We start from the raw sequence: 115,343 nt of genomic DNA, 5'->3' as shown, positions 1-115,343 counted from the left end.
TATTGGTACGGGGTTCGCTCGCTCGAATTGGTGAACAGTGGGGGTCCGGAGGGGAGGAGCCGGCTCCAATGCTCTGTTACCAAGGGGGTTCCTATGACCGACGAGGGGAATGGATCGCAAGGCCCGGATACCGGGTCCCGGCGGCTGTGCGTGGCGCTGTCCTCGGACCGGCCGGGAATCCTGGCCGACGCGTGCGGACGCGGACAGTTCGGCCGCCTGTTCCTGGCGGTGCTGGACGACGGGACGCAGGCCGCGATCGCGCCCGCGGGCATCGACGAGGTGCGGCTGGTCCGCGATCTGGTGGGGGCGGTGAGCGCGCAGCTGCCCGGCGCGCCGAGGGCTGATCCGCGGCCGACGCTGCTGGCGCTGAACGTCGGCATCATGCGGGTGCTCGACGACGGCTTCGCGGGAGCCGGCCTGGACCGGGCCCGGGGCCTGGCGAACGACGCCGCGGTCCGCACGGCGGTCGGCGGCCAGGCACGTCCGGGATTCGCAGTGGTGCTGTCCGACGGCTTGTACACCGACCTGTGCGACGAGGGATACGCGCTCGAGGACTGGCACCGAGTACAGAGCTCGGGTGCGTGGTTCCGCTGCTTCGACGCGGTGCAGACGTGAGGGGAATCGTGAACGATCAACCGGAATACCGCTCGATCCTCGCCGTCGACATCGAGAAGTCCTCGGGACGCGGCAACCAGGCCCTGCTGACGATCCGCGAGGCGCTCGGGCGCTGCCTGGCCGAGGCGGTCGGGCGCAGCGGCGTCGTCTGGGACGACTGCCTGGTCGAGGACCTGGGGGACGGGCTCCGCGTGACGATGCCGGCCGGCACCCCGCGGGCCTTCCTGGTCCATCCGCTGGTCCCCGAACTGGTCGCGCGGCTTCGCGACCACAACCGGCTGCACGCCGCCCTCGGCCGGATCCGGGTGCGGATGGCGATGCACGCCGGCGACGTCTTCATCGGGCCGCAGGGCGTCCCCGCCGGCAGCTCGCTGATCGTCCTGGCCCGCATGCTCGACTCGCGGGCCTGCCGCCAGGCGCTGGCCGACGCGCCGGAGTCGACGCCGTTGGCGCTGCTCGTCTCGCAGCACTTCCACGACGAGACGATCGCCCACGGCTACGTGGGCATCGAGGCGGACGACTTCCGCCGGGTCGAGGTGGAGGAGAAGGAGTATGCGGCCGGGGCGTGGCTGTACGTACCCGGGGCGCCGTCCGACGAACCGATGCCGAAGGGTGCTCCGTCTGCTCCATCACAGCGGTCGGAGGGCCACGCGTCCATGTCCGTCGTCGCCAACGACTCCGCCCGGGCGATCGGCGTCCAGCACGGCGACGTGCACATCCACAACCTCTGAACGGATCCCATGGACGAGATGGCAACCCTGGCGGCCGCGGCCGCCGCGACCCTGGTGACGGCGATGGCCACCGACACCTGGACCGGGGTCCGCGACACGGTCGCGAAGCTGTTCCGCCGCCGGCGGCGCGGCCGGGCCGCCGAGCGGATCGAAGCCGAACTCGACGCGGACGCGGCCGCCGTGGCCCGCGCCGCCGAACCCGACGCCGCCCGGCGCGCGCTGCTCGGCCGGTGGACGCTGGAGTTCGCCGCGCTGCTGAACGACGACCCGGACTGCCTGGTCCCGCTCGCCGAACTGGTCGTGGCCTACTCCTCGGACCTCGGTGAGAACCGGCGGGTCTTCTTGGCGAACCAGACGGCCGCCGCGCACGAATACGCCACGGTTTTCGCCGTCCAGCACGGCGACATGCACCTGTACGGCCACCTGCGGACCACCACCGACAGGACAGGACCCTGATGCCCGCCGAGCAGCCCTCCCGCCTGGCCGCCGAGGGCGGCAAGGCCTTGGTCGCCGCGATGCCGACCCCGGCCTGGCCGGCCCTGCGCGAGGAGGCGCTGGAGGTGTTCCACGGGGTCGGACGGGAGCTGGAGGCCGTCCTGGTCGCCGAGCTCGACGTGAACGCGCGGATGCTCGCCGGCGCCGCCCCCGAGCACGTCCCGGTCCTGCGCCAGATGCTGGCGGCGCGCTGGAGCGGACACCTGGCGCGGGTCCTGACCGAGAACCCCGGCGCGGACGAGGCGGTGCGCCGGCTGGTCGAGCGGATCGGCGCGGCGGCCCTGGGCACGGAGCGTGCCGGGAAGACGATGACGAACATCGCCAGGGACCACTCGACACTGTTCGCGGTGATGGACGGGAACATCATCCAGCACCTGCAACGCCGGGACGACGACTCTCAATAGTCATATCCGGGTACTTCGTGCGTGTGTCCCCGTCGGCGTGCCGAACCGGAGGAACGCACCGAGGCCAGTAGCCTTCGGCAAAGTTGATCATGACAGCCCCGATCACGGACCCGGAGACCCCTGATGAGAACCGCCACCCTCGGCACCGCCCTGACCCTGACTCTGACCGCGACAACGGCCCTCACCCTGACCCTCACCGCACCCGCGCACGCCGACGCCGGCGGCCAGGTCCTGCTGGCCAGCTGCACCGCGACGATGACCGGCACCTACACCTCGCCCCTGGACCCGGGCTCGACGGACGCCCAGCAGCCAGACTCCTTACCCCAGACCGGCACCGTGACCTGCGTCGACGACGCCGGCCAGCCCCTGGTCCGCGGCACCGTCACCCGCACCGCGGACCTCCCGGCAGCGCAGTGCAGCGGCATCACCTACAGCGACCCCTCGACGACCCGAATCGCCTGGGCCGACGGCACCACCACCACCCTGACCCTGGACCAGGCCACCGTCATCGCGGTCCTCGGCACCGCCTCGACCACCGGCACCGGCACCGCGACCCCCGACAGCACCAAGTTCACCGGCGACTCCATCGACGCCGCGGTGATGACCTCCGGCCCGGGATGCGGGACGGCCAAGGGGCAGACGGACGTCGCCTCGACGATGGTGTTCACGCTCGCGCATTGAGGGGTGCCTGAGCCCGCTCGATCGTGGACATGGCCGGTGAGCCCGCGCCGGCTGCTGCCGCAGGTCTGGCTGGTGCGTCCGCGCCGGCCAGACCTGCCGCGAGCCTGGCCGGTGCGCTCGCGCTGGCTCCCGCCGCAAGCCTGGCCGGCATGCCCGCGCCCGATTCGTGCCCTGAGCGCGATCGGCGCGGGCTTCTGCTGCTTCATCGGCCCGGCCGTGGCCGTCAACCCCGGTTGACAGCCGCCCCGTCGTCAACCTACATTGACACCATGACCGAGGCAACAGATCTGGCCGCCGCGGCCGGGAGCACCGATCCGCGCGAAGGGCTCCGTGCGGTCGCCGCGCTGGGCCGGCTGCTGGAGAACCTGGAGACGCTCCAGGTCGGCCATGCCCGGGCCAAGGGCTGGTCATGGCAGGAGATCGCCGATGAGCTCGGCGTGAGTAAGCAGGCTGTCCACAAGAAGCACGCCGGGCGGACGCGGGGAGCGTCCGTGGCGGCGTCCGAACAGGAGATGTGATGTTCGAACGGTTCACGGCCCGTGCGCGGGCGTCTGTGGCGGGCGCCCAGGACTCGGCGCGGGCTCTGGGGCACTGGCACATCGGGACCGAGCACCTCCTGCTCGGGCTGCTCGGCGAGTCCGAGGGGGTCGCGGGGCGGGTGCTCGGCGGGGCCGGGGTCACGCGGGAGCGGGTGATCGCCGGCATCGGGCGGATCGAGCAGGCCGGGCAGGCGCCGGATCAAGATCTGGTCGAGAAGGACACCGCGGCCCTGCGGAGCATCGGCATAGACCTCGACGCGGTACGCGCCGCCGTCGAGGAGTCCTTCGGGCCCGGCGCTCTGGACGGGGGAGGTGCCCACGGCCAGGGTCATCAGGGTCCGTGGTGGCGCCGGCGGCATCGGCAGGAGCAGCGTGCCGGCGGAGCCCCGCGCGGCCACATCCCCCTCACGCCGCGGGCCAAGAAGGTCCTGGAGCTGTCGCTGCGCGAAGCCCTGGCGCTCAAGCACAACTACATCGGGACGGAGCACCTTCTGCTCGGGCTCATCCGCGAGGGCCAAGGCCTGGCCGCCCAGATCCTGCGCGACGAGGGCGTGTCCCTGGAACACCTTCGCGAACTGGTGCTCGCGGAGCTCCAGCGCGCCGCTTGACCGGGGCCACCAGCCGCTGTCTCAAGCCCCGCAGGCCTGCTTCCCGCCGGCCGGCCGCTGCCTCAAGCCCCGCGGGCCTGCTTCATCAGCGTCTTCCCGAAGTCCCACATCATCCCGGTCCCCTTGTGCGCGTCCTCCATGACGTCCTCGAAGGCCGCCAGGAACTCCGCGACCTCCCGCTCGCCGATGGTCAGCGGCGGCAGCAGCTTCACCACCTCCAGATAGTCCCCCGACACCTGTGTCAGGATCCGGTGCCGCCGATACAGGGCCATGACGATCATCTGTGAGAACAGCCCCTTGCGGGCCGCCTGGAGCATTGACCACCCGGCCTTCAGCCGCAGCGAGGAGGCCTTGCCGAACTCGATCCCGATCATCAGCCCCCGGCCGCGCACGTCGGCGAGCATCTCGTATCGTCCGATCATCTCCTTCAGTCCCGCCACGAGCTGGTCGCCGGCCTGCGCGGCGTTCGCCGTCAGGTCGTCGTCCTCCAGCACCGCCAGCGTGGCCAGCCCAGCGGTCATGGCCATCGCCATCGACCCGAAGGTCGAGTCGTGCACCAGGACCCGGTCCATCGAGGAGTAGACCTTCTGGAAGATCCAGTCTTTGCCCAGCGTCGCGCCGACCGGCACGAATCCGCCCGACAGCGTCTTGGCGACGGTGACCAGGTCCGGCTCCAGCCCCTCGGCCTCGTACGCGAAGAAGGTGCCGGTCCGCCCCAACCCGGTCTGCACCTCGTCGCAGATCAGCAGCGCCTTGTGCTTGCGCAGCAGCTCCTGGGCCTGCGGCAGGTACCCGGCCGGCGGCAGGAACACGCCCTTGCCCTGGATCGGCTCGACGATGAACGCCGCGACGTCGCCCTTGCCGAGCTCGGCCGCCAACGCCGCCAGGTCCCCGAAGGCGACGGCGTCGCCGGGCAGCAACGGCCCGAACCCGGCCCGGAACTCCTTGGCCCCGTTGACCGACAACGACCCCGCGGTCAGCCCGTGGAACGCGTGGTCGGCGTACAGCACCCGCGGCTTGCCGGTCGCACACCGCGCGAACTTCAGCGCGGTCTCCACCGCCTCCGTCCCGCTGTTCGCGAAGTACGCCCGCTCCATCCCCGGCGACTTCACGACCAGCTGCTCGGCCAACAGGCCGGCCAGCAGCGCGCAGTCGAACTGCACGAGGTCCGCGAACTGCATATCGAGGTACTGGTGCAGCGCCTTCCGGACAACCGGATGGTTGCGGCCCAGCCCGAACACGCCGAACCCGCTGAGGAAGTCCAGGTACCGCTGTCCGTCGGCACCCGTCAGGTAGGCCCCGTCCGCCTTCTCATAAACGGTGTCGAACCCGATGGTCCGCAGCGTCCGGGCCAGCTGGGGGTTGCAGTACCTGGTGTGCAGGTCATACCCCTCGCCTCGGCGCGCGGCGAGTAGTTCGGCGAGGTCGAATCCCATGCAATGAGTTTCGCCTACAGATGTCGGTTACCGCATGTTAGACACGATTCGCCATGGATGTCGGACCACGATGGAAAAAGGGCGGCGGACCGGGAGAACCCGATCCGCCGCCCGCTGTCTCAGAACAGCGCTACCGGCGTCAGTTGACGTTCAGCGCGTTGTCGTCGACGACGAACGAGGTCTGCAGCGAGGAGTCCTCGGCGCCGGTGAACTTCAGCGTCACGTTCTGGCCGATGTAGCTGGCCAGGCTGAACGAGTGCTGGGCGTACCCGGTGTTGTGGTTGAGGTTGGAGTAGGTGGCCAGGGTGCCCAGGACGGTGCCGGAGGAGTTCAGGACCTGCACCTTGAGCGTGTCGTACGCGGTGCTGGTCGAGGTCTCGGCGGTGTCGATGTGCAGCCAGAAGGAGAAGGTCGCCGTCTTGCAGGTGGCGGGGATGCTCACCGCCTGCGAGAGGGTGTCGGTGTGGGTGGTGCCGTAGCCGTCCATCCAGGCGTCGTAGCTGCCGGAGTGGGCCGGCTCGCTGCTGGTGTCGCTGTTGATGACACCGGTGGAGGCCGACCACGGGGCGGCGCTACCGGTCTCGAAGCCGGCGTTGCCCAGCAGCTGGGTCGCGGAGCAGCCGCCGCCGGTGGAGCTGACCGTCCAGGTGAAGGACGTCGAGCCCGAGGCGGTGCCGGAGGAGGCGGTCACGGTCACGGAGGAGGTGCTGGCCGTGGTGGGGGTGCCGGTGATGGCGCCGGAGCTGCTGATCGACAGGCCGGCCGGCAGGCCGGTGGCCGAGTAGGTCAGCGCCTTGCTCGCCGAGTCCGAACCCGAGATCTGCAGGGTGCTGATCGCGGTGCCGGCGGTCGAGGACTGGTTGCCCGGGTTGGTCACCGAGACGGTCTCGGTGCCGCCGCTGCCGCCGGTCTGCAGGCCGGCGATGCCGTTCGGGGTGCCGATGCCGGTGGGGCCGTCGTAGCCGGTGCCCGCGGTGCACAGGTAGGACGGGCTGCAGGAGCCGTCGTTGCCCGAGGTGACGTCGTAGAAGTTGCTGGTGTGCTGGTAGATGTCCTGCGCCGGGGTGGCGCCGGCGTTGCCGGCCAGGGCGTACATCGCGGCGACCATCGGGGAGGACGCCGACGTGCCGCCGACCTCGTTCCAGCCGGTGTTGCCGTTGGACGTGTCGTAGACGGCGACACCGGTGGCCGGGTCGGCGTCCGCGGCGACGTCGTTGTCGACGCGCTTGGAGCAGCCCGACGGCAGGTTCAGCGAGGTCTGCCACGCGGGCTGTGCCTCGTAGGCCGAGCAGCCCGAGCCGGTGCCCTCGGAGCCGGTGGTGGTGTTCCAGACCGACTCGGTCCAGCCGCGGCTGTTGGAGGCGGTGGCCAGGTTCGTGCCGCCGACCGAGACCACGTTCGGCGAGGTCGCCGGGTAGGACGCGCCGTAGTCGGAGTCACCGGCGGACACCGTGGTCACGGTGCCGGTCGCGTGCTTGAAGTAGGTGTTGTCCGACGACGGGTCGGTCGAGGACTCCGAGCCGCCCCAGGAGTTGGATATGTACGTGGCGACGTTGGCGGCGGCGGCCTGCGCGGTGTAGAGGCCGGTGCTCTGGTCGTCCTGCGCCTCGACCAGCACGATGCTGCACAGCGGGCAGATCGCGGAGGCCATGTCCAGGTCCAGCGACTCCTCCAGCGTCCAGTCGTCGCCCGAGGGCGGCGCGGAGGGCAGCGGGGAGGTCGCGCCGTTCTGGTTGACCTTCTTGAAGTTCGCCGCCGGCAGGCCCGCCGCGGTGCGGTAGGCGGCCAGGTCGGAGGCGGCGTTCGCGTCGTCGTAGGCGTCGACGATGGCGATGGTGCGGCCGGCGCCGTTGGCGGCGGCGGCGGCGGTCAGGTTGTACGCCGACTGCAGCTGAGAGGGGCCGTACCCGACACCGGACGGGATCGCGTTGGGCGAGACCGCGGCGGTCATGGAGTGGATGCCGTTCCGCTTCAGCGCGAAGCAGGACTGGTGCCCGGCCACGATCACGGCCGAACAGGCGTGGGTCGAGCCCTGGTTCTCCGCGCTCGCCGCGGGCTGCGCGGCGTGGGCGGAACCGGCGGCCTCTGCGGCGATCAGGTTCACGGATGCCGAAGTGGTCGCCGCCGGCGCCGGGGAGGCGGTGGCCCCCGAAGCGACGGCGACGGTCAGCGCGCTGCCCAGGGCAACGGCTGTTGCCAGGCGCGCGGTCGCGCGCAGGCGTGAAGTGTTTCTCACGGGGATGGTTTCCCTCTCGCTGTGGGGAGGCGGCAGGACGTGCAGGCCGGCCGCCTGTGGTGGGGTTTGGGCGCGGTCGATCGAGAGGAGACCTGGCGGTGCGTGTGGGTGTGCGCCAGCCGCATGCGGAGGTGGGGTACCTGTAGGTCTCCGCCGCAGTTGACCAACGCGTCTCGATCCGGCCGTGCCGTTTGTGTACGCCTTGCTGTTCTGCTGGGCGAGAACGACCGTGCGTCGTGCCGACCGAACGGACGGTTCCCTCCAGGCCTCGACTAGGGAAAGTAGCGCCACGGAGTTGGTCGGTCAACGTTTTCTTATGTAAGAGTATGGATGAGGATCCATTGGATACCGTAGAAGGCGTACGCGCCGGTAACGTCTTTTGGCCTGCGTTTTTCAGTCAGGTTACGAAGTAACCCTTGATCGCTGGCGGGAGTCCGTCATCCTCCGGCAGCTGAGTGCTACGGACCATAGTTGTCAGCTGTCGCGCACCAGAGTGATCCGGCTGATGTCGAAAACACTGCGAACGGTCGTCTTCGGCCCGATCACGATCGCGGCGAACAACGCCCGCAGCACCGCGGCCTTGCGGGTGTCGGGCAGCCGCTCCCAATCGCCCGCCGCTTCCGCCCCGGTGGCCACACCGTCCAGCGCGCCGAGATCGCGCAGATCCACCTGGCCGTGTTCGTGCCGGAATTCGTGGCGGAGTCCGTCGGGCCGGCCGGGTGCCGGCTCCGCCAGTCCGCGGCGCACGCTCACCGGGCCGTCGTGGTTGATCGAGCCGTCCCGAGCGGTCAGCAGCGCCACGGCCGCCTCGCTGACGAAACGTTCCAAAGAACCGGCGGCTATGTGCTGGTTGCACTTCCTGGGCAGCGGGCTGTTCAAGGAAGCGCAGGCGTACATGCGGTAGTCGCCGACGATCGAGCCGACCATGTGGACGCGGCACTGCCCGCACACGACCAGGCCGGTCAGCAGATAACGCGCACGTTTCCGGTGCCCGGCATACGCCGCGGCCCGCGCCGCACGCTCCTCCTGCACCGTCCGCCAGACCTCGACACCGACGCACGGTGCCCACGTCCCCGGGCGAAGCCCGCCCTCCTCGCGGTTCACACTGCCGCGGAAGACCCGCAGGCCGGCGTACCGAGGGGCCGCCAGGATCCGGTCGATGCCGGTGGTGGTCCACGTGCTGCCGGTGGACGTCGGGACGGCGCGCGCGTTCAGATCCCACGCGATGGCGCGCAGACTCTCGCCGTCCAGATACCGGGAGTAGATCTCATGCACCACCCGGGCTTCGCTCGGAATCAGGGCCCGCATACCGACCTCGTAGCCGTACGCGAGGCGTCCGCCGCCGTGCGGATGCCCGGACTCCGCGGCCAGGCGATGAGCCGCCCGAACCGAATCCGACAAAGCAGCGGAGGTGCGGCTCAGCTGCCGGGCTTGAGCCAGGGCGGCCTTGCGCGCTCTCGTGTCCCGGAGGTCCACACCGTCGCCGAAACCGTGGAGCACCACCAGATTCTCCTCGGCCAGGGCCAGCAGCTCCATCGCGTCGGCCGGGCGGTGACGGATCAGCATCGAGGGCCGGAACACCAGAACCGTGTCCACCCGGCCGGCGCGGACCGCCTGCAAGAGCCGAGTCCAGCCGGGTCGGCCGGCCTCCGGCTGCCACACCGACCGCTGCCGGTCGGCGAACACCGACTCGGGGCGCACGCTGATCCGGAGCTTCGCGGCCAGCGCGCGGCCTTGCCGCTCCTGGGCATCGACCGGCGATTGGTCGGCGTCGGCGCGGTGCGGAACACAGCAGTAGAGCGCGCCGCGTCCCGCCTGATCCAGCAGCTCGGGCATATCAGGACACGACGGTGCCGGCGGCCGCCTTCGAAGGCTGCTCGTCCGCGCCGGCGGCGTGCCCGGGATCGGCCGGGGTGCCGAGCGGAAAGGCGCAGCCGTCGACGCCGAGGTGGACCTGCTGCCCGGCCGCCGGCGGTTCCTGCGTGACGTAGGCGATCAGCGGCGGCCCGGCGATGTGGCTGTCCTCGAGGGTGAGCTCGATCCGCCAGTCGGTGCCCCGGAACCGGGAATCGAGGATCCGCGCCGGGAAGGCGTCGGTGCCGGTGTCGGTGCCGGTGCCGGTGCTGGTGTTGGTGTCGGCGCCAGTGTCTGTGTCCGGCCCGGGGGCCGCGATCCGCACCTGGCCGGGGCGCAGCATGACGGTCGCCAATCCGTCGGGGACCTCGGCCCCGTCGGGCAGCGCCACGGTACCCAGCGCCGTCTCGGCCAGACCGCCGCGCACGACCGCGGGGAGCAGGTTGGCCTCGCCGAGCGTCCGCGCTATGTCGGCATCGGCAGGCCGGTGGTACAGCGCGTGGCCGCTGTCGGCCTGCACGATCCGCCTGCCGCGCAGCACCGCGATGAGGTCGGCGAACGACAACGCCTCGTCGACGTCGTGCGTCACGAGGATCGCGGTGGCGTTCGCCGCCCTCAGTGCCGCCGCGACCTGGGCCCGTACCTCGGTGCGCAGTGCGGCGTCCAACGCGGCGAACGGCTCGTCCAACAACAGCAGTTCCGGGCGCGGGGCGAGTGCCCGCGCCAATGCGACGCGCTGCTGTTGGCCGCCGGAGAGCTGATGCGGATGCCGGTCGCCGAGCCCTGACAGCCCGACCAGGTCCAGCAGCTCCTCCACGCGCTCACCGCGTCCGGCACGCGGCAGGCCGAAGCCGATGTTCGCGGCGGCCGAGAGGTGCGGGAACAGCGCGCCGTCCTGCGGGACGTAGCCGATCCGCCGGCGTTCGGCCGCGACCTGCGTGCGCTCGTCGTTCAGCACGCGTCCGCCGACCGCGACCGTTCCCGCGCTCGACCGGTGGAATCCGGCGATGACCCGCAGCAGTGTGCTCTTGCCGCATCCGGAGGGGCCGAGGATGCAGGCCAGCGTCCCGTCCTCGATCGTCAGATCCAGGCCGTCCAGGACCGCGGAGGCGCCGTGGCCGGCCCGCAGTCCGGTGATCGTGAGTCCGCTCATGTCAGGCTTCTTCCTTCAAGCTGCGGGCGGGTCCGAGCGTGCGGCGGGTCAGCAGGACCACGGCCGGGACCGACAGGACGGTCATCATCGCCGCGTAGGGAGCGGCGGCGCCGTAGGCCAGTCCGGTGGTGTACGACCAGAACCGGGTCGCCAGGGTCTCGGTCCCGGTGGGATGCAACAGCAGCGTCGCGGTCAGCTCGGTGCTGGCGGTCAGCGCCACCATCGCGAACGAGGCGGCCAGCCCCGGCGCGATCAGCGGCAGCGTGACCCGGCCCAGCACGGCCAGGCGGCGCCGGCCGAGCGAGCGTGCCACGTCCTCGACCCCGTGCGGGACGTGGGCCAGCGAGGCGCGCACGGCCGTCAGGGCGAGGGGGAAGAACAACACCACGTAGCCGGCGACGAGCATCGGAGGCTGCTGATACCAGGGCTGGGCGTAGCGGATCGCGAAGAACACCACGGCCAGCGCGACCGCGATGCCCGGCAGGGCCCGCGTCAGGTAGGCCAGGCGCACGATCCCCTCGGACGCGTGCCCCGGGTGGCGCCAGGCCAGCAGCGCGACCGGGACCGCGGCCGCCGTCGCCACCGCGGCGGTGACCAGCGCGTACCCGGCGGTGGTGGCGGTCGCCGTCCAGATCGAGGCCGAGGGAAGCGTGCTGGAGTTGCCCTTGGCCAGCCAGTATCCGAGTGCGTATACCGGGACGCCGAGCGTGGTGCCGACCACCGCGGCCAGTCCCAGGAGGGCCGGAATCCGGCCCCGGCCCAGCGCCAGCGGATCGGCGGGCCGCGCCGCCGCGCCTTCCCGGACCACCCTGACCCCCCGGCCCCGCCGGCGTCCGGCTCCGGCCTCGGCCCCGGTCACCAGTACGGCCAGCACGATCAGCACCAGCGCCAGCACGGACGCCGAGACGGTGTCGAAGCTCGTCTCGAACTGCGTGTAGATCGCGGTGGCGAAGGTGGTGTAGCGCACCATCGCGAACGCCCCGTACTCGCCGAGCAGGTACAGCGACACCAGCAGCGCGCCGCCGGCCAGCGCCGGCCGGGTCTGCGGCAGCGTCACCCGCCACAGGACGCGCCATCGGCTGTGGCCCAGGCTGCGCGCCACCTCCTCGGTGGCGGCGTCGCTGCGCCGCAGGGTCGCGGCCACCGGCAGGAACACCAGCGGGTACAGCGAGGTGGTCATCACCAGCACCGCGCCCCAGAAGCCCTGGACCGACGGGAACAACGAGACCCAGCAGTACCCGTGCACGAACTCCGGGACCGCCAAAGGCATCGCCAGCAGCACCGTGAACACCCGGCGCCCCGGGATGTCAGTGCGCTGCGTCAGGAAGGCGGCGCAGAAGCCGATGAGCAGCGTCGCCGCCGTGACGGTGACGGTGAGCTCCAGCGTGTGCCACAACAGCGTGGTGACCAGCGGGCGGCCGAGCAGCCGGCGGACGGAGTCCCAGCCGGACTGGCCGGCCTGCATCACCACGAACACCAGCGGGCAGCACACGACGACCGCGACCGCCGCGGCCATCAGCGACAGCACCAACGGGGCGCCGGAAGCCCGGCGGCGCAACGCCGCCGGGTTCATCGCCCTCAGGACCGAACGCGGCAGGGCGGCGCGGGCGGGAGCAGCGGGCTGGCTCACGAAAGCAGGCCGACGCTCTGCAGCAGATCCAGTGCCTGCTTGCCGTCGCCCAGATCAGTGGCCGGCACCAGCGGTCCGGCGGCCGACAGCGGCTTGTCCAGCTTCGCGGCGGTCACGCCGGGCAGCAGCGGGTACTCATAGCTCTGCGAGGTGGCGATGATCTGCTGACCCGGCTGGGAAACCAAGTAGGCGAGCAGCGCCTGGGCCGCCGCCTGGTGCTTGCTGGAGGACAGGATCCCGATGCCGGAGACGTCCACCATCGACCCCGGGTCCCCGGCGGCGAAGGAGGCCAGCGCGCTGTGCACGGCGCCCGCGCCGACCTCGTCGCGCATGCGGTACCAGTAGTAGTGGTCGACGACGCCCCCGGCGACCTCGCCCTTGTTGATGGCGGAGATCAGGTCCTCGTTCGAGTCGTAGACCTTGCCGTTGGCCTTGAGCCCCTGCAGCCAGGTCTTGGTCGCGTCGGCGCCGACCGCCTTGATCATGCGCGTGACGATCGGGGTGAAGTCGGTCTCGCTCGGCGCGATCCCGAGCTTCCCCTTCCACGCCGCGCCCGCCAGGTCCTGCACCGACGTCGGCAGCTGCGAGGTCTGCACCGCCGAGGTGTTGTACGCGAACACGGCGCTGCGGGCCGACACCCCGAGCCAGTCGCCGCCGGCCGAGCTGTCCGCGGCCGGCACCGCGCTCAGCGTGCTCGCGTCCACCTTGGCCAGCAGGCCCTTCTCCTCCAGCGTGGTCAGCGCCGGAGGGTTCTCGGCGAAGAACGCGTCGGCGGGGGAGGCCTTGCCCTCGGTGAGGATCTGGTTCGCGAGCTCGGCCTCGTCCCCGGAGCGCACGTTCACCTTCACGCCGGTCTTGGCCTCGAAGGCCTTCACCAGCGCCTGCACGGTCTGCTCGTGCTGACCGCTGTAGAGGGTGATCGACTGGCCGGCCAGCGACCCGCCCGCTGACCGGCCGGCCGCCACCGGCTTCGAGGACCCGCTGCCGCACGCCGCCAGCACCACACTGGTCAGGGCCGCTCCGACCGCGACCACCGCTGACTTCCGACCGGACCGTACGGCATGCGTGAGCACCGAGAACCTCCCTGGGGACGACGAGACTAGGCACACCTTACTTAGGTATGCCTAAGCGAAGAAGAGGGGGGTCGGCGGATGCCAGGGGGCGCCCGGGTGGCGCCCGGCCGGCGCGCGTTCAGTCTTCCGGGATCACCAGCTCGGCGTCGATCCCGTCGGCGAGCGGGAAGTAGCCGAAGAAGGTGACGCCGTCCTCCTGCGCGTCGAAACGCGCGATCCGGACGCCCTCCGGCTCGTAGAACACGTCGCCGGGCCGGAGCAGCACGGCCTGCTCGCCCTCGATCTGGTACACGGCCGCGCCGGACACAATGTTGCCGAAGACCGGTCCGTTGTGGACGTGCAGCCCGGCGGCGTATCCGGGGGCGACGGTGATCCGCCGGATCTCGAGGCGGTGGGTGAGCAGGGGGTCGGGCAGCTTCTGGTCCATGACGATGACGCGGCTCATGGGCGGCGCCGGCTCGGTTTCCGCGTCGGCTGCCTGGGCTGCCTGGGCTGCCTGGGCCGAATCCGTGCGCCACGCGGCGTATTCCTCGTCGGTGACCGCTTCGGCGAACTCGGCGGTCCGGCCGTCCTCGGGCAGCTCTTCGATGGCCAGATGGGTCATCGCCGCGTCGGGGGTCGCGCCGTGCCAGTGCCATTCGCCGGCCTCGATCCGCACGGTGTCGCCGGCGGGGACGGTCTCGACCTCGCCGCCTCGCCGCTGGACCAAAGCCGTGCCGTTTGTGACGACGAGTACCTGCCCGAGCGGGTGGTTGTGCCAGCGGGTGCGGGCGCCGGGGGTGAAGCGCACACTGTCGACCTGCGTGCGCGACGGCCCTGTCGGGGCCGCGAGTTCTTCGATGACGGCGTCGCCGGTGATCCACTCGGACAAAGCGGGTACGCCGGTGCGGGGAGCGCGGGAGATCTGCATGATCACTCTTCCTTCGAGCCTGGGTTGGTTCGGTGGTCAGCGGGCGGCCGGGGCGCCGAGCAGCGCCAGAACGCCTTCTATCGCCTGCTGGAAGGCTCCGGGGTCGTCGTCGGCGCGGGCCAGGACGTATCCGCCCTGGAGCGTGGCGACGATCGCGGCCGCCGTGGCCGCCGGATCCAGGGCCGGGTTCAGCTCGCCGTCGGCGACGCCCTCGGCCACCAGGGCCGCCAGACGCTCGCGCAGCCAGGTGAGCGTCTCGGCGACCGGCGCCACCAGCAGCGGCGCGTCCATCACGTCAGGGTCCTGGGTCAGCCGGCCGATCGGGCAGCCCTTCAGGACGTCGCGCTCCCTGCGCAGGTAGGCCGCGATGCGCTCCAGCGCGGTGCCCGGCCCGGAGAGGAGCGCGTCCACTTTGGCGCGCATGTCCTCGGCGGTCCGGTCGATCGCGATGCGCGCCAGCTCCTCCTTGCCGGAGAAGTGGTGGTACATGCTGCCCTGGCCGGCCTCGGCCAGGTGCTGGATGTCCTTCGGGCTGGTCCCGACGTAGCCGCGCTCCCACAGCAGGGTGCGGGTGCTCTCGATGAGCCGTTCCCTCGTCGTCATGGGACCAGTGTACATACTAGTAGGTACAGAGGCGCCTACTCCCCGCGCAAAGCCTCCATGACCGGCGCGAACGCCTCCATCCACGGTTCGAGCACGGTCAGGTACGTGAAGCCGTAGCGCTCCCGCTGCGCGCGGATCTGCTCGGCCATCTGCTCGGTGGTGCCGATGAGCAGGATCGGCAGATCGAGCACCTGGTCCTCGGTGAGGTGCGGAATTTGGTCCAGGTGCGGCCGGATGGCGGCGCGGCGGTCGGGCGCGGGCGTGACCATCTGGATCAGGAGATTGAGTTCGGCGGGCTCGGCGCGGTCGGCGGCGAACGTGCGGTACGCGGCGACGCGTTCGTCCAGCTGCTCCGCGCTGATCGCGCGCGGCGTGCCGGTCAGGTCGGCGGGGTCGAAGCCCGCGCCGGTGAACGCGACGATGTCCGCGTGGCGGGCGGCCAGTTCCAGGACGCGGTCGCCGTTGCCGCCGATCAGGAGCGGCGGCCGGGGCTTCTGGATCGGGTTCGGTGTGAAATCCTCAGCCTGGGCAAGCCGTTCGAGCTCCTCGACGGTGCGGCGCAGGTGTGCCACGCGCCGGCCCGGCGTCCCGAAGGGCAGGCCCGCCGTGTCGTGCTCGGCCCGCACATAGCCGGTGCCGAGCCCTAGTTCGAGGCGGCCGCCGGTGAGCTGGTCGGTGGTGGCCACCTCGCGGGCGAGCAGGGTGGGATTGAAGAAGCCCGCGTTGAGCGTGAACGTGCCCAGCCGCAGCCGCTCCGTCGCCTCGGCCGCGGCCACGAGCGCGGGGAACGGCGCGGGCATCCCGAGGTGGTCGGCCACGGTGATGACGTCGAAGCCGATCGCCTCGGCCCTGCGGCACTTCTCCCGCCACGCGCCGGCGTCCGACGGGGTGATCATGTTGACGCCGAAGCGGTAGGGACGGGCCATGGGGGTCACCTCGTGAGTGCTCGATACAGGCTTATTCAGGGTTCTACTATGCCTTTGTCCGTCTCGTCTTGCGATACGAGATGATGCTCAAGCGATCAGTGCCCTGTCCTCGGGTACCCTGATCGGCATGACGAGCGATTTGTCCACATTGCAAGACGAAGAGGCATCGCAGGACGCGCGCAGCCGCCTCCTGGAGCTCCGCGCCAGCATCGACAACCTCGACTCGGCGGTCGTGCACCTGCTCGCGGAGCGCTTCAAGTGCACCCAGCAGGTCGGGCGGCTCAAGGCGAAGCACGGGATGCCGGCGGTCGACTCCGATCGGGAGGCCGTCCAGATCAAGAGGCTGCGCTCCCTGGCCGAGGAGGCACGGCTGGATCCGGAGTTCGCGGAGAAGTTCCTGAACTTCATCATCGACGAGGTCGTCCGCAACCACCGGGCCCACCAGACGCAATAGCAGCGGGGAACGCAAACCTCGGCCGCCCACACATACCGGTGGGCGGCCTTACTGCGTGCCCGTCAGCCGGAGGTCGCGTCCAGGTGCAGCCGCGTCGTGATGCGGTACCGGTCGCCGCGGTACACCGAGTGCGCGAACTCCACGACCCGGCCCGTGGTGTCCTTGGTGGTGCGCTCGACCTGGAGCAGCGGCGCGTAGACCTCGATGTCGAGCAGCTCGGCCTGCTCGGGATTGGCGACCGTGGGCTCCATGGTCTGCACGGCGTCGGAGACCGTGATCCCGTGCCGGTCGCGCAGCAGATGGTAGAAGTTGCCGGACTCGACATCGGCCGGCTTCAGATTCGGCACGAGTGCCGCGGGCACATCGAGCCGCTCGATCGCGATCGGCTCCCCCTCCACCAGCCGCACCCGCACGATCCGCAGAATCAGCGCGTCGGCGGCGATGTCGAAGCGCGTCGCCCGGGACGGCCCGGCAGGGGAGGTCCGGAAGGCGACGACGTGGCTGGTCCAGGTCCCCTCCGCGGACGGCGCGGCCAAAGCCGCCGCCCCATCGGGGCTGTCGCCGGTCAGAGCCTGATCGATCTTGCGCGGACTGGTGAACGTCCCCCGCCCCTGGTGGCGCACCAGGTATCCGGACCGCGCCAGATCCTGCAACGCGGCCCGTACGGTCGGCCGCGAAACCCCCAGCGACTCGGCGAGGTCGCGCTCGGAGTCCAGGCTGGTCCCCGGCGCGGCGGTGTCGATCAGCTGCAGCAGGTGATCGCGCACACGGTCGCGCTTGGCGGTGGCCACTTTGCGGGCCGGGCGGGTCTGGCCAGTCACATCGGATGATTCTGCCAGGTCTGGCCGGTCGGGCGCCCCGGATGGACGGGGCGGCGGGGGGTGGGGCGGGCTGGGTGGTCGGATGGTTGGGGCGGCGCGGCCCGGGCTCAGGTCGGGCCGCGCCGCCGCTCGAGAGCGTTCCGGCCGCGGGTCGGGACCCGTGGCCGGAACGCGGGGGCGTCCGCCGGACTCGGCGATCAGCTGCTCGGCACGGTGTCGGTGAAGTGCGTGCCACCCTTGTAGTAGGCGTTGACCGCGTTCTGCACGTCGGTCGGCGACTGCGCGACGCCCTTGGCGTAGTACACCCAGTTGACCTTCTCGTCCCAGGTGCGGGCGCCGGTGATCGGCAGGTCGATGAACCACTCGTTGAAGTCGATGGTCATCGCCTCGCGGGGGTAGTACTTGCCGGTGCTGCTGAACACCTGCTTGCCGTCGATGTAGTAGGTCACCGTGCCGCCGTAGACCGTGGCGACCAGGGTGTGCCAGCCCTGGAGGCTGCCGGTGGTGTCGTTGGTGACGCGGTCCATCGCGTCGGCGCTGTACCAGCTGGTCGTGTACATCGAGTTCGCCGGGCCGCCCCAGCCGCCGTTGGGGAGGTACTCGAAGTCGTCCTCGCTGTAGAGCGAGTTGTCGGGGGTGATCGTGTAGAAGGTCTCGTTCACGTGGTCGCCGTTGGGGCCGGTGGTCGGGGCGTCGTTGAAGTAGACGCGGGCGGCGTAGGTGCCCTCGAAGAACTTCTGCTGCGTGGTGTCGATCTCGGCCTGCTTGGTGCCGCCGGTGGTGCCGTCGGTCGAGGCCGTCAGGTCCATGGCGTGCCCGCCCTGGGCGGTGGAGTCGCTCGGGAAGCTGAACGTGTCCGCCGACCACGTGTTCTGCACGCCCGGGCCGCCGGAGCCGGTGCGGATCGCCCAGCCGTGCGCGCCCAGGTTCGGGTCGGTCGGCCCGGAGTAGGAGAAGTCGTCGAACAGCGTCCCGGACGGCGTCCCGCCGCCACCGCCGGACGGCGAGCTCGACGGACTCGTGCTCGGCGAGCTGGACGGGCTGGTGGGCGGCGGGTTCCCGCCGGGCGCGGTGCCCGAGACGATCGCCCCGTTGACCGCCAGCGTGATCGTGCTCGACGGGCCGTAGGAGGTCTGCGAGGCGTTGAACGAGTAGTCGTCGGCCTGGTTCACCGGGGCCCAGCCGGCGGCGTTCATGCGCAGCTGCAGGTCGCCGGTCGAGGCGCCGGGGGCCAGCGTGCCGCCGGAGAACCCGACCTCCAGGTAGTGGTCCGCGGTCGCGGTCGGCGAGGGCAGGGTGCCGATGGCGCCGGTGATGTTCCCGCAGCCGATCTGCGCCCACTCGCACGTGAACTGGTACGAGGGCGAGGAGTCGACCGTGAAGTAGTAGCGGATCTTCACCGTCGACAGGTTCAGCGTCGCGCCGCTGGTGTTGGTGACGGTGAACCAGGGCTCGACCATGTCCGAGCCGGTCGAGCCGACGTGGTAGGCCAGCGAGGCGGGGGCGCCGGCGGCGTGCGCGGTGGTGGTCAGCACGGCCGCGGTGAGGCCGAAGGCGCCGGCCACGCCGGCGGCGGTGAAGGCCGCGAGCGAGCGGCGCGGGGCGGGACGGTGGCGCATGTCAGGGAACTCCTTGGTGGGGTTGGTGCTGCCGTGACGGTGCGGTGAGGTGACCACCGAGAGGACCATAGGTAACTTCTTGGCGGTGCTGGCGTTCAGGATGCGACCACGCCACTGGTCTGTCAAGACCTCGTCGCGGGACGTCCGATTTGGCCATTTCTTGAGGTCACACAACATCTTCGGTCCGCTTCTGCCCGAAGTCGGCAGGCCGTGCGGGGTGACCATTGACATTACCAATGGGAAAGTGCAAGCATCCGTCGCACCTCGCTCGTCGAGCTCGTCCAGCTCCTCTCCTGCTCCTCTCCATCCGTCTTCATCTGCCGTCATCCGGCAGAGCTCGAAGCTAAGGATCACCATGCGCATACGCACATCGGCCGCGCTGGCCGTGGGAAGTGTCCTCGTGCTCGGCGTCGCGGCCTGCTCCAGCGCCGGCTCCGGATCCTCCGGGTCCGCCGGCTCGGCCGCGCAGCAGGCCGCGATCGCCGGGGCGGGCTCCGGCGCCGGCAAGACCCTGACCGTCTGGTACATGGACGGCGACTTGTCCGACGCCGCCACCAAGGCGATCAACGACAAGTTCACCGCCTCGACCGGCGCCCAGGTGAAGGTCGAGATCCAGCAGTGGGACGGCATCAACACCAAGATCGCCACCGCGCTGGCCCAGGACAACCCGCCGGACGTCATCGAGATCGGCAACACCGACGTCCCGCTGTTCGCCGCCAGCTCCGGTCTGACGGACCTCAACCCCGTCCTGGCGCAGCTGCAGGCCGGCCAGCACTGGCTGCCCGGGCTCGCGGGCCCGGCCACCATCGACGGCCACAGCTACGGCGCGCCCCTGTTCGCCGGCAACCGCGCGGTCATCTACAACAAGAAGATCTGGGCCGACGCCGGCATCACCGCCGTCCCGACGACCTACTCCCAGCTGACCGCGGACCTGGACGCCATCAAGGCCAAGAACACCGCTCCGGACTTCTCAGCCTTCTACTTCCCGGGCCGCTACTGGTACGGCGCGCTGCAGTTCGTGTGGGACGCCGGCGGCCAGCTCGCCGCGCAGTCCGGCGGCAAGTGGACCGGCCAGCTGGAATCGCCCCAGGCCCAGCAGGGGCTCCAGAACTGGAAGAGCTTCATCGACAAGTACTCCTCGACCGCCTCCCAGGACGTCGACACCACGGCCCCGGACTTCAACACCCTGTTCGCCCAGGGCAAGACCGCGACCATCCTGAACTCGAACGTCAACAAGATCCTGAAGGTGGACCCCTCGCTCCAGGACCAGATCGGCACCTTCCCCTTCCCCAGCGCCACCGACGGCAAGACCCAGCCGGTCTTCCTCGGCGGCTCGGACCTGGTGGTCGCGGCCAAGAGCAAGAACCAGGCCCTGGCCCTGGCCTACCTGAAGGCCGCCACCGGCCCCGGGGTCCAGACCTCGGCGATCGTCGGCATCGACCACTGGATCCCGGCCTCCTCCGAGGTCATCGACCAGTCGATGAGCTCCCTGCCGGACGTCTCCAAGGCCTTCTTCACCGCGGCCAAGACCTCGGTGGCGACCCCCGCCGTGGCCGGCTGGGCGACGATCGAGTCGGACAAGTCCATCAACGACTTCTTCGCCGACATCGCCACCGGCCGCAAGTCCCCGGCCGACGCGGCCAAGACCCTGGACGCGCACCTGGACCAGGCGCTGAACGCCCCGGCGCAATGAGGGTCCTGATGGTAACGGCCGCCGCCCCGACCTCCGCGTTCCCGGGAGGCACCCACCCGTGAACGCGCTGCCCACCCAGGCGCCCCGGCGCCAGGGCACGCCGCCGCACCAGCCCGCCGCCCCCGACGCACCGGGGGCGGCCGGGCCGCGCCGGCGCCGCCAGATCCAGCCCTACGTCCTGCTGCTGCCCGCGATCGTCCTGCTGGCCGCCGTCGTCGGCTACCCGCTCGTGCGCCTCGGCGTCATCTCCACCCAGGGTTTCGGTCTCCGGACTCTGATCACCGGGCGCGCCACCTCCGTCGGCGGCGCGAACTACACCGCGATCCTGCACGACTCGCAGCTGTTCCCGGTCCTGGTGCGCACCGTCGTGTTCGCCGCGACGCTCGTCGCCGGGACCGTCGTCATCGGCTTCGGGGCGGCGCTGATGATGGTCGCCGTGGGCCGGCGGCTGCGCGTGGCGATGATGCTCGCGCTGTTGGGCGCCTGGGCCATGCCGACCGTCGCCTCGACGCTGGTCTGGCAGTGGCTCTTCCAACCCACCTACGGCGTCATCAACTGGCTGCTCACCCAGCTGCACGTGTTCGGCGACCTGCGGCAGCACGACTTCCTCGCCGGGACCACCTCCGGCTTCGTCGTGGTGTGGCTGCTCGTGGTCTGGATATCAGTGCCCTTCGTCGCGCTGACCCTGTACGCCGGGCTGAGCCAGATCCCCGGCGACTACTACGAGGCCGCCGCGATCGACGGCGCCGGGTACCTGCGGCAGCTGCGCACCGTCACGCTGCCCTTCCTGCGCCCGGTGCTCATGCTGGTCACCGTCCTGTCGGTGATCTGGGACTTCAACGTCTTCAACCAGATCTGGATCCTCACCAAGGGCGGCCCCGACGGCGCCACCACCACGATCGCGATCTGGTCCTTCACCAAGGCCTTCGCCTCCCAGTCCTACGGACAGGGCGCGGCCATCGCGGTGTTCTCGGTGGTCCTGCTGGCCGTACTGGTCGGCTGGTGGGTCCGGCGTCTGGTCGTGTCCGGGGAGGAATCATGAGAGCCAAGGGCCGCAACCGGGTCCTGCTGAACATCGGTGCGTCGGTCTTCGTCCTGGTCTGGGCGTTCCCGCTGTACTGGATGGTGAACACCGCCTTCAAGCCGCAGCACGACATCCTCACCGCCACCCCGAAGTTCCTGCCGTTCCCGTTGACGCTGGCGAACTTCGCCGACGCCGTCGGCAAGCCGAACTTCGGCCACTACGTCGTCAACAGTCTCGTCGTGACGCTGTCGGTGGTGGTCGTGGCGACCGTCGTGGGGTTCCTGGCGGCGCTGGCCCTGGCCCGCTTCAAGTTCGTGGGGCGGCGCGCCATCCTGGTCACGATCTTCGGCATCCAGATGATCCCGGCCCCGGCGCTGGTGATCCCGATGTTCCTCACCATGAAGAACCTGCACCTGCTCGACAACCTGCTCTCCCTGGGGCTCACCTACACCGCCTTCGTCGTCCCCCTCACGATCTGGATCCTGCGCGGCTTCGCCCAGGGCATCCCGGTCGAGCTGGAGGAGGCCGCCCGACTCGATGGCGCGAGCCCCGCGCAGGTCATCCGGCACGTCATGCTCCCGCTGCTGGCCCCCGGCATCATCGCCACCTCGATCTTCGCGTTCATCACGGCCTGGAACGACTACATCTACGCCTACGTGATGATGAAGGACGACGCCCACTACACGCTGCCGGTGTGGCTGGCCACGTTCTCCACCAACACCGGCACCGACTACGCGGGCCTGATCGCCGGCTCGACGCTGTTCGCACTGCCCGCCGTCGTCTTCTTCCTGATCGCGCAGACCCGGCTCACCGCCGGCATGACCGCCGGCGCCGTCAAGGGCTGAAACCCTGGCCGAACCGAAAGGCCTTTCGTGATAATCCCCCGCCCCGCCGAGTACACCGCGCACTCCGGCGAGTTCGTCCTGGGACCGGTGCTGGACCTGCACGCCGGTTCCGGTGCCGAGCGCCCCGCCGACCTGCTCGCGGCCTACCTCGGCACCGACCGCCCGCGCACCGGCGCCGGCCCGGCCGCGGGCGAAGGCACCGGTATCTTCCTCTGTCTCGCCGACGGCGCCCACGACCATCCCCACGGCTACGACCTGCTGATCACCCCGGACCAGGTGAGGCTCGCGGCACCGAGCGAAGCAGGGCTCTTCAACGGCGTGCAGACCCTGCGGCAGCTGCTCCCGGCTCAGGCGCTGTCCGCCGATCCCGCCGCCGCCTCGGCCGCCGACTGGCGCTGGCCGGCCTGTCACGTCCGCGACGCGCCCCGCCTGGCCTGGCGCGGCGTGATGCTGGACGTGGCGCGGCACTTCATGCCGATCGAGTTCCTGCACCGCCTCGTCGACGAGGCCGCCCTGCACAAGCTCAACATCGTGCATCTGCACCTCACCGACGACCAGGGCTGGCGCGTCGAGATCGACGGCCTGTCGCGGCTCACCGAGATCGGCGCGACCCGCACCGAGTCGATGGTCGGCCGCGCCGGGTCGACCGTGTTCGACGGCGTCCCGCACTCCGGCTACTACACGCGGCGGGAACTCGCCGGGCTCGTCGAGTACGCGGCGGCCCGCGGCGTGACCGTCGTCCCCGAGATCGGCATGCCCAGCCACACCCGCGCGGCCATCGCCGCGTACCCGGAGCTGGGCAACCACCCCGACGTCCGGCTCCCGGTGTGGACCTCGTGGGGCATCAGCGAGGACATCCTCGCGGTGCACGACCAGGCCCTCGACTTCTGCCGGCACGTGCTGTCGGACGTCATGGCCATCTTCCCCTCCCGCGCCATCCACATCGGCGGCGACGAGTGCCGGACCGTCCAGTGGGCGAACAGCGACGCCGCCCGCCGCCGGGCCGCGCAGGCCGGCCTGCCCGACGTCGCCGAACTCCTGGGCTGGTTCCTGAGCCGGATGCACGACTTCCTGTCCGAGCACGGCCGCCGCGCCGTGTGCTGGAACGACGCGGTGGGCGTCGGCAACCTCGACCCCGGCGTGGTCGCCACCGCCTGGCTGAAACCGGAACACGCCGCGGAGGCCATCGCGCGCGGCCACCAGGTGATCGTGGCCCCGCACGAGCACACCTACCTGGACTACCGTCAGACCGGCCACCCGGACGAACCGCCGTCGGCGGACGACCGGGTCCTGACCCTCGCCGACACCTACTCCTTCGACCCGCTGCCGACCGGCCTGACCGCCGTCGGCGCCGCCGCCCTGGACGACGCCTCCGGCGGACCCGGCGTCCTGGGGACCCAGGCCCAGCTGTGGACCGAGTCCGCACCGACGACCGAGGTCGTCAGGCATCTGCTTTACCCGCGCCTGTGCGCCCTGGCCGAGGGGGCGTGGAGCGACGAGCGCCGCGATCCGGCCGACTTCGCCGACCGCCTGCAGCACCACTTGCTGCGGTTGGACGCGCTCGGGGCGCTGCCTGCCGGTCGGCCGGAGGGGTGGGATCCTGGCGCGGGGCTGACAATGCCCTGACCAACTTGCCTTGGCCAACCCGCCCTGATCGACCTGCCCTGATCGACGTGAGTGTCAGCTCCGCGTGAAAGCGGCGGCATGGTCCGCCGCCCACGCGGCGAACGTCCGGGGCGCACTGCCGGTCACGTCGGCGACGGTGGTGCGCACCGGAGATTCGTCCAAACTCCCGTTGGCATAGAAGTCGAGGAACGCGTCGATGTACCGCTGCGGCGTACCGTCCGCGACCATGGACTCGCGGGCCTGCTCGTCGGTGAGCCCTTCGAAGCGCAGCGGCCGATCCAGGACGCCGGCCACGATCGCCACCTGGTCGCGGGGGAGCAGCGCCTCCGGACCGGTCGGCAGCAGCGTCGCACCGGCGTACCTGTCCGGCTCGGCGATCACCGCCGCGATGACGGCGCCCAGGTCCGCCGGATGCAGGCAGGCGGTGGCCACGGTCGGGAAGGGCAGGGTGACGGTGTCGCCGTCGCGCACCTGCCCGGCCCACCGCAGCGCGTTGGTCATGAACGCCGACGGCCGGACCACGGTGTACGGCAGCTTCGACTCCGCCGCGGCCTGCTCACTGCGCACCATGTACTCCGTGACGGCGTTGGACATGTCGCCGCTCCCGGCCGACACCCCCGACAACTGCACGACGTGCCCGACACCCGCTTCGCGCGCCGCCGCGTACAGGCCCGGCATGTCCGCGTAGCCGGGCAGCAGGAACAGCGCCTGCGCACCGTCCAGCGCGGCGGCCAGCGACGCAGGCTCGTTCAGGTCGCCGATCACGGCCTGCACGCCATCCCCGAACCGCGCCGCGTCCGCCTCGCCCCGCACCACCGCACGCACCGGCATGCCCGCCGCGACCAGGGCCGCCACCAGGGATCCGCCGACGTTGCCGGTCGCTCCGGTGACCACGGTCAGAGCACTCATCGTTCCGCCTTCCAGCCGATCTTCGTTTCCAGCACGAGGATAGTCAGCGGCCTTACTCAAGGAGAGGTTCGCGCTTGGCTGGCCTTGCCGGTGCTTCGATCGCTGGTGGCTGTGGCGCGCGGTTCTGGCGTGGGCGGGTGCGCTGGTGCGGTCGGGTGGTTGGTTTTAGAAGCTTTTTACGGCTTCGCGCATGGTTTACGGGGTCCGCTGGTGGCGCAGTTCGGTGGAGCCAGGCGTGATGCGTCGGCGGTCGGCGGTTTCCGTGGGCACCCGCGACGGTTCGGCTTTGTTCCGGTTCCGTACGGGGCTGGGCTGCTGCGTACGTGCCGACGGTGGAGCCGGCGTGGACGCCGGCTCCACCGCTGCCTGCTCGATCAGCAGGTGAGGTTCCCGCCGGGTGAGACGCCGAGGACTCCGGTGATGCTCTCGTAGTCGTTGACGCGGTCCTGCATCTCGGCGGTGTTGCCGCCGTTGCACTCGATGCTGCCGTTGATGGCCCAGATGGTCTGGCCGAAGCCGGAGCCGTTGACCATCGCGTTGTGCGCGGTCATGGTGCCGGGTCCGTTCTGGGTCATCCAGTACCAGAGGGCCGACTTCCATGAGGTGGCCGAGTCGGTGGCCACCAGGTCGGGGTTGTCCAGGAGGTCGACGCCGATAGCGTTTCCGGCTGCGTAGTAGTTGAAGTTCCAGCTGATCTGCAGCGGGCCGCGGCCGTAGTACTGGTTGCTGCCGGCCGGGCAGCCGTAGGGCTCGCTGGCGCAGTAGTTGCCGGACTGGTCGATCTCCCTGATGTAGACCAGGCCGCCGGTCTCGTGGTCGACGTTGGCCAGGAACGCCGCGGCTTCCTGCTGCTGCGTCGCGGTGCTGCCGGTGGTGGCGAAGGCGGGGAAGGCGCTCAGGGCGGCGACCAGGCCGTCGTAGGTGTAGAAGGAGTTCCGGTTCGGGAAGATCTGGTTGAACTGCGCCTGGCTGACGACGAAGCCGTTCGAGCCGCCGCCTCCGCCGCCGCCCCCTCCGCCACCGCCGCCGGTGCAGGTGTACGGCGACCAGTACCAAGTGCTGATGGTCGGGTCATAGCCGGGATTCGCGTTGGTGGCTATGTAGAGGTTGCCGTTGGGCGTGTAGGTCACGATGGCGCCGACGTTGTAGTACTGGCCGGCGACCCAGGCCGGGTAGCTGCAACTGCTGCCCCCGCCGCCTCCGCCGCCGCCCCCGCCCGAGGTGCACGCACCCTGATCCACCCAGACGTCCTGGGCGTTGTTGCCGGGGATGTCGCCCTGGGTCCACCACTTCGCGGACCAGTTGTCCCCGTTGTACGAGGCGCTCTGTCCGCCGGTGTAGGCGACGGTGGAACTCCACGGCGCGGCGCACGCGGCCGAGGCGTGGGCGGGCGTGGCCGGCAGGGCGATGAGCGCCAGACCGAGCATGCTGGCCAGTACGGCCAGCAGTGCCAGCAGCCGAGTACTTCTCGGTCTGTGAGTAAGGGTCATGAGCCACTCCTCCGTGGGGGAAAGGTGTGAGCGGGGTCACTTCGGAGTGAACAAAATTGGTACAGACCAGTCAAGGCGTTTTGCCAAAAATTGGTCCAGACCAGTAACGGGTCAAGATCCTTGCTTGATGGCTGCGGCGCGGGTGAACCGGCCTGCGAGCGCGTTCAAGTGCTCGCGCAACTCCTGCGGGGACTCGACCTCGAACTCCACGTCCAGCATCCCGATCGCCAAGGCGACCAGCGCGTAGGAGTCCGAACCCATCTCCAGCCGGCAGGAGTGTTCGTCGAGCGGGGTGATGATTCCCTCGATGCGTCCGGTGAGTTCCTCGGCGGGGACGTGCACCCGGAACACCGAGCGGTACGGCCACGGGTCGAAGGAGATCGTACGGCGCAGGTACGCCGCGACGTCGCCGTCGGGGGAGGGGCGGTGCGTGAAGCGCCGACCGTTCGGGGTTCGCAGGGCCATGCGATCGACGCGGAAGGTCCGCCAGGCGTCCCGGTCGGTGTCCCACCCGACGAGGTACCACCGCCGGCCCCAGTGCGCGATCCGGTGCGGCTCGACGGCCCGGCGCGTGGCGTCACGGTGGTGGCTCAGGTAGTCGAACCGCAGGGTCTCCGCGGCGCGGATGGCGGCCGAGATGGCGGTGAGTGTCTCCGCGGTGATGTCGGCGCCGGTGTCGTAGCGCGGCGGCATGGCCACGACCGCGGCCCGCAACGCAGCGGCCTGATGCCGCAGCCGGTCCGGGAGGACCTGCTCGACCTTGGTCAGCGCGCGCAGCGAGGCTTCCTCGATCCCTGTGACGCTCCCGGTCGCGTTGCTCTGCAGGCCGAGCGTGACCGCGATGGCCTCGTCGTCGTCCAGCAGCAGCGGGGGCAGCTTCGCGCCGGCCCCGAGCCGGTACCCGCCGACCGGTCCCATCGAGGCGTGCACCGGATATCCCAGCTCCCGCAACCGGTCCACGTCGCGCCGGATGGTGCGGGTGGTGCATTCAAGACGTTCGGCCAGCTCGGTACCGGTCCAGTCGCGGTGCGTCTGGAGCAGGGACAGCAGGCGCAGCAACCGTGCGGGGGTGGTCTCCGACATGGGACCGATCTTCTCGTATGTGTAGGACCGAAACTGTCCTACATGGGATAGATGCTTAATCCATGAGCGGCACTTCCTCTGAAATCAGCCCTTTCCGCATCGACGTCCCGCAGGCGGACCTCGACGATCTGAACGACCGGCTCGCGCGCACCCGCTGGCCTGACGCGCTGCCCGGCGTCGGCTGGTCCTACGGCGTCGACCGTGACTACCTGCTCGACCTCGCCGAGTACTGGCGCACCGGTTATGACTGGCGCGCGCACGAGGCGCGGCTGAACGAGATCCCGCAGTTCACCACGGCCGTCGACGGGCAGAACGTGCACTTCCTGCACATGCGCTCGCCCGAGCCCGACGCCACGCCGCTGGTCCTCACGCACGGCTGGCCCAGCACCCCGGCCGACTTCCTCGACATCCTGGGCCCGCTGACCGACCCGCGCGCCCACGGCGGCGACCCGGCCGACGCCTTCCACGTGGTGGCCCCCTCCCTGCCCGGCTTCGGCTTCTCGGGCCCGACCCGCGAAAGCGGCTGGGACGTCCCCCGCATCGCCCGCGCGTGGGCGGAGCTGATGGCGCGCCTGGGCTACGAGCGTTACGTCGCACAAGGCGGCGACTACGGCAGCCTCGTCTCCTGCGCCCTGGGCCGGGTGGCGCCGGAGGCGGTCATCGGCGTGCACGTGAACGCCCTCGCCGACGCCGCGACGGCGTCCGGCTCGGGGCAGGAGCTCAGTGATCTGTCGGAGGCGGACCGGCAGAAGGCTGTCGCGAACCAGATGTGGTGGTTCGGCCACAACGGCTACGCGACGCAGATGGCGCTGCGTCCGCAGACGATCGCCTACTCCCTCAACGACTCGCCGGCCGGGCAGCTGGCCTGGAACCTGGAGTGGTTCGTGGACTGGGATCCGACGGCCACCGACCACGCGCCGATCGACCGCGACGCGGTTCTGACGAACGTGGCGACGTATTGGCTGACCGGGACCGCGGGTTCGGCCGCGCGGCTCTACCGGGAGTCCGGGACCTCGTGGGGCAGCAAGCCGGAGCCGTCGGGGGTGCCGACGGCCGTTGCGAACTTCCTCGGGGACCGGGCTGTGCGCGGCCTCGCGGAGCGGGCGAACAAGGTCGTCCGGTGGCGGGAGTATCCGGTGGGCGGGCACTTCGCTTCGTTGCAGGCGCCGGCGGAGTTGGTGGGAGATGTCCGGGAGTTCGTCCGGACGCTCCGGAACGCGGATTAGGGGCGCCATCCTCCGGCGTTCGAGCACGATTCGCGCGAGATCCCGGAATCCGTCTTGGGCCACGAGCCGTACTTCTTGTCGTGGAGATGGGCGAAGAAGTAGCACATCTCCTCCAGCTCCTCATCGGCCTCGGCGTTGTTCGGGTCGGCGAGGACGGCGTAGTACGTCTCGCGGCCCGAGGCGACGATGTGTCCGCGGGCATAAAGGAATCCGTCGTCCGAGCCGTCGGTGACGGCCTGGATGTCCGCGCGGTCGATGTCGTACAGCTTGCGCTCCACGACCCGGTCGAGGTCGGTGAGCTCGCTGGACGACATCGGCTCGCAGAGGTCTGACAAGGCTGTCAGGAAACCCTCGGTGGAGCCGTCGGACTTCGACCGCGCCTCGGTCAGCAATGACCAGAAACGGTTTTCTTCGTCGTCGGTGGGGAGTCGCGGACCGCCACGCTCATCTGTCGTCATGCCGAGCGACGATAGTCCCCGCCGCCGACAGCATGTGAACGCCGGGCTCAGCCCCGGCGCGGCAGCTCGTGCACACGGACATCGCCGAGGCGCCCGTCTTCCAACGACGCGGTCAGGTAGGTGGCGTAGGGCTGCCGGCGCCGGTCGGTGGGCGAGCCGGGATTGAGCAGCCGCATGCCGCCGGGGGCGTGGCTGTCCCAAGGGATGTGGCTGTGCCCGAACACCAGGACGTCGACACCGGGGAACTCCGCCTCGCACCGCTGCTCGCGCCCCTTGGCCGGACCGGTCTCGTGCACCACGGCGAACCGGCACGACTGGAGCTCGACCTCCGCCACCAGCGGCAGTCGCGCCCGCAGCTCCGGCCCGTCGTTGTTGCCGTAGACCGCGACCAGTCGTCGGGAGCGCTGCTGCAGCACGTCGAGGGTCTCGGCGTCGACCCAGTCGCCGGCGTGGAACACGACGTCGGCCGCGTCCACCGCGTCGAGCAGCGGCTCGGGGAGCAGCCGGGCGCGGGTCGGGACGTGGGTGTCCGCCATCAGCAGCAGGCGCAAGCGGCTGCTCCTTCGTCACTCGGGGCTACTCGGGGTCATTCGGGTCACTCGGGCGGCGGGCGTCGATCTGCCCATGCTACGACAGCTCGACGTCACCGGATGGGGGTATACGCGCAGGTTCCGCGCATGTGCCCCAGGCTTCACAGCCGCCCCAGGCGCCGCCCCAGACCCCGATGGGGCAGGACGACGCGGCTGGGGCGCTCTATCGGCGCGGGCCGTAGCCGCCCCTGCGGCTGCGACATCGCCGAAACGGGCGAATCATGAAGACATGGCATGGATCCTTCTCATCATCGTCTTGGCTGTGCTGTTCGGCGTCCTGGGCGTCGTGATCAAGGGCCTGCTGTGGCTCCTGGTCATCGGCATCGTCCTGTTCGTCATCGGCGTGGGCGTCGGTGCGGTCAGGTCCCGGTCCCGCAGCGGCACCCACACCAGGTGAGGGTCAGGTAAGGGTTCAGAGCCCGGCGGCCAGCCGCAGCGGCTCCGAGCGCGGCCCCAGCTGCTCACCGCGCGCCGAGGTCACGTCGAACTCGTAGACGTGGCCCGCCGTCAGCCCCTGGGCCAGCCAGTGATCGCCCAGGACCGGGATCGGCCCCATTCGGCGCGGCTGCCCGAGCGTGACGTCGCGGAGCGCGACCCGGTACGCGGAGGCTCCCCGCACCCGGCTCCACTCAAGCCTGACGCTCGCGGTGTCCTGGGCCCGCGCGGCGACGATCGTCGGTTCGGCCAACGGAATCTCGTACGGCCGCGTCCGCGGTGACCGCAACGCCACGCTGCCGACCCCGAACCGCCGCAGCGCCTCGGCGAAGTGGCCGGCCATGACCAGCTCGCCCGCCGCATTCGGATGGATGCCGTCGTAGGTGTCGGTGTCGGAGTCGAAGCCGCTGTGCACGTCCACCAAGGCGACCGGCGACTGCTCCGTCGAGAGGTCCGCGAGGGCCGAGGGGAGCTTGGCGTTGTAGTCCCGGATGGCCTCCCGGAACCACTCGTTGCCCCACGTGCGGGTCCCGGCGACGTTCGCCACCAGGAAGACCGCCGAGGGTGCGCCGGCGCGCGCTTCGGCCACGACGGCCGCCAGATCCTCCAACGCCCGGTCCGGCGGTCCGACCATCGCGAGGTCGTTGAAGCCCAACTGGACCAACAGGAAATCCGGGTGTTCGGCGGCGACGTGCTCGCGCACCGCCGACTTCGCGGAGTTCGCCGTCCATCCCGGGCGCGCGCAGTGCCCGCCCTCGAAGCCGCCTTCGCGATAGGCCCCGGTCATCGGGTTGCCGACATCGGGTCCTGTGGGTACCGGACGTCCTTCCACCAAGGCCAGAAGCACCGGGTCCTCGTACATCGAGAAGGTCCCGGTGTGCGGGCCGACGAACTCGGCCGCCGTGCCCGTGCGCCGGAAGTGCTGTGCCAGCTGCCAGCGCCACGTGTAGTCGTCCTGCATCCCGCTGGCGAGCGAATCGCCCAGGACCATGATCCGCGGTGGCCTCATGATTCTCCTTTCGCCGTCAGGGAGAGCGGGTACCCAGACCCGCGAGGCTTAGACGGCGTGATCCGGATCGGTTTCGGGGTCCGGGACCGGGCCGATCTCGGTGAACAGGGTCCTGATGCCGGCCAGGTCCAGGACGCGCTGGACCGGTTCGGAGGGTGCGGCCAGGGCGATGTCGCGGCCGTTGGCGGCGGCCCGCTGCATGGCGTGGACCAGGACGCGCAGCCCCATGGAGTCCAGGAAGGTGATGCGGGAGCAGTCGATGACCAGGTCGCAGGTGGCGTCCCAGGACTGGTCGAGGTCGTTCTGGAACCGGGCGTGGGCGGCGAGGTCGACGTCGCCGGCGACGGTGAGGACCACGCGGTCCGCGATCCGTGTCGCGGTACTAGAGAACTCCATGGCCGGCTCCTTGGTATGGGCCCCGATGCGGCGTCGGGCCGCCGTCGGTGGCGGCTCCAGCTTTCGGCATCGCCGACAACTCTGTCAACTGATACATGAATTATGTCTCGTGTTTTAGACTTCGGGGGTGGGTTCACCCAGACGTTCGACTCGGGCACCGAAGGGTCCTGAAGCATATTCTCAGCGGGCACCGGCCGGGGCCAAGACCGGAATCGTTTGTCGAGCTCCGGCGGCGGGCGCGCTCGCGACAGGCCCGGAGCGCGTCCGGCGTGACCGAATCGAGGCCGGATCGCGGCCATTCCTCGCCCATTTGTTCGTTTAGCCCGCGCCGGAGCGGTAATGCGTGGTCAGTCGTTCATGGTGAGGTGAGAGCATGAGCAGGCTTCCCTTCGCTGCTCAGACCCTCGATCCGGCGGAGTCCTTCCGCCACGAGGCGTTTCTGTATTCCGGGGATGAGCAGTTCCTGGCCGGTGCCACCGCCTTCGTGCGCGACGGGCTCGACGCCGGCGAGGCGGTGCTGGTCGCCGTCGTCGCGGCCCGCGCCGCGGCGCTGCGGCGGGCGCTGGGCCGCGACGCCGACCGCGTCGAGTTCCTCGACATGGCCGGCACCGGCCGCAACCCCGCCCGCATCATCCCGGCCTGGCAGGACTGGGTCGACCGCAACCTGCCCGCGCCGCGGGGCTTCCGGGGGATCGGCGAACCGATCTGGAGCGGCCGCACCCCCAGCGAGATCACCGAATGCCGCACCCACGAGCACCTGCTCAACACCGCCTTCGACAACGGACCGGCTTGGTGGCTGCTGTGTCCCTATGACACCGAAGCGCTGGCGCAGCCGGTCCTCGACGGCGCGCGGCAAAGCCATCCCAGCGTCGTCGACCACGACACCAGAGAACCCAGTGCCAGCTACTCGCGATCCGGGTTCGGCCAGACCGCCATGTCCGATGATCCCCTGGAGGAACCCTCGGGGCCGGTGTGGGAACTCGGCTTCGATCTGGCCGGCCTCAGGGAGCTGCGCGCTCACGTCGCGAAGTTCGCCGAGCCCGTGCTGGGCGGCCGGGGCGCGGACGACGCCGTCCTGGTCGTCAGCGAGCTCGCGGCGAACAGCATCAAGTACGGCGGGGGAGCGGGTGTCCTGCGCCTGTGGCGCGACGTCGCGGCCCTGGTGTGCGAGGTGCGGGACGACGGTGTGATCACCGATCCCCTGGCCGGCCGGCGCCGGCCTTCCGGCGGGCTGGGCGGGAAGGCCGGGCTGTGGATCGCCAACCAGGTGTGCGACCTGTTGCAGATCCGCTCGGCGCCGGGGCAGGGAACCGTTGTCCGTGCTCGCTTCGGGGGCACCAGCCGGGTCGTCTAGCCCAGATTCGCGGCGGTCTGCACCGCGACCAAATCGTCGGCCATCGCGTGCAGCCGAGCCGGGCTCAATTCCTGGCGCAGCTTCGGGAACTCTTCGCGTTCCTCGTGTTCGGCGTGGTTGAGGACGGCCTTGCGCAGCCGCTCGAACCAGGCGTCGAACTCCTCGGAGTCCGCGGTCACGTTCGCGACTTCGGCTTCGGCGATCAGCTGGTCGGCCCGCTCCTCCTCGCCCAGCCGGTCGGCGGCCGTCCGCTCGCCGTTCTCGATACAGGAGCGCGTCACGGGGTGGACCACGCGCTGCTCGCCGAGCTCGTGCGAGCGCAGTTCGCGCACGACCTCGGAGAACAGCCGGTGCTTCTCATCCCCCTCGGCGTTCGAGGTCCGCGCCATCAGGTCCTTCAGCTGGGCGTGCTGGGAGACCAGGACGGCGACGACGTCGTCGTGGGTGGCCGGGGTGTCTGGGCTGTTCGGAGTGGCCGGGGTGGCCGGGACGGTCCCGTCGCCAGGCGACTTCTCTTCCACGTACTGGCGGAACCGGTCAAGGTCGGCCTGGATCTGGAGACGGTCCAAGCCGACGGCGCCGCCGGCCTTCTCCAGCAATCCGCCCGGCTCCCAGGCCAGGTCCACGGTGACCCGGGTGTCGCGGTCGGAGATCGGCTCGAACGTCACGACCCCTCCGTGCCGTACGTCGCCGTCGACGCTGCGCCACGCGATGCGCTCATCGGGCAGCTGCTCGACGATCTCGGCGTCGAACTCGCGCCGCGCGCCGCCGACCTCGGTCACCCAGTGCGTGTGCCGGTCGTCGACCCGGCGCACCGCGATGACGCCGGACATGAAGTGCGGGAAGGACTCGACGTCGGTCCATTGGTTGTAGGCGGTCCGAAGCGGGACGTGGACATCCACGGACTTCGTCACGTCGTTCATCTATTTCGATCCCTTCTCCTGTGCGGCGCCGGGCGGCGCCCTACATGGGCGGCCCGGCACCACCACCGAGCGGTGCACCGGATGCGTCCCGCATCAGCGCCTCGAAGGCGTCGTGCGCGGTCTTCGCACCCCGGCACCTGTTGTAGGCGTCCTGCCGCTCGCGGAGAGCTGCGCTCAATTCCGCGGATCGCTGCCGGACTTCGGCCTCGGGAACATCGCCCGGGCCGGAATGCAGTCGCCTCCAGGCGGCCAGATCCCTCTCGGCCCGCCGCAAGGCGTTGAACTCTTCTTCGCACGTCATGGCTTCACCTCCGCCAGAGTGGCGGCTTCACACCCCGACACGGCCCTCGTGCCCCCGGCCGTGCCCGGGCAAACGTGACTGTGCGTAGCCCAGGCGGGGCGTCCGCTCAGGTCAGCCCGCCACACCCAGCCGATGCCGCAGCCGCTCCAGGATCTGGGACAGCAGCCGCGACACCTGCATCTGCGAGACGTGCAGCTCGGCACCGATCTCGGCCTGCGACATGCTCCGGAAGTAGCGCATGAGCAGGATCCGCTTCTCCCGGCCGGTCAGCCGGTGCAACAGCGAGGGCCTCGTACTCGGGGTCGTCAGCGGGAAGCTCGTGCAGGTGGAACAGCGCGTCCCGCGCCTCGGACCGCTCGCGGGCCCGTTCCTGGTCGGTCACGACGGACTCGCGGGCCCGTTCCTGGTCGGTCACTTGGGCTGTCGTGTTCATTCGTGCCTCCCGTCCGCGCGCTGTTTCCGGATCTCCACGCGGACGGCCGAGTCCTCCACATGCCATGCGAAGTGATCCACCAGCGCGGTGAGGATGGCGTCGGCGAACTCGTCGTCGTCCGGGGAGATGAAAACGTCGGCCTGCATCTCCAGGGTGATGTGCAGGCTCGGGCCTTCGACGACGAAGGCCGCCGCCAGCCCGCCGTCGTGGTCCGGGTCGCCGGCCGTGAGGCAGTTGCGCAGCAGGAACCCGCACGCCTCGTCCACCACCAACTGCAGGTCGGCGGTCTCGGCCGGGCTGCAGCCCAGCCGCGGCGCGAGCTGCCCGCACGCGCCGCGCAGGACCGCGATGTACTCGGGGCGGGCCGGTATGTGGATCGTGACGACGGTCCGTCCGGTTTCCGATCCACCCGGCCGCGTCCGCGGGCTTCCGTAGTCCATGGCGACAGCCGGGCTCATCGGATGCCCATCGGCGGATCACCGCCCGCGCCGGCCGAGCCGGGAGCGAACCAGCCTGCTGCCGGCGAAGAACGCCGCCACCGCCCCGGCTATGGAGGCCGCGACGCCGATCACGCGCATGGGCCAAGCGGACTTCTTCCGCTTCTTCGTCTGCTTCTGCGCTTGCTTCTGGGCCTGCTTCTGGACAGCGCCGACGCCGTCCTGCACCTTGTGTCCGGCTGCCTGGAGCAGGCCGACACTCTCGTCGATGATGTTCGTCATCTGTGACCACTCCTCTGGTTCGCTGCTTGTCGTGCTCCCGATGCCGCTTCGCGCGGCGATGTCAGCTGTCGATGAGGAGATGGAACGCCTCGCGACAGCGCAGCAGTTGCGCGCGCCAGGTCTCCTCGTCGGGAATTTGGTCCGCGGCGGGTCTTCTCACCGAGTCCGCGATCTCGGCGACCACGCGGGCGACGTTCTCGGCGAGCGCGGCCACCAGCCGTTCGGCGGCCTCGACGGCTTGCTGCGGGCTGGTGGCGAAACCGGTCTGCACCGACTGCCATTCGCCGAGGAAGGCCGCCCGCTGCTGGTCGTCGAGCAGTGAGACGTCCCGCGGCCGGGCGGCGGTGCCCTCGCCGAGTTCCTGGTCCGCCTCGGTGGCGGTGTGGACGTCGAATTCGTTCGTCATCACCCTGCTACTCCTTCGGGGTGTTCAGGCTTCAGGCTTCTGGCTTCAAGCTCAGACTTCGCGCCCGCGACCGCTGAACGCGTCGCGGATCCGGTCGACGACACCGAGGCCGGGAGCGGTGAGATTCCCCGGCGGCGTGTCGGGCGCGCCGGGATGGGGCCTGGTGGGGGCGAGCTTCTTGGCCGCCGAGACCATCTTGCCGATCGCCGCGAGGTCCTCGGCGGTGCAGACGGACCGCAGCCGGGGGAACAGGATCCGTTCCTCTTCGGCGATGTGCACGGTGACCAGGTCGACGACGAGCTGCAGCGTCGCCTCGAACGCCGCGTCGCCGGGCTGCATCCCGTGGAGTTCCTTCAGGCTCTGCTCGACCAGCGCGTGCTCGTGGATCTCGCGGTCGGCCAGGTCCGCGCCGCCGTCGACGTTGAGCCGCACCGCGGGGTACAGGAACTGCTCCTCGACCGTCGCGTGCCGGACGAGCTCGATCGTGACCCGGTCGGCCAGGTTCTTACGCCGCTTCGGATCGGCGCTGTCCCGCGTCCTGGCCAGCTCGTCGAACAGTGCCCGGATTTCCCGATGATCGTGGGTGAGGACGGCTATGACGTCGTCGCTTGAGGTCTCGATCATTGAAGTCGCTCCTCCCGCATCGCTCCGTGTCCACCGATCCGGCGGATCCGGCGGAGTCCTCCGGGTGTCCAGTCGGATCGGCGATAAACGGTGGCGCGGGAGGCGGAGCTGTCGCTGTCTGTGCTGTCTGTGCTGTCTGTGCTGTCTGTGCTGTCTGTGCTGTCTGTGCTGTCTGTGCTGTCTGTGCTGTCGGCTCGGCCGGCCGGCGGTGCCGCGGGTGGACCGGCCCGGCCGGGGCGGCCTGCTCGCATTCCGCGCGGATCAGGTCCCGCAGTTGCCCCGCCGACGGACGCTTACCGGGCTCGCGGCGCAGCGTCGCGGCGAGCAGCGCACGCCATCGCGGCGAAAGTCCTGCCGGGATGCGCGGCGACCTGGTGACCACGCCGGCGATGCGGTCCTGGGCCGGACCGGGATACTCAGGCTGTCCGGTGAGCGCTTCCAGCAGGACCAGCCCGAGACAGAACACGTCCGAGGCGGGCATCGGGCCGGAGCCCTGTGCCTGCTCCGGCGCCATGTATCCGGCGGTACCCACCACCAGGCCGCTGCCGGTGTGCACCGGCCCGTCCCACGCGTGGGCGATCCCGAAGTCGGCCAGGAAGATCCCGCCGTCCGGTTCCACGAGGACGTTGGCCGGCTTCAGGTCGCGATGGACTATGCCGCGCGAGTGGATGTGGTCCAGTGCGTCGGCCAGCGCGACTCCCAGCCGCGCGACCTCCGCCGGCGGCAGTGGTCCGCGCCCGATGATCCGGGCCAGATCCTCGCCGTGGATCAGCGGCATCACGAGGTAGCGCCACGCGCCGTCGCGGCCGGCGTCCAACAGCGGGACGAGGTTCGGATGGCCGACCGCGGCCAGCAGCCGTGCCTCCTCGGCGAAGCGCGCGGCGAAGTCGGGGCGGTCCGCGCCGGTCTTGAGGACCTTGACCGCGACGGCGCGCCGCAGGTGGAAGTCGGCGGCTTGGTAGATCTCGGCCGCACCGCCCAGCCCGATGCGCTCACCGAGCCGGTAGCGGTTTCCCAACAGACCCTGGCTCACAGCGGTAAGACTCACCGCAGCCCGATAACCGCGATCCGCTGCTTCACACGTCCTTGAGTGATTTATCCCGGTCCACAGCCGTCTCGGCGAAGGGCTGCCCCGACAGCAAGGCCAAGAAGGGGCCCACCCGCAGATCGCGCTGCGCCGTGTGGCGGAAGCCCAGATCCAGGTTCACGGCGTAGTGGTTGCGCCGCCCGACCCGGCTGCGGGTCACGTATCCGGCGGCCACCAGGTCGGCGACGATCGCGGCGGTCGCCCTCTCGGTGATCCCGGCCGCGGCGCTCAGCTCCCTGATCCGGGCCTGCGGATCGCGGGCGATCTCCACCAGGACGTGGCCGTGCGAGGTGAGCAACGTCCATGCGTCGCGTCTGCCGTCGCCTGCTGCCACGTCGCGATGATACCCGCGGAAGCGCGAATCGTGATTAATTCTTCGGGTATTCCCCGCCGGGCGGGGGCCCGGGGAACTCCGGCAACGTCGGGAACTCTGGCAACGTCGGGAACTCTGGGAACTCCGGGATCGCGGGCTCCGAGGCGGTCAGGGGCATCGGCGCGACGACGGTCGGCTCGGCGGCGGCGGCGAGCGGGTCGGCAACCGCGGCGAGCGGGTCCGGCAGCGCGACGACGGGGCCCATCACGAGGTCTTCGGCGGGGACGCCTTCCTCGAGCGCCATGGAGCCGACCAAGTCGGTGGTGCCGGCGAGCATCTCCAGGAACGGCCCCACCAGCAGACCGTCCTGCGCCGAGTGCCGGAACGGATTCTCCATGTGCACCACATAGCGCGTGCGCCGTCCGACCCGGACACGCTGGACGTATCCGGCCCGTTCGAGGTCGGCGATGATGGCCTGGGTGGCGCGCTCGGTGATGCCGATGATCGCGCTGATGTCCCGCACGCGGGCCCGCGGATTGCGGGCGATCTCCACGAGGACGTGTCCGTGGGAGGTGAGCAGCGTCCACTTTCGACGTTCCTCTGCCTCCTCCATTCCTCCACCATATCCCTGTGGCAATGGAACGAGGTTGACGCCGGGTCCGCTGGCCGGGGTTCAGCTTGTTTTCTGGGCCTGCGCGGCGTGCGGATCGAGGTCGGCGAGCGTGAGCGGATGCGCCGGCGGATCGGGGAGCGCGATGCGGCTCGTGACGTGCAGATCGGGGCCGACATGCAGGAGTTCGCCGGAGCGCAGCGCCCGCCACCCGGGATGGTCGTCGAGCCGTTCGCTGGCCACGACCATGGACGACAGCTCGGCGAGACTGTCGGCCCGCACGCGCAGGCGCCCGCCGCTGCCGTTCTGGTCCAGCCGGCGCCCCCGATGCGGACCGTCGGCACGCCGTTCCAGCACGTAGAGGCTGTGCGTCTCGGGATACCGCAAGGCCCACAGGCTGTCGGCGGTGGTCATCACGATGTTGAGAGCGAGCAGCGGCAGATTCTCGGCGACCCAGCGCGCCGCGGATTCCAGGCCGGCCGTCACGTCGCCAGCGGCGGCCTCGGTCTCGCGATTCACCAACGCGAAGAAGCGTTCTGAGTCGGTGTCACCTTGCACCTGCGCCATGGCGTCGCCGAGATGCCGATCGAGGATGTCCTTGCCCTCGATGACGCCGTTGTGCGCCAGCATGCGGCCTTCGGCACAGAAGGGGTGCGTGTTGCGCACGGAAAGCGCCCCGGTGGTCGCGTACCGGACGTGGGCGATGAAGGTCGCGGACTCGACGGTCCTGGCCTCCTCGGCGAAGGCCCGATCCTCGTACGCGGCGATCGGCGCCTTGTGCAGCACCGGCTCACCGCCGGGCCGGAAGTAGCCCAGCCCGGTCCCGTCCGGATCCCGCCTGCTCTGGGCGGAGAGGCTGTCCCGGGCGTCAAGGAGCCAGAACGTGGCCCGCACGCGCTGCGGAGCGCTCGTCATGGCGAACAAACGGCACATACGTGGCCGGGTGCCCGGCCCGCAGGGAAGTAAACGCCCGTTTCATCCCCGCACGACGGGCTACGAGGACGCCTCAGGACGAACCGCTCGACGAAGGGAACCACCATGAGCGTCGGTGACAAGGCCAAGCACGCGGTCCAGGACGCGAAGGGCAAGGCCAAGGAAGCCGCCGGCAAGGCCACCGGCAACGAGCGCATGCAGGCCGAAGGCCAGGTCGACCAGGACAAGGCGCACGCCGCCCACGCCGCCGACAAGGCGAAGGACACCGCGAAGAACGTCGGCCAGGAGGCCAAGGGCAAGGCCCGCGAAGTGGCCGGCGCCGTCACGGACGACGACGGCATGGAGGCCAAGGGCAAGGTGGAGCAGCTGGGCGCGCGCGCCAAGCAGCATCTGAACAAGTAGGAGTTCGCTGAGCGGCTGCTCGCCGACCGGCCGGCCCCGGGCTTTGCCGCCCGCCGGGCCGGTCTGCTGTTGTGGGCCGCCTGTACCGGCGGTGGCATCACGGGCTCGCTCGCTCGGCTGCTGCTCACTTCGGCTGCCGCTGCCTGCTGCTGCTTACGCCGCTGCCTGCTGCTGCTTACGCCGCTGCCGCCGCTGGCCGCTGCCGCCGCTGGCCGCTGCCGCCGCTGCCAGCGCTCCGGCCGCCCTTGCCGCCGCCGCCGCTCCGGCCGCCCTTGCCGCCGCCGCCGCTCCGGCCGCCCTTGCCGCCGCCGCTGCCTACTCTGCCCCGCCCTGCCGCTGCCGCCCTTGCCGCCGCTGCTTACTCTGCCCTTCCCCCTGCCCCTGCTGCTGCGGCCCTTGCCGCCGCCGCTGCGATGAGTCCGCGGATCTCCACCAGGTCCAGCCCCACCTGTAGCGCCCATTCGGAGCCCGAGGCGTGCCGCGCGCTGATCGCCGCGTCGGCCGCCGCCGCGAGCTGGTACAGCACCTCGGTGGTCACTTCCACCGGCGCCGCCCGGTCGGCGTGCGCGCGGTCGCTCCACAGGGCGGCGACCTCCTGCTCGGCGTGCGTGGCCGCGTCGGACCAGGCCACCGCCTCGTTGACCCGGGCAGCGGCGATGAGCCGGGTCAGGATGTCCTTCCCGACGGATGTGCAGCCCCGCGAAAGGCCGGCCATGGCGTCCTCCCGCCCGTGCTCATACCGCGCCTATACCTGATCTCCTTTTCATGCTTAATTTTACATATGAACGCTAGCAGAGGTCGGTCGTACCGGGGGAGCGGAACAGGGTGGGGCGCCACCCGGTTCGATATGATCGGGAGGTGGCGAATGACCGCAAACGTGACGCTTGGACCCTGTTGACGTCACACGGCCACGTCCTGGTCGAGATCGCCAGGAACCCCGACGCCAGGATCAGGGACATCAGCGCGGCGGCCGGGATCACGGAGCGTGCCGCGATGGCGATCATCGCCGACCTGGACGCCGCCGGCTACGTGACGCGCAGCCGCGTCGGGCGGCGGAACCGCTACGTCGTCCACCTCGACCTCCCGTTCCGCCACCCGGCTCAGCACGATCTGCTGGTGGGTCCATTCCTCAGGATGCTCGCCGAACTTCCGGGCGAGTCGGCGCCGCAGGTGGCCAAGGCCGCGAAGGCCCTCAAAGCCGCGAAGGCAGTGAAGGCTGTACAGAAATAGCGGCCTTAGGACCCTTTCTCGCCTTAGGACCCTTTCTCCGCGCCATTCCGCCGCCCCACCTCGAACGACACGGTCTTCCCCGCCTCATCGGCCGCCACTCGCAACCGGTCCACGGTGAGCTGCACCATCTCCAGCCCCCGCCCGCCGACATCGGAGGCCGTCGCGTGCCGGATCCTCGGCAGCCGCGCCGACCGGTCGGCGATCTCGCAATGCGCGCTGGTGGGACAGATCCGCGCGGCCACCGTCACCGGGCCGGCGCCGTGCATCACGGCGTTGGTCGCGATCTCGCTGTAGGCGAGCACGAGCCGATCAGTGTCCTCACATTCGCCCCACACCTCGGTGGCCGCCATCGCCAGCCACCGCCGCGAACACGACACGTCCGCGGGCGTCCCGGGAAACGACCAGGACAGGGAATTGACACGCGGACGGTCGGGCACCGCCCGACCCCGCTGCCCACCCGGTTTCCGCCGGACCGCAGCGCCCATGTCGACCGGTCCGGTACCGCGGGAATGCTGCATGACGCCGCCTCGCAATGTCGCCGATCCGAGCGCGACGGCCGACTGCGCGATCCGGTTCGCCCAGCGGGCATCGGCCACCGCCCAAGGGGCGCGGACGATGCGAATGCCGTCGCCAGTACATCGAAATGTCCCCGATCCCCGCGGCTAAACAACCGCCCCCGTTTGACGTGGGAAGACATGGACATAGCGGCCATGAAACACCGCACAACAAAGGAGGACACGATGACCGCATGGTTCCGGGTCTACCCGGGCTCGACCCTTCCGCGCCGCCTGACCCCCGAGGACATCGACTACCTCGACACCGCGATGAGACACGCCTACGGCGTCTTCGTCGACGACCCGGCCACCGGCCTGGATCTGGCCCGCACCATGACCGCCAGCGTCCTGAACGCCCGCGGCCTCGACGCCGCCACCATCCTGCGCCCCTACCACGCCCCGCCGGAATCAGACCCCGACGAGATCCTCCAGACCATGGCGGACCTGGCCGCCGCCATCGACCGCATAGCAGTCAATGGCGGCTGACCGACTAGCGTTCGCGGACGTAGTAGTCACCCAGAACCCCGTCGAACCGCCCGCTGGCCCGACAGCATCTGCGGAAACCGCCGCCCGGACCCGCAAGGGCAGGGGTCGGCTCCGCCGAGCTTCTCCATCAGTTCCTTACCGAGGCCGACACTGCGATCGCCCCGCTTCACCTGCGTTTCGCTAGAGGGAACCCCCGGCGACGCTTGGCGGTTCGCTCAAAAGGAGAGCTCGGTGTCTTCGTAGCGGCTCATCGTGACCACCTCCTGATCGGGGGCCTTCGTTAGACCCGCGGCGACATTAGCCGCCGCGGGTCGGCGACCGCCACCGAATTCCGAGGACGCGGCTTCACCGCCCCGCAGCGATGATCTCCTCGACCCGGGCCCGATAAGCCCGCCCCAGCGCGACCGAAGCCGGAGCGGCGGCCAACTCGTCGAACTGTTCCACGCTGATCGGCTCGCCCAGCGCCGTCACCGCGTCCAGATCAGCCGCCTGACACGCCGTCTCCACCTCGTCCAGCGGCTCGGCCGGAGGCGTCGGCAGCTGCCGGTCGAGCTTGTTCGCGAACGAGTAGAAGGCGTAGTCGAGCGCTGAGCGTGCGTAGTTCAGATCCTGGCGGCTCCAGACGTCGCGCACGAAGGCGACCGAGACCGCCGCGCTCTGGAAGCACCCCTCGGAGCCGCCCGGGTTCTCGACCGGGAAGTCGTCCGACCCGATGATCTCCTCCAGGCGCGCGCCGACCTCGGCGGTCACCGTCTTCGCCGGCGCCGCCACCAGGTACGCCAGGTTCATGCGTGCCGCGGCCTCGAGGAGCTTTCCGAACTCCTCGAAGTCCTCCTCGGCCTTCGGCAGGTCGCCGACGGCGGTGGTCCGGCGCGCGGCCAGTGCGACGACGACCGCCGCCTGGTAGGGCGTGCAGGCGGCGATGCGCTCGTCGATCCCGGCGGCCTGGCGGGCGTTCACGACGGCGGCGGCCCGTTCCTGCCTGGCCGCCTGCTCAGCCCTCGTCGTCGATGATCACCTGGAACTGGGCCCGGATCGCCTCGCGGACCTCCTCCGACTGCGCCTTCAACGCGGCGAGGTCCGCCTCCGCCATCGGCTCGGGGAGGGCTCGCACCGCTTCCATGTCAGCCCGTTGGCGCGCGACCTCGACGGCTTCGAGCGTCGGCTCGTTGTCGTGCAGGCCGGCGGTGAAGGCGTCGCTGGAGCTGAGGACCGTGAAGCCGTTCGTGGCGCTCTCGCCGGGCCGGGCCCAGGCGCGCAGCGCGTGATCGACCATCGACGCGACATTGACGTAGTTGGCGGGGACCCAGCCGTCCGGCTCCTCGTACTCCTCGCCGTCCGGGCCGAGCAGTTCCTCGAGGCGCTCCTTCAGCGCGCCGGCCTCGGCGGCGTCCACCTCGCCGGCGACGACCGCCTTGTCGATCGCGCGGAGCACATCCTCGATCAGGAAGGTGTAGCCGGGCGCGAAGGAGAAGTACTGGTCGATGTCGGGGAACTCGGCGAGCACGCCCACCCGGTGGGCGACCAGGCCGGCCACCACCGCCTGCTGGTAGGAGCTGAGCGCCTCGAACGAGCTCAGCATGACGTCTTCATCCCAGGGATCGTCCATGCCCCGTCACCGCCTCACCATGTGAACTGTGTTTCGCTGACAAGCTTGACGCCGGCGACGTCCTTCGCGATGGTCCCGCCCTTGCCGTCGAACAGCTTGATCCGTTGGGTCCGCAAAGGCCCCGTCAGCTGGGCAGCCCCGACCTTAGCACTGAACGGCTTGAACAATGTGTCCTGGCACCAGGGGCACACAGGACGGTTCGCCGCGCCGCCCAGAGGGGTCCAGCCGTTCTGCCGAATCGTCGCAAGAGCGCTGATTTCGGCGTCGGCGTCCATGCGGATGGCCGGGACCTCGTTGAGCCCGTTCTTCCCCAGTTCGTTCAGCACGCGCTTGTCGAGCGGACCCGCTCCGCTCCAGCCGACGACGTCGACCGGGTTCCCCTGCTTGTCGAGCGCGCGGATGATGGCGGTGCTGCGCCGGCCGGTGGCGCCGACCTGCTTGGCGTGCAGGGTGTCGACGCGATCCTGGATCGAGTTCAGCGCGTTCTGGCACAGCAGGCCCAGCGGGTCGAAGTCGGTCAGCGGGTTGGGGACGTACCCGTGATCATTGGGCGCCGGCGCCAGTCCCAGCGGGTCGGCACTCAGATAGCCGCCGGTGTGCGGGTCGTAGTAGCGGTGGACGTTGTACTGCAGCCCGGTCTCGTCGTCCAGGTACTGTCCGGGGAATCGCAGCGGGCAGTCCACCGCGTGGTCGGACGAGGCGATGGGCAGGCCGTACAGGCTCGTGGTGAGGTACCAGTCGACGGATCCGTCCGGGGCGACCAGCTCGGTCGGGGTCCCGGCCACGTCCGTGACGATCATGTGGAACGCCTCTTCGGCGGCCCGGGCCTCGGCGTGTCCGCTCCAGCTCCGCCGACGCTGCGCGACCGGGCGCCAGGTCTCCGCCGCCCCCGCGTCGTAGTCCCACGTCAGCGCCTCGCCGCCGGCGTCGTTCCAGACGGACTGCTCGATGAGCGTCCCGCCGTCCCAGGAGAACTCGACGCGGTCGGTGACCCGGCCGGCGACAAGGCGTTCCTTGCCGATCCGGCGGCCGAACGGGTCGTACGAGTACTGCCATACCGTCTCGTCCGGCAGCGTGACCCGTACCAGGCGGTCGTCGGCGTCCCAGTCGTAGACCCATTCCTTGCGCCCGCCGGACAACGTCCGCCGCAGGGCCCGGATCATCCGTCCCTGCGCGTCGAAGTCATAGTGGGTGTGGCCGGCGCGCCGGACCAGGGGGCCGTCGAAGTCGCGGTCGCGGCTCGCGTCGTCCTCGTCGCCGCGGGCCGCGCCCGCCGGGGTGTCCACCGCCGCCCGCGCGATGTTGCCGAAGGCGTCGTACGCGTAGGACTCGCCCCAGGTGGCCGCCTCGACCGCGAGCACGCGGCCCAGGGCGTCCAGCTGGTAGTCGCGGGTGCCGCGCCGGGAGTCGCTGACCCGGGTCAGCGTGTCGTCGGCGCGGTAGCTGTACGTGCGCTCCAGGAGCAGCTGCGCCGCGCCCGGCGCGACCGAGGCGCCGGCCGACGCCGATGCCGACACCGATGCCGACGCCGTGTCGCCCCGCCACAGCCGCTGCTCGCTGAGCCGGCCCTCCACGTCGTACTGCTGGGCCAGGCCGCCGCCGCCGAACGTGCGCTCGACCTCGCGCCCGAGCTCGTCGTAGAAGAACTCGAGCACGCCGGCCGTGGTCGCCAGCCGGGCTGTGCCGCGGGCTGTGTCGAAACCCCATTCGGAGACGGCGCCGGACGGCGTGACCCGCCGCACCTGGCGTCCGGCCGCGTCGTACTCGAAGCTGACCGTCCGGCCGTTGACGGTCTCGGCGACCACCCGGCCGGCGAGGTCGTGCTGGTAGGTCATCGAGGACGTCGGGCCCGTCGCGCCGAGCAGCCGGCCGGCCGGATCGTAGTCGTAGGTGAACGTCCCGTCCGCGGTGTGGCGCTCGAGGATGTCCCCGGTCACGCCGCGCAGGAAGCGCGTCGTCTGGCCCGCGCCGTTCACGCGTGCCGCGAGCTGGCCGATCGCGTCGTACGTGTACTGCTGGAGCCGTCCGGTGAAGTCGCGTTCGGCGACCATGCGCCCGGCGTCGTCGTAGGTGTAGGACCAGACTGCGCCGGCCGGGTTGGTGACCGCCACGAGGTTGAGCTCGGTGTCATAGGCGAACTCGTAGCGCGCGCCGGACGCGTCGGTCCGGGCGGTGATCTTGCCGAACGGCCCGTACTCGAAGCGGGTGACGCCGCCGAGCGGGTCGGTGTGCTCGACAAGCTGCCCCTGGACGTCGTAGGAGCGTGTCGTGCGCGATCCGTCGGGCGCCGTGTCCCACAGCGACATGCCGTCGACCGACCACTGCGTCCTCGTGGTGGCCCCGTCGGGCAGGGTCATCCGGACGACCCGGCCGAACGCGTCGCGCTCCAGGACGGTCGCGGGACCGTCGCCGTCCTGGACGGCGACAGGCAGGCCGGCGGCGTCGGTGGTGGTCCGGCGGACGGCACCGCCCGGGTCCACGACCTCCAGGACGCCGCCGTTGTCGCTGTACCGGTATTCGGTGACCGCTTGGATCGGGTCGGTGATCGTCGCGAGCCGGCCGCGGCCGTCGTAGGTGTACCGCCATACGGAGCCGTCCGGCAGCCGGACCTCGGTCGGCTGCGCCGGCCCGGCGAACACCCCGGTGATCTCCGTGCCGTCGGCGCGGCGGATGCACGCGGTGTTGCCGAACTCGTCGTATTCCCGGTGGGTCGAATGGCCGAGGGCGTCGGTGCCGGATATCAGGCGGCCGTAGCGGTCGTAGTCCGTGGTGAGGGCGTTGCCGAGCGGATCGGTGATCGACGCCAGGCCGCCGTGCTCGTTGTAGCGGTAGACGACGGCCTGGCCGAGGGAGTTCACGAGGGTGTTGGCGCGGTTGTCGTCGTCGTAGGAGAACGCGGCGTTCAGCACGCCGCCGTCGCCGATGGCGCGGACGACCCGGCCGGTCTCGTCGTACTCGTAGCCATAGCTGTAGCCGAGGCGGTCGGTCCAGACGGTGATGCGGTTGTCGTCGTCGTAGCCGTAGGTGTACGGCTCGCCGCTGTCGTCGACGACGGCGGTCAGCCGGCCGCGTTCGTCGTAGCCGAAAGTCCGGACCGGGACGTCCCCGTCGGCGCTCAGCAGCCGCAGGCCGGTCACCCGCGGACCGGCCTGCGCGGCGACGGTGTCGACCGCCAGGCGGTAGCCGCCGCTGTGCTCGACGCCGAACGGGGTGCCGTCGTCGTTCCTCAGGAAACCGATGCGGTTGCCGTTGCGGTCCGTGACCGACGTCAGGTCCCGGATCTCGCCGTCGTCGTCCCGGTGGTGGACCCTGGCGAACCGCCACACGAAGGCCGAGACGGGGTCCGTGACGCGGATCTCGTCGGCGTCACGATCCCATTCCAGCGGCCACCGTGCGCCCTCCGAGGGCAGGACGACGGCGCCCGCCTCGGGGACCGGGTAGTCCAGCGCCTGTGCGTCGTCGCCGACGAAGTGGATGCCCGCGGCGTTGACCGACAGCCGGATGTCCAGCGTGGAGGACCATCCGGGTCCGAACAGCCTCCCGTAGGGGTTGCCGGAGGAGTAGGCCCGTCGCAGGACCAACGGGAGCACGGCCTGAAGGTCGATGTCGGCCTCGGCGGTGATCATGTTCCCGGAGACGACGTCCACCGGGTCGCCGCCCTCGCAGGCGAACTTGTTGCCGCGGGCCCCGATCTTCTCGATCAGCTTCCCGCCGACCTTGTCCAGGAGCTTGCCGCCGGCGAACTGCAGGCCGAGCATGCCGGCGCCCATCAGGGCGTCGCCCCAGTGGCCCTGCATGGCGTCGCCGGCGATCTGCATGCCGGTGCCGACCAGGGCGATGATGTTGTCGGCCTCGGCCAAGGCCGCGGTGACCACGTCGACGCCGGGGATCCAAGAGGTGGCCAGGGCCAGGACGTCGAGGAAGGGGGCGAGGTCGTTGGCGATGTCGGCGATCTTGCCGCCCCACTCGGACAGGTCCTCGCCGACGTGGTCCCACCAGGACTTGTTGTGGATACCGTCGCCCTGGGCCTTGCCGAGCGCGCTCTGGCAGGCCTTGGCCGCCTCGATGCGGTCGTTGTAGGCGTCGTTGGCCTGCTTGGTCAACGACGCCATCTGGGCTTTGGCGTTGTTCAGGTTGGTCTGCGCGGTGTCATGCGCTGTTTGCGCATCCGTGACAGCCTTCTGATTCGGGTTGGCGGCCTGATTCTGTTGCGCCGTCTTCAGATCCGTCGCCGCATTGTTGGCCGTGGAAGTGGCGCGTTGCAGATCGGCATGCGCATCCTGCGCCTGACGCAGCGCCGTGTCGGCCTTGGTCTGGGCGGCCTGCAACTTCGGCGCATAAGCGGACAGAGCGTCAGAGGCTTCGCTGTAAGACGTATAAAGCTTCTGCAAACGCCCCGGCAGGGGACCGTATTGGCCCTTGAAGGCATCAGCGGTCTGACCTATCCACTGCATCGCCGCGGTGTCGGAACCGAACGAGTTCAGACTGTGGTACGCCGCCTCGACGTCGTGCGCGAAGTCGCCGAACTGCTTCGCCAAGGCCTGCACCGACTCCACCACGCCCGGAGTCGGATCCCCGTCCAAGCCCAGAATGTCCCACCCAGTCGGACGCGCCACGTGTCAGACCCCCCATGAATCGACCCAATGCCCTGATTTATGTCAAGGCTTCGTCATGCCCCCGACCGGAAAGCATATCCGCTTGACCAGGACTCTGACAGGCCGCGGCATCCCAGGAATGTGAAGCCCGACGTATTCCACCCCTGATATGACGCGAGCCGGATCAGCGTTCCCGGCTCGCGATCGTCCGGCTCGCGATCGTCCGGCCCGCGATCGTCCGGCGCGCGACCAGCTTGCCCAGTTCCCACAGGACGAACAGCACCACCGGCGGCAGCAGGGCCCAGCCGAACTGCGGCAGGCTGAGGTCGGTGGTGCCCAGGACCCGGCGCAGGGCGTCCATCTGCGTGGTCAGCACGGCGATGACGATCTCGGCGGCGATCGCCCGGTTCATCTGCGGGCTGTCGAACGTGGCCGTGGTCAGGACAGAGTCGGTCTCGCTGCGGCACTGCAGCGCGGCCACGACCAGGCACAGCGCGAACGCGGTGAAGGCGATCGAGACGCCGGTGTCCACGTCGCCGTAGTGCCGGGCGCCGAGCTGGATCATCCCGAGCAGCATCGCGGCGATGACCAGGCCGGTGAGCCCGACCGTGATCAGCAGGCTCCGGGTCAGCAGCGAGGTCCCGCGGGCCCGCGGCACGCGCGTCATCAGGCCCGGGGTCTCCCGGTCGAAGCCGAGGGAGAAGCCGAAGGCGGCGTTGACCACGAAATGGATCCACAGCACCTGCGGCGGGGTGAACGGCTCGCCGGCGGCGATGTTGAAGACGGCCGCCCCCAGGAAGGCGACGACGAAGACCACCAGCAGGACCAGCACGAACCGGATGTACTTCAGCAGGTTGTCGAAGATCTTCCGGCCCTGCTCGACGGCGTAGACGATGGAGGCGAAGTTGTCGTCGGACAGGATCATGCGGCTGGCGTCCTTGGCGACCTCGGTGCCGCTGCCCATGGCGATGCCGATGTCGGCCGCCTTGATGGCCGGGGCGTCGTTGACGCCGTCCCCGGTCATCGCGACGACCTCGCCCTTCTTCTTGAGCGTGTCGACCAGCAGCACCTTGTGCTCCGGGGCGACCCGGCCGACCACCCCGATCCGGTCGATGCGCGCCAGCCGCTCGGCCTCGTCCAGCGCGGCGAAGTCGGCGCCGAGGATGGCCTCGCCGGGGATGCCGAGCTGCTGGGCGATCGCGGCGCCGGTCACCACGTCGTCGCCGGTGACCATGCGGACCCTGATGTGCGCGGCCTGCGCCTCGGCCACCGCGTCCCCGGACTCGGCGCGCGGCGGGTCGACCATCGCCACCAGGCTCGTCATCCGCAGCCCGGTGACGTATCCGAGCAGGTCGCCCTCGGGGTCGAACGCGGCGGCGTCCAGGTCGCGGGTCGCGGAGGCCATGACGCGCAGGCCCTCCCGGCCCATCCGGCCGATGTGCTCCTGCGCCCGCGCGCCGGCCTCGGCGTCCCACGGGATGCTGCGGCCGTCGGCCTGCGCGCTGTCCGCGCGGCCGATGACCGCCGGGGCGGCGCCCTTGACGAAGCAGCGGATCACGTCCTGCCCGGCGTCGTCCTTGGCCTTGTGGAAGGTGGCCATCAGCTTGTAGCCGGGGTCGAACGGCAGGGTGGCCAGCCGCGGGTACCGCTCGCGGGTGCCGTCGATGTCCACACCGGCCTTGTGGCCCAGGACCAGCAGCGCGCCCTCGGTCGGGTCGCCGACCACGGCGCCGTCGACCAGGGAGGCGTCGTTGGCCACCAGGTAGGGCAGGATCGCCTCCTCGACCGCGATCTGGGTGCCGACCGCGTGGTGCACCCGGCCGTCCAACTGGTAGCCGGTCCCGCTGACCGTGTACCGGTTGGCAGGGGAGACCACCTCGACGACCGTCACCTGATTCAGCGTCAGGGTCCCGGTCTTGTCGGAGTTGATCGAGGAGGTGAACCCTAGCGTCTCCACCGCCGGCAGTTCCTTGACCAGCGCGTTGCGCCGCGCCAGCTCGACGCTGCCGAGCGAGAGGATGACCTGGGTGACGGTCGGCAGCGCCTCGGGTATCGCCGCGACCGCGAGCGAGACCGCGCTGATGAACAGCGCGTCCCAGGCCGTCCCCCGGGAGCGCCCGAGCGCGAACATCACGATCATGGTCAGCCCGGCCGCCCCGGCGATCCACAGCGTGAGGTTGTCCAGCTGCCTGGTGAGCGGCGACTGCTCCTTCGCGGTCGCCTTCAGCAGGCCCGAGATCTTGCCGAGCTCGCTGTCCGCCCCGGTGCCGGTGACCACCACGACCCCGCTGCCGTGCGTCACCGGCGTGTTCATGAAGGCCATGTTGACCTGGTCGCCGGGAGCGAGCGCCGCCCCGGGCGCCAGAGCCTCCGGCTGCTTCAAAGCCGGCACACTCTCGCCGGTCAGCGCGGACTCGTCGATCTGCAGCGCGCTGGCCGCCAGGATCCGCCCGTCCGCCGGCACCTCGTCGCCGGCCGTCAGCAGCACGATGTCCCCGGGCACCACCTGTTCGGCGGGGATCTCGGTCTCGGCACCGCCCCGCCGCACCCGCGCGGTCACCTTCATCATCGACTTGAGCGCGTTCATGGCGCTCTCGGTCTTGCCCTCCTGCCGCAACCCGATGACCGCGTTGACGAGCGTCAGCACGACCAGCAGGATCGCGGTCGACCACTCCTGGATCGCGAAGGAGACGATCGCGGCCCCGACCAGGATGATCTGCATGTAGCTGCGGTACTGGTCCAGGAACCGGCGCCAGCCGGCCGGCGGCTCCTCCTGCGGCAGCTCGTTGGGGCCGGTGCGGGCCAGGACGTTCGCGGCGCGTTCCGGCGAGAGCCCGGCCTCCGGATCCACGCCGAACGCCTCGGCCACTTCCTGGGGACCGCGGGTGTACCACGGCTGGGCGGCACTGTCAGCCGCTGCCGGAACGGTCATGGATCAAGCGTTGGGGCGCGTGATGCGTGGTGCAACTGCGGGGTCAGCGCGGGATGGGTTGTTCGGGTGATGGCAACGGGCGACAGCAAGTGCCCGGCACCGGGGCGACCGGTACCGGGCACTTGCCCTTGGGCTTGGGTTTGAGCTCGGGATGCGCCTACTTGGTGGGCGATCCCGGAGGCGGGGCCATGACCGTCACACCCGGGAACGGGGTGTCGGTCGGGATGTTCGTGACCGGCAGGGTCCGGTTCTCGGGCTCACCGGAAGAGTGGGTGGGCGGCGGGCCGTCGCTCAGCCCGGTGTAGGACGTGGCGATGATCTTGCCGCTGGCGTCGTAGACGTCGATCTGGAACCGCTCGTACGACGTCGCCCCCTTCGGCCGCAGGTAGTAGATGCCGCACCAGCCCTGCGCGCCGTTCACCTTCACCACGGTGGCCGCGATCTGCTTGCCGTCGATGGTCATGGACGCCGCCGCGACGTCCTTGTCGCCGACGTAGAAGCCGGTGAACAGGCGGTCGGTCGCGCCCATGGTGACGAAGTCGGAGCCCCAGGTGTTGCTGCCGTTGTACTGCACCGTCAGCCCGCCCTCGTACTCCCAGTAGGACATGGCGCTGGTGGTGTAGTTGAGGTAGATGCCCTTCTCCAGGGAGAAGGTGCCGGGGTTGACGTTCTTCACGATCGCGGCGACCGGCAGGGGAGTGGTGGCCGGCGCGGTGGGCGTGGTCGGGGATGTCGTCGGGGGAGTGGTCGGGGCCGACGAGCGCGGCGCCGCCGGCGACGGGGAGCGCGTCGGCGTCGTGGCGGCCGGGTGGGCGGCGGCGTTCTGCGTCGTCGCCGGGGAGGCCGATCCGAGCTGCGCCACGGCGCCCGCGACGGCCAGTACGCCGACCGCGCTCAGGGCGCCGGCGCCCAGGCGGGTGCGCCGCTTCTTGCGCCGCCCCTCGGCGACGGCCAAGCCGACGAGGTCGCCCAGGGGCGGGCGGCCGGCTTCCAGTTCCGCGGAGATGCGGTCGCGCATCGAGTCTTCCGGAGTCAAGATTCTCTCGTTCCGTGAGGAGGCTTCAGTTCCGTGTGGTTCAGACCAGGAGGAAGTCGAGCTCTGCCATCGCGTCGTCGTCGCGGAGCGCGGACCGCAGATCGGCCAGCGCCCGCTGGGTCAGCGACTTGACCGCGCTGGCGGACAGGCCCATCGCCGCCCCGGTCGCCTCGACCGTCTGGTCCTCCCAGAAGCGCAGGACCAACACGGCCCGCCGGTTCAGCGGCAGCTGCGCCAGGGCCGACAGCAGGGTCAGCCGCAACGCGGGATCGCTGTCCGCCGGTGCGGCGATGTCGGGAACCTGGGTCGTCGGCCGCTCCGAGGAGCGCTTCAGCCGGCGCGAGTCCAGGAACGTGCGCAGCATGACCTGGCGTGCGTAGGCGTCGACGCTCTCGCTCCGCTCGACCCGTTTCCAGGCCGTGTAGAGCTTCGCGAGCGTCGTCTGCGTCAGGTCCTGCGCGGTGTGCCAGTCCCCACACAGCAGAAACGCCGTGTCGCGAAGGCGCTGGGCCCGAGCAGCCGCGTAAGCGGTGAACTCTGCTTCGATGCTCAAGCTCGTCTCCCCCATGGTCGAACCCTCGGGGACGCCTGCCGCGGACCGGTGTCCCCCTCGCCTACTAAGACGGGTGCCGGCGACCCGGAGGTCTCACCGGGGACCTTTCGGACATACCTTGACGGCCGCGCCGCCGTGCTTTTACGATCCGCAGCATCGACCGATCGAGCTCATCTCGAATCGAGCTCGTCGGCCGAGACGACAACTGAACACATGCCGTTCGAACTGAAGCGGGAGAGTCCTCGCAGGATTTCTGTGTCTGCGAGGCGCCGAAGGAGCAACACTCCCCAGAATCTCTCAGGCCCACCTACCGCTTCAGCCAGGCGACTCTGGAAAGTCGGGACCTCGCGTCCCGCGCCCACGGTGCAAGCCACCCGACTCGGTGGCGAAGCTCTCAGGCATCGATGACAGAGCGGGGAGGTCACCCGTCCACGGCACCGGAAATCACGGTGCCTCCCCAGGGAGCCTCCCGTCATGACCTCATCCGGGCCCCCTTCTTCGGGCGCGCTCACCGCCGCCGCGAAGAAGACGCCGTTGCACGCCGTCCACGCCGAACTCGGCGCGCGCTTCACTGATTTCGCCGGCTGGTCCATGCCCGTGCGGTACACGTCCGAGCTGGCGGAGCACCGCGCCGTGCGGACCGCCGCGGGCATTTTCGACCTCAGCCACATGGGCGAGATCGAGGTGTCCGGCCCGGAGGCGGCCCGTGCGCTCGACCACGCCCTGGTGAATGAGCCCTCGAAGACAGCCGTCGGCCGGGCTCGCTACTCCATGCTGGTCCACGAGACCGGCGGCGTGCTCGACGATCTGGTCGTCTACCGGCTTGCCGAGACCGAGTACCTCATCGTGGCCAACGCCGGCAACGCGCAGATCGTGTGCTCCACCCTGCGCGACCGGATCGACGGCTACGCCGCCACGATCCGGGACGCGTCCAGCGATTGGGCGCTGATCGCCGTGCAGGGCCCGCGCTCCGCCGCGATCGTCGGCGGAGCGACCGAGGCGGATCTGGCGCTCCTGAAGTACTACGGGATCACTCCGATGCGCTTGGCGGATCAGGATGTGCTGCTGGCTCGGACCGGCTATACCGGCGAGGACGGCTTCGAGATCTACTGCCGGGCGGAGGCGGCGCCGAGTATTTGGCAGGCCATCAGCTCCATCGGTGCTTCGCACGGACTGCTGCCGTGCGGACTGGCCTGCCGCGACACCCTCCGCCTCGAAGCCGGAATGCCGTTGTACGGCCAGGAGATCACGATCCGGACGACCCCGTTCGACGCGGGCCAGGGCCGGGTCGTGGTGTTCGGCAAGCCTGGCGGGTTCGTCGGCGAACAGGCGCTTCTCGCGCATCGCGCCGCGGGTCCGGCCCGGGTCCTGGTCGGTCTGACGACCACCGGCCAGCGGGCCCCGCGTCACGGCTACGCCGTCCTCGATCCGGACACCGGCGAGACCGTCGGCGAGGTCACCTCCGGTGCCCTGTCGCCGGCCCTCGGCTACCCGATCGCGATGGCCTACCTGGCGGCCGATCGCCAGGAGCCCGGGACGAAGGTGCTCGTCGACATCCGAGGCAGCCGAGTGGACGCGACCGTCGTCCCGCTGCCCTTCTACCACCGCTGAATCAGACACACTCAGAGAGATCCAGAGCATGAGCCTGCCCTCAGACCTGTCCTACACCAGCGACCACGAGTGGATCGCGGCCGACGGCGACGTCTCGACCGTCGGTATCACCGCCCACGCCGCCGAGGCGCTCGGCGACGTCGTGTTCCTCAGCCTGCCGGCCGTCGGCTCGACGATCGCCGCCGGCGAGCCGTGCGGCGAGATCGAGTCGACCAAGTCCGTGAGCGACCTGTTCGCCCCCGCGGACGGCGAGGTCCTCGAGGTCAACGAGGCCGCGATCGCCGATCCGGCCGTGGTCAACCGCGACCCGTTCGGGGAGGGCTGGCTCTACCGGATGCGGATCACCAAGGCCGTCGACCTGCTGGACGCCACCGCCTACGCCGCGCTCATCGAGGGAGTCTGACCATGACCACTCTCGACACCAGGCTCGCCGACGCCGACCCGGCCGTCCACGCCGCCCTGCGGGCCGAGCTGAAGCGCCAGCAGAACACGCTGGAGATGATCGCGAGCGAGAACTTCGCCCCGATCGCGGTCATGGAGGCTCAGGGCTCTGTCCTGACCAACAAGTACGCCGAGGGCTACCCCGGCCGCCGCTACTACGGCGGCTGCGAGCACGTGGACGTGACCGAAAGCCTCGCGGTGCAACGAGCCAAGGACCTGTTCGGCGCAGCCTTCGCCAACGTCCAGCCCCACTCCGGAGCCCAGGCCAACGCCGCCGCGATGTCGGCCCTCCTCGAACCGGGCGACACCATCCTGGGCCTGGACCTGGCCCACGGCGGCCACCTGACCCACGGCATGCGGCTGAACTTCTCCGGCAAGCTCTACAACGTCGCCGCCTACCACGTCTCGGCCACCGACCACCGCATCGACATGGCCGAGGTGGAGCACCTCGCCAAGGAACACCGGCCCAAGCTGATCATCGCAGGCTGGTCCGCCTACCCCCGCCACCTGGACTTCGCCGCCTTCCGCCGCATCGCCGACGAAACCGGCGCCCACCTGATGGTCGACATGGCCCACTTCGCCGGCCTGGTGGCCGCCGGCCTGCACCCCAACCCCCTGCCCCACGCCGACGTGGTCACCACCACCACGCACAAGACCCTCGGCGGCCCCCGCGGCGGCACCATCCTGACCAACAACCCGGACCTGGCCAAAAAGATCAACAGCGCAGTCTTCCCCGGCCACCAGGGCGGCCCCCTGGAGCACGTGATAGCGGCCAAGGCAGTCGCCTTCAAACTGGCCTCCGAACCCTCATTCCGCGAACGCCAGCAGCGCACCATCACCGGCGCCCAACGCCTCGCCGAACGCCTCACCGCCCCCGACCTCACCACCGCAGGCGTCTCCGTCCTGACTGGCGGCACCGACGTCCACCTGGCACTGGTCGACCTCCGAGCATCCGACCTCGACGGCAGGCAAGCAGAAGATCGCCTGCACGACATCGGCATCACCGTGAACCGCAACGCAGTACCCTTCGACCCCCGCCCCCCGATGGTCACCTCCGGCCTGCGAATCGGCACCCCCGCGCTGGCGACGCGAGGCTTCGGAGAACTGGACTTCACCGAGGTCGCGGACATCATCGCCCAGGCCCTCACCCCGGGATACGACGAAGAGCGGGCAGCCGGGCTGCGGACTCGGGTGGCCACGCTCGCGCGGAAGCATCCGCTGTACGCGGGGCTGTGAGATGACAGGCTTTTGACGACCAGCCAGCCAGATGATCGCCGCCGCCCAGGTCAGAACCGCGGCAAAGCCTCGGACGAAGCCCTGGGCGCGGCAACCATCGCCACGGTCAACGTGCCGTCCGCTTCGTGCGCGGTCGGCAGGTATCCGGCGAACCGCAGCACGCTGAGCACCTCTTGTTGGGGCGCGTCCAGGACCAAGACGGTTTCGGCGATGCGGCGCACGCCGAGACGGACCAGAGAGGGCACCGTCGCCAGTTCGGCGCCGAGTTGCTCGTCCAGGGCGACGATCACGGCTCGGGCGGCGATCACGTCGACCAGGCCGTGGCGGCGGTCGGCGTCCTCGATGAGGTAGTCCAGGGCCTGAGACGGCTTGTCCGCACAGAATTCGGCCAGGCCCGAGCGGAGCTCCTCGGCCGAGCGGCCTGAGTCCAGCCACCTGCGGACCGAGCCGTCGGTGATCCGCCAGACCGTCGCGGCGCTGGCGGCTTCGCGGTCGGCGGCACCGTCGAAGAACGCCGCCAGCCTGGCCGACGGCAACCCGGCGGCCACCACGGTCATGTCGCCTTGCAGCCGGACTTGGTCAACCGGTGCCGGCACCGTCGCGGACAACGCGGCGGCGAAGTCGGCTGCCACTGCCGAGACGTCATCCTGGGACTTGGTGACCAGTGTGCGAACGACCGGGGCGAGCGCGCCGAACGCCACAGCGCCGAGGAGGCTGCCCTCGGCGAGCACGGTGGCCACGGCAGCGACGGCCACTTCCCGTCCCGCCATGAGCAAAGGCATCCGCCACATCAAGGCGTCGGCCACGGATGCGGCATCCGCGACGGCCTCGGCGCCACAGGCGGCCATCAGTTCCAGGACAACGGTCCGAACGTAGTGCCCCACACCGTCGAACGCAGAGTCGGACAACACCGCAGGCGGCTTCCCCGCGGCATCAGTCAAGGCGAAGGGACCGAGCACCGATGTCGGCAGCGCCAGCCACGCCCCGAGTAGCACGGCGTAGCGGCGGCTCGGCTCGTCCGTGATCCATCGATCGTATTCCGGCGTCGCCAACAGCCTGCCGTTCTGGCACACCACCAGCCCGGCGTTTTCCACGACGTACAGCCAGAACCTGATCGCCTCCTCGGCCAGCCCGCCGGCCCGCACGAGCCGCTTGACCTCGCGGCTGCCGACCCCGCCGGCCTTGAGCAGCGGCACCGCATCGGTCGCGACACACCTGAGCAGCCGCTCGGCACACTCCAGGGCCGCCGTGACCGCGGCCTGCGCCTCGCCATCGACGTCCGCAGCCGCCACCCGACGCCCTACCCCCGGCGGCGGCTGAACCAGATCGAAACCATCCCACCCCGGACCTGGTTCGGGCAGATCCAGCACGGCGTAGTTGACCCGGAAAGCCCGGCCCCCAGGCTCCGGCCACACCAGACAGGAGTCCGTGAGGCGACCGAGAATCCGGTCGAACTCCTCCACCGTGGCCGACCGGGCGGCCCCCGTCAGCGACTCACACAGCGCAGCTCGCGCCGAGTGCGGATCCACCACGACCGCGCCGCCGGCCATCGACAGCGCACTGAAGACCTCCACGGGCCCGATCCGGCCGCCTCCCCCGCGGACCAGGTCGGCGAATCCCGGCCCGCCGAACCGGTCGCCAAGCCCGCCGTGCACCTTCTCCGCCGCACCGGTCAACGCCATCAGCACCTGGACCTCGGGCCGCGAAAGCCGCAGCACCGCCTCGGCGACGCCGTCGGGATCCATCAGCAACTCGATGACGGCTTCGACATCGGTCTCCGTCTGCAGCCCGTCGGGTAAGTAGCGGAACACCGCCTCGGCAACGTCGGGCCGGGCGCTCATCAACGCGTCGAACCGATCCTGCGGAAGCGATGCCACATACTGTGCCAAAGAACTGAAAAGGTTGTGCACAGTCCCATTCTTCCAGCCCCGGAAGGCCTGCCCGGTCCTTTTCTGTGGATATCCCGCTCTATCGGGTCATCCGTCGCGGCGAATATCCGCTCCTCGCATGCCGTCCTCCCGATCTACACTCCTGCCCATGATCGAGCCCAGATGGTTCGTCCCCGACCTTGACGACCCCAACGACATGACCGTCCAGGAGCACGCCTTCGCTGCGGCACTGTCGGGATCGACCGCGCGGCTCGTCTGCCCGGGGGTCGGCGACTTCCTGATACCCGCCGAGTACGGTGACCACGGCGATGACACGCTGGTCGCGGGACTGAGTTTCACAGACCTGGCAGCCGAGCCCCGTCTCGGCCTCGTGGATTTCGGTGTCCACTATCGCAGCGGCCGAATCAACGGCGGCCGCCTTCACAACCAGCTCTATTCCCTGTCCGACCAAACACCCAGCTTGTCCCTGACCGCGACAGGCAGCGTGGACGCGCTTGCGGAGCGCACCGCCGAGTGGCTCGAAGCGGTACTGGCCCGACCGGTGGTGCTCTACGTCTGGCTGCACGACGGCTACGCCTACGCGGCGCGCTACGCCTTCGCCGACACTTCCGAAACCCTCGCTCAGTCTTACAGCGCGGACCGAGCGCCAAGCGGCCAATACGCCGCGGTGATCGCCGCAGGCCACGTTCAAGGCCGGGGATGGCTTCAGACGGCCGGCCTTCCCACCCCGGATCTGTATCTCCACATCCGGGGCGACATGGAGTCCGCAGCGATCCCCGCCGGCGTCCACGCCGAGACCAGACGCGGGCCGCTGCCCGGTCGCTGGTACGAGTGATCATTCGGACGCGTCGAAGCGGCATAGCCGACCGGTCTAGTATCCGGTGCCAACCCGGCCTATTCTGGAGGCATGGGACGTACCAGCGATGCCAGAGAGCGGATCCTCAGTGCCGGATCGGGGCTTATCGAGACCCGCGGCTACTCCGCTCTCGGCATCGCGGAGATCTGTTCCGCGGCCGGGGTCCCGAAGGGCAGCTTCTACTACTTCTTCGCGTCCAAAGAGGCCATGGCTCTGGCCGTCATCGACGAGCAGTGGGCCGAGCAGAAGACGATGTGGACCGGCGTCCTCGGCGGCGATGCTTCGCCGTTGCTGCGGATGCGCCGGTGGTTCGAGGCGACCGAGGCCGCTCAGCGTGCCGGGCAGCTGAACTGCGGGGCCGTCGCGGGGTGCCTGTTCGGGAACCTCACGCTTGAGCTGAGCAACCAGACCGAGGCGATTCGGGGCCGGCTGCAGGGGGTCTTCGAGGAGCAGGCGGCGATGGTGGCGGCGGTGATCGGCGAAGCGGTGGAGCGGGGGGAGGTCGCAGTCGCCGACGTGCCGGCTGCGGCGCGCGGCGTGCTCGCACAGCTGGAGGGTCAGGTCATGTTCGCCAAGCTCTACAACGACACCGCGCGCCTCGGTGCGCTGTGGGAGAACTGCCTGGCGTTGCTCGGCGCTCGCGTACCGGCGGAGGAAGACGATGTCGCCGAATCGGTCTGAGGAAGGCGGATCCCGGCGCAGCCTCCTACGCCACGTAGCATGATCAGCGTGGAGCTGCGCCAACTGCGGTACTTCGTCGCGGTGGCCGAGGAGCTGAACTTCGGCCGTGCCGCCTCCCGGCTGCTGATCGCCGGGCCGTCGCTGTCCCAGCAGATCAAGGCGCTGGAGCGGGACCTCGGGGTGGTGCTGTTCGAGCGCGACCGCCGCTCGGTGGCCCTCACCGCGGCCGGGGCGGCGTTGCTCCCGGCCACTCGCGCGTTGTTGGCGCAGGCGGATGAGTTGCGCGGCCGCGCCGGGCGGCTCGCCGGGTCCGAGCCGGTGCGGCTCGGGTACGTGAGCTGGCTGCCCGCCGATCTGGCGGCCCGGACCTCCGGCGTGGCGCAGGTGCACGTCGACCCCTGGGTCGCGCCCTCGCACGCGCAGGCCGCACGCGTCGCCGACGGCGGGCTGGACCTCGCGGTGTGCTGGATCCGCACCGAAGACCTCGAGCGGCTGGGGCTGCGGGCCCGGCTCCTGGGGGCCGATCGGCTGCACGCCGTCAGCCGGGACGACGCCGTCGGCGAGGTCGCGGCCGCGGACACCGTCGTGCTCGTCGACGACGACGCCACGTCCTGGACGCAGTGGAACGCGTACGCCGAGGAACTGGTGCGTGACACCGGTGCCCGCGTGGCCCGCATCTCGGACGGCGGTATCACCGGCCCGGCGTTCCACGACCACGTCCGCCGCAGCGCCAGGCCGATCGTCAACTCGCCCAAGGGCCAGACGGAGACGTTGCCGGCCGGGCTCGTCCGCCGGCCCATCGTGGCCCCGCGGGTGTACTGGACGTGGTCCCTGGTGTGGCGTGCGGACGAGGTGCGTTCGGCGGTTCCGGCCGTCGTCGACGCGCTCTGCGACGGCGTCGGCGAGCTCGGGATCAACGCCGCGGACGCCTGGTTGCCGGCGAGCGATCCGCACTGGCGCCCAACGCCCGAGGCCCCACGTCCGCAGCACGGCGCCTGACGCCTGACGCGTAGCCGTGGCGTCACGACCCTGCTGACGCATCGCCGGATCCTCACTCACACCCCTGGCACGACCCGCTTCCTCGGCTAGGAGGCTGAGCCTCCCACGCAGGAGGATTTCGGTCCTGCTCGCAGGCCTGTTTCAGCTTGTCCGCCGGCCCGGCCGCGACCTACGGTTCTTTTTAGTCGACCGGTCGTCTAGTGCCGGTCATCAGCAGGAAGGTCGTCCCATGAGCGTCCAGCAGCAGAAGGTCGCCGTCATCACCGGCGCGTCCCGCGGCATCGGCACCGGCCTCGTCGAGGCCTACCGCAAGCTCGGGTACGCCGTCGTCGCCACCGCCCGCACCATCGAGGAGTCCGGCGACCCCGGCGTGCTGGCCGTGGCCGGCGACATCGCCGACCCGGCGACCGCCGAGCGGGTCGCGGCCGCCGCCGTCGAGCGCTTCGGCCGGATCGACACCCTCGTCAACAACGCGGGCGTGTTCGTCGCCAAGCCGTTCACCGACTACACCGCCGAGGACTACGCCCACATCGCCGGGGTGAACCTGACCGGCTTCTTCCACATCACGCAGGCGGCGGTCCGCGCGATGCCGGCCGACTCCGGCGGCCACATCGTCACCATCACCACGAGCCTGGTGGACAACGCCGACTCCCGCGTCCCCTCCGTCCTGGCCTCCCTGACCAAGGGCGGCTTGCAGTCCGCCACCAAGTCCCTCGCGATCGAGTACGCCAGCCGCGGCATCCGGGCCAACGCGGTCTCGCCGGGCATCATCAAGACCCCCATGCACGACCCCGCGACCCACGACTTCCTGGCCGGCCTGCAGCCGGTGGGCCGGATAGGGGAGATCGCCGACATCGTCGACGCCGTGCTCTTCCTGGAGACCGCACCCTTCGTCACCGGCGAGATCCTGCACGTCGACGGCGGCACGAGCGCCGGGCACTGAGGAGCGCGGCGATGACCACCACGACCCGGGACGAAGCCGTCGTCCGAACAGTCCTCGACCGATGGCGGGACGCGGTCGGCCGACACGAGCCCGAACGCGTCGCCTCCTACTTCACCGAGGACGCCGTCTTCCAGGGACTCCACCCCTACAGCGTCGGCCGAGCAGGCGTGGCCGAGTACTACGCCACCCAGCCGCTGGGACTGACCGCCGACTATCAGATCCTCGAGACGCGACGGCTCGCCGAGAACCTGGTCCTGAGCTATCTGCACGTCGACTTCTCCTTCACCGACCGCCCCACCCTGCACGTCAAGCTCGGCGTGCTGCTCAAGCAGGGGGCCGACGGCTGGGAGATCGGCCACTACCAGGTGTCGAAGCTCGACTGATCCCGCCGTCCGGTGTTGCCCACGAGGTCAAGTGGGACGCCGGACGGCACTTTGACCTTGATCACCTCTTGCAGGGCATTGACAGCGGTGGCAATGGGGAGCACTATCCGCGTGAACCCCGGGTTACAGAGAACATCCTCCCTACGGCTCCGGAAACGTTTACGGAACGGGGGAGTGCTCACCTCGCCGACGGCTCCGGAAACGTTTACGGAGCTCGCCGACCACCCCTCCAGAGAGGTACATCCGCCATGCCCCTGAACGGGTCGAAGAGACCTGGTCCCGGCGCCAAGCGCCGAGGGCTGATGGCCGCGGTGCTCGCGGCCGTGCTCCCCGCCGCACTGGTGGTCGTCGTACACGGCGCCAGCGCCAGCGCCCCGCCGCCCCCGGCCGGCTGGACCACCGTGTTCCACGACGACTTCGACGGCTCGGCCGGATCGGCCCCGTCCTCCGCGAACTGGCAGTACGACCTCGGTACCAGCTACCCCGGCGGGGCGGGGAACTGGGGCACCGGCGAGGTCGAGACCGACACGAACAGCACGGCCAACGTGTACCTGGACGGCAACGGCGACCTGGCCATCAAGCCGATCCGCGATGCAGGGGGCAACTGGACGTCCGGCCGTATCGAGACGACCCGCACCGACTTTCAGCCCCCGACCGGCGGCGTGCTGCGTATGGAGGCGCGGATCCAGATGCCGGACGTGACGGGTGCCGCCGCTGCCGGCTATTGGCCCGCGTTCTGGTCCATGGGGGCCCCGGCCCGCGCGGTGGGGGCGACGAACTGGCCGAGCATCGGCGAGATGGACGTGATGGAGAACGTCCAGGGTCAGAACACTGAGTACGGTACGTTCCACTGCGGAGTGGACCCTGGTGGCCCGTGCAACGAGACGACCGGGCTCGGCGGCAACACCCCGTGCGTCACCGGTGGTACCTGCCAGTCCGGCTTCCACACCTATGCCCTGGAGTGGGACACCAGCACGTCGTCGCAGCAGTTGCGCTGGTATCTGGACGGCGTGGAGTTCTTCCACGTGAACTCCGATCAGGTGGACGCGGCCACCTGGGCCAACGCCACGAACCACGGCTACTTCATGATCTTGGACGTGGCGATGGGCGGCGCGTTTCCGGCGGCGTTCGGCGGCGGCCCGACGGCCGCGACCGCTTCGGGCGTGCCGATGCTGGTGGACTACGTGACGGTCGAGACCGAGGCCTCGGGCTCGACGACGCCTCCGACAACGCCTCCGACGACGCCGACCACGCCGCCAACCACACCGACCACGCCTCCGACCACGCCTCCGACCACGCCTCCGACAACGCCTTCGACACCGCCGAGTTCCCCGTCCGGCTCCACGGTCGACGCCTACTCGGCGATTCCCGCGACGTCGTACACCGCGCAAAACTCGACCCAGACGGAGACCACCACCGACGGGCCGCCCGGCGGCACGCAGGATGTGGACTCGATCCACAACGGATCGTGGCTGCGTTTCGACAACGTGGACTTCGGCTCGACGCCGGCGAGGCAGTTCTACGGCCGGGTGGCCTCGGGCGCCGGATCCGGGATCAGCGGTTTGGTGGAGGTGCGGCTGGACAGCCCCACGAACCCGGTGGTCGGGAGCTTCGCGATCGCCAACACCGGCGGTTGGCAGAATTGGGAGACGGTTCCGGCGAACATATCGGGCGTCACAGGCGTCCACACCCTCTATGTGACGTTCACCAGCGGGCAGCCGGCGAACTATGTGAACGTGCACTGGTTCGACTTCGGGCACTGATCGACGGCGCACAATCGCGGAGTGGCGCCCCCGTTTCCGAGGGCGCCACTCGGGCTCCGCCGGTCTCAGCCGATGGTGTAGGCGTCGGCGACGGTCTGGCTGATCGAACCGCCGATCGCGTCGGTGGCGGTCACCTTCAGCCACGGCGTGCTGCCCTTCGGCGCCTTGTTGGGCCATGCTGCCAGGTAGTGACCGTTGCCGGTCGGGGCTACGGCGGCCGGGACCCACGTCTTACCCGTGTCGTAGGACACTGCGACGGTGGCGCCGGTGATCGCCGCGTGCGAGCCCTGGCCCTGGTAGGACTGGTGGCCGACGCCGAGGTCGAGCAGTTGGACCGGCAGGCGGCTGGTGTCGGAGCCGTCGGTGGAGAGCTGGTAGTCCAGGGACAGCGCCGGCAGGATTTCGCACTTCAGGGGTTCGAAGTTCGCCGCGTAGCAGATGTCGTCGGCCGGGAGGGTGGGCTGCTGGGCGGACCCCGGCGTGTACTGGAAGGCGATGTCGGTGTGGGTCTTCGTGGACTGTGACATCGGCAGGCCGCTGCCGGTGGTGTCGGCGTCGTAGACCATGCGGTAGGTGCCGGGCTGGGCGGTGGTGCCGGAGACCTCGGTCAGGGGCCAGCCGGACTGGGTGGCGACCTGGACGCCGTCGCGGTAGACGCTGAACGTCGAGGTGTAGCCGGGACCCAGGTCGTGGGCGGCGCTGTTCGGGTCGCTGTCGGTGAACTGGGTGATGCCGAAGTCCATGAGGTCGGTGTCCGGGTCCACGCAAACGTTGCAGGCCATGCCGTTCGTGTACTGGCCGACCTGGGGGGTCAGGGGGCCGTGGCCCCAGGTGCGCCAGGTCTGACCCGGGCCCCGGTAGAAGTCGAGATCATCGAATTCGAGCTCTGAGTCCTGGTTCGGGGCGTTCTCCACCGGCATGTACTCGGCGGACCACGAGACGTCGTCGGTCGACACGCCGACGTAGTCGGTCAGACGTCCCGGGACGGGGACGAAGTGCATGATTCCGAAGCCGCCGTCCGGGCCGGATGCCCCGATGTCCCAGCCGGCCTGGTGTGCGGGGTTGACCGCGTCGGTGTCGAAGACGTTGTGGGAGGTCTGGATCCGGGACGGGTCCGGCCGGTAGGTCTGGTTCGCGTCGATGTGATCGGACGGTGCGAAGCTGAGGTCGTACCGGTACGGGTCGGGGCCGTCGGGTCCAGCGGCGCCGAAGCCCAGGACGCGGAAGGCGAGGGCGCCTATCTGCGCGGCGGGCTGCGGTGTCACCCAGGTGGAACCCGTGCCCGAGGCCGTGACCTGGCCCATGGTGCCGGCGGCGTCGGTCCGGTCGATTACCTCCATGTCACTGTCGGCGGTGGACGGCCGGGGCGTGACAACGCCGACCCGCGCCGTCGCGGTGCGCTCGTCGGCGGTCAGGGTGGTGGTGCCCGCGGCGGTCACCGCCAGGTCGGTCCGGGTCACGACATGCTCGGTGACCTGGCCCTTCGCGGGGCCGAGAGTGGCGAAGACCGTGACCGCGCAGTAGTTCCCGCTGGGAACCGCGATCCGGGCGACGCCGTTGGACAGCGGAATCGGGGCCGCGAACCGCTTCATGTCGTCGGTGTTGAACAGGAAGGTCGTCGCCTGGGCCGTGGCGCCGTCGAGACCGATACCGTCGATCTCCAGGATGCTCAACGGGTAGTGCGGCGTGACGGCCGCAGGACGGATGGCTGTCGGGGCCGCGGTGTCGTACGCGGCCGGGTCATAGGCCTGACCCGAAGCGATGACCGACACCGGGACCACATAGGCGTGCCCGCCCACGACCATCTGGACAGCGGGCGCCGAGCGCCCGTCCGGCGTGGCCACCATCGTCGTCGTATGCGCCCCGGAACCCCGCACAGTGACCCGATCGCCGTTCGGCAGGGTACTGACATGCACGACGGAGCGCGCAGGCACGGCTGGGGTCGTCGCCGTACCGGCCGCCGCCGAGGCGCTCGCCGTGGCTGTCGCCGCGGTGGCGGTGGCGGTGGCGGTGACCACCGCGAGCCCTAGGGCTACGGCACTCCGACGGACCGAGCGACCGGTGATGCTGTTCTCTGGCACTGATTCCTCCAGTTCGTAAGCACTCGACAGCTAATACGGGGCGGGACCCGTGTCAGGTTGTCGGGCCGAACCGGCTTACCCGGCCAGAGGTTGCAACATCATCAGTGGGCTGATGCGATCCGTATCGTTGCCTCCCGCGCGGCGGTGGACGTGACCAGCCCCGCGGCGGCGGTCCCGTACTTCGCGATGAACGCCTGGTCGATCTGGTCGAGCGGTCCGGGGTCGTCGGTGTGCAGGGTGACGTCGCGGACGACTTCGTCGATGCGGATCCGGCCGCGGCCGTGCTTGCGCGATGCCTGGTACCAGCGCGATTGGGGTCCCCTATAGGCGCGGACATACAGCTGATCGTCGACGACGACCATCCCGATCTCCACTTCGTCCGAGGCATCGTCGCCGACGATCAGGACGAGCGACTGCCGACCTGCGAGCAGAGCCAGTTCGTCCGGGGTCCAACTGATCGCAGCAGATGTCATGTTCATCAGTGTCACCCGGCACCATGCGGACCGCATTCCGGTGAATCGGGAAGCTCGCCCAGCATTGCTTAAGCATCGATCCCGTCCCATGCACTCCGAAACTGAGCCGTCGTTTGACTGCGGCGCATCGACTGCGCCGGGCGAAAGATGAAGCTCAGACAAGGAAGAAGGAGTGCATTCACATGAGCAGGACTTCGGTCACCTTTGACAGCGCCGGCATCACGCTGGCCGCCCACCTCTATCTGCCGGACGGCCCGGCGGCCGGCCCGTGGCCGGCGCTGGTGGTGGGCCACCCGGGAACAGGGGTCAAGGAACAGACCTCCGGACTGTACGCGGGACAGTTGGCCGAACGCGGCTTCGTGGCATTGGCCTTCGACGCGGCCTATCAAGGCGAGTCCGGCGGAACCCCGCGCGGCTTGGAGGACCCGGCGCAGCGCATCGAGGATTTCAAGGCGGCGGTCTCCTACCTGACCACCCGTGGGGAGGCCGACGCCGGCCGTATCGGACTGGTGGGCGTGTGCGCGTCGGGTGGTTATTCGTTGGCTGCGACAGCTGCGGACCACCGGGTCCGCGCCGTGGCGACGGTTTCCACCGCCGAGCCGGCCCGCCAGTTCCGCTACGGCGCCGACGGCACGCAGTCGCCGGCGGTCTTCCAGTCCCTGTTGGACGCTGCGGCGCAGGCCCGCTCCGCGGCCGCCCGCGGGGACGACCCCGGGGTGATGACGATGTTCCCCGCCACGGCGGAGGAAGCCGGCGCCCTCGGTGGCGCTCACGGCGTGGAGGGTTGGGAATACTACTGCGGCGCCCGCGGATACCACGAGCGTTCTGCGAAGTTCCTGGCGTGGGAGAGCATCGACAAGATGGCGGTCAGCGACGTCTTCTACGCGGTCCCGCTGATCGGCCCCCGCCCCATGCTTCAGATCCTGGGCGAGCGCGCCGTGACCGCCTGGATGGGCCTCGAGGCGCACCGTCGTGCCACCGGTCCCGCCGAAGTGCACTGGATCGAGGGCGCCAGCCATGTGGACCTGTACGACAAGCAGGAGTACATCGGCCCTGCTGTCGACAAGCTCACGGCGTACTTCACCGAGAGCATGAGTGCCTCCTGAGCCGCTGCCGGTTGTCGGTTACCGGTAGCCGGCAACCGCCAACCGGCAGCGCTCCGCTCGAGCACCTCACGCGGCCTGTGCACGAATCCGGCCGCGGTCGACCGCGTCGACGAGTGCCTGGTGGTCCTTCTCGTTCTGATCGGCATAGGTCTCGGCGAACCGGGCGACGGCGCGATCGAACACATCGCTCTTCCCGAGGTACGAGGCGATGGCGATCCTGTCGGAGGAGCGTGCGTGGGCCCGCGCCAACGTGGCTCCGCACAGCTCCCCGAAGATGCGCATCGAGTGGGGCACCATGGTCCTGGACTCGAGGATGCCCTTCCAGTCACGCAACTGCCTGACATAGAAGTCGTGCGACCCGCCGTGGGCGTCCTCGCCACGCTTCCAACCGAGCATGATGTCCCCGACCGCCTGCATCAGCCGCTGTCCGGCCACGACGCGGTGGCCCTGGTGCGGGTAGGGGCTCTCGCCGGCGTGGTCCGCCAGTACGGAGCGGTTGGCCTCCTTGATCTGGAGGAACAGCGGGTCCCGCTCGTCGGATCCGGCCAGCAGGACGATCCAGCAGCGGGTGCCGACGCTGCCGACGCCGACGACCTTGCGGGCCATGTCGACGACGCGGTACTGGTCGAGCAGCATGCGCAGGTCGGAACCCAGGCTGCGGCTGTAGCGCCGGACCAGGTCCCGGATCCAGGTCTCGAGCTGCCCGCGCTCCAGGTCCGGGAGCAGGTCGGCGATCGGCACGACGAGGGGTGGATCGGCGACGATGCGCGGACGCCCGTCGACGATCGTGGTCAGTTTCTCGGCCGCCTGCAGGCTGTCGCGGCCTTTGGCCTTGGCCATCATGCGCCGGAAGTTCTTACGACGCTGGGCGTCGAGCTGATCCGTGTAGAGCTTGCGGATGAGCTCGGCGTTCCCGTGCGCGTACCAGACGTCGAGGTTGGTCATCCCGGCATACGTGCGCATCGCCTCGCGATAGCTGCGGACCATGGATCTCACCACGGTCTCGCGCTGGTGGTCGTCGAAGTCGTTCTCCCGTCCGGCGATGGCGAGGCTGGCGGCGAGCCGCTTGACGTCCCACTCCCACGGGCCGCGGAGCGTTTCGTCGAAGTCGTTGATGTCGAAGACCAACTGGCGCTCCGGTGATCCCAGAAGGCGGAAGTTGAGCAGGTGCGCGTCCCCGCACAGCTGCGCCCGCATCTCGGATCTGGGGGTCGCGGCCAGGTCCGCAGCCATGATCGCAGCGGCCCCGCGGTAGAAGCGGAACGGGGACTCGATCATCCGCCCGTAGCGGATGGGCACGAGGTCCGCGACCGACGCCGAGGCCTGGGCCTCCACCTGGTCGACCACCGGTCGGCGGTCGGCGGCGGGTGCCCAGTCGCCGTGACTCGACCTGGGCGCGTGGTGCCGAGCGGATCGTCCGCGCTTCACGCGTTCTTCGGGGTTCAGATACGGGCGCCCGGTGACGACGCCTTTTCTCGACTCGGACATCCGAATGCACCTCCGACGCCGCCCTGCGCCGTCTTCTGCACCGTCTATTGCGCCATCTTCTGCGCCGTCTTCTGAGTCATCTTCTTTGGCGGCGCAGGATTGGCAGTCTGACCAATTTTAGTGTGTTCTGGGATATCGTGCACCGGCCCGGACCCCGGCCCAGCCCTGGCAGGTCATTCCGCCAGAGCTGGGACACGGTTGCCGGGCCGTTGTTCAATCGCGCGTGCCGGTCACCCCACCTTCATGGTGGCGGTGAGTGCGGGCAGGGAGTACGGCGTGTCGGTGCCGATGGTCAGCCCGCTCGTGTAGGTGCCGGTCTTGGCGACCGCACCCGCGTTCAGGGTGACCGGGACCGTGACCGTGGCGCCGGGGGCGACGGTGACGGTGTGCGGTGCCGACAGCCAGGTGGCCGCACCCGAAGTGCCGCAGTCCTCGTAGCCGGGCAGTTGCTCGACGGTGGGGAGCACGTTCTTGTTGTCCGTCGCGCCGCCGACGACGTACAGGCCGCAGGCGCCGCTGGCGCGGTAGGCCAGTGTGTTCATCGCGGGCAGGGACGACCAGGTGTCCGTGGCGGGGTCGTACTCCTCGGTCTGGTTGGTCAACTGGCCGGCGGTGACGCCGCCGAGGACCTGGAGTCGGCCGTCGGCGGAGGCGGAGGCCATGCCCCAGTTCGTGTAGGGCAGGGCGGCCTTCGCGGTCCACGCGCCGGTGGTCGGGTCGAAGGCGTACGTCGCCGCCGTCTCCAGGGCGGTCTGCGGATCCGTCCCGCCGGTGCAGACGACCTCTGCGTCGATGCCGGCGCAGGAGAACCACGCGTCGGTGATCGGGTAGTCCGCCGCCTGACTCCAGGCGTCGGTGGTGGGGTCGTAGACGTACGTGGCCTGCGATGCCGGGGCACAGTTGCCGGCGCAGCCCGCGATCACGTAGAGCCGGCCGCCGAGGACTGCCGTGCCGCCGGCGACGGCGGGCGCCGGAAGGGAGGCCACCGAGGTCCACGAGTCGCTCGCCGGGTCGTAGCGGTAGGTCGCGGCCGAGGCGTCACCGTTGACGTCCCAGCCGCCGACGACGTAGATCTTGCCGTCGATCGCCACGGCACCCGGCTTCTCCAGGGCCTGGGGCATGTTGGCCAGCCGCTTCCAGCCTCTGGCGACGGGGTCGTGAACGTAGGCCTGGTACTGCGGGCCCGCCTGGCCGACGCCGCCGAAGGTGTAGACCTTGCCGTCGAGCGTCACCGAGGCGGAGTCCATCACCGACGTCGGCAGGGCGTCGCCTGGTGCCCAAGCGGTGCCCGCAGCGGTGGTGGCGGCGGCCGAGGATGCCGCCGTGGCCGTCTCACCGGCGAGCAGCGGCCCGGCGGTGTACGTGCCGCTCAGGTGCCGGACCAGCGCGTTGGCACCGGCCTTCGCCGGCTGACCCGGGTGCGAGTCGGGCGTGTAGGTGCCGTCCTGCGGCGTGAGGACCACGTTGACGGGAGCGGTGCCGGTGTTGCGGAAGGTCACCATCCGGACCGTGGACTTGCCCAGTGGCCCGGCCGCGCGAACCGGACCGCCGGAGACGCTGATCCGGCCGGCGCCCAGGCGCCAGTCGTGCCGCGTGACGTGGTCGCGGGCGACGGACAGGCCGGCGGTCGCGCCGGTGTACGCCCCGTCCGTGACATCCAGCGTGGTCCGGCCGGAAGCGTCGGCCGCCGAAGCGGGCGCGAACAGCTCGTAGGCGCCGTCGGCGGCCGTCGTGGTCACCGGCACGCCGGCCAGGCTGACCGTGGCGTTGGACAGCGCCGCGCCGGTGTTCGCGTCGGCAACGGTTCCCGCCACGAGGCCGCCGGGGGTGGGGTCGCAGGAGCGGTTGCCGATGAAGACGTTGTCGACCTGCCAGTAGTAGGAGTGGACCGCGTCGTAGGCGAAGCGGATCCGCACGTTGTTCTTGCCGGCGGCCTGCGGGATCGCCACGACCTCCGGGCCGTACGCGACCGTCGCGGCCATGTGCCAGACCGACGTCCAGGTCTGGCCGCCGTCGATGGAGACCTCGACGTTGGCGTTGGAGTTGTAGCGGGGTGAGTCGAAGGCGTTGTCGAAGGTGATGATCGGGTTGGCGTCGCCGCTCAGATCGAGCACCGGCGAGACCAGGCTGGTCGTCTCATGGGTGGAGATGCCGCCGTCGTGGGAATCGACCTCGGCGAACTGGCCGGTGCCGCCGGTGTTGTTGCCGTTCTGGCCCGGGTCGTCGAAGCGCCAGGTGATCCCGGAGCCGCTGTCGTCGGTGACGGTCCAGCCGTTTTGCGGCGTGGCGCCGGCCCAGCCCTCGAAGTCGGTCGTGGTGCCCTTATACCCGAAGTGATAGCCGGTGGTGCAGCCGTTGGCGTCCACGGGGAGCGGGACGTCATGGCGGACATCGCCGGTGCCGACGGCGACGGAGTCGTCAGTGGTCTGATATCCCGGCAGGGTCGCCGAGATGTGCAGCGTGTAGGTGCCGTTGTCCGGCAGCCTGACCGCGTACCGGCCGGTCACCGGGTCGGTGGCGATCGCGCCGCCGGGGTAGCCGGCGACGGTGATCGTCGCGGCGAGCGGCCAGCCGTGGCCCGAGGCGTCGGTGACGGTGCCGGAGACGACGTGGGTGGGCAGCGCGTGCAGGACGAACGCTTCCTTCGCCACCTTCCCCTGCGCGACCTGAACCGTCTCGGTCGCCTTCGCGAAGCCGAACTCCACGACGGTCAGGGTGTATGTGCCCGGTGCCAGACCGAGGGTGAAGCCGCCGGAGGCGTCGGTCGTGGCGCTGTAGGTGCGGCCGGCCGCGTCGGAGGCGGTGACGGCGGCGCCCGAGACCGGACCGGTGGTCGTGCGTGAGCCGAGGCTCCGGACGGTGCCGGTCACCAGACCGTGCGGGCCCTGGCGAAGCGCGCCGACGCCGAAGGGGGTGCCGAGCCCGGTCGGGCCGTCCCAGCCGGGGCCGGAGGTGCAGAGCAAGGTGCCGCAATCGCCGTCGGAGCCGGTGGTGACGTCGGTGATGTCACCGGCGTTCGTGTCGGCGTACGGGTAGGTCACCGGGTAGGTGCCGGGAGTCGGGGTTCCGGCGAGCGCGTACATCGCGGCGACGAGCGGCGAGGACAGCGAGGTGCCGCCGACCCGGAGCCAGCCGTCGACGGCCGGGGTCGAGTTGTAGATGCCCAGACCCGTGTCGGGGTCGGCGTCCGCGGAGATGTCGCTGATGGCGCGGTTGGCGCAGCCGGTGGTCATGCCCTGCTGATACTCCGGCTTGGGCTCGATGATCGAGCAGCCCGAGCCGCCGGCGGCCCAAGCGGCCTCGGTCCAGCCGCGGGTGGTGGCGGCGGCGCGGGTCAGCGTGGTTCCGCCGACGGCGACGACGTTCCCGTTCGACGCCGGCCAGTTGACGACGTTGCCGTGGTCGCCGGTCGATGCGGTGACCGCGATACCGGGATGGTCGTAGTAGTGGCCGTAGGCCGCCACGGTGTCGGCCCCACTCCCGCCCTCGCCAGGCACGCCATAGGAGTTGGAGATGGCCGCCGGGTGGCGGGCGGCGGCGGTGTTCTCAGCCTGGCCGAGGTCGTCCAGGCCGGGGGAGTCGCCCTCGACCAGCAGGATGTGGCACTGCGGACAAGCCGCGGAGATCGCGTCGAGGTCGAGCGCCGTCTCCACGGACCAGTCGAGGTCATCCGGCGGGTAGTTGTGGCCGCCGTTCTGGTCGAGCTTGGTGAAGCAGCCATTCGCGGTCGTGCAGTCGGGAAGGCCGTAGGTATGGCGGTAGACGGCCAGGTCGGCCTCCGCGCTGGCATATCCGCCGGAGTCGACGACGGCGACCGTCTCGCCGGAACCGCCTCTCGGAAGGTTGTACGCGGCCCTGATGTCGCTGGGGGTCAAGGCGTCGGCGACCGGAGTCGACGAGCCGGTGTCCTGGTTGCCCAGGCTGTCGGTCGCGGTCACGAGGTCGCATTGGGCGTAAGGAGCGGAGCTCTTTCGCTCGGACGCCGGTACGGGGACGGCGCATCCGGTGCCCTTGTGGGCCGAAGCGCTGGACGGTGTGCCGCCACCGCCGGCCGGCGTCGTCGTCGCCTGGGCGACGGACGCCAACCCGAGCGCCATCGCGCAGGCGACCGCCAACCCGGCGATCGACATGCGTGGTCGTATATACATCGTTCTCCTCGGGGGGTGCGCCGGTCGGGCCGACGCTGGTGGGGGGCGGTTCAGATCGGCCGGTACTCCACGCCGGGCTTCCGCCGGCCGGCGGGCGGCCGATCCGTGATCGCCGCCGGGGCCGAATCGACGGTGGTGGCCGGACCGTCACAGGAGTCGTCGGTGGCAACCTCCGGGGAAGGTTCCGCGTCGCAGACCGACGATTCCTCGCCGGATTCCTCGACACCGTTGCCAGAAGTCATTGCGGGCGCTCCGTTTCTGTCCACCAAGAAGTGAACGTCGAGCGCCGGGGGACCATCAATGCGCAGAACTACCCGGGAAAAGCTCCCCGCGACGGCAGAACGTCGCCGGACTTCACCGCGGCGACGGCCAGCGCGGTGCGCGAAGGCGCTTCCCGTTTGCGCATCGCGGAATGAACGTGCTTCTCGACGGTGCGCGGGGAAAGCCCGAGCACGCGCGCGATCTGTGCGCTGGTCCGGCCTTCGACGAGCAGCCGCACCACATCGAGTTCGCGCGGCGAGAGCTGGTCGCCGTAGGAGGGCCGTCCGACCTGCCGTCCGGCCCGGACGCCCTCGTCCGCGAGAACACGCCGCACCCGATCGGCGTCCCCGGTCGCGCCGAGGGCGAGGAAGCCGTCGAAAACCTCGCGGAACACCCCGACCGCCAGGTCCCGGTCGCCGGCGGCGAGGTGGCAACTGGCCGCGGCCTCGCGGGCCTGCAATATGTCGTACGGTCTCGGAAGGGCGGCCCAGACGGTGGCCGCCTCCTCGAAGAGACCTGCGGCACCGCCGGGGTCGCCGCCCGCGCGGACGAGCAGGGCGGTGGTGAGTTTGCGGGCTGCCGCGGCCAGCGGCGCGTCCAGGTCGCGGGTACCCGCCTGGAAGTGCTCGACGGCGCGAACCGCCTCCTCCTGGCGCCCGTCTTCCAGCAGCGCACGAACCCGGAGCGGGGCGATCTCGGCGGCCCAGAGCCACAGTCCCTTGGTCTCAGTGAGCTGCCACGTGGCGTCGGTCGCGACCAGTGCCTGCCCGGGCCGGCCGGCGGCGATCGCCAGCCGGGCCAGCACCGCGGACGGGTCACGTGAGCCGTCCGCGGCGCCGCGCGGGCGCCCGATCGCGATGGCGGCGCGAACCCGTTCCAAGCCCTGTTCGTGTTCGCCGCGGGCATCATCGAAGAGCCCTGCCAGCAGCAGTGCGTCGGCGCGCAAAGGCGGGTTCGTCGGCGTCGAGGGCCGCGGCCGTCCAGCGATCCGCGCTCGTCCAGTCGCCGGTGAGCCAGTCCAGGTGGGCCAGGGTCGCCCCGAGCAGGTCGCGCAGGCGCAGGTGTCGGTGCTCCTCGGCCAGCGCGACGGCGGTGTCGAGCCAGCGCCGGGCGTCGGCGTAACGGCCCCACAGCATCGCCGACTCACCGAGATTGGCCAGGCCCCGGGCGCGTTGCAGCACCTCGCCCGGCGTCCGGCCGGCGGGCGGCAGGTCGCGCGCCGCCGCCCACCCGTCGGCATCGCCGAGGACCAGGAGCGTGGCGGCGCGGTCCACGAGGAAGGAGAGGCGCTCCGCCGGCGACGGGTCGAGCGAGGTCTCGACCAGGCGCCCGGCCCGCTCCAGCCACGTGCGGTGATACGCCGCCTGGCGCGCGGTGCCCAAGGGGCGGGCGAGCATCATCATCGCGTGGACGGCGGCGACCGGCCGATCCCGCACCAGCCCCGGCACGGCCCGCTCCATCTCGACCGAGGCCGCCTCCATGTCGCCGACGTGGAACATCAGCCGGGCCAGTTGCCAGGTGACCTCGGTCCGTTCCGGCTCCGTGAGCTCGCGGGCGGCGGACTCGCGCAGCACGGCGACGAGCTCGCGCAGGGGCTCGTTGCCGCCCGCGGCGTACAGCGGCATCCGCTGCACCACACGGGATACCGCCGCGCCTCGGACGGCACCGCCGACAAGAAGGTCGAGGAGCAGCCTGAACGCGGTGCGCGGATCGCCGGAGGAGATCGCGTGGTCGGCCGCCTGCTCGGCGTACATCGCCCAACGATGCGGTTCGCCGGCCTCGCGGAAATGGCGGGCCAGCTCATCGGCGCGACGAACCGGTTCCCGCTCCAGTGCTGCTCCCGCGCGGCGGTGGAGGCGACCGCGCTCCAGGGCGCCGAGCGCGTGATAGACGCTGCGCGCGGCCAGCACGTGACGGAACCCGACCCGGGCGCCGCGGTCCTCCTGCAACAACCCGGCGGCCACGGCCTCGCCCAGACCGCTCTCGACCTCATGCGGGGCCAGGTCCACAACCTCGGCGACCAACACCGGCGCCCGGTCCCCCTCGAGCACTGCGAGCGCGGCCAGCACCGCCCCGGCAGCCGTCCCGAGACGGGAAGTCCGCTCCAGCACGGCATCACGGATGCTGGGCGGCACGTCGATCTCCGAGACCTCGCGCCGCAGCCAGGCGCCGTCTTCACAGACCAGGTCCGCCCGGTCGTAGAGCAGGCGGACGCACTCCTCGACCGCGATCGGCAGCCCGTCGGTGTGGCGGCGGAGGAACTCTGCGAACTCCGCCGAGACCGGCTCTCCGCCGAGCATCGAGGACACCAGATCCGCCGTCCCCGCAGTGTCCAGCAGCTCGGGCTCCAGACGGCTGACACCACCCTGCGCGACGAGCCGGCGCAGCAGCGACTCCGCGCGCACGTCCTCCGGCCGGTAGGTGACAACCAGGCGCGGGCCCCGCTGCGGCCGGGCTCGCAGAAGAAGGAGAAGTTCGAGCGTGGTCTCGTCAGCCCAGTGCGCGTCCTCCACGACGAGCAACTCCACACCGGCGGCATCGATGAGCTCGACGAGCGCCCGCAGCAAACGGTGCCGGGCGGCCGCGACGTCGGGCAGCGCCTCGGGCGCCGCCGGCAACCGATCGGCCCACTCGGGAAAGACCGGCCGCAACGCCCCCGCCAGCCCACTGAGTCGCAGACCCGCGACATCCTCGACCAACCGCCGCACAGCCTCCACGATCGGCCCGAGCGTGTAGGGCTCCCGAAACGCCGGGCAAACCGCGACCAGCGCCCTCTCCCGACGCCGCCGCAGAAGTTCATGCAGCAACCGCGTCTTCCCGACCCCCGCCTCCCCCGCGATCACGACCAGACCCGGCAGGTCATCATCAAGCGCCTGTTCAAGCACCGCAAGATCGCGCTCCCTGTCAACCAAACGCGGCACGGAGAGCCCCGGCCAGGATGCCGACGCGCCAGCCCTCTTCCCTGCCCTCATCTCCGCCTCCGATCCGGCTTGGGTGGCACATTCTGCCGGTCGGAGCGGCGGGGCTCGACAGTGGGTGAAACTCAGTGGGCATGAAGCGGCTGCACGATGCCGGGCACGCGGCCGCGACCGTGCTGGCGCTGCTGGAGGTTGCGCCCCGGACCCCGATGGACATCATGGGACGCTCTGACCCCGCGATGCTGCTGCGGTACGGGCACGTCACCGACACGATGTGGCGAGAGACCACGGGGCGCCAAGACGCGTTCTACTTCGGCGCAACGACAGAGGGGAATGCCGGTCCAGCGGACGGCGAATGAGACCAGAAGTGAGACCAGAAACGCCCCCGAGAGACTCTCGGGGGCGTTTCCGCTGGTACTGCTGTGGAGCTTAGGGGCCTGGCAAGATGCTGATATATTTTGCCGCTGACCTGGGATGGAACCATCTGGCGGCGTCGATCATTCGAATCCCACCACTCATGCGCCACAGGCTACGAGACGGGTTGAAGCAGTTAGTACCGAAAGTCTGGCCAGCGGGGACGGTTACCCTGCTGGCTGCGAGGAAGCGAAAGTCCTGAAACCAGCTACAGAGGGCTCGCCGATGTGAAAGCGACGCCGGAGAGTGGTCTGCTTCATCGACAAGTCCGGCAGTCGCTGCGGCCGCCGAAGGTCCGCACCTGGTCCCGCCGCGGCCTTACTCGGTTGGGAAGGTCACCGGCAAAGGCTCCGATGTAGCGCCTCCTTCTTGGTGGGTTTCGCGGACCCGGTCGCGACGCGTCCATAGAGTTGGACTGTGCCCAACTCGAAGCCTCGTAAGAAGAAGAACTCTCGCCCCCACCACAAGGGAAGTCGCTCGGGAAACCCGGCCGTTCGGCGCGCTAAGGAGGAGGCTTCGCGAGCGCAGGATCTTGCCAGATCCGAGTGGTCATGGGGCGCGGACCCCTTCACGGGGTTTCCGGAGGAGGAGATCGACCAGGAAGCGATGGAGCGTGCGAAGGTCGATGCTGAGCCGGTCATCGCGGAGTTGGTCGCTGCGGGCATGCCGGTGGCCTGGCTCGAGGACGAGTTGTGTCGTCGGTTGGGCCGGGCGCTCACAGCCCAAGACGCCCTGCAGGCTACACGGTGGGCATCAGGCCAGACGCTGGCCTTCGACCAGGGCACGTACAGCCCGGACCTGCTCCTCGGCGCCTTCTCCGAGAACATCGCACTGGAGGCCGTCAGAGCCGTTTCAGGGGTCGACGATCCGGATGAACAACAGAGTCGGTGGCGCTTGCTGGTGGCAGTGGCCAGGATCGTCCCGTACCCGGACGCCGGGATCCCGATCGGCGCCGTCGAGGACGTACGGGGGTCAGTAGTGGGGTTCCCTGACGCCTCAATGGTCACGACGCCCAATGGGCCCGCTATGTGGTGCCAGGATGTGTACGGTACGCGCTTCGGCATAACCGCGCCGTTCAGTGCCCCAGAGGGCCCAGATCGGTGGTACCTGTGGGACATCGATACGTGCAGCGGTGAGCCTCACACCGTGGGTGCTGGCTATTTCCCTACCTCGGCGCATGCGTTTACCGCCTGGCAGGAAGTGGTCGGACCGGACGCGGCGGCACAGGCCCGACTCTGCCCGGTGTCCGACGCTGACCTGGCAGACCGGATTCTCCCGTTGGCTGGCGAACTTCCCCTCGGTGGCGAATCCGAGTCGCAATATGCCGAATTCCACCGGTGCCGTCGGCTGGCGCAGGAACTTCGCACGGCAGAACTTCGGCGCGACATCACTGGCACTGAACCGAAGCAGCCGGGGCGCGAAGTAGCAGACGATTCCTGGACCGCCGAGTTCGCGAACTGGCGGGCCAAGTATCGTCCTGGCCAGAAAGCAGTGCCCGGCGACTTCCCGCAAGACGGCGAGCCGTTCACCGATGACGAGGCATATCGTGAGCTCTCCTTCATCTGGCTCAGCGATGAACTCCCGCAGCTCGCCCATGCTTGCTCGCCACATCGGATCGCCTTGGTCTCCCGCAGCATCGGCGACCTCTATGACACCGATACGGCCGACGTCCTCCGTCGTCTACTTCCAGATCTGGCGGCCTGGCTGGCAGATCGCGCTGCCCTCCCAGCCGACGCCGCGGACCGGGTTCGGGCCTGCTCCGAACGAGCAGCACGGTCAGGTGCCGACCTGACTGAGCACGCTGCGGACCTGCCAGCCCGGATTCGGGAGTAGGAACCCAACAGGTGCCGCTCAAACCAGGTGCCGACTGGAGCCTGCGGCACCCTGAACCCAAACGCCGACGCGTCTCCAGCGAAACGCCAACACGTCGAACACGAATCGCAAGCCGAGTCGCAACACGCCGGCTCTCACGCATCACTCGAACGCGCTCCGCGGGTCGCCAATGATGTCGAGAAGGGCTTGGAGATCGTCGGTCGCGGGGAATTCGTCGCGGAGGTGCCAGCGGATATTCCGGTCAGGCCAGTAAAGACGCCAAACCGAGCCGGTCCGGCGCAGTTGCGCGAACGGCCGAGCCGTCCATTCGCCGACACCGTCCCAGGGGGCCCGGCGCTCGACGAGCGTGATGGACGCCCCACGCGTGGTGTAACCGACGGCAACCTGATCGCGCGCGTGGCCGGGGACCCGTTGCTCACACCAAGCCGCGACCAGGTCCTGATCGGGTTTCGAGATCGTCATTGCTTCAACCTATGCCGCGGCGTAGTGGACACCGCCGCCATTGGGGCCTTTTGGGGACAAGCGGCGCGACTCCCGCCGACTCGCCGGAACTATGGGCGGGCGATGCTGGGACTTTCCGTGTACGGATGTCGTACCGAAGCCCGGCTCAATCCGAATCGCCCTGGCTGAACGCTCCTATGACTTGCAGCGTGCGTGCATGCCCACCTGGCTCAACGCCGGCATTGCCGCGCCGCAGAGCGTGAAACGCCACCACCAATTCACCACGGACGGCGGTAAGCCATGATCCAAAACGGCTCTGGACGAGGCTCGGCGTTCGAACATGCCCTGCGCAAAAGCGGCCCCAGCCTGGGGGTCGGGGCCGTTGCCTGCTTGTTCGAACATCGCTCTCGATGCTCCTTGTGGAGCGCCGCTGGCTCCAACCGTCTCGTTCAAAACAAGCTCCCGACCTGCGATTTCGCAGATCGGGAGCTAGGTGTGGAGCTTAGGGGGCGTTAACCAATGAGCGAAAATAGGGCCAACATCCAGGTGTTCTGTTTCTGGTGAGTCGTTTAAGGCCAAGATCGGTTCGCGAATGGCTCGCAATTAGTGGCCTGCCACGGGCTGTTGTCTTCGCCGCTGCGGTGAAGGGCGCTGTCTGGGTTGGCAGCGCCCTTCGGTTGGTTGGCCGCTTCTTATGGCTCCTGAGCTAGTTGGCGGTCAGGGTGAAGTCGTCGCAGGCTGAGGTGCCTGCGGTGGAGCGGTAGCAGTAGATGTCGACGGTGGTGTTGGTGGGTCCGGTGGTGAATTGGCTGGTGAGTTGGGTCCAGCCGGTGGCGGTGGTGGAGTTGCCGGTGTCGTCGTCGGGGTCGGCGTCGAAGAACTTGGTGCCCAAGATGGTGGCGCCGCCGTCGGTGCGGACCCAGCCGGTGAGGGTGTAGGTGGTGTTGGGTGTCAGGCCGGTGACGACTTGTTCGATGGATCCGTTGCCGCCGGTGGGTGCGTTGATCTGTCCGGCGTAGGTGCCGGTGTGGGGGTTGGTGGTGGTGACGCCTGCGTTGTAGGAGGCGGTCCAGCCGGCCAGGTTCCCGGATTCGAAGTCGTGGTTGGGCACGGTTGCCGGGGTGGGGGTCAGTGTGAAGTCGTCACAGGCTGAGGTGCCTGCTGTGGCTCGGTTGCAGTAGATGTCGACGGTGGTGTTGTTCACTCCGGTGGTGAACTGGTCGGTGAGCTGGGTCCAGCCGGTGTTGGTGGTGGTGGCTTCTTGCTTGTCGCCTGCGGGATCGAATTGTTTGGCGCCCAATGTGGTGGTGCCGCCGTCGGTGCGGATCCAGCCGGCGAGTGTGTAGGAGGTGTTGGGGATTAGTCCGGTGACGACTTGTTCGATGGTTCCGTTGCCGCCGGTGGGTGCGTTGATTTGTCCGGCGTAGGTGCCGGAGTGGGGGTTGGTGGTGGTGATGCCTGCGTTGTTGGCGGCGTTCCAGCCGGCGAGGTTCCCGGTTTCGAAGTCGGGGTTGCCTACGGCGCCCGCTGCGGGGTTGGCCAGCAGGGTGAAGTCGTCGCAGGCTGAGGTGCCTGCGGTGGGTCGGTAGCAGTAGATGTCGACGGTGGTGTTGGTGGGTCCGGTGGTGAATTGGCTGCTGAGTTGGGTCCAGGTGGTGGCGGTGGTGGTGTCGCCGGTGTCGTCGTTGGGGTCGGCGTCGTAGAACTTGGTGCCCAAGATGGTGGTGCCGCCGTCGGTGCGGACCCAGCCTGTGAGCGTGTAGCCGGTATTGGGTGTCAGCCCACTCACGACTTGTTCGATGGATCCGTTGCCGCCGGTTGGTGCGTTGATCTGCCCGGCGTAGGTGCCGCTGTGCGGGTTCGTAGTGGTGACGCCAGAGTTGTAGGACGCGGGCCAGCCGGCCAGGCTCCCGGACTCGAAGTCCCCGTTGATGACCGGCGGGCCGCTGAGGATGACGACCGCGGTCGTGGAAGAAGTGGAGCTTGCGTTGTTGACGTCGGTGGCGCTGACCTTCACCTGGAAGGTGCCGGCGGCGGTGTAGGCGTGTTGCGCAGTCGGGCCGGCTTGCGGGCCGACCACCGTGCCGTCACCGAAGTCGAAGGTGTAGCCGGTGATCCCCGCCGTGCCAGGGAACGATGCCGAGGCGTCGGCGGTCACCGGCTGGTTGACGATTCCCGGGCTGGAGACCTTCAGCGCGGCAGTGGGGCCGGTTGTCGTGGTGGGCGCGAGTGCCAGGGTATCGACGCCGAGCACGTAGCGGTTACCGATGCTGGCGGCGTTCGTGCCTGCCGCGGTGAAGATGAAGTTGTGCATGCCCGCAGAAAGGGAGATCTTCCCGAACGGGACGGTGGCCAGGGAGACACCCGACGCCTGATACCCGTCGAAGGTCGTGGGCAGCTTGGTGCTGTCGACTGTCAGTGTGTACTGGCCTCGGTCGTTGGTCTTGGTCAGCGAGGGCTCGACGATGTAGGTGCCGGTCACGGGCACATACCAGTTGTAGGTGATGGAAGCGCCGGCCGCGGTGGCGGGGAAGTAGCTCTGGTAGCCGTTAGACAGGCTGATGCCGCAGCAGTTTGCTTGCGGGGTGGGGGTGGCACCGCTCTGGCTGCCCCACAGGGACTCCGCCTCGACCTGTTGCATCGCCCCGGCGGCCTTGGGCAGCTGGTAGCGCTGGGCGATGCTGTCGATGCAGGGCCAGAGCCAGAAGGGGTTGTGGTTGCTGCTATTCCCGTTGCTGTCGTCCAGGCACATTCCGGAGGTGGGGTTGTAGATCCAGTACGTCCCGGGGGTGGATGGCGACGGGATGGTCCGCCAGATCTGGTTCCTTTTCGGCTGGCAGCTGAACAAGGTGACCAGTTGCCCTTGGATGAGGCCGTTATTGGTGTCTAGGCACTTCGGGTCGGTCGGGTCGGAGCCCAGATAGCGGATCGTGCCGTCGGGGGCGAAGGTCCATTGTTGTGCCATGGTGCCGTTGCAGTCGTAGATGTCGATGACGGTAGTGCTGTCGGCCAGGCTGCCGTTGAGGTCGTCGAGGCACTTCTGACCGGGGGCGGTGCTGCCGACGACGCCGGGCAGACGCACCTGTCCGGCCAGACCGCCGCCGACGACATCACCCTGGAGGGTGGCGGCGTTGGAGGTCCAGTCGGCGGTGGTGGCGGTGCTCTGGGCTTGGGTGGGCTTGGTGCCGGTGCCGCTCATCGGTTTGGTGTTCTGGTCGGTGATGTTGGCGCCGATGGGGCCGAACAGGACGTCCATTCGGCCGCCGTTAACGACCCACAGGTCGGGGTTGCCGTCGCCGTTCAGGTCCCCGGCGGTGCTGACCCAGTCGTAGTTGTTGAACTGCCCGGTAGTGCCCAACTGCGTCTTGGCGTTCAGGTCGCCGAGGCCGGCGCCGGCCAGGGCGGTGTCTGAGTGGTTGGTGAACTGGTAGAGGGTGCCGGTCGAGTCGACGGCCCACAGGTCCGGCATGCCGCCAGCAGCGGGTGCACCGGTCGGGGCCGGGTGTCCGGCGGCGTTGCCGGGGGCCATCAGGAAGCGCACGGTCGCCCAGTCCCAGCCTGGGCCGGCGGCCGAGGCGGGGGTGGAGGTGGAGAGCAGGACGGGGTTGCGCAGCTGGCCGATGCCGGCGGGGGAGAACATCCACATCCGTGCCGGGCTGTGCCCGTCGGTCTCGATCGTGATCAGGTTGGTCTTGCAGGCGGTCGTGGGCGCCTTGATGTTGCAGCCGCCCAGGACCGGTCCGACGGCCAGGATCTTCTTGACGTCGTTCCAGTTGCTCTGGTTGTAGCCGACGCACCACCCGTTGGTCGCCGACGGGGTGCAGGTCGGTCTGGTGATCAGGCTCCGCTGGGTTTGTGTGAATGTGTCCAGGCGGGCCGGTGGTACGTAGCCGGGCTGAGTGCTGGCCGAGGCCGTCTGGGCGTTGAAGTAGTAGTAGAGATGGCCGATGTTGTCCGAGCCGATGTCCCACGCGAACAGGTCGTCGGTGGGCTGGACGCGTTCGGCGCCGCGGTGGGTGTACAGCGCGTTCTTCCACGACGTGCCGTTGGGCGCGGCAGCGGCGGGCGCCACCTCGACGGCGTCGGCGGCGTTGGGGTCCATGTCCTGGTTCGCCGGATAGATGTCCAGGTTCCCGGAGGTGTCGGCCTTCATCAGGTTGGGGGTGCCGTCGCCGGTGACGTTTCCGAAGGAGACCGGCTGGAATGGCTCGCCCAGGAAGAAGTCGAAGCGCGCTGCCGCCGAGACGTTGCCGGCGACATCGACCGCTGAGACGTACACGTAGTTGTTGCCCCAGTGCTCACCGGTTCCCAGGGTCTGGGTGTTGGGGCCGTTGCCGATGGTGATGGTGGAGGTGCTGTCCAGGGCGTTGTTGGCTGCCACCGAGCCGCACGCGGCGTTGATGACGCCGCCGCAGTTGTAGGCGCCGGCGTTGGTGGAGGAGGTATTCAGGGCCCAGTCGAACCGGGCGATGGGCGTGTGCGGGGCGCTGGAGTGGACGATGATGTTGCCGCCGTCGCCGACGACCGGGTAGTTGCCGGTGAGGTGGGTTCCGCTGCTGACGAACGTGGTCCCGGCATTGGTCGGGAAGTCCGGCTGAAGCGGGGCGGACAACGCGGCGTGGAAGTAGCACTGGATGTACGGGTATTCCAGGTTGTTGCCGCTGGCTCCTCTGGCGTTGTTGAAGGCCGTGTCGACGGTGGGATCATCATCCTGGGCCTGCACGAACATCTGATACAGGTCGCCGTCTCGGATACCGGTCACGCTTTGCCTGGTGCCCGTCATGCCGCCGAACCAGGTGACTGTCGAGGTTGTGGTGGGGAAGGAGCCAGTCAGCGGGGTCGTCGCACCGCCGGTGCCGGGGCTGCCGGGTGTTTGTGATTGTGAATACGGTATGGCTGTGACGCTCCCTGATCCTCCGTCCTGGGTCCCGCTCTGACTGGTGAAATCGTTGAGCCAGAAGTGGTAGTCGATCTTTTCGGCGTCCCAGTCGGCCAGGCCGGCGGTGAAGGTGGCGGGGCCCGAGACCATCGGCAGATAGCCGGCGGTGGTCATGTCGTTGCCGCAGATCTGCTGGGTCGCACCGTGGTTTCCGACGGGAGCGGCCACGCCGGTGGTGCCCACATTCTCGAACCAGGGCTCTGCGACAAACTTGACAGTGATGTTGGCGTCGTAGATGAGGCCGTTGTTGAGGACCTGGATGCCGCCGTACCCGCCGCCGGCGGCCTCGTTGTGGGCCCGCAGCCCGACGCTGAAGGTGTGCCCGTGGTTGGCGAAGACCTGCTGGACCTGGCTCGCGTCGTTGATGGTGATGGGGTTCCACGGGTTGGCCGAGCAGTTGTTGGTCCCGATGACGTGGCCGCCGCTCCACACGCTGTACCCCGTGGCGCCTCCGGAGTCTTGGTTGCCCCAGTTGATGCCGGAGTCGAAACGGTCGGTGGCCCACACGTCGGTCGTGACGCAGCTGCCCTGGAAGGTCAGGTATAGCCAGGCGTCACTGACTATCAGGAAGTTGGTGTAGTTGTTGGGCGCGAGGATGTCGGCATTGAACTGCAGCAGGGAGCGGAACACGGTGCCGCCGCTGTTGCCGACTCGGACGATGCTGTTGTCGTAGGGCTGGCTCTGCGTCCCCCACGGATAGGGCGCCTGGCCGTCCCAGACCTTCTGGTTCGCGGAGTCCATCTCGACCCAGTTCTGCGGGTTCTCCACCCACGCCGGGTCGATGTAGACCGGGTAGATGGTGGAGGCGCCGCGCAGCAGGTTCGGGTCCGGCTGCAGGGTGATCTTGCCGTTGGCCACGTGCGCGGGGAGCGCGGCGGTGTGCGGCCCGCTGTCCGCGATCGCGGGCGCGGCGGCCTTCGAGGAGCCGGACGGCGGGCTCGCCTTGCCGGCCGAGTCCCACATGTGCGGTTCCTGGCCGGTGAAGACCTTGGTCCCGTCTGCGGCGACGGCCTGGACGCCGCCGGCGGGGGTCGCCGAGATCTGCACTCCGGTGCCGGTCTCGCCGATCTGGACGCTGGACAGCGCCGGGTTGGCGGCTGCGGCGGCGTCGTGGACGACCAGCAGGTGGGTGATGCCGGTGGCGGATGCGGTGACTTGGAGGTCTACGCCGGGGTACACAGCGTGGTAGGTGGCGACGGCGCCGGACACCGTCGGTTTCGGGAGGGTGCCGGGCCAGGTCAGGGTGAGGACGTGGCCGGCTCCGTCGTCGGTGACCGCCAGCGGCGCGCTGCCGCCGTCGGACAGGGTGATCGCGGTGACGGTGGCCTTGCTGTGTAGCTGGCCGTCGGACCCCACCGCCAGCGTGGTGTCGATCGGCTCCCACTGCCCGCCGACCTTCGCACGCTGCGGGTTGACGTGGCTGTTGGCGCTGACCGTGCCGTCGGGGTTGGCGACCATGGTGGCGTAGGCGGTCGTCGCCGCGGGGATCGGGACCGACTTGTGAGTCTTCTTCGCGGTCGCGATGGCGTCGGCGATGGCCAGTTTCGCAGGGTCCGGTGTCGTCTGAGAGCTCATCGAGCTCAACGCGGGCGCCGTCGTCTTGGCGCCTGGCTTGGAGGTGTCTGCCGGTCCCGAAGGCTTATTCGGGTCCTTCGGGTCGTGGGTCTGCACGAGACCGCCGGCGCCGGGCGCGGCTGCGGTCCCGGCAACGGCGAAGGTGCCGGATGACACGGCCAGGCAAAGGCTGGCCGCCATCCCTATAGACGCCAGTCGCCATAGGCGACCACGTGGTTTGCCCCCCACTGGGTCCTCCAGTTTGTTCCACAGTGCGTTGATGATCAGCCCGGTGAACATAACGGAACCACAAGACCTCGGCAATGCTCGGATCAGTACTCGATCGAACACTTGCGTCGGTCAAGGTTCTGCGGCATGCTGACGGATCGGTCGAGTGATCAACAACCGATTAAGCGACCGGGGTTCTGGAGCCGGGGGGTTCTGGTTTCTGCGCCTCGTGGTGGGGCTGTGCCGCATCGGCGTCTTGTCGGTGTGTTCTCTTCTCGTTTGCTTCGTTGAGGGTGGCATGGTAATTCGGCGTGCTCCGGGTGCGGGACGTGGGCGGAATTCGCGGACTGGGACTTCCCGGTATCGCGGTGCCCGCTGGGCTGCGATTCTTCTTTCTTTGACGCTCGGTGCGGCGGCGGTGAGCCCCGCGACGGCGACTGTTGCATTGGCTTCTTCGGCACAGAAGCATGGGGGCCGTCCGCATCCTGGAAAAGTGTGGACGCCTCGTGAGGTCAAAGGTTTGGATCCCACCGCGGCTTCTCCGGCTGTAGCGCATACCGCGGGTCAAACTCACACTTCCGCGTCCCCAGCGGTCCACCTGCCGACCTGGCCGGCAGCCGAGCAGTTCGCCGCAGACGTGAACGCCTCCGCCTCCTCCGCCGTGAAGAACCGGGCGATGCTCGCGGCCGCGCCGGAAACGTCTTCGCCCGTGACCGTGGCTCCGGCCGGGACGCTGGTCGCCGCCGCTGCTCCGGCCGATCGCTCTGCCCTGACCAGCACCAGCACCAAAGCAGCCACGCCGGTTCCGTCGTCGGTGCAGGCGACCGTCGCCTCGCACGCACAGGCGGTCGCGGCTGGGGTGTCCGGCGTCATCGTGACCGTCGCCCAGCCCGACACCGTCAAGACGCCCGGCACGGCCGATGTCGCGGTGTCCTACGGCGCGTGGGCCGGTGCGTTCGGGGCGGACTTCAGCGACCGTCTGCACTTGGTGCAGCTGCCGGCTTGTGCGCTGACCACGCCGACGGTTCCGAAATGCCGGGTGCAGACACCGGTGACCACCGTCAACGACCACGACCACCAGCGACTGGTCGCCACGGTGACGATCCCGGGACAGCACGGCGCCTCCTCGACCGGCATCTCGCAATCGTCGGCCGACGCGGCGACGTCCAAGGCCGCCGCCAGCACGATGGTGCTCGCGGCGACGTCCACAGCGACTGGTCCCGCTGGCGGTACTTTCACGGCGTCCTCGTTGAAGTCCAGCGACTCCTGGACCACCTCGGGGAACTCCGGGTCTTTCGAATGGTCCTATCCGGTGTCTACTCCGCCGTCGCTGGGCAACAGCGCCCCCGGGGTGTCGCTGGCGTACGACTCGGGGTCGGTCGACGGCCGGACCACCGTGTCGAACGGCCAGACCTCGGTGGTCGGCGAAGGGTTCGACCTGGGCGGCGGCGCCTCCTCGTACATCGAGACGACGTACATGCCGTGCGCGACGGTCAATTCGGCCTGGGCGACCGTCGGCGACCTGTGTCAGGGAACGGCGAACGCCGCGATCTCCGGCGGCGCGCACGCGGGCGGCCTGGTCCGCGACGACAGCGACAACTCCAAGTGGCGCCTCGCGGTGGACGACGGGACGCGCGTGCAGTTCATGACCGGCGCGCTTGGCGGGAACAACACCGTCAACAACGGGTACTGGAAGCTCACGGCGACCGACGGCACCGTCTACTTGTACGGTGCCAACCGGCTGCCGCAGAACTACGGCGGCGACGGCATGTCGGACGCCCCCACGTACTCGACCTGGTCAACGCCGGTGTTCGGGACCGGCGTCGGCACCAGCTGCAATGATCCGACAGGCAGCGAGCAGGCCTCGTCGTGCCGCCAGGGCTGGCGCTGGAACCTGGACTTCGTCATCGACCCGCACAACAACGTGACTCGTTACACGTATGCGCGGGAAGAGGACTACTACATGCACAACGGCTCCACCACCGAATACACCGGTGGGGGCTTCATGCGGGAGATCGACTACGGCTGGCAGACCGGCAACGTCGACAAGGCGGCCGGCGCGTTGGCCGACGGCACCAACACCGGGCCGGCGCCCGCTTCGACGGTGCTGTTCGACTACATGCCACGCTGCGTGTATTCCTCAACAGACAACGCCTGCCCCACGACGCCGCCGACGGTCTCCGTCGGTACTGCGACCACCGGGATCACGGATACCAACTCCGGTGCGTTCACGGATGTGCCATGGGATCAGCACTGTAAGAGCGGGAGCACCACGTGCGCGGTGGGTTCGCCAGCCTTCTTCTCCACCGTTCGCTTGGCCGGAATCACCACTGCCGTCAATAGCGGTGCGTCGACGGGTTCTCAGCCGTCTGGCACCCCGGTGAACTTCCGGGCGGTGGATACATACACGTTCAACCAGTCATTCCCGATCCCGCTGGACCCTGGGACTTCCGGTAACTCGGCGCAGCTGCGGTTGGACTCCATCGTCCACACTGGGTACCTGACCAATTCCGACGGTACGGTGGCTTCCACGACAGCGCCGGCGGTCAATCTCGGATACGACAACACAAAGCCGAACCGCGATACGGCGCTCACGCCGTGGACCACATCACAGTTCGACCGTTTCCGGTTGGATCAGATCACTGATGAGCTCGGCGCCATCACCACCGTGAATTACGATATGCCCGGGACGTTGAGCTGCGGTTCGACTGCGCCGCCGACCACAATCGCTAATGCCACCCTGTGCTACCCCGAGAACTACACGGACTCCAACGGGAACAAGCACACCGACTGGTTCTTCAAGTACGTGGTGACCTCGGTATCGGTGGTGGACGGCACGACCATCAACACCAACTACGGGTACTCCAAGACGCACTCCACTGCCTACACCTACGTGGGCACGCCAGCGTGGCACACCAACGACTCCGAGCAGGTTGACCCATCCGCCCCCCGCATTGCCGACCAGTACCGGGGCTTCCGCCAGGTCACAACTACGACGTCCGGCGAGTCCACCGGCGCCAACTCCTCCAGCACCACCACGTACTTCCAAGGTATGGACCAGGACCCGACCAAGCCGGTGTGTTTGAACGACTCGCACAACCAGGCGCCGGCGAACGCGGCCTGCACCGGTACCGGCACCAACGGGTTCGGATACCGCGACGACAACGCTTTGGCCGGGCAGGCGTTAGAGACACAGGTATTCGCCTCCGAGAACTCCAGCACAGTCGTCAGCGACAGCATCAGCGTTCCCGAAGACCCGAACGATCCGGGCATGGTGACCGCGACGCACGCCCGGGTCTCACCCTTGCCGCTGCAACGCGCGCACTTCTCGCACATCGCCAAGAAGATCAGTTACGCACCGCTGTCCACAGGTGGTCTGCGCCGTACCGAGATCGATTACACCTACGACAACTCCCTGCCTGTTTTCACGAGTGCCGGCGGTACCGGGGGCAACGGCAGACTGCTGACCACCGACGACAAGGGCGACACGGACGCCAACGGCAAAGCGCTGGGCAACGTGCAGGAGCTGTGTACGTTCAACCGGTACGCGATCAATACTGCCGCAGGTGTCGACGGCTACGAGTGGAGCGCCTACTCGGACGAGGTCATCACCTCCACCGTTCCGGCCGGGGGTAGTTGCACTACCACATCGGAAACCAACGCCACCACGACTTCGGACACCGAGACGGTGTATGACGGCCAGACGTTCCCGGGGGTCACGGCCGGGTCGGTGACGTCCACCCTGGCCTACCCGACCGCCGGCGGCTCCTTGGTCACCACCGCGACCATGGGTTACGACGGCTACGGCAGACTGACGTCGACCAAGGACGCGGACCAGCACACCACCCGAACTGGGTTCGTCTCCAAGCCTGGGCTATTGCCGACGTCGATCACCACGACCAACGCCAAGGGGTGGACCTCGACCGCCATTGTGGACCTGGGTCGCCAGGTGACCGAGACCGCCGTGGACATCAACGGTCGCCAGGCCGACGCCGTCTACGACGGGTTGGGCCGGGCCACGCAGGTGTGGAACCCCGACCATCCGAAGGCGGCCAACGCCTCCACGCCGGACACCACCTACACCTACGGGGTGTTCGGGACGACCCTGTCGCCGAGCGTCGCGGCCACCAACCCTTACGTGCAGACGCGGACACTGCGGGAGAACGACACCTACGCCGAGTCCGACGTAATCCTGGACGCGTTCGGCGAGCAGATCGAGACCCAGGCCACTCCGGCGGACGATTCCTCCGGCCTGATCTCCACCCAGGCCGAGTTCAACAGCCTGGGCAAGCCGTGGCGCACCGCTGCCGCGCACTGGGACAACGTCGACGCTCCCTCGGGCACTTTCCGGAGCTACGGCGACGCACTTCCCTCGCAGCAGGTCACCACCTACGACGGACTTTCCCGGACGCTTACGGTGACGCAGTACACGAACGCCGCCCCTGTCGGCGGCGGCTCCCCGACCTCGGCGGTGATACCCGGTGCCGTGACCACCACCGCCTACCCAGGTGTGGACCGCACCGACGTCACATCCCCGTCCGGTAACGGCACCGCCTCCGCGGGCGCCACGTCGACGTTCACCGACGCCCGCGGCCGCACTTCAGCGCTGTGGACATACCACAACAACCCGCCGGCGCCGACCGGCAACGTGGGCGACGCCGACATCACCAAATACGACTTCCAATACGTGAACAACGGCACCGTCTCCACGGTGACCGACGGCACCAAGTCAAACGTGTGGACCTCAACCACGAACGACCTGCTCGGGCACAGCGTGACCCAGAAGGACCCGGACACCGGGACCAGCACCACCATCGAAGACAACGCCGGCCTGCTGGTGCAGACTCAAGACGGCCGCGGCCAGACCCTGTCGTACTACTACGACGTCTTGAACCGCAAAACGGCCGAATACAACGCGCCCTATACCTCCGCGGGCACCCCCGCCGCCTCGGCACTGATGGCGTCCTGGTCCTACGACTCCGTGCCAGGCTCCGACGGAAAGACCGACTACGGCCTTCCGGCCTCCTCCATCCGGTACATGGACAACGGCACCACCCAATACACCAGCGCCGTTACCGGCTACGACGCCGGCGGCCGTGCCCTCGGTGCCTCGGCGACCATCCCGCCCGCCGACAACAACGGCGCCCTGGCCACCACGTACCAGACCAACAACTACTACACGTCGGTCACCGGGCGGCTGGACCACACCGACCTGCCCGCCGTACCGAACTCCGGCATGCCGCTGGAGACCGTGTACAACTCGTACAACGACAACGGCCTGCTCCTGGCCACCGGCGGCAACGCCGACTATGTCTTCGCCACTACCTACGACCAACTCGGCCGCATCGCTTCCCGCACCCTGGGCGACTATCCCTATCAGGTGGTACAGCAGAACCTGTACGACGCGGGCACCGGTCGGCTCACCAACAGCTTCGTTGACGCCTCCGCCGGCCAGAACGGCAACACCAACGCTCTGAACACCTACGGCGTCGACTACTCCACCTACACCTACGACGCGGCAGGCCAGGTCACCTCCGTCGCCGACCTGCAGAACTACAACGCGCTGGGCACCTACCAGCCGATCTACGCGCGCGACAACCAGTGCTTCACCTATGACTACGCCGGCCGCCTCACCAACAGCTGGACTGACACCGGAGACCAGACGCCCTCCGCGGCGACCGGCGTCAACGCCGGCAACCCGGCGATCCCCAACAACGGTCCCAAGCCCGGTGGTATCGGCTCCTGCGCCAGTTCCACCACCAACAACCCGCCCACGGCCGCCAGTGCGGCCTCGGGACAGATCAGCGGGAGCACCGCCACCGGCGCCATGACCAGCCCGGCACCGTATTGGCAGTCGTACGGCTTCGACGCCACCAACGCGGTGGGCCTCGGCAACGGCGCCGTGACCGGCAACCGCTCGACGGTCACCGACCACGACATCACCGGCACCGTCGCGAAGGACGTCACCCGCACCAGCAGCTTCCCGGCAGCCGGCAGCACCAACACGGCGGGATCGGCCACCACCGGCGGCACCGGTCCGCACCTGTTGAGTTCCGTGACCGCGACCGGCGTCAGCACACCCGACACCTTCACCTACGACGGCGCCGGCAACACCACGGGCCGCACGATCACGACGCAGGGCAGCGCGGGCAACGCCAACGAGACCCTGAAGTGGGACCCCGAAGGCCGACTGGCATCCGACGCGAACACCACGACGAACACGACGGCGTCATACGTCTACGACGCGGACGGCAACCAGCTCATCCGCCGGGACTACACGACGGGCTCCACCAACGGCACCATCACTCTGTACCTCGGCGGCACCGAAATCCATCTCAGCACCACCTCGGGCAGGGTCACGGCCCAGCGCTATTACGCCGCACCCGGCGCGCCGACCATCGTCGCGGATCAGACCGGCACCCTCACCTACGAGGTCAGCAACCCCCAAAGCACTGCCACCACCACGATCTCCGCGGCCACCGGTCAGGTCCAGGCGCGGCGGTACAACAAGCCCTTCGGAGACAGTCGCGGCACCCCGGTCACCCCAACCACCACACCCGCGTGGCCCGACGACCACACCTTCCTCGGCAAGACCACCGACGCCTCCACCGGCCTCGTCGACATCGGCGCCCGCAAATACGATGCGCTCACTGGACGTTTCATCTCCGCCGACCCCGTTTTCCAGCCGAACAGCCCCCAGGCGATCGGCGGCTACAGCTACGCCGGCAACGACCCTGTTGACAACAGCGACCCCACCGGGCTGATCTGCGACGCTGATACCGGCACCTGCCATGGACTTCCCCCGACAACATCGCAGACGCCGGCACCCTCGGGGGGATCAGGGCCGTGTGCTGGCCTGTCCGGTTACGCGAAGAAGGAGTGCGTATCGGGCCAGGATGATTCCTCGGATACCGGCGGCGACTCTCAGTCGGATGATTCAGCGCCCTTGACGCCTGACGACGCGAAGCAGATTTCTCAGGAATACGCCGACCTGCTGAAGGCGTACTATGCAAAAACCATTCATAGAAGTTGCGGGGCACGTGGAGGTTATTGCCCAGTATCGCAGGCTCAGGTCGACGGTATCGATTCGTTCAACTTCGATCCCAGTGCAGCTTTTGACGCACTGGGAGATGCACTCCAGATGTTGGGTGGAGCAGGCGCCACGACGGGGGGAGCGCTACTCATGGCCACTGGTTTCGGAGTGACCGATACCGGAGCCGGAGCCCCAGTGGGTATTCCGGTGATGGCCGGTGGGGCCATTGCGACCGGCTATGGGATCTCAACGGTGTCCAGCGGCGCGAACGGCTTGGCAAACGATCTGGGTACGATGTTCAGCACGTCATCGAGAACTCCGCAAGTTCCGAACGTGATAAAAGCCGCTATTCGTAATAAAACGCTGGCTCGCCGTGCCGTGGGTAATTATGGAACCCCCTGCGAGGACGATCCGACGTTGGACTGCATTGGCGTGCGCTCCGGGATGGGCCCATCGCAGGTGCGGAAGTGGGCTGGTGCTTGGGTATACGACTTCCCTGGTCACGAAGATCGGTTCAGGGTTATCATCAATCAATACGGTGACATGGCCTGGGTGGGCCCTGGCAGCGATGGTGTTCACAACTATCGGAACATTTATCAGCTCGGAACCATCGCTCAGAACAATCTTGCCGGGTTTGGGCCTTAATCGGGACCACATATGGAAGGGATGCGGCACATGGTGGAATGGTCGGAATTGAAGGATTCAAGTGGGGCCGCCGATAAGATTCCTCAGCTCCTCATTGAAGCCGGGACTAACCCCGAAAGTCGTGCCTGGACGTATCTGTGGGCGCGACTTAGCGATGCACGGGGGGTCTACTCGGCGAGCTATGCGGCCTTGCCTTCGTTGGCTGCTATAGCGAGGTCGTGGCCTGCAGCTGACCGGTACATGCCGCTCTCGCTCGCCGGATCCATTGTTTCATGGCCGGATCGCCCCGGAGGCGTCGATCCATTCGCGGATTACGCGGCTGAGATCGCCGAAATGCGTGATCTGGCAGATCTGTCGTTGAGGTCCCCCGAGGTCGACAGAGCGTCGTATGTGGGAATCCTTGTAGCCCTAACATACTTGCAAGGTTTCGCCATTGACACTGATGGAGTTGAAAACCTTGGTGGGAGTGAACTTCGCTCCACGTGCCCTCGTTGCGGACAATATAATTATGTTTCCCTCGGTGATTCTGGATATTTCTCAACGTTGGATTATGGCTATCTCGAAAACTCTGATGTACGGCGAACCCCGCTGATCGCCGCGCATGAGACATCATTAAGCGGGATGGCGGCGCATCTTCTTTTGCGTACGCGTTCTGACAGACGGGTAGATGTGCAGTTGCAACTCAAGAACTTTTTTGGAAGTGTGGAGTGCGGGAACTGCGGATTAGTCTTTAAGATGTCTGAACACGTCGTTTGAGCGCAAATATTCGCTGACTGTCGTGCTCGCTCCCGACGGGACTCGGAACACTGCGCCTGCCGATAAAGTCGTCCAGGCAGGTCAGGCCGCGTGTTGGTACTCGTGGATGATGCCGCCGAGTCGGTCGTGTCGACGGATGTCGAGGTCGGTGATGTGCTGTGGGTCGGTGATCGGTGCGGGCACTGCCCGTAGCGGCGCGGCCTGCTGTATTGCTTGGTGAGCGCGGTGTCTGTTGTGGTGCGTCTCGTACTCGTGCGGGGCGTGCAGCAGGTGACGCTGGTTCCAGATCAAGGTGCGGTCCAGCAGTTCGCGGCGGCAGGTTTGCACCCACCGCTCCGTGATCGAGTTCATCCGTGGTACGCGGATGCCGCTGAGTACGACCTGGATGCCGGCCCGTGCGAGGATCTCGTCGAACAGCGGCGGGAACTTCGCGTCCCGGTCCCGGACCAGGTACTTGACTGTGGCTCCGGCTTCTTCCAGGTCCATGCCCAGGTTCCGCGCCGCTTGAGCGACCCAGGCGGCGGTGGGGTGGGCGGTGGTGCCTAGCACGCGGACTCGCCGGGTGGCGTGCTCGATGACGGCCAGGATGTACTGGCGCTGTCCGGTCCGTGTGATGGTCTCGATGAAGTCGCACGCCAGCAGCGCGTCAGCGTGGCTGCGCAGAAACGCGGCCCAGGTGGTGGCGGTGCGCTCGGGTGCCGGGTTGATGCCCTCGTCCTTGAGGATCTCCCAGACGGTCGAGGCCGCGACTTTGATGCCCAGCGTGGCCAGTTCGCCGTGCACGCGGCGATAGCCCCAATTCGGATTTTCCCGGACCAGGCGCCGCACCAGCCGCCGGATCGAGGCGACCGTTCGCGGGCGTCCTGGTCGCTGGGGCCGGCAGGTGTTCACATGGCGTCTGCGCATCAGATCGCGGTGCCATCGCAGGACCGTGTCCGGGCTGACGATCAGATGCAGCCGGCGTAGTGAATCACGGGGCAGGGGCTTGAGAAGTGCAGCGAGGAAGGCTCGGTCCTCGGTGCGAACCTGGCACTGTTCGAGCTTAGCTGCCGCTGCAGGACCGCGAGCTGATGGCGCAGGGCCAAGATTTCCGCATCCTTGTCCCGGTCGCTCAACGGCAGCAACCGCAACACGGCGAAGGCGTTGGTGACGGCGAGATAGGCCAGACGCGACAGCACAACCCGCCATCATGCCCGAGATTTGACCAAGACCACAGCACGAGGTTCGATGCTGGGTCGATCGCCTCCGCACCAAACCTGTATACGCTCTTGACCTGCGCGGACGAGGTATTCAGCAGGCGCAGGCACGCCGCCAGGCGTGCCCTTGAATCAGTAGAGAAACTCTTAACAGCCCCCGTCGCGTCGCTCTCGAATGGCTGTCTACAGCTCCAGGACGTTGACGCCGTCGTGGCTACGGACCTGGGGACCGCTCGTCTCGAACGCGTCGAGCATCCGGACCGCGAACGCCTCTGACATCCGAGCCGCCGCCGGGAACGGACCGCCAGCAACACGGAGAACTCGGGCTAGGCGATCGACCCGGCCCAGTCAGCGAGACAGCGTCTCGAGTGCGTCCTAGTTTGTCTTGGTGTTGTGCAAGTGCGGACCGATGTAGCCGACGACTATCTGGCCCGTGGCGCCCTTGGCGTCGTCGAAGAAGTGGATTCTCGGGCAGGCGCTACCCTTGCCTTCCAACTTCAAATGAGCCTGCATCTCGCTCCTGCCGGACCCGTCCACCTCCGGTGGTACAGCGAAGACACGCTCGAAGCCCCACTTGTTCATCGTTGTCTCCGATTCGGCCATCGCCACCTGCTTCAACGGCCACGTTACCGTGCCCGCGCGCCCCTGCTTGCAGTGCTCGTAGAAGCCGCCGTTGAAGCCGTCCTTTGCGGCCTGGGCGTAGGAGTCCAGCGCGCGCAGGCCGTTCCAGGCCTTGGCCGCCCATACCCGGGCCCGCTCCGATTCGTCCAAACTCAGGGCCGTTTCCTTGTCGGCGGTAACCAGGATTCCGTCCAGCCACTCCAACCGTTCCCACAACTCCTCGAAGGAGTTCGGCACGCCAGCTGGCGGCTCGGCGACCACCGCGTCCTCGTACTGGCCCGCTTCGCGCAGCCGGCGTCGGAGGATGTCGGATTCGGCTCGTGCACGCTCGGCCTCGTCGAGAGCACGCTGCGCGGTATCCGCATCGTCCTCCATGGTTGCCCAGGCGTCGAGCAGCTGCTCTTCCTGGCTTGCGATGGTCTGTTTCGACAGCTCCTCGTTGCGTGCCGCCTCCTGCAGGTCCTCGTCGGCTCCGGCCAGCAGTTCGCGCAAATCCTGGTTTTCCCTCGTTAGCTGCGCAAGCTCCGCGCTTGAGACTTCAACCGCTAGCGCGGCTTGCCGTTCGGCGCTTCGCCGCCGACCGTCATCGTCCGGGAACATCACGTTACGCAGCGCTTCCGGCATGACAGCGCCAGTCGACAGCCGCTGCACCGTGCGGTACACACCCCGCCATGCCTGGTCCGCCGGGTCGCTGAGTCGCGCGACAGGCAGGAACCGGTGCCGCGGCGCGTCCCCGCGCCACGCCGGATCGACTTCGGTCAAGTAGGTACGTACCGCGCCGGGGGCAACTCGGTGGTGCTCGCCGATCGCCGCCCTGAACGAATCGACCGCCTTTATGTCCGGCAACATGTATAGCGACGCCGACCCGGCGCACTCGCGCTCGATCGTTTGCAGACGCCGATTCCATTCGAGCGAGGGTTGCAGTGGCCTGGCAACCAGGACCACTGGCATCCGCCGTCCGGGATCGCAAAGCACATCGATCAGCTCGTGTACTCCTTCGGGAGCGACTGGCTGGGCGTGCGTCGTTAGCGGCGCCGGGCCGTCCACTGGGCGGAGCGCCTGCACCAAATCGCGTATCAGCTTCGGGCGTGCTGCAGGAACGGTGCCGCTGTTGCTGAAAACCTCGAGGCTGACTGCTATCAGTGCTCCCGGCCCGGGAGGGGTGACCGCGGTGATAGTGGTACGCCACGTCGCCTGAAGCCGGTCCTCGCGCAGCTGAAGACGTATTGCCTGCTCGTCACCGTGAACGTAAGCCGCCTGTACTGTCAGCATCGACTCCGCATCGAGTCGGTGGACCCCGGACGCTGGCGGCGGTGCCAAATCGAACTTGCCCGCCAGCCAAGCCTCGGTGACACGCCGTACGTCCCGGAACGCGCTGTCCGCGCTCGGAGCTCTCAACACCGAGCGGTAGGCAAGCGGCCCGACACCCAACACCATGAACCTCACCATCCCATGTCAGAAGCCCCTGGGCTACAGCCGTGGCCATCCAGCACATCGAGGCGCTGTCGGACTGATTGTCCCCCTGACATCGCCTGATTTAGCGCTGCGCGTTCACGCATAGCTTGGGCGGACTGCCGCAGCCAGGTCGCGGAAGTCCCGCGCGCCCTGGTGAATGCCGCGGCGCGGATGCTGGAGCGATCACAAGGCGACCAGGCCGATCCCGTCCGACCTCAAGTATGCGAGCGCGGGATCTAGGAAGTTCTTACCGCATTTCGCCCGACCGAATCAGTACCCTCGCTAAGGCGAAACCGGTTCGCGTATAGCTCGCGATCTTGGTCGAACCTCGGCGGACTGTTGCGTTCGCAGGCCCACTCGGCATGGATAGCATGTTCGACCGCAGGTGCCCTGGCCTGGGTCGAAGCATGTTTGGCGCAGCCGCGGCGGACAGGCGAGGTGAACTAGGTGGAGTCTTAGAGGTGCGAACCATTCGAGCCAAAACAAGCTCCCGACCTGCGGTTTCGCAGATCGGGGGATGGGGTGGAGCTTAGGGGGCGTTAACCGTTCGGTTTAAAACAGTGCCGTGGCCTGGTGTTTTGTGTTCGGCGAGCCGACTGTGGTCAAGATCGGTTCGCGGATGGCTCGTGCGAATTGAAGAGCGCGACGGCTTGGTTTGAGGCATCTCCGCGTTGCTGGGGCGTGCGCAGAAGAAGAGGTGAACCCCGAACCTTCTGATCCGTAGTCAGGATATTTACAAAGACTTTAATATCGCCGACTGACATCCGTGCACGTCCCTGTAGGGCTCGGAAATACGATTCCGCCTGTGATCTGGGCACTTGCGGCTTCCGATTGTCGGGCTGCGATCCTGGCTCGATGCTCCTGTCTCTCGCGTACCGTGCAACGCGTCGTGTCCTGGGTTCCGTGGCGGTCTTGTTCCGTCGTGACGTATCCAAGGACGCTGAGCTGCTGGTGTTACGCCACGAGAATGCGGTCCTGCGTCGTCAGATCGCCAGGGCCCGCTATGAGTCGGCCGACCGGTTTTGGTTCGCGGCGCTGTCATCGTTGATCCCGCGTGGGCGATGGGCTCAGGTGTTCCCGGTCAGTCCGGCGACACTGCTGGCCTGGCACCGCCGGCTGGTTGCCCGCAAGTGGGACTACAGCGCCCGGCGGAGACCCGGCAGGCCGCCGACGGCTGCGGCGGTCAAGAAACTCGTGCTGACGATGGCGAAGGACAACCCGATGTGGGGTCACCGCCGGATCCAGGGCGAGTTGGTCAAGCTCGGCCACCGGATCGCCGCCTCGACGGTGTGGGAGATCCTGCATGCGGCCGGGGTCGATCCGGCGCCGCGGCGTTCGGGTCCGACGTGGAAGCAGTTCCTTACAACGCAAGCCCACGGCATCCTCGCGATTGACTTCGTGCATGTGGACACGATCGGATTGAAACGCCTGTACGCCCTGGTCCTCATCGAGCACGGGACCCGCCGTGCGCACCTGGCCGGGGTGACCGCGAACCCGACGGGGGAGTGGACGACCCAGGCCGCCCGCAACGTCCTGATGGAACTGGCCGAGCGGGGAAAGAAGTTCAAGTTCCTGATCCGGGATCGCGACACCAAGTTCATTGACGGCTTCGACGCGGTGTTCGCCGACGAGGGAATCCGCATCCTGAAGAGTCCGCCGCGTGCCCCTCGATCGAACTCGATCTGCGAAAGGCTCATCGGGGAGCTGCGCCGCGAGCTGCTCGACCGGATGCTGATCATCAACGAAGAGCACCTGCGCCGAACGTTGACTACCTACCTGGCCCACCGGAACGAGGCCAGGCCGCACCGCGCCCTCGGCCAGGTGACCCCGGCCCAGGCCGAGACCGGGCCGCCAGCGCCGGTCAACCTCGCGGACTACCGGATTCGCAGGAAGGCCATCCTCGGCGGACTCACCCACGAGTACAAGATCGCCGCCTGACCGTACCTCGCTCTCCGCACCAGAGAACCACAGGTCAACCCCAGATTCGTATTTCCGAGCCCTACAGGGCTATGAACGTGTCGAAGTCATCCCTGCCTACCCAATAGCGGCCGTCAACGGCTTCACGAAGTACAGTATCCCCGGGGTCACATCAGATTGGATGGAATCGACGCCACAGGCTCACCTCGACTACGTGAACCGGTCGAACACGGAGCCCGGTCAGGGGAACGCCAAAGCTCTTGCGCGGCTGCTTAAGGCGTGGAAGTACTACCGTGAGGTGCCAATCTCGTCATTCTATCTGGAGATGCGGGCAGCCGAGTATACGCGCGAACAATCATCCGTCTTCTACTGGATGGACATATATTTCCTGCTCGCCGACCTTCAAGTTGGCAGTCTCGCAGCCATGAACGACCCAACGGGAACAACCGGCCGCATCCAGCCGTGTTCATCTAGCGCTAACAAGATCGTCGCCCTCTCGAAGCTAGATACCGCTGTTAAGCGCGCAAAGAAAGCATACGACGCGGTGAAGGAAAACGACCTGGAGGTCGCGTTCGAGTATTGGGATAAACTGTTCGGTGACATGTTCCCGGCGTACGACTAGTAGCTCCAGTCCAAATAATCGTTCTTGCACAGGCCCTATAAGTCCTGACGCGTATCACACCAGGCGGTCGGCCGTGGCTGCAGCCTGTGCGCGCACTGCGGCCAGGAACCTGGGCGACGCCAGCTCGGGCCAGTCAGAATCCTCGTCTTCGTATTCATCGTCGTCGGAGTCGGAGCCATCTTCGCCCAGCACGGCGCTGACCACGTCGTCGATCTCATCGAGACTGAACGCTTCGACGTTCTCCTCATCGTCGGTATCCGACCCGTATTCCCGATACAGCAGCGCGCAGGCATAGATCCCGGTCAGCAGGTCCTCTAGCAGATCCGGTGCGGGCCGGGAGGTGTCCAGCGGTGTGGTGCGGATCTGGCCGAGCAGCATCTCCAGTGCGTCGCCGTTGCCGTCGTCAGCATTTTCAGCCGCCTCGGTGAGCGCTTGCATCAGCCCGGCCAGGTTCGGGATCTTGCCCTCGGCAATGTCCATGGCCTCGCCGATCAGTGCGGTGACGGCCTCGTGGGGGCTTGCTCCGGCGTGCATCATCTCCAGGACCATGGTCGGGGTGGCGAACGGCATGTCTTCGATGTCGTCGGCTGCTGCCACCACCTGCGTCACGTCGAAGCCGGAGGCGGCGGCTGCCACGGTGGCCGCTGCGTGCAGCCAATGGGCTGCGGCCACTGCCGCCGATGTCGGATCCACCGTGGTAAAAAGCTCCGGCCTACCCAGCGGCTCTTCGCGAAGCAGTGCGTCAGCGGCAGTTACCTGCACCGGCGAGGCAGAAGTCCGTGACAGCACCACCGCCTGCACTGCCCTACCGGAGAGATCCCCCAACTCGGCCTGGGTTACCGCTCCGATTTCGGTGGCGACTTCCCTACGCACCGCTGCGGCAAAGTTCTCGTCGCCGACCGCGTGTAGCGCCCGGCCCAGCCGGTGCGCGCTCTCCGCAACTGCGCTGTACTCCACGATGACCGAGCCGTCCTTATCCGGCAGGTTCGGTTTTTCGACCGCGGTCAGCACTTGGTCGAACTCTTCACGCTCGCTCTGTCGACGCCAGCCTTCGGTGTTGTCGCTCAGGTCGTCGCCGGCTGCCGCAGCCGGATGCGTATAGCTGCGCCACAGCGCCCGTGACAGCCCATCCAGCCGTGCCGCCACCCACAGGGTCGCGTCCACCGCCGTTCCTGGCGGTAGCGCCGCCACCGTGAATGCCGCGTCACCAGTGCCGGTGGGATACGACCCGATCAGCGTCGAGCGTTCGGTATCCACTGCGTACCTGGTCAATGTGGCCTCCAACAGTTCGACTCGACCCGCCTTGGATAGTGCCACCCCACTACGGACGCTACGCCTGGGACCGGAAAAGTCAGAACATCCGGCACTCGAACCGGTGATGACCACCCGGACTTCTGAACGGGAAGTGATACGTCGGCACGGCGAGAAACAGCCCGTCAGCACACGGACTCCGTACGGCCGTCATCACATCGTCATCACACGGCCCGATTTCGACGACTTTAAGCCTCGACTCGAGTCGAGTAGACGAGCCCGGGAAACACAAAACCCCAGGTCATAGACCTGGGGTTAGCGCTTTAGCGAGTGCGCACGAAGGGATTCGAACCCCTAACCTTCTGATCCGTAGGCCACGAATATAAAGGCTCTGGTATAGAGTTTCAGATCACTTCAAGCTGGTTTAGGCCAATCTAGCCCGATTCCCCAGTCGGCGCAATGTCAGGTCATGCCGCACGGAGGCCGGACGGTACCACTACTGCCGTCCCCCAACCGTCCCCCAACTCGCCTTCCATTATCGGGCAGCCGCCTGAAGGGCGTCGACTGTGCAGTCATCGATCCATCGGATGAGCACGCTCATGGAGGTCAGGAACTCCAACGCCCGCTATCCAGGTATCGGAGGTGAACGCTACAAGCCCACCTGTCAGTCAGCTTCCTTCCGTCCGAAGCAGATCCAGGGCGATCGCATCGCCGGTCTCGCTTACCGAGTCGATTTCCTGAGCGAAGTCGCCTTGGCTCACGAATTCCTCGGGCGCGCGTACCAACGTCGCCCTACCTGCCAGCGTCCCGACTCGCTGCGTCACCGACATGGTCGCGGCGACGGGTTTCGGTGTCGCCAGCGCGGGCACCAGTTCGCACAGCCTCTGGGCGAGGTCCGGCAGCGTCACGCGCAGTCGTCCGCCCGGCTCCAGGCGGAACGCTTGGCGCTGAACCAGCGGTGCGATATCGGCGGGCAGTTCCTCGGGTGCCGGCACGACAACTTCGTCACGGTTGCCCATCAGTAGTGGGATGACGTGGTTGTCTGAGCGGAGCGCGAGCTCAATCTCCCGGCGTACCCAGTCGTCCTTCTCCTGGAGGCGTCGGGTGCCAGCCGCGTTGGCCGCAGTCAGCCAGCGCGGGCCGATGCACACCAGCATGATGCGGCAGGAGGCCGCCATCCGCTCAAGGACCGGTGGATAGTCATCGCCGGCGCGCAGGTCGTATCCGGCCTTGAACACAGCCTCGGGGCCGAAGGCCGCGGCTAGGCCTTGGTATAGGACATCCGGGGCCCAGGGCTCGTCGCTGCCGCGGTAACTGATGAAGATGACAGGTGCGTGGTCAGACACGGTTAAGCCCCTGTTCGGCGGACGCGGGTTCTTGGCTGCCTCGACCTTGCCAGCGTAACGACGTCCGGAGCGAGGGCCTGGAGGCGAGGTGTCCGCCGCCGGGCGATGATCGATGCCAGACGCCGCAGATCCTGGCGGACGACGGTTGATGAGGCCGGTGCGATTGCGGGCAGGAGGGACTCGATGACATCAGCCGCGCGGTCGCATTCGTTGATATGCGCGTATGTGATGGCTTCGCGGATTGCGAACCGGACATTCGTGTTACGAGCGAGCGGTGAGAGGCTTTGGTCGGCGACTGATGCGGACGGCAGCGCCGTGGCGAACAGCAGCGCCGCTGCACGGTAGTCGCCCAACTCCATCAGCCCGGTGGCCTCGGCCAGACCCGATGACGTTACCTGTGAATCTGGCGGTGGACCCCACTCCCAATCACCGCTCGGCGGGACGTCGGATTCATCGGGCAGTGCGTAATAGGCGTCCATTGTGCTGCGGAAAGCCTTGTGGTCACCACGCTTGGCGTGTGCCTTGGCTTCGTGATGCAGCGCGATCCTTCGGAGCCTCAACGTCAAGCTAGAGTCCGACAGCACCTGTCGGGTCCATGCGACCGCATCAGTCGAGGCGCCAACGCGAAGTGCGGTTGCCGATCGACGGATCGCTACGTACTGGGCGACCCGTCTGTCACCACCTTCGCGGCCGAGCTGCACAGCCACTGCCATCCAGCTGCGCATGGCGTCCATGTCGGACACCTCCTCGGCCAGCCAGCTGAGGTATTCCGCTAGCCGGGCTTCGACATTCCGGATCGACGCGGCTCGGCTCGGTGAAGCCACCGCGGCCGCGGCGTGCAAGCCGACGAGCTGTGAGACGACTTGGGGGAGTACGGAATGAGGTCCTTGCAGGTGGCGGTACGCTCGCAGAGTCTCCAACCGCGCGGATGCCAGAGTGGCTTCGGTATCGTCCGGCGAGCGCTGAGACACCGCGGCGGACAAGATCGACGGCTCCGGGATCTGGAACGTGTCAGGTGCCAGACGTGCCTCGCGCTGGTAAAGGTCGGAAAGGCTTCCCTGCTGGCGCAAAGTGTTGTCGAGCCTTGAAGCGACATACGGGCTTCCCAGGATCTGGCCTGTCTCGATCTTGCAGATGTAGGTGTGGGAAATCCCGGATAGCTCGGCCAGCCTCCGCAAGGACAGTGCGTGTTTGATCCGTGCTCGCCGGATCTCGCCGCCGTAGCTCTCTACAGTGGCCGCAACCGCATGGGCTGCCGTGGACGGCAGCGCAGGTCCCCAGACAACAAACTCGACCGATCGTGCCGAGAGCGATTCGTACAGCCGCACCAAGCGCGGCGAAGCGGGTCGTAGCCCGTTCTCAACCCTGCTTAGGTGGCCCTTGCTGTAGTCGCTGAGCTTCACCAACTGCCCCAGGCTGACGCCGGCAGCGTCTCGAATCGCGCGTAGCGTTTCGCCCGTCACCACACTTATTAAGGTACTGGTGCGCCGAACGGCGTGGGAGCCGTTCAAGCCGAAGCCGAGGTCAGGATGAAACAGGCAACACCCGTGTGGGAACAGGCAACCCTATGAGGGCGCTCCGCGTGGTTTTAGCATCGGCGTGCTGGAGGAGCCGGGAACCATATCCAGGCTCGAAGTCGTTTCACGCAGTTTGGAGGGAAACGATGGACAACGCCGATGCATTGGCCACTTCCGGCTTGATGGCCGCGTTCATAACGCAGGGCTTCGGCTTCCTCTACGGCCAGCTGGACGAGATACTCCAGCGGCATCGGGACGGCAGGCTCTCAGAACCCATCGCCGTGCCGGCGGACCAGGCGCCTGGGATCCTCGACGCACTCACGACCCCGTTGATCGTCCGCCCCGATGTCGTGCAGCACCGGCTCTCCGAGCTGCAAGAACTCAACGAACGCCTCGCGCACCACCGGGGGCACGAACTCGACCCCGGTGATCCGCGGCTGCGTGCGGAGGTGGCCGAGCTGATCAGCGTGCTCGAAGCCGTCTTCGGGCAACGGTTCACGGCCGGCCTCGATGACCGGCTGACTGGTGGGCTTCACGTCGTGCAGGAGGCTGACGACGTCTATGGCAGCGTGACAGCGCTGTGGGCCGGTCATGTGGGCCGCGAAGCCGACGGCACTGTCGAGCAGAAGATCGGAACCGTTCATTCCGGCGGCGAGGCCGTGGCAGCCCGCTTGGACAGCCTCGGCTGAGGAGCGGCTCTGGCAGAAATAGGGACCCATCAGCGTGGATCTTGGCAGCGGGGACTGACTCATGGAAAGAGCCTTCGAAGACTTGGTGCTTGAGCGTACCGGGGGAGATTTCGTCGAGCGGGTCTGGCTGACGGCCGCCATCGAGCACGCGCTGGACCAGCCAGGCGTCGGCATCGTGTTGGTCACGGGGGAGCCCGGTACGGGAAAGACCAGCCTGATGGCGGGCTTGGCGAGGACCCATTCGGACTGGCTGCGCTACTTCGTCGGTGCGGAGGACAGAGGAGCTCACGCGGCGGGTGACATCTCGTCATTCCTGTTGTCCATCGGACACCAGCTCGCCGGTCAACAACCGCAGCTTTATGAGCCGTCCGCTCTTGGGATGACGGTTCGACAGCGCTTTGGCGATATCGAGGAACAGGGAAGCGCCACCGGGATCCGAATCGCGGACCTGACAGTCTCGCCGTTCTACCGGACCGCTCGGTTGACGGTCGAGGTCGAGCAGCAGGTGGAGAAGCTCGCCGGGGAGCTCATTGGTGTCGAGATCGGCGTCGCGCATCTTGAACCCCGCTTGCTTGAGCCGGATAATCTGGCCCATCTCGCCCTGTTCGGCCCGGCCGCTGTCCTGACCGAGGCGGACCCGAACGGCCCGGGGGTCGTCATTCTGCTGGACGCGCTCGACGAGGCTTCCAGAGCCGATCGCGACACCCGGCTCCTGGAATGGCTGGCGACCGGGCCGCGGTTGCCGCCGAACGTCAAGATGGTGGTGACGTCAAGGCCGCAGTCGGCGCTCGGGCTCCTGCGGGCCGGGCGTGAGGACCAGATCAAGGAGATCTTCGTCGATACCGGTGACCGCCAGGTGACTGACGACTTGATCTCGTACGCGGAGAAGACTCTCACCACCGCCGAAGTTGCCGGGGAAGCGCACGCTCGGGGGCTGTTCCCCGATCAGTTCCTGCGCCAGGCGGCCCGCCGCGCCGATGGGAACTTCCTGTACCTGGCCAGCTATGTTCGTGCCTTGAGGGGAGCCATTCAGGCCGGCGACGCCAGTCTGGTGGACCAGCTTTTCACCCTTGAGGATGTGCCGCAGACGCTGGCCGGCATCTACGGGTTCTTTGTCGAACTGGCCCGGGTCGAGATCGACCGGCTCGGGCTGCTCGATATCCAGGACCCGATCGGCGCGGCTGACCGGTTCACGTCCGCGTGGGAGGGGGTCGGGCAGCCGATCCTCGGCGTCCTCACAGTAGCGCGGGAGCCGCTGACGGAGGATCAGCTCTTGCGGCTGATCGAAGCGCGGGTGTGGCCGCGCTCCGTCCGCAACGTCCTTGCACGCCTTCGCTGGCTGCTTTACTGGCGCGGCGAGCGGGTCGCTCTCTTCCATGCTTCTGTCGGAGAGTTCCTCACCGGGGCGCTTGCCCGGGACAAACATCCCGATTGCTGGCTTGATCCGCTCGAGTGGCACGAGCGGATAGCGCGCCACTACCGTGGGTCGGCTGCCACCTGGGCCGAGGCGGAATGGTCGACGATGGACCGGTACGGCCTGACCTATCTTCCCGAGCACGTCCTGAGCTCCCGTCGGCAGGTGTCCAGCCAAGCTGTCGACCTCGTCTGCCCGGGACTGTTGCGAGCGATCGTGCGAGAGTTCGGTGCGGCCGGCAACTTCCTCAACGCCGTCGATCGTGTCGCGGACCACGTCGCCGAGTCGGAGTCGCCGACAATCGGACTGCCCAAAGTGATGTATCTCCGGACAGTACGCGAAGAAGCCGGCCGGTCCAGTAGTGCCCTGGCACCCAAGGTCGTAGGGCTGATGGCCCGGATGGGCCGGCTCAGCGCGGCGCTCGAACACGTGGCCGGGATCGGGCCGTCGGTGCATCAGTTCGTCGCGATGGCGGAGATCTGGCGGCACGCGGATCCCGGCCCTGGTGAACGCTCGCGCGGAGAACTGCGTGAGCTGCTGGTCGAGACGGCTTTGACGGTTCCGGAAGATCTCAGCCCACGCTTTCATCGAACGAATGTGCGCCTTTATGCGATCCAGTCTGCCGCAATGGTACTTGCACCCTTTGATCTGGACCGCGCACTGCGTCTGTGGCGGCACGGCCTAACAGGTTCGCATAGCGACGAACTTGATCAGCGGGAACCAGATGCGCTGTACCGGGCCGCCGCACGTGTCGAATCCGACACAGACAAGGCCTGTGCGCTCATCGGCCGAATCTGCGGGGAGCGCTGGCAGGACTACCTAGATTTGGCGGTACGTGCTGAAGCGGACAAAGCGCCGGAGTTGCTGCGCAAATCGGAGGCCGACCTGCAGACGGCTGGCGCGGCGGCTCGCCTGGTCGGATACGCGCGCTTGGCCGTCGCGTGGTCGGAGCGTGACCCCGTGATGAGTCAGCGGCTTCTGGCAGCCGTCCGGGCCGAGGTGTTCGAGGTCGACGACGAGGACGTCCGCAAAGAGCGCTGGAACGGCGGCATGTTCGAGGATCTCCTCGGGTGCCTGGCCAGGACGGCTACAGAACTCGCCGACGTGGATCAGACGACCGCTCGCTTCCTGCTCGCGCGAATGGACGTGAGCTCAATCGGTTCCGGTGACGCGTGTCTGGACGGTGCCCGACTCTGGAGGAGATTCGGATCCCCGCGCCGGGCCCAGGCTCTCATCGATCGATACCGTCCCAAGAGTACCGATGCCTGGCGGCAGTTGAGAGTGGAGTCGGCGCTGGGGGAGCTGAACCATGAGAAGGCGCTCCAGCTCATAGGCCAGATATACGACGAGATACCTGCTCCGCGTGCCAGCGATGAATCCATGGACGTTTCGAGGCGGCGACACAGTCTGGGGTCCGTGGCCAAGTTGCTGGCCGACTACGACCTTGCCAGGGCCGCGCAAGTGGCCAGAGAACTGCGCAACACCCGATGGCGGGACCACGAAACCTCGATCAGGCTCAGACAGCTTGACTTGGCCACGGCCGACGGTGCCCAACAATTCTCCGAATACGACCGTTACTCATTCCTCGCCGACATCGCTCATCTCCATCTGGACCGCGGCGAGACCGCCGAAGCGACGGCCATCCTCGAGGACGCACTGGGCCACGCGACACGCCCCGGGGCGATGTCTGCAAGCGGTGTCGATGAGGGCTATATCCACTTCTTTCTTGAGCGATCGTCACCTGGACCGGTCCTTGACTCGAAACCGGCCACGCCGAGTGGCGTACTCAGGATCGCGGCACTTTCGGATCTCAGCCAAGAGTGGCTCATCAATGCGAAGCGGCACTTCTTCCGCGACCCGGTCGACATGATTCGCACCAGGCCCAACAGCCCTCCTTCGCTGGCCGCGGCGGTGCGGGCGCTCGCCGAACGCTTGTGGGCAAAGGATGATTCCGTGGCACTGGCAGTGGTACGAGCGATCGAGGACCCGCCGGAGCGCCTCATAGGGCTGGCAAGGCTGCACCGGCTTGCGCACCGCTCCGACGCCAGCCACGGCCCCGAGACCGACACCCTGTCGCAGGAGATAGATCGCGAGTTGCCGAAGGTGCCGGAATATCGCTGGAACGTTCATGGCGGCGATATCGAGGACCGCGGAGTGACGGCCTATCTGCGCCCAGACCACCGAGTCAGGTTTGAACTCGCGGTTTCTTCACTGGGTTGCCGGCCGCAAGACAAGGAAGCGATTCAGGGGCTCAGGTACCTGTCCCACGCGCATCTGATGACTGTGACGCTCTGGTCATCCGAGACATACGCCGCGATTCGACGTGGTGAGCTTCCCGTGCTCCGTCCACACCAGCAGGGATTCAGGGAGATGCACCTGCATGCCCTCAGCCTCTCACGATATCCGGACAGTTCCGAACTGCTGGCCGAATGCACGCGAGCGGCAGCTGCTTATCAGGAATACCTTCTCTCTCAGCAGATTCCTGGATACCGTTCCTCGCTGGGGAATCTCCAACTGAGCGAGCCCGTCTACGCGGCTGCCGTGGACCTGCTTCGTCCGACGCCGGGGGCGTCGCTGCCTCCCGCCTTCGTGCGGCGGATACGCGCCATGGTCGGCAAAGGGCCATTGCCCGCGGCGGCCGGCCTCGTTGCTTTTGCGGCGGAAGTGAAGCCGGCGTGCGAACACGAACTCGTCGAGCTGTGCTCCGAGATCATCGCGGCGACCCGGGAGATCACCCCGGCACGTCGCCTGGACACCCTGGTCATCCTGGCCACCTCGCCTCTGCTCGGTGGCGTGGTGGATCCGGTCGAGCTGCTTCACGAGGCAGAACGTTGTGAAGCCGCGTCGAAGGACGAGGCGAGAATCCCCAGTGACGTCATAAGTCGCCTCTTTCCCTTACTTCTTTATCGGAACCCTGATGTGGCTCTGCGCGCACTCTATTCAGCTGCATGGATGCGTGCGACAGCCATGCTGGAGTACGCCGCAGAAGCATTGACAGATGTGCTGGGCGTCAACGCCGCGGGAGCTCTGGCTTCGGCCATCTCCCGCGGCCGGGACTGCACATCGCTCGGGGGCGCGCCGCCCGATGTGGTCGGCGGGGTCAACCTCGCGCAGCTCATCGCAACAGCTCCCGCATTGGCGGGTGGTCGCGCATGACGACGTCCGGCATCAAGGCGACACGCAGGGCACATGCCGACGTGGTCGCCCTCATCAGGGCTGATCGCGGCGACCCGGCCCAGGCATGTCGCGCTGCCCGTGACCGACTCGCGGCGCTGGCCCCCGGCGAGCCCGAAGATCCTGCCACGTGGGAGTCGTACCGGCTGCTCACCTCGGATGTGCAGACCCTGCTCGGCTACCTGCGTGAGGCGGGCGTACCGATCAGCACCCCTTCGGCCTTCCGCACCCTCTTAATACGAATCCTTTGTTACCTGTACGCAGCCGAGAACGCGAGCCTCGGCAAGATCTTGGCAACCGAGATTCTCCAGGCTTGGACTGCCGAACTCGGCAAATCCCATCCGTCCACCATCGACGTCACCGAGCGCCTGGCTGCGTGCCACCACGGACTGTCGGAGTTGCAGCAGGCCAGAACCTTGCTCGAAACAGTGCTCCGCGCGCGCACAGAGGCTCGCGGCGCCGAGGACCCCGCCACCTTGCTCGCCGCCGCCAACCTGGGGGCGTGCCTCAACGCCGCCGGCGACTTCCACGACGCCCTACGGCAGAACGAGGGCACGGTCAGGCGGTGTGACCTCGCACTCAGCAAGGACCACGAAACAACATTGCTAGCGACGGAGAATCTCGCCGGCAGCCTGTACGGGCTCGATGATCATCGACTGTCGCTCGCGGTGTTTCGGGACGTCCTGCAGCGGCGCACGGTGAAGGACGGCGCTGACAGCCTGACGACGATGTACACGGCGAAGAACGTCGCCGAGGTCCTGCACAAGCTCGGCGATTATGAAGAGGCGCTCGCCATCGACAAAGAACTGCTCTCGCGATTCGAGCGCCTCGTCGGCAAGCGGCATTCGGCGACTGGATCGACCCGCCGACGGCTGATACGAGACCTTCGAGCCCTCGGCCGCGCCGAGGAGGCGGACGCCATCGAGGGCAACTCTGGTCCATGATGCCCGTGTGGGTCAAGAACCCTGCTATAGAGCCGTTGCTGCGCGAATATGGTCGAATGCGGCGCCGGATACGGGATGATCTGCAGCCTTCACTGGATCTCGCAAAGATCACACGATTCATAAGGCATGATGATTAGCGCAAAGTTGCACTTGCCTGATCCGGGCGCCAATCTCCTCAGCGACCGGCCCCACTCGGCCCAAACGTCCTCAATCAACCGCTGACCGGTGATTGTTGTCGGCAGTTTCGCGAGATCTGTTCACATCGCGCTCACACAGCGCCCATGACAGGGCCACCTGAGGCGTCTAACGGCTTCAGAAGGTCTTTGATCCTTACGATTTGTGCAACCATGGACTCGACCACCGTCGCCTCTTCGACGCCGGTCGGGGTGTCAATTGCGACAAAGATATCGCCCTTGCCGACAATCACCACGCGCTCCGCATCGGTTTGGAGTTCATTCAAACGGTCCAGGACCCGGTCTGTCCGAGACGGCTGGAGATACCCGATTCGGAGCCAAAACGGGGTGTATCGCCGATACCCCCACAGTTGCGCGTCTATGCTCAGCAGGCACGTCACTCCGCTAATGGCGAAGGAGCGGCCCCACCACATCGTTCCGGCGCTGCGGCCGAGCCCAGTGCCGTTCGCCGCCTTCGACTTCGCCGTCCCGTCGGATATCAGCCTGTCGACGACCTTGGAAAGGATGCCATCGTACTGGACAAGCCTTCTCGGTAGCGCACCGGACAGTTCCTCCGGCCCAAGCGGTATGAACGCCTCAGCGTCCATGAGTTCACACAGCCCAGCGATTTGCCCGAGGTTCGCCCGCGCTACCAAGTCGTCGCCGGCCGTCGCGGCGTCTTGGAGATGTTCGAGCATGACCCGCCAACTGATGATCCCGAGTACGCGGCCGCCCACATGGATCCATCGGAACTCCCCGAATCCGCTGGCGCCACCGAGCTGGAGGCCAGCGGCGAGGCAACGCTCATGCAGCTCCGCCCATACAAGGTCGACTCGCAAGCTGGGCGTGACGACCAGCAGAAGTCCCTCCACGCCATCGCCGACGGCGGGAAGCCTCTCGAGATATGTGACTGGTTGGTTCTTCGTCAGACCGGCCCAAAACTTAGCCTCAAGCAGCACCCGAGTTCCGCCGCCGGCGTCGTAGCCGACGATGTCTGGGATGCCTGCGTCGGCGTCGGACGACGCCTGCGTGTCAAAGCGCAATTCCTCAGGGATGTCGGCGGCCTTGCGCAGCATCGCCGTGAAGCCTGCCGTCGCCGCAGCCGAGGTTTGCAACACGTAGCACAGCGCCTCGGTCGCCAAGTTCTCTGACTGGCTGGTCAGCCTCGTTGCCAGGTGGCCGAGTAGCCCCGGTGATTTCATGAGCCCCCCAAGGAAACGTCGCGGAGCAGACAGTAGCGGTTCGCTCCGACAGCGGTCTCGACGGATCGGAGCCTCTGACTGTTCGACACGAGCCGATGACCCGTCATGAGACATGTCGCGGCCTTTGACCCGCGAGGCCGGCCATGCGACGCGACGTAAGCCAAGCCATAAGTGACCAGCTAACCTGAGGGTGCCGATAGTCGGGGCGAGCTGGGATGATGTCGGTTCGTGGGGTTGATGTTGGTTTGATCGCGAGCCGGTTGTTCGCGTGGATGCGTCTGTCGGTGAGTGATTCGACGGCCAAGGACGTTGAGATCCTGATGTTGCGTCATCAGCTTGCGGTCGCGCAGCGTCGGGATCCGCGGCTTGCGCGGAAGCTCAGGTGGGTTGATCGGGCGTGGCTGGTGCTGCTGGCCGGGTTGCTCCCGGCCACTCGGCTGTCGCGGATCCGGCTGATCGTCACCCCTGGCACGCTCCTGGGTTGGCATCGGGACCTGTTGCGGCGTCGCTGGGCGCGACGTTCGCGGCGAGGGCCGGGACGCCCCGCCACACACCGCGACATCAAGGCTCTGGTGCTGCGGCTGGCCAGGGAGAATCCGTCGTGGGGGTATCGGCGGATCCACGGTGAGCTGGCTGGCCTCGGTATCCGCCTGGCTCCCTCGACGGTGTGGGAGATCCTCAGGGCCGCGGGCGTCGATCCGGCTCCGTCCCGTGATACCGGCCCGACTTGGGCTGAGTTTCTGCGTTCCCAGGCCGAGGCGATCTTGGCGTGTGATTTCGTGGTGGTCGACCTGATCGACGGATCGAAAGCGTACGTGCTGGCAGTGATCGAGCACGCCACCCGCAGTGTGCGTGTCCTCGGAGCCACCCTGCACCCCACGTCGGACTGGGTGGTGCAGCAGGCCCGCAACTTGCTGATGGATCTGGAAGACACCGGAGCACAGGTGACGTTCCTGATCCACGACCGGGACGCCTCCTTCGGCGCCGCGTTCGACGCCATCTTCACCGCCGCCGCCGTCGAGGTGGTCCGCACCGGGATCCGGTCACCCCGCCAGAACTCGATCATGGAGCGGTGGTTCCGCTCGCTGCGCGCGGAGCTGACCGACCGCACCTTGATCTGGAATCTGCCGCACCTGATCCGGCTGCTCCGAGAATACGAGATCCACTACAACGAGCACCGTCCGCACCGCACCCTCAACCAGGCAGCACCCCTGCGGCCGCTGCCGGACAACGTGGTCGATCTCGACGACTTTCGCGTCCGACGCCATGATCGCGCCGGGGGGTGTGATCCACGAATACACGCAGGTCGCGTAGTTTTCGGCACGCTCAGGTGAACCGTGCATCAACGGGTGCCATAGCCGCTGCAGTCGGACTGGTGGCTGTGATGACGTAGACGCCTCGCAACGATGCCTGGGCAGCGAACACATCGTCTGAACCCGCCGCCATGATGCCAGGGATCGCGCGGCCGCTAAAACAGCAGTCGAGGATAACGATGCGGTTCTTGGCGCGGCACCGTGACATCGTCTGCCGGACCAGGTCGTAGGGCAGCGCGGTGGTTTGCACCCTGCTGCTATCGGTGTCGGGGACGGCCAAGTAGAGCTCGCCTCGGGGATCGATCAGCCCGTGCCCCGAATAGAAGAGTACGACGGTGTCCTCGAAGTCTTCGAGACCGCGGAGCTCACGTTCGAGCTTAGCCAGAGAGGGGTTGAGAAGAAGAGTTGACGATTCGGCCGGAAAAGCGCCGATACAGGGCCTCGTCAGGGCCTTACCAAGTGCTTCTGCGCCGGCCAAGACGGTCGGAAGATCAGGCAGCGAGTCATCAAAGTACTCGCCCATGCCGATTGTCAGCACTGTAGAACGGCGAGGGTCGGGGAGCCGCACCGCATCACCTCCGCGCTCCTGTGACGGCGCCCACCCCGAGCGACTTAGACCAAATGTACGCCGTGCCAAGGCGGGCAAGGGCTACATGCCGCAAGTTGATCAAGAGCGGATCTCGATCGGCTCCTGAAGAGCTGTTCGCGGCGGTTTGAAATGGATCCCGGCCTTGTTTCAGCGTCGCAGCCGTCTCCAACAGGTCATTCACTAGTCGTAGCCCTGTGGGACTCTGTTGCCCGTTGTGATGTGTTAGGCCGCGAGCTTGAGAGAGCTGAAAGTTAGTTTATGCCCAATTCGTTCTTGGGTTGAGTCCGGGATTGTGACGTACCTGTTCATGCTGGTTCGCCATGTTTTTGTCGTCGCGCGTTCCGGTGACGCCGAACGGTTCGAGCCAACTGCGGCTCGGACGGCTGCTGGACTGGCGCGATGAGGGACAGGCTCTATCCCAGCGACACGACCGACGGGCAATAAGAGCTGATCGGCCCGGTGATCACCGCTCGCAAAGCACAGCACCCGTCGGTCAGCGGGCACGACGGGCAGTACGAGATGCGCGACATCGTCGATGCGATCTTCTACCAGAACCGGGCCGGCTGCCCATGGAGCATGCTCCCTGCGGACTTCCCACCGGCATCGGCGGTGAAGTACTACTTCTACACCTGGCGCAACGAGGGCTTCGACAAGATCCTCCATGATCTGCTGCGCGCGCAGGTGCGGGAGCGGGCCGGACGTGCAGAGGACCCGAGCGCGGTCGTGCTGGACTCGGCGAGCCTGCACGCCGCATCGAACGTCCCGGCCACCACCACGGGAAAGGACGCGAACAAGAAGGTCCCGGGCCGCAAACGCGGTGGCTAGGACGGCTTCCCGCAGACCCACTAAGGCGGCTTGAGCGGCGTCCACCAAGACGTTGCGATGCGGCTGCGGCGACTTGCGAGAATGCCATGACGGCCAGAACCAGACCCACCAACGACGTGGCCCGACCGACCAAAGTGGTCCCGATTCGGGGCGTCATTCGGGCTCGCGTGGAGCCGTCGCGTAAAGGTCCGAGTGGTAATGACTCAAGGCGCCCTGGTGGGTCTGCGGGAAGCCGCCCTAGCCACGCGGACTCGCCGTCGACGTCATAGGCCTGATCATCGCGGTGGTGATCGTGGCGGCCGGCGTCCACGAGAACGCGATCGGCAAGGCGCTGCTGGACAAGGTCGCCGCCGATACCCCCACGGTCGCCAAGGCCTGGGTCGACCAGGGCTTCAAGTAGTCGGTCGTCGAGCATGGCGCATCGCTGGGCATCGAGGTGGAGATCGTGGTCCGCAACCCCGAACAGACCGGGTTCGTCCCGCAGGCCAAGCGGTTCGTCGTCGAACAGACCAACGGCGTCCTGGTCTACGACCGGTACCTGGTACGCGAGTACACCGTCGACCCGAAGTCCTCCGAATCGCGCGTGTACTGGGCCTCGTCTCGCCGCATAGTCCGCCGGCTGACCGGCACGATCACCCCAAGCTGGCGCACACCGCCGGCGCTGACCACATAGAAGGCAACGATGGCCACCGCCCTGGAGAAGATCGCCGTCCGCGAGCAGGTGATCGCCACAGCCGCCGACGACCTGCGCGCACAGATCCAGAACCTCACCGACCGGCTGCGCGACCTGGACGCCGAAGCCGCAGACCTGGCCACCGCCCGCAAGTTCATCCTCGCCCTCGGCGAGGATGAACCTCCGGCCACTCACCCCGGTCTGCCCGACAACCCCCTCTACCAGCACATCCTCACAGCCCTGGCCGGTGCTGACACCCCACGCCGCGCCCGAGACCTGTGCCGCGACCTGGACCTCGGCACCGAGCCCACGAACATCGAGAGCCTGCGCTACAAACTCAAGCGCCTGGTCAGCACGGGACTCATTGACGAAGAAGAACCCGGCTTGTTCGCCGTGCCACGATCCCGCACCCCCGATACGACCGCCGACCAGCACTCCTGACCACAACCCAAGGACGAATCGGGCATCAACTAGCTTTCAGCTCTCTCAGAGGGCGTTTGACAATACTATGTCATCTCTTATCCGGCGGATCGGACACGTAGATTGCCCGATCCGCCGGTCATGCCCATAACTACTCGGCGACAGCTGATCACCGCCGTGTCCGTTTCGCGCGGTCATCGCGTCCGGATT

The 115,343-nt window shown here is 68.5% G+C and carries 94 protein-coding genes, 3 pseudogenes and 1 riboswitch; of the genes and pseudogenes, 42 read left to right on the top strand and 55 right to left on the bottom strand.

Translation table 11 applies throughout. From position 1 onward, the window contains the following. Positions 1-93 precede the first annotated feature (93 nt). The 8 genes from ABIA35_RS22595 to ABIA35_RS22560 all read left to right on the top strand — a co-directional run bounded on the left by ABIA35_RS22595 (position 94) and on the right by ABIA35_RS22560 (position 4,073). Entirely contained in the window at positions 94-615 is a 522-nt protein-coding gene (locus ABIA35_RS22595) for a hypothetical protein (protein WP_370344570.1), read from the top strand. An 8-nt stretch (positions 616-623) separates the two neighbouring features. Continuing rightward, a complete protein-coding gene (locus ABIA35_RS22590) occupies positions 624-1,346 on the top strand; it encodes a hypothetical protein (protein ID WP_370344569.1) in 723 nt (240 codons plus the stop codon). A gap of 9 nt (positions 1,347-1,355) precedes the next feature. Then, positions 1,356-1,802 carry a hypothetical protein gene (locus ABIA35_RS22585; protein WP_370359210.1) on the top strand — a complete coding sequence of 149 codons (447 nt, stop codon included), beginning with the start codon at positions 1,356-1,358 and terminating at the stop codon, positions 1,800-1,802. Then, entirely contained in the window at positions 1,802-2,245 is a 444-nt protein-coding gene (locus ABIA35_RS22580; protein ID WP_370359209.1) for a hypothetical protein, read from the top strand. Before ABIA35_RS22585 ends, ABIA35_RS22580 begins: the two co-directional genes overlap by 1 nt. A 123-nt stretch (positions 2,246-2,368) precedes the next feature. Further along, positions 2,369-2,926, top strand: a complete 558-nt coding sequence (locus ABIA35_RS22575; RefSeq protein WP_370359208.1) for a hypothetical protein — start codon at positions 2,369-2,371, stop codon at positions 2,924-2,926. 36 nt (positions 2,927-2,962) lie between these two features. After that, entirely contained in the window at positions 2,963-3,163 is a 201-nt protein-coding gene (locus ABIA35_RS22570; RefSeq protein ID WP_370344565.1) for a hypothetical protein, read from the top strand. Positions 3,164-3,195: 32 nt separating this feature from the next. Continuing rightward, positions 3,196-3,444 carry a helix-turn-helix domain-containing protein gene (locus tag ABIA35_RS22565; RefSeq protein WP_370344563.1) on the top strand — a complete coding sequence of 83 codons (249 nt, stop codon included), beginning with the start codon at positions 3,196-3,198 and terminating at the stop codon, positions 3,442-3,444. Continuing rightward, positions 3,444-4,073 (top strand): Clp protease N-terminal domain-containing protein, encoded by a 630-nt coding sequence (locus ABIA35_RS22560; protein ID WP_370344562.1) that lies wholly within the window; start codon positions 3,444-3,446, stop codon positions 4,071-4,073. Before ABIA35_RS22565 ends, ABIA35_RS22560 begins: the two co-directional genes overlap by 1 nt. A 62-nt stretch (positions 4,074-4,135) precedes the next feature. Here the strand turns inward: ABIA35_RS22560 and ABIA35_RS22555 are convergent, their stop codons facing one another. The 9 genes from ABIA35_RS22555 to ABIA35_RS22515 all read right to left on the bottom strand — a co-directional run bounded on the left by ABIA35_RS22555 (position 4,136) and on the right by ABIA35_RS22515 (position 15,894). Then, positions 4,136-5,509, bottom strand: a complete 1,374-nt coding sequence (locus ABIA35_RS22555) for an aspartate aminotransferase family protein (RefSeq protein WP_370344561.1) — start codon at positions 5,507-5,509, stop codon at positions 4,136-4,138. A 139-nt stretch (positions 5,510-5,648) separates the two neighbouring features. Then, complete coding sequence (locus tag ABIA35_RS22550) at positions 5,649-7,745, bottom strand: putative Ig domain-containing protein (protein ID WP_370359206.1); 2,097 nt, start codon at positions 7,743-7,745, stop codon at positions 5,649-5,651. 474 nt (positions 7,746-8,219) lie between these two features. Continuing rightward, positions 8,220-9,581 (bottom strand): recombinase family protein, encoded by a 1,362-nt coding sequence (locus ABIA35_RS22545; protein ID WP_370359205.1) that lies wholly within the window; start codon positions 9,579-9,581, stop codon positions 8,220-8,222. Between the two features lies 1 nt (position 9,582). Beyond that, the gene (locus ABIA35_RS22540; RefSeq protein ID WP_370359204.1) at positions 9,583-10,752 is read right to left on the bottom strand and encodes an ABC transporter ATP-binding protein; all 1,170 of its coding nucleotides are present in this window, start codon (positions 10,750-10,752) and stop codon (positions 9,583-9,585) included. A gap of 1 nt (position 10,753) precedes the next feature. After that, the gene (locus ABIA35_RS22535) at positions 10,754-12,382 is read right to left on the bottom strand and encodes an ABC transporter permease (RefSeq protein ID WP_370359203.1); all 1,629 of its coding nucleotides are present in this window, start codon (positions 12,380-12,382) and stop codon (positions 10,754-10,756) included. Then, on the bottom strand, positions 12,379-13,416 hold the full coding sequence (locus ABIA35_RS22530) for an extracellular solute-binding protein (protein ID WP_370344556.1): 1,038 nt from the start codon (positions 13,414-13,416) through the stop codon (positions 12,379-12,381). The genes ABIA35_RS22535 and ABIA35_RS22530 overlap by 4 nt, the downstream gene beginning before the upstream one ends. A gap of 157 nt (positions 13,417-13,573) precedes the next feature. Further along, a complete protein-coding gene (locus tag ABIA35_RS22525; RefSeq protein ID WP_370359202.1) occupies positions 13,574-14,365 on the bottom strand; it encodes a cupin domain-containing protein in 792 nt (263 codons plus the stop codon). A 36-nt stretch (positions 14,366-14,401) separates the two neighbouring features. After that, on the bottom strand, positions 14,402-14,968 hold the full coding sequence (locus ABIA35_RS22520; RefSeq protein ID WP_370344554.1) for a TetR/AcrR family transcriptional regulator: 567 nt from the start codon (positions 14,966-14,968) through the stop codon (positions 14,402-14,404). Positions 14,969-15,003: 35 nt separating this feature from the next. Next, entirely contained in the window at positions 15,004-15,894 is an 891-nt protein-coding gene (locus tag ABIA35_RS22515; RefSeq protein ID WP_370359201.1) for an LLM class F420-dependent oxidoreductase, read from the bottom strand. Positions 15,895-16,021: 127 nt separating this feature from the next. Here ABIA35_RS22515 and ABIA35_RS22510 point away from each other — a divergent pair, with 127 nt between their 5' ends. Then, complete coding sequence (locus ABIA35_RS22510) at positions 16,022-16,348, top strand: chorismate mutase (RefSeq protein ID WP_370344552.1); 327 nt, start codon at positions 16,022-16,024, stop codon at positions 16,346-16,348. A gap of 62 nt (positions 16,349-16,410) precedes the next feature. Here ABIA35_RS22510 and ABIA35_RS22505 read toward each other — a convergent pair whose 3' ends face one another. Together ABIA35_RS22505 and ABIA35_RS22500 are read right to left on the bottom strand one after the other, a co-directional pair. Continuing rightward, positions 16,411-17,169, bottom strand: a complete 759-nt coding sequence (locus tag ABIA35_RS22505) for a GntR family transcriptional regulator (RefSeq protein ID WP_370344551.1) — start codon at positions 17,167-17,169, stop codon at positions 16,411-16,413. A 197-nt stretch (positions 17,170-17,366) separates the two neighbouring features. Further along, entirely contained in the window at positions 17,367-18,857 is a 1,491-nt protein-coding gene (locus tag ABIA35_RS22500; protein WP_370359200.1) for a cellulose binding domain-containing protein, read from the bottom strand. A 286-nt stretch (positions 18,858-19,143) separates the two neighbouring features. On the opposite strand from ABIA35_RS22500, the gene ABIA35_RS22495 reads away from it, so the two are divergent. From ABIA35_RS22495 to ABIA35_RS22480, 4 genes are read left to right on the top strand one after another with little or no spacing between them, the layout of a single operon-like run. Then, positions 19,144-20,481 (top strand): extracellular solute-binding protein, encoded by a 1,338-nt coding sequence (locus ABIA35_RS22495; protein WP_370359199.1) that lies wholly within the window; start codon positions 19,144-19,146, stop codon positions 20,479-20,481. 58 nt (positions 20,482-20,539) lie between these two features. Continuing rightward, complete coding sequence (locus tag ABIA35_RS22490; protein ID WP_370359198.1) at positions 20,540-21,523, top strand: carbohydrate ABC transporter permease; 984 nt, start codon at positions 20,540-20,542, stop codon at positions 21,521-21,523. Continuing rightward, a complete protein-coding gene (locus ABIA35_RS22485) occupies positions 21,520-22,350 on the top strand; it encodes a carbohydrate ABC transporter permease (RefSeq protein WP_370344547.1) in 831 nt (276 codons plus the stop codon). The genes ABIA35_RS22490 and ABIA35_RS22485 overlap by 4 nt, the downstream gene beginning before the upstream one ends. A gap of 27 nt (positions 22,351-22,377) precedes the next feature. Further along, positions 22,378-23,976, top strand: a complete 1,599-nt coding sequence (locus ABIA35_RS22480; protein ID WP_370359196.1) for a beta-N-acetylhexosaminidase — start codon at positions 22,378-22,380, stop codon at positions 23,974-23,976. Positions 23,977-24,030: 54 nt separating this feature from the next. Here the strand turns inward: ABIA35_RS22480 and ABIA35_RS22475 are convergent, their stop codons facing one another. The 3 genes from ABIA35_RS22475 to ABIA35_RS22465 form a co-directional block, all read right to left on the bottom strand. Then, positions 24,031-24,885, bottom strand: coding sequence for an NmrA family NAD(P)-binding protein (locus tag ABIA35_RS22475; protein ID WP_370344545.1), 855 nt, complete (start codon positions 24,883-24,885; stop codon positions 24,031-24,033). Between the two features lie 374 nt (positions 24,886-25,259). Beyond that, positions 25,260-26,375 (bottom strand): glycoside hydrolase family 19 protein, encoded by a 1,116-nt coding sequence (locus tag ABIA35_RS22470; protein WP_370359194.1) that lies wholly within the window; start codon positions 26,373-26,375, stop codon positions 25,260-25,262. 111 nt (positions 26,376-26,486) lie between these two features. Further along, positions 26,487-27,458 (bottom strand): helix-turn-helix transcriptional regulator, encoded by a 972-nt coding sequence (locus ABIA35_RS22465; RefSeq protein ID WP_370359193.1) that lies wholly within the window; start codon positions 27,456-27,458, stop codon positions 26,487-26,489. A 62-nt stretch (positions 27,459-27,520) separates the two neighbouring features. Here ABIA35_RS22465 and ABIA35_RS22460 point away from each other — a divergent pair, with 62 nt between their 5' ends. After that, entirely contained in the window at positions 27,521-28,684 is a 1,164-nt protein-coding gene (locus ABIA35_RS22460; RefSeq protein WP_370359191.1) for an epoxide hydrolase family protein, read from the top strand. Here the strand turns inward: ABIA35_RS22460 and ABIA35_RS22455 are convergent. Continuing rightward, positions 28,681-29,142 carry a DUF4240 domain-containing protein gene (locus tag ABIA35_RS22455; RefSeq protein WP_370359190.1) on the bottom strand — a complete coding sequence of 154 codons (462 nt, stop codon included), beginning with the start codon at positions 29,140-29,142 and terminating at the stop codon, positions 28,681-28,683. The genes ABIA35_RS22460 and ABIA35_RS22455 overlap by 4 nt on opposite strands. 47 nt (positions 29,143-29,189) lie before the next feature. Beyond that, positions 29,190-29,693, bottom strand: a complete 504-nt coding sequence (locus ABIA35_RS22450; RefSeq protein WP_370359189.1) for a metallophosphoesterase — start codon at positions 29,691-29,693, stop codon at positions 29,190-29,192. Between the two features lie 268 nt (positions 29,694-29,961). On the opposite strand from ABIA35_RS22450, the gene ABIA35_RS22445 reads away from it, so the two are divergent. Continuing rightward, the gene (locus ABIA35_RS22445; RefSeq protein WP_370344539.1) at positions 29,962-30,129 is read left to right on the top strand and encodes a hypothetical protein; all 168 of its coding nucleotides are present in this window, start codon (positions 29,962-29,964) and stop codon (positions 30,127-30,129) included. Between the two features lie 15 nt (positions 30,130-30,144). Here ABIA35_RS22445 and ABIA35_RS22440 read toward each other — a convergent pair whose 3' ends face one another. Both ABIA35_RS22440 and ABIA35_RS22435 read right to left on the bottom strand, forming a co-directional pair. Continuing rightward, on the bottom strand, positions 30,145-31,176 hold the full coding sequence (locus tag ABIA35_RS22440; RefSeq protein ID WP_370359188.1) for a GDSL-type esterase/lipase family protein: 1,032 nt from the start codon (positions 31,174-31,176) through the stop codon (positions 30,145-30,147). A 48-nt stretch (positions 31,177-31,224) separates the two neighbouring features. Then, positions 31,225-31,572, bottom strand: a complete 348-nt coding sequence (locus ABIA35_RS22435; protein WP_370359186.1) for an STAS domain-containing protein — start codon at positions 31,570-31,572, stop codon at positions 31,225-31,227. Positions 31,573-31,945: 373 nt separating this feature from the next. Here ABIA35_RS22435 and ABIA35_RS22430 point away from each other — a divergent pair, with 373 nt between their 5' ends. Further along, positions 31,946-32,926: an anti-sigma factor RsbA family regulatory protein gene (locus ABIA35_RS22430; protein ID WP_370359185.1), complete on the top strand. Its 981-nt coding sequence runs from the start codon at positions 31,946-31,948 to the stop codon at positions 32,924-32,926. Here the strand turns inward: ABIA35_RS22430 and ABIA35_RS22425 are convergent. From ABIA35_RS22425 to ABIA35_RS22375, 11 genes are all read right to left on the bottom strand, one after another. After that, positions 32,923-33,849, bottom strand: a complete 927-nt coding sequence (locus tag ABIA35_RS22425) for an SRPBCC family protein (RefSeq protein ID WP_370359183.1) — start codon at positions 33,847-33,849, stop codon at positions 32,923-32,925. The genes ABIA35_RS22430 and ABIA35_RS22425 overlap by 4 nt on opposite strands. A 40-nt stretch (positions 33,850-33,889) precedes the next feature. Beyond that, positions 33,890-34,150: a hypothetical protein gene (locus tag ABIA35_RS22420; protein WP_370344534.1), complete on the bottom strand. Its 261-nt coding sequence runs from the start codon at positions 34,148-34,150 to the stop codon at positions 33,890-33,892. 111 nt (positions 34,151-34,261) lie between these two features. Further along, a complete protein-coding gene (locus ABIA35_RS22415; protein WP_370359182.1) occupies positions 34,262-34,429 on the bottom strand; it encodes a sigma-70 family RNA polymerase sigma factor in 168 nt (55 codons plus the stop codon). A 150-nt stretch (positions 34,430-34,579) separates the two neighbouring features. Further along, on the bottom strand, positions 34,580-35,041 hold the full coding sequence (locus tag ABIA35_RS22410) for an ATP-binding protein (protein ID WP_370359181.1): 462 nt from the start codon (positions 35,039-35,041) through the stop codon (positions 34,580-34,582). An 18-nt stretch (positions 35,042-35,059) separates the two neighbouring features. After that, positions 35,060-35,302, bottom strand: coding sequence for a hypothetical protein (locus ABIA35_RS22405; protein ID WP_370344531.1), 243 nt, complete (start codon positions 35,300-35,302; stop codon positions 35,060-35,062). A gap of 61 nt (positions 35,303-35,363) precedes the next feature. Then, a complete protein-coding gene (locus ABIA35_RS22400; protein ID WP_370344530.1) occupies positions 35,364-35,708 on the bottom strand; it encodes a hypothetical protein in 345 nt (114 codons plus the stop codon). A gap of 51 nt (positions 35,709-35,759) precedes the next feature. Further along, positions 35,760-36,332, bottom strand: coding sequence for a hemerythrin domain-containing protein (locus ABIA35_RS22395; RefSeq protein WP_370344529.1), 573 nt, complete (start codon positions 36,330-36,332; stop codon positions 35,760-35,762). Beyond that, positions 36,214-37,365: a serine/threonine-protein kinase gene (locus ABIA35_RS22390; protein WP_370359180.1), complete on the bottom strand. Its 1,152-nt coding sequence runs from the start codon at positions 37,363-37,365 to the stop codon at positions 36,214-36,216. Before ABIA35_RS22390 ends, ABIA35_RS22395 begins: the two co-directional genes overlap by 119 nt. Positions 37,366-37,408: 43 nt before the next feature. Further along, entirely contained in the window at positions 37,409-37,753 is a 345-nt protein-coding gene (locus tag ABIA35_RS22385; RefSeq protein WP_370344527.1) for a helix-turn-helix transcriptional regulator, read from the bottom strand. 34 nt (positions 37,754-37,787) lie between these two features. Beyond that, positions 37,788-38,345: a helix-turn-helix transcriptional regulator gene (locus tag ABIA35_RS22380; protein WP_370359179.1), complete on the bottom strand. Its 558-nt coding sequence runs from the start codon at positions 38,343-38,345 to the stop codon at positions 37,788-37,790. Between the two features lie 60 nt (positions 38,346-38,405). After that, positions 38,406-39,275, bottom strand: a complete 870-nt coding sequence (locus ABIA35_RS22375) for a class II glutamine amidotransferase (RefSeq protein WP_370359178.1) — start codon at positions 39,273-39,275, stop codon at positions 38,406-38,408. A 105-nt stretch (positions 39,276-39,380) separates the two neighbouring features. On the opposite strand from ABIA35_RS22375, the gene ABIA35_RS22370 reads away from it, so the two are divergent. Beyond that, positions 39,381-39,677 (top strand): CsbD family protein, encoded by a 297-nt coding sequence (locus ABIA35_RS22370; RefSeq protein ID WP_370344524.1) that lies wholly within the window; start codon positions 39,381-39,383, stop codon positions 39,675-39,677. Between the two features lie 358 nt (positions 39,678-40,035). Here ABIA35_RS22370 and ABIA35_RS22365 read toward each other — a convergent pair whose 3' ends face one another. Continuing rightward, positions 40,036-40,392 (bottom strand): hypothetical protein, encoded by a 357-nt coding sequence (locus ABIA35_RS22365; protein ID WP_370359177.1) that lies wholly within the window; start codon positions 40,390-40,392, stop codon positions 40,036-40,038. Positions 40,393-40,535: 143 nt separating this feature from the next. On the opposite strand from ABIA35_RS22365, the gene ABIA35_RS22360 reads away from it, so the two are divergent. Continuing rightward, positions 40,536-40,907, top strand: coding sequence for a helix-turn-helix transcriptional regulator (locus ABIA35_RS22360; RefSeq protein ID WP_370359176.1), 372 nt, complete (start codon positions 40,536-40,538; stop codon positions 40,905-40,907). Positions 40,908-40,930: 23 nt separating this feature from the next. Here the strand turns inward: ABIA35_RS22360 and ABIA35_RS22355 are convergent, their stop codons facing one another. Next, entirely contained in the window at positions 40,931-41,503 is a 573-nt protein-coding gene (locus ABIA35_RS22355; RefSeq protein WP_370344521.1) for an ATP-binding protein, read from the bottom strand. 144 nt (positions 41,504-41,647) lie between these two features. Between ABIA35_RS22355 and ABIA35_RS22350 the strand changes: the two genes are divergently transcribed. Then, positions 41,648-41,947, top strand: a complete 300-nt coding sequence (locus ABIA35_RS22350) for a hypothetical protein (protein WP_370344520.1) — start codon at positions 41,648-41,650, stop codon at positions 41,945-41,947. A 26-nt stretch (positions 41,948-41,973) separates the two neighbouring features. Here ABIA35_RS22350 and ABIA35_RS22345 read toward each other — a convergent pair whose 3' ends face one another. The 7 genes from ABIA35_RS22345 to ABIA35_RS22315 all read right to left on the bottom strand — a co-directional run bounded on the left by ABIA35_RS22345 (position 41,974) and on the right by ABIA35_RS22315 (position 52,672). After that, positions 41,974-42,075, bottom strand: coding sequence for an SEC-C metal-binding domain-containing protein (locus ABIA35_RS22345; RefSeq protein WP_370359175.1), 102 nt, complete (start codon positions 42,073-42,075; stop codon positions 41,974-41,976). A gap of 217 nt (positions 42,076-42,292) precedes the next feature. Further along, a complete protein-coding gene (locus ABIA35_RS22340; RefSeq protein WP_370344518.1) occupies positions 42,293-42,907 on the bottom strand; it encodes a hypothetical protein in 615 nt (204 codons plus the stop codon). A 34-nt stretch (positions 42,908-42,941) separates the two neighbouring features. Continuing rightward, positions 42,942-43,556, bottom strand: coding sequence for a hypothetical protein (locus ABIA35_RS22335; RefSeq protein WP_370344517.1), 615 nt, complete (start codon positions 43,554-43,556; stop codon positions 42,942-42,944). A gap of 14 nt (positions 43,557-43,570) precedes the next feature. Continuing rightward, positions 43,571-48,139 (bottom strand): DUF6531 domain-containing protein, encoded by a 4,569-nt coding sequence (locus ABIA35_RS22330; RefSeq protein ID WP_370359174.1) that lies wholly within the window; start codon positions 48,137-48,139, stop codon positions 43,571-43,573. A 196-nt stretch (positions 48,140-48,335) separates the two neighbouring features. Next, positions 48,336-51,083, bottom strand: a complete 2,748-nt coding sequence (locus ABIA35_RS22325) for a cation-translocating P-type ATPase (RefSeq protein WP_370359173.1) — start codon at positions 51,081-51,083, stop codon at positions 48,336-48,338. A 157-nt stretch (positions 51,084-51,240) separates the two neighbouring features. Continuing rightward, a complete protein-coding gene (locus tag ABIA35_RS22320; protein ID WP_370359172.1) occupies positions 51,241-52,119 on the bottom strand; it encodes a hypothetical protein in 879 nt (292 codons plus the stop codon). A gap of 40 nt (positions 52,120-52,159) precedes the next feature. Beyond that, complete coding sequence (locus ABIA35_RS22315) at positions 52,160-52,672, bottom strand: SigE family RNA polymerase sigma factor (RefSeq protein ID WP_370344513.1); 513 nt, start codon at positions 52,670-52,672, stop codon at positions 52,160-52,162. A 221-nt stretch (positions 52,673-52,893) separates the two neighbouring features. Then, positions 52,894-52,995, top strand: a riboswitch (glycine riboswitch). Between the two features lie 151 nt (positions 52,996-53,146). Between ABIA35_RS22315 and gcvT the strand changes: the two genes are divergently transcribed. The 3 genes from gcvT to glyA are packed head-to-tail and all read left to right on the top strand — an operon-like array spanning position 53,147 to position 55,960. After that, positions 53,147-54,283: a glycine cleavage system aminomethyltransferase GcvT gene (gene gcvT / locus ABIA35_RS22310; RefSeq protein WP_370359171.1), complete on the top strand. Its 1,137-nt coding sequence runs from the start codon at positions 53,147-53,149 to the stop codon at positions 54,281-54,283. Between the two features lie 28 nt (positions 54,284-54,311). Continuing rightward, positions 54,312-54,686: a glycine cleavage system protein GcvH gene (gene gcvH / locus ABIA35_RS22305; RefSeq protein WP_370344511.1), complete on the top strand. Its 375-nt coding sequence runs from the start codon at positions 54,312-54,314 to the stop codon at positions 54,684-54,686. Positions 54,687-54,688: 2 nt separating this feature from the next. Then, positions 54,689-55,960, top strand: a complete 1,272-nt coding sequence (gene glyA / locus ABIA35_RS22300; protein WP_370344510.1) for a serine hydroxymethyltransferase — start codon at positions 54,689-54,691, stop codon at positions 55,958-55,960. A 50-nt stretch (positions 55,961-56,010) separates the two neighbouring features. Here glyA and ABIA35_RS22295 read toward each other — a convergent pair whose 3' ends face one another. Continuing rightward, the gene (locus ABIA35_RS22295; RefSeq protein WP_370359170.1) at positions 56,011-57,801 is read right to left on the bottom strand and encodes a helicase-associated domain-containing protein; all 1,791 of its coding nucleotides are present in this window, start codon (positions 57,799-57,801) and stop codon (positions 56,011-56,013) included. Positions 57,802-57,997: 196 nt separating this feature from the next. On the opposite strand from ABIA35_RS22295, the gene ABIA35_RS22290 reads away from it, so the two are divergent. The 6 genes from ABIA35_RS22290 (at position 57,998) to ABIA35_RS22265 (ending at position 63,474) form a co-directional block, all read left to right on the top strand. Then, on the top strand, positions 57,998-58,684 hold the full coding sequence (locus tag ABIA35_RS22290; protein ID WP_370359169.1) for a hypothetical protein: 687 nt from the start codon (positions 57,998-58,000) through the stop codon (positions 58,682-58,684). Between the two features lie 72 nt (positions 58,685-58,756). Then, positions 58,757-59,386: a TetR/AcrR family transcriptional regulator gene (locus ABIA35_RS22285; RefSeq protein WP_370359168.1), complete on the top strand. Its 630-nt coding sequence runs from the start codon at positions 58,757-58,759 to the stop codon at positions 59,384-59,386. A gap of 39 nt (positions 59,387-59,425) precedes the next feature. Continuing rightward, positions 59,426-60,385 carry a LysR family transcriptional regulator gene (locus tag ABIA35_RS22280; protein ID WP_370359167.1) on the top strand — a complete coding sequence of 320 codons (960 nt, stop codon included), beginning with the start codon at positions 59,426-59,428 and terminating at the stop codon, positions 60,383-60,385. A gap of 229 nt (positions 60,386-60,614) precedes the next feature. Further along, positions 60,615-61,328 (top strand): SDR family NAD(P)-dependent oxidoreductase, encoded by a 714-nt coding sequence (locus tag ABIA35_RS22275; RefSeq protein ID WP_370344505.1) that lies wholly within the window; start codon positions 60,615-60,617, stop codon positions 61,326-61,328. Positions 61,329-61,339: 11 nt separating this feature from the next. Continuing rightward, positions 61,340-61,711, top strand: coding sequence for an SgcJ/EcaC family oxidoreductase (locus tag ABIA35_RS22270; RefSeq protein ID WP_370344504.1), 372 nt, complete (start codon positions 61,340-61,342; stop codon positions 61,709-61,711). 248 nt (positions 61,712-61,959) lie between these two features. Beyond that, positions 61,960-63,474, top strand: coding sequence for a glycoside hydrolase family 16 protein (locus tag ABIA35_RS22265; RefSeq protein ID WP_370359166.1), 1,515 nt, complete (start codon positions 61,960-61,962; stop codon positions 63,472-63,474). A 65-nt stretch (positions 63,475-63,539) separates the two neighbouring features. Here ABIA35_RS22265 and ABIA35_RS22260 read toward each other — a convergent pair whose 3' ends face one another. Both ABIA35_RS22260 and ABIA35_RS22255 read right to left on the bottom strand, forming a co-directional pair. Then, positions 63,540-65,555 (bottom strand): hypothetical protein, encoded by a 2,016-nt coding sequence (locus ABIA35_RS22260; protein ID WP_370359165.1) that lies wholly within the window; start codon positions 65,553-65,555, stop codon positions 63,540-63,542. Between the two features lie 101 nt (positions 65,556-65,656). Then, positions 65,657-66,028 (bottom strand): DUF2255 family protein, encoded by a 372-nt coding sequence (locus tag ABIA35_RS22255; RefSeq protein ID WP_370359164.1) that lies wholly within the window; start codon positions 66,026-66,028, stop codon positions 65,657-65,659. 182 nt (positions 66,029-66,210) lie between these two features. On the opposite strand from ABIA35_RS22255, the gene ABIA35_RS22250 reads away from it, so the two are divergent. Then, positions 66,211-67,134: an alpha/beta hydrolase gene (locus ABIA35_RS22250; protein ID WP_370359163.1), complete on the top strand. Its 924-nt coding sequence runs from the start codon at positions 66,211-66,213 to the stop codon at positions 67,132-67,134. A 66-nt stretch (positions 67,135-67,200) separates the two neighbouring features. Here the strand turns inward: ABIA35_RS22250 and ABIA35_RS22245 are convergent, their stop codons facing one another. The 5 genes from ABIA35_RS22245 to ABIA35_RS22225 form a co-directional block, all read right to left on the bottom strand. Next, positions 67,201-68,622, bottom strand: a complete 1,422-nt coding sequence (locus tag ABIA35_RS22245) for a DUF2252 domain-containing protein (protein ID WP_370359161.1) — start codon at positions 68,620-68,622, stop codon at positions 67,201-67,203. 230 nt (positions 68,623-68,852) lie between these two features. Then, on the bottom strand, positions 68,853-72,752 hold the full coding sequence (locus ABIA35_RS22240; RefSeq protein ID WP_370359159.1) for a carboxypeptidase regulatory-like domain-containing protein: 3,900 nt from the start codon (positions 72,750-72,752) through the stop codon (positions 68,853-68,855). Between the two features lie 68 nt (positions 72,753-72,820). Continuing rightward, positions 72,821-73,012, bottom strand: a complete 192-nt coding sequence (locus tag ABIA35_RS22235) for a hypothetical protein (RefSeq protein WP_370344497.1) — start codon at positions 73,010-73,012, stop codon at positions 72,821-72,823. Positions 73,013-73,080: 68 nt separating this feature from the next. Further along, entirely contained in the window at positions 73,081-73,977 is an 897-nt protein-coding gene (locus tag ABIA35_RS22230; RefSeq protein WP_370359157.1) for a response regulator transcription factor, read from the bottom strand. Beyond that, a complete protein-coding gene (locus ABIA35_RS22225; RefSeq protein WP_370359156.1) occupies positions 73,937-76,003 on the bottom strand; it encodes an AAA family ATPase in 2,067 nt (688 codons plus the stop codon). Before ABIA35_RS22225 ends, ABIA35_RS22230 begins: the two co-directional genes overlap by 41 nt. Positions 76,004-76,083: 80 nt before the next feature. On the opposite strand from ABIA35_RS22225, the gene ABIA35_RS22220 reads away from it, so the two are divergent. Together ABIA35_RS22220 and ABIA35_RS22215 are read left to right on the top strand one after the other, a co-directional pair. Next, positions 76,084-76,308, top strand: a complete 225-nt coding sequence (locus ABIA35_RS22220) for a hypothetical protein (protein ID WP_370359155.1) — start codon at positions 76,084-76,086, stop codon at positions 76,306-76,308. A gap of 472 nt (positions 76,309-76,780) precedes the next feature. Beyond that, complete coding sequence (locus tag ABIA35_RS22215) at positions 76,781-78,196, top strand: hypothetical protein (RefSeq protein ID WP_370359154.1); 1,416 nt, start codon at positions 76,781-76,783, stop codon at positions 78,194-78,196. Positions 78,197-78,337: 141 nt separating this feature from the next. On the opposite strand, the gene ABIA35_RS22210 is transcribed toward ABIA35_RS22215, so the two are convergent. Further along, positions 78,338-78,658, bottom strand: coding sequence for a DUF3024 domain-containing protein (locus ABIA35_RS22210; RefSeq protein ID WP_370344494.1), 321 nt, complete (start codon positions 78,656-78,658; stop codon positions 78,338-78,340). A 685-nt stretch (positions 78,659-79,343) separates the two neighbouring features. Continuing rightward, positions 79,344-85,307 (bottom strand): carbohydrate binding domain-containing protein, encoded by a 5,964-nt coding sequence (locus tag ABIA35_RS22205; protein WP_370359153.1) that lies wholly within the window; start codon positions 85,305-85,307, stop codon positions 79,344-79,346. A 688-nt stretch (positions 85,308-85,995) separates the two neighbouring features. On the opposite strand from ABIA35_RS22205, the gene ABIA35_RS22200 reads away from it, so the two are divergent. After that, positions 85,996-93,036 carry an RHS repeat domain-containing protein gene (locus ABIA35_RS22200; RefSeq protein WP_370359152.1) on the top strand — a complete coding sequence of 2,347 codons (7,041 nt, stop codon included), beginning with the start codon at positions 85,996-85,998 and terminating at the stop codon, positions 93,034-93,036. A 30-nt stretch (positions 93,037-93,066) separates the two neighbouring features. Continuing rightward, complete coding sequence (locus tag ABIA35_RS22195) at positions 93,067-93,792, top strand: hypothetical protein (protein WP_370344491.1); 726 nt, start codon at positions 93,067-93,069, stop codon at positions 93,790-93,792. Positions 93,793-93,873: 81 nt separating this feature from the next. Here the strand turns inward: ABIA35_RS22195 and ABIA35_RS22190 are convergent. Together ABIA35_RS22190 and ABIA35_RS22185 are read right to left on the bottom strand one after the other, a co-directional pair. Continuing rightward, positions 93,874-94,970: pseudogene (locus ABIA35_RS22190) on the bottom strand (integrase). Positions 94,971-95,363: 393 nt separating this feature from the next. After that, entirely contained in the window at positions 95,364-97,046 is a 1,683-nt protein-coding gene (locus tag ABIA35_RS22185; RefSeq protein ID WP_370344490.1) for a hypothetical protein, read from the bottom strand. Positions 97,047-97,895: 849 nt separating this feature from the next. On the opposite strand from ABIA35_RS22185, the gene ABIA35_RS22180 reads away from it, so the two are divergent. Beyond that, positions 97,896-99,002: an integrase core domain-containing protein gene (locus ABIA35_RS22180; protein WP_370344488.1), complete on the top strand. Its 1,107-nt coding sequence runs from the start codon at positions 97,896-97,898 to the stop codon at positions 99,000-99,002. 160 nt (positions 99,003-99,162) lie between these two features. Then, on the top strand, positions 99,163-99,603 hold the full coding sequence (locus tag ABIA35_RS22175; RefSeq protein WP_370359151.1) for a hypothetical protein: 441 nt from the start codon (positions 99,163-99,165) through the stop codon (positions 99,601-99,603). 54 nt (positions 99,604-99,657) lie between these two features. Here the strand turns inward: ABIA35_RS22175 and ABIA35_RS22170 are convergent, their stop codons facing one another. From ABIA35_RS22170 to ABIA35_RS22160, 3 genes are all read right to left on the bottom strand, one after another. After that, on the bottom strand, positions 99,658-100,860 hold the full coding sequence (locus ABIA35_RS22170) for a hypothetical protein (RefSeq protein WP_370344486.1): 1,203 nt from the start codon (positions 100,858-100,860) through the stop codon (positions 99,658-99,660). Positions 100,861-101,522: 662 nt separating this feature from the next. Beyond that, a complete protein-coding gene (locus ABIA35_RS22165; RefSeq protein WP_370344485.1) occupies positions 101,523-102,200 on the bottom strand; it encodes a TIR domain-containing protein in 678 nt (225 codons plus the stop codon). A gap of 2 nt (positions 102,201-102,202) precedes the next feature. Further along, a complete protein-coding gene (locus tag ABIA35_RS22160; protein WP_370344484.1) occupies positions 102,203-103,666 on the bottom strand; it encodes a helix-turn-helix domain-containing protein in 1,464 nt (487 codons plus the stop codon). A 197-nt stretch (positions 103,667-103,863) separates the two neighbouring features. Between ABIA35_RS22160 and ABIA35_RS22155 the strand changes: the two genes are divergently transcribed. The 3 genes from ABIA35_RS22155 to ABIA35_RS22145 all read left to right on the top strand — a co-directional run bounded on the left by ABIA35_RS22155 (position 103,864) and on the right by ABIA35_RS22145 (position 109,938). Next, the gene (locus ABIA35_RS22155; protein WP_370344483.1) at positions 103,864-104,406 is read left to right on the top strand and encodes a hypothetical protein; all 543 of its coding nucleotides are present in this window, start codon (positions 103,864-103,866) and stop codon (positions 104,404-104,406) included. 61 nt (positions 104,407-104,467) lie between these two features. Then, positions 104,468-108,976, top strand: coding sequence for an AAA family ATPase (locus ABIA35_RS22150; RefSeq protein ID WP_370344482.1), 4,509 nt, complete (start codon positions 104,468-104,470; stop codon positions 108,974-108,976). Further along, on the top strand, positions 108,973-109,938 hold the full coding sequence (locus tag ABIA35_RS22145) for a tetratricopeptide repeat protein (protein WP_370344481.1): 966 nt from the start codon (positions 108,973-108,975) through the stop codon (positions 109,936-109,938). The genes ABIA35_RS22150 and ABIA35_RS22145 overlap by 4 nt, the downstream gene beginning before the upstream one ends. Before the next feature lie 268 nt (positions 109,939-110,206). Here the strand turns inward: ABIA35_RS22145 and ABIA35_RS22140 are convergent, their stop codons facing one another. Further along, positions 110,207-111,313 carry a hypothetical protein gene (locus tag ABIA35_RS22140; protein ID WP_370359150.1) on the bottom strand — a complete coding sequence of 369 codons (1,107 nt, stop codon included), beginning with the start codon at positions 111,311-111,313 and terminating at the stop codon, positions 110,207-110,209. Positions 111,314-111,528: 215 nt separating this feature from the next. On the opposite strand from ABIA35_RS22140, the gene ABIA35_RS22135 reads away from it, so the two are divergent. Continuing rightward, a complete protein-coding gene (locus ABIA35_RS22135) occupies positions 111,529-112,647 on the top strand; it encodes an integrase core domain-containing protein (protein ID WP_370344479.1) in 1,119 nt (372 codons plus the stop codon). Here ABIA35_RS22135 and ABIA35_RS22130 read toward each other — a convergent pair. Next, complete coding sequence (locus tag ABIA35_RS22130) at positions 112,640-113,164, bottom strand: caspase domain-containing protein (protein WP_370344586.1); 525 nt, start codon at positions 113,162-113,164, stop codon at positions 112,640-112,642. The genes ABIA35_RS22135 and ABIA35_RS22130 overlap by 8 nt on opposite strands. Positions 113,165-113,662: 498 nt before the next feature. Here ABIA35_RS22130 and ABIA35_RS22125 point away from each other — a divergent pair. The 3 genes and pseudogenes from ABIA35_RS22125 to ABIA35_RS22115 form a co-directional block, all read left to right on the top strand. Beyond that, positions 113,663-114,028 (top strand): annotated as a pseudogene (locus tag ABIA35_RS22125) (transposase); the annotation flags it as partial. A gap of 256 nt (positions 114,029-114,284) precedes the next feature. Continuing rightward, positions 114,285-114,713: pseudogene (locus tag ABIA35_RS22120) on the top strand (IS5/IS1182 family transposase); the annotation flags it as partial. Between the two features lie 9 nt (positions 114,714-114,722). Beyond that, a complete protein-coding gene (locus ABIA35_RS22115; RefSeq protein ID WP_370344478.1) occupies positions 114,723-115,154 on the top strand; it encodes a hypothetical protein in 432 nt (143 codons plus the stop codon). The last annotated feature ends 189 nt before the right edge of the window (positions 115,155-115,343 follow it).

It is taken from the genome of Catenulispora sp. MAP12-49 (assembly GCF_041262705.1).
GTDB lineage: Bacteria > Actinomycetota > Actinomycetes > Streptomycetales > Catenulisporaceae > Catenulispora.
Note: the sequence above shows the minus strand (reverse complement) of the source record. Positions and strands in the feature narration are given on the sequence as shown.

Bases quoted from the DNA above. Each gene is read 5' to 3' on its own strand.
- ABIA35_RS22595 (WP_370344570.1), top strand. From the start codon at position 94: ATGACCGACGAGGGGAATGGATCGCAAGGCCCGGATACCGGGTCCCGG.
- ABIA35_RS22585 (WP_370359210.1), top strand. From the start codon at position 1,356: ATGGACGAGATGGCAACCCTGGCGGCCGCGGCCGCCGCGACCCTGGTG.
- ABIA35_RS22580 (WP_370359209.1), top strand. From the start codon at position 1,802: ATGCCCGCCGAGCAGCCCTCCCGCCTGGCCGCCGAGGGCGGCAAGGCC.
- ABIA35_RS22575 (WP_370359208.1), top strand. From the start codon at position 2,369: ATGAGAACCGCCACCCTCGGCACCGCCCTGACCCTGACTCTGACCGCG.
- ABIA35_RS22565 (WP_370344563.1), top strand. From the start codon at position 3,196: ATGACCGAGGCAACAGATCTGGCCGCCGCGGCCGGGAGCACCGATCCG.
- ABIA35_RS22560 (WP_370344562.1), top strand. From the start codon at position 3,444: ATGTTCGAACGGTTCACGGCCCGTGCGCGGGCGTCTGTGGCGGGCGCC.
- ABIA35_RS22555 (WP_370344561.1), bottom strand. From the start codon at position 5,509: ATGGGATTCGACCTCGCCGAACTACTCGCCGCGCGCCGAGGCGAGGGG.
- ABIA35_RS22545 (WP_370359205.1), bottom strand. From the start codon at position 9,581: ATGCCCGAGCTGCTGGATCAGGCGGGACGCGGCGCGCTCTACTGCTGT.
- ABIA35_RS22540 (WP_370359204.1), bottom strand. From the start codon at position 10,752: ATGAGCGGACTCACGATCACCGGACTGCGGGCCGGCCACGGCGCCTCC.
- ABIA35_RS22525 (WP_370359202.1), bottom strand. From the start codon at position 14,365: ATGCAGATCTCCCGCGCTCCCCGCACCGGCGTACCCGCTTTGTCCGAG.
- ABIA35_RS22520 (WP_370344554.1), bottom strand. From the start codon at position 14,968: ATGACGACGAGGGAACGGCTCATCGAGAGCACCCGCACCCTGCTGTGG.
- ABIA35_RS22515 (WP_370359201.1), bottom strand. From the start codon at position 15,894: ATGGCCCGTCCCTACCGCTTCGGCGTCAACATGATCACCCCGTCGGAC.
- ABIA35_RS22510 (WP_370344552.1), top strand. From the start codon at position 16,022: ATGACGAGCGATTTGTCCACATTGCAAGACGAAGAGGCATCGCAGGAC.
- ABIA35_RS22500 (WP_370359200.1), bottom strand. From the start codon at position 18,857: ATGGTCCTCTCGGTGGTCACCTCACCGCACCGTCACGGCAGCACCAAC.
- ABIA35_RS22495 (WP_370359199.1), top strand. From the start codon at position 19,144: ATGCGCATACGCACATCGGCCGCGCTGGCCGTGGGAAGTGTCCTCGTG.
- ABIA35_RS22485 (WP_370344547.1), top strand. From the start codon at position 21,520: ATGAGAGCCAAGGGCCGCAACCGGGTCCTGCTGAACATCGGTGCGTCG.
- ABIA35_RS22475 (WP_370344545.1), bottom strand. From the start codon at position 24,885: ATGAGTGCTCTGACCGTGGTCACCGGAGCGACCGGCAACGTCGGCGGA.
- ABIA35_RS22470 (WP_370359194.1), bottom strand. From the start codon at position 26,375: ATGACCCTTACTCACAGACCGAGAAGTACTCGGCTGCTGGCACTGCTG.
- ABIA35_RS22465 (WP_370359193.1), bottom strand. From the start codon at position 27,458: ATGTCGGAGACCACCCCCGCACGGTTGCTGCGCCTGCTGTCCCTGCTC.
- ABIA35_RS22460 (WP_370359191.1), top strand. From the start codon at position 27,521: ATGAGCGGCACTTCCTCTGAAATCAGCCCTTTCCGCATCGACGTCCCG.
- ABIA35_RS22455 (WP_370359190.1), bottom strand. From the start codon at position 29,142: ATGACGACAGATGAGCGTGGCGGTCCGCGACTCCCCACCGACGACGAA.
- ABIA35_RS22445 (WP_370344539.1), top strand. From the start codon at position 29,962: ATGGCATGGATCCTTCTCATCATCGTCTTGGCTGTGCTGTTCGGCGTC.
- ABIA35_RS22440 (WP_370359188.1), bottom strand. From the start codon at position 31,176: ATGAGGCCACCGCGGATCATGGTCCTGGGCGATTCGCTCGCCAGCGGG.
- ABIA35_RS22435 (WP_370359186.1), bottom strand. From the start codon at position 31,572: ATGGAGTTCTCTAGTACCGCGACACGGATCGCGGACCGCGTGGTCCTC.
- ABIA35_RS22430 (WP_370359185.1), top strand. From the start codon at position 31,946: ATGAGCAGGCTTCCCTTCGCTGCTCAGACCCTCGATCCGGCGGAGTCC.
- ABIA35_RS22425 (WP_370359183.1), bottom strand. From the start codon at position 33,849: ATGAACGACGTGACGAAGTCCGTGGATGTCCACGTCCCGCTTCGGACC.
- ABIA35_RS22420 (WP_370344534.1), bottom strand. From the start codon at position 34,150: ATGACGTGCGAAGAAGAGTTCAACGCCTTGCGGCGGGCCGAGAGGGAT.
- ABIA35_RS22410 (WP_370359181.1), bottom strand. From the start codon at position 35,041: ATGAGCCCGGCTGTCGCCATGGACTACGGAAGCCCGCGGACGCGGCCG.
- ABIA35_RS22405 (WP_370344531.1), bottom strand. From the start codon at position 35,302: ATGACGAACATCATCGACGAGAGTGTCGGCCTGCTCCAGGCAGCCGGA.
- ABIA35_RS22400 (WP_370344530.1), bottom strand. From the start codon at position 35,708: ATGACGAACGAATTCGACGTCCACACCGCCACCGAGGCGGACCAGGAA.
- ABIA35_RS22395 (WP_370344529.1), bottom strand. From the start codon at position 36,332: ATGATCGAGACCTCAAGCGACGACGTCATAGCCGTCCTCACCCACGAT.
- ABIA35_RS22380 (WP_370359179.1), bottom strand. From the start codon at position 38,345: ATGGAGGAGGCAGAGGAACGTCGAAAGTGGACGCTGCTCACCTCCCAC.
- ABIA35_RS22375 (WP_370359178.1), bottom strand. From the start codon at position 39,275: ATGTGCCGTTTGTTCGCCATGACGAGCGCTCCGCAGCGCGTGCGGGCC.
- ABIA35_RS22370 (WP_370344524.1), top strand. From the start codon at position 39,381: ATGAGCGTCGGTGACAAGGCCAAGCACGCGGTCCAGGACGCGAAGGGC.
- ABIA35_RS22365 (WP_370359177.1), bottom strand. From the start codon at position 40,392: ATGGCCGGCCTTTCGCGGGGCTGCACATCCGTCGGGAAGGACATCCTG.
- ABIA35_RS22350 (WP_370344520.1), top strand. From the start codon at position 41,648: ATGACCGCATGGTTCCGGGTCTACCCGGGCTCGACCCTTCCGCGCCGC.
- ABIA35_RS22345 (WP_370359175.1), bottom strand. From the start codon at position 42,075: ATGGAGAAGCTCGGCGGAGCCGACCCCTGCCCTTGCGGGTCCGGGCGG.
- ABIA35_RS22335 (WP_370344517.1), bottom strand. From the start codon at position 43,556: ATGGACGATCCCTGGGATGAAGACGTCATGCTGAGCTCGTTCGAGGCG.
- ABIA35_RS22325 (WP_370359173.1), bottom strand. From the start codon at position 51,083: ATGACCGTTCCGGCAGCGGCTGACAGTGCCGCCCAGCCGTGGTACACC.
- gcvT (WP_370359171.1), top strand. From the start codon at position 53,147: ATGACCTCATCCGGGCCCCCTTCTTCGGGCGCGCTCACCGCCGCCGCG.
- gcvH (WP_370344511.1), top strand. From the start codon at position 54,312: ATGAGCCTGCCCTCAGACCTGTCCTACACCAGCGACCACGAGTGGATC.
- glyA (WP_370344510.1), top strand. From the start codon at position 54,689: ATGACCACTCTCGACACCAGGCTCGCCGACGCCGACCCGGCCGTCCAC.
- ABIA35_RS22295 (WP_370359170.1), bottom strand. From the start codon at position 57,801: ATGAGCGCCCGGCCCGACGTTGCCGAGGCGGTGTTCCGCTACTTACCC.
- ABIA35_RS22290 (WP_370359169.1), top strand. From the start codon at position 57,998: ATGATCGAGCCCAGATGGTTCGTCCCCGACCTTGACGACCCCAACGAC.
- ABIA35_RS22285 (WP_370359168.1), top strand. From the start codon at position 58,757: ATGGGACGTACCAGCGATGCCAGAGAGCGGATCCTCAGTGCCGGATCG.
- ABIA35_RS22280 (WP_370359167.1), top strand. From the start codon at position 59,426: ATGATCAGCGTGGAGCTGCGCCAACTGCGGTACTTCGTCGCGGTGGCC.
- ABIA35_RS22275 (WP_370344505.1), top strand. From the start codon at position 60,615: ATGAGCGTCCAGCAGCAGAAGGTCGCCGTCATCACCGGCGCGTCCCGC.
- ABIA35_RS22270 (WP_370344504.1), top strand. From the start codon at position 61,340: ATGACCACCACGACCCGGGACGAAGCCGTCGTCCGAACAGTCCTCGAC.
- ABIA35_RS22265 (WP_370359166.1), top strand. From the start codon at position 61,960: ATGCCCCTGAACGGGTCGAAGAGACCTGGTCCCGGCGCCAAGCGCCGA.
- ABIA35_RS22255 (WP_370359164.1), bottom strand. From the start codon at position 66,028: ATGACATCTGCTGCGATCAGTTGGACCCCGGACGAACTGGCTCTGCTC.
- ABIA35_RS22250 (WP_370359163.1), top strand. From the start codon at position 66,211: ATGAGCAGGACTTCGGTCACCTTTGACAGCGCCGGCATCACGCTGGCC.
- ABIA35_RS22245 (WP_370359161.1), bottom strand. From the start codon at position 68,622: ATGTCCGAGTCGAGAAAAGGCGTCGTCACCGGGCGCCCGTATCTGAAC.
- ABIA35_RS22240 (WP_370359159.1), bottom strand. From the start codon at position 72,752: ATGTCGATCGCCGGGTTGGCGGTCGCCTGCGCGATGGCGCTCGGGTTG.
- ABIA35_RS22235 (WP_370344497.1), bottom strand. From the start codon at position 73,012: ATGACTTCTGGCAACGGTGTCGAGGAATCCGGCGAGGAATCGTCGGTC.
- ABIA35_RS22225 (WP_370359156.1), bottom strand. From the start codon at position 76,003: ATGAGGGCAGGGAAGAGGGCTGGCGCGTCGGCATCCTGGCCGGGGCTC.
- ABIA35_RS22220 (WP_370359155.1), top strand. From the start codon at position 76,084: ATGAAGCGGCTGCACGATGCCGGGCACGCGGCCGCGACCGTGCTGGCG.
- ABIA35_RS22210 (WP_370344494.1), bottom strand. From the start codon at position 78,658: ATGACGATCTCGAAACCCGATCAGGACCTGGTCGCGGCTTGGTGTGAG.
- ABIA35_RS22195 (WP_370344491.1), top strand. From the start codon at position 93,067: ATGGTGGAATGGTCGGAATTGAAGGATTCAAGTGGGGCCGCCGATAAG.
- ABIA35_RS22185 (WP_370344490.1), bottom strand. From the start codon at position 97,046: ATGGTGTTGGGTGTCGGGCCGCTTGCCTACCGCTCGGTGTTGAGAGCT.
- ABIA35_RS22175 (WP_370359151.1), top strand. From the start codon at position 99,163: ATGGAATCGACGCCACAGGCTCACCTCGACTACGTGAACCGGTCGAAC.
- ABIA35_RS22155 (WP_370344483.1), top strand. From the start codon at position 103,864: ATGGACAACGCCGATGCATTGGCCACTTCCGGCTTGATGGCCGCGTTC.
- ABIA35_RS22150 (WP_370344482.1), top strand. From the start codon at position 104,468: ATGGAAAGAGCCTTCGAAGACTTGGTGCTTGAGCGTACCGGGGGAGAT.
- ABIA35_RS22145 (WP_370344481.1), top strand. From the start codon at position 108,973: ATGACGACGTCCGGCATCAAGGCGACACGCAGGGCACATGCCGACGTG.
- ABIA35_RS22140 (WP_370359150.1), bottom strand. From the start codon at position 111,313: ATGAAATCACCGGGGCTACTCGGCCACCTGGCAACGAGGCTGACCAGC.
- ABIA35_RS22135 (WP_370344479.1), top strand. From the start codon at position 111,529: ATGATGTCGGTTCGTGGGGTTGATGTTGGTTTGATCGCGAGCCGGTTG.
- ABIA35_RS22115 (WP_370344478.1), top strand. From the start codon at position 114,723: ATGGCCACCGCCCTGGAGAAGATCGCCGTCCGCGAGCAGGTGATCGCC.